102 protein-coding genes and 1 tRNA gene (2 of these 103 only partly in view) are annotated in these 114,043 nt (G+C 69.1%); 55 read left to right on the plus strand and 48 right to left on the minus strand.

Annotated features, from left to right (window positions below):
* The 3 genes from C6I20_RS16205 to C6I20_RS16215 all read left to right on the plus strand — a co-directional run.
* A protein-coding gene (locus C6I20_RS16205; RefSeq protein WP_118398024.1) for a response regulator transcription factor crosses the window boundary here: on the plus strand, window positions 1-526 show its 3' portion. 182 nt of this gene lie to the left of the window's left edge; 526 of the gene's 708 nt are visible here — the last part of the coding sequence; the start codon falls outside the window, past its left edge; it ends in the stop codon at window positions 524-526.
* A gap of 134 nt (window positions 527-660) precedes the next feature.
* Complete coding sequence (locus C6I20_RS16210; RefSeq protein ID WP_118398027.1) at window positions 661-1,320, plus strand: SIMPL domain-containing protein; 660 nt, start codon at window positions 661-663, stop codon at window positions 1,318-1,320.
* An 87-nt stretch (window positions 1,321-1,407) separates the two neighbouring features.
* The gene (locus C6I20_RS16215) at window positions 1,408-2,550 is read left to right on the plus strand and encodes an alpha/beta hydrolase (RefSeq protein WP_162891384.1); all 1,143 of its coding nucleotides are present in this window, start codon (window positions 1,408-1,410) and stop codon (window positions 2,548-2,550) included.
* Window positions 2,551-2,618: 68 nt separating this feature from the next.
* Here the strand turns inward: C6I20_RS16215 and C6I20_RS16220 are convergent, their stop codons facing one another.
* Window positions 2,619-4,184 carry a hypothetical protein gene (locus tag C6I20_RS16220; RefSeq protein ID WP_118398033.1) on the minus strand — a complete coding sequence of 522 codons (1,566 nt, stop codon included), beginning with the start codon at window positions 4,182-4,184 and terminating at the stop codon, window positions 2,619-2,621.
* Window positions 4,185-4,316: 132 nt separating this feature from the next.
* Between C6I20_RS16220 and C6I20_RS16225 the strand changes: the two genes are divergently transcribed.
* The 12 genes from C6I20_RS16225 (at window position 4,317) to C6I20_RS16280 (ending at window position 20,600) form a co-directional block, all read left to right on the plus strand.
* On the plus strand, window positions 4,317-4,949 hold the full coding sequence (locus C6I20_RS16225) for a TetR/AcrR family transcriptional regulator (RefSeq protein WP_254052173.1): 633 nt from the start codon (window positions 4,317-4,319) through the stop codon (window positions 4,947-4,949).
* Window positions 4,946-5,746, plus strand: a complete 801-nt coding sequence (locus C6I20_RS16230) for a TIGR03084 family metal-binding protein (protein WP_118398036.1) — start codon at window positions 4,946-4,948, stop codon at window positions 5,744-5,746. The genes C6I20_RS16225 and C6I20_RS16230 overlap by 4 nt, the downstream gene beginning before the upstream one ends.
* Window positions 5,743-7,521, plus strand: a complete 1,779-nt coding sequence (locus tag C6I20_RS16235) for an acyclic terpene utilization AtuA family protein (RefSeq protein WP_118398039.1) — start codon at window positions 5,743-5,745, stop codon at window positions 7,519-7,521. Before C6I20_RS16230 ends, C6I20_RS16235 begins: the two co-directional genes overlap by 4 nt.
* Window positions 7,518-8,657, plus strand: a complete 1,140-nt coding sequence (locus C6I20_RS16240; RefSeq protein ID WP_118398042.1) for an acyl-CoA dehydrogenase family protein — start codon at window positions 7,518-7,520, stop codon at window positions 8,655-8,657. Before C6I20_RS16235 ends, C6I20_RS16240 begins: the two co-directional genes overlap by 4 nt.
* 1 nt (window position 8,658) lies before the next feature.
* Entirely contained in the window at window positions 8,659-10,245 is a 1,587-nt protein-coding gene (locus tag C6I20_RS16245; protein ID WP_174232959.1) for an acyl-CoA carboxylase subunit beta, read from the plus strand.
* A gap of 46 nt (window positions 10,246-10,291) precedes the next feature.
* Window positions 10,292-12,253 carry a biotin carboxylase N-terminal domain-containing protein gene (locus tag C6I20_RS16250; protein WP_118398045.1) on the plus strand — a complete coding sequence of 654 codons (1,962 nt, stop codon included), beginning with the start codon at window positions 10,292-10,294 and terminating at the stop codon, window positions 12,251-12,253.
* The gene (locus tag C6I20_RS16255) at window positions 12,250-13,410 is read left to right on the plus strand and encodes an acyl-CoA dehydrogenase family protein (protein WP_118398048.1); all 1,161 of its coding nucleotides are present in this window, start codon (window positions 12,250-12,252) and stop codon (window positions 13,408-13,410) included. Before C6I20_RS16250 ends, C6I20_RS16255 begins: the two co-directional genes overlap by 4 nt.
* Window positions 13,411-13,460: 50 nt before the next feature.
* Window positions 13,461-14,207, plus strand: coding sequence for an enoyl-CoA hydratase-related protein (locus tag C6I20_RS16260; protein ID WP_118398051.1), 747 nt, complete (start codon window positions 13,461-13,463; stop codon window positions 14,205-14,207).
* 136 nt (window positions 14,208-14,343) lie between these two features.
* The gene (locus tag C6I20_RS16265; RefSeq protein WP_118398054.1) at window positions 14,344-15,807 is read left to right on the plus strand and encodes an ABC transporter substrate-binding protein/permease; all 1,464 of its coding nucleotides are present in this window, start codon (window positions 14,344-14,346) and stop codon (window positions 15,805-15,807) included.
* The gene (locus C6I20_RS16270; RefSeq protein WP_216822923.1) at window positions 15,804-16,604 is read left to right on the plus strand and encodes an amino acid ABC transporter ATP-binding protein; all 801 of its coding nucleotides are present in this window, start codon (window positions 15,804-15,806) and stop codon (window positions 16,602-16,604) included. Before C6I20_RS16265 ends, C6I20_RS16270 begins: the two co-directional genes overlap by 4 nt.
* Before the next feature lie 337 nt (window positions 16,605-16,941).
* The gene (locus C6I20_RS16275) at window positions 16,942-19,053 is read left to right on the plus strand and encodes an AAA family ATPase (protein WP_118398057.1); all 2,112 of its coding nucleotides are present in this window, start codon (window positions 16,942-16,944) and stop codon (window positions 19,051-19,053) included.
* Window positions 19,050-20,600, plus strand: coding sequence for a metallophosphoesterase (locus C6I20_RS16280; protein ID WP_118398060.1), 1,551 nt, complete (start codon window positions 19,050-19,052; stop codon window positions 20,598-20,600). Before C6I20_RS16275 ends, C6I20_RS16280 begins: the two co-directional genes overlap by 4 nt.
* On the opposite strand, the gene C6I20_RS16285 is transcribed toward C6I20_RS16280, so the two are convergent.
* Window positions 20,597-21,808, minus strand: coding sequence for an ArgE/DapE family deacylase (locus tag C6I20_RS16285; RefSeq protein ID WP_118398064.1), 1,212 nt, complete (start codon window positions 21,806-21,808; stop codon window positions 20,597-20,599). The genes C6I20_RS16280 and C6I20_RS16285 overlap by 4 nt on opposite strands.
* A gap of 252 nt (window positions 21,809-22,060) precedes the next feature.
* On the opposite strand from C6I20_RS16285, the gene C6I20_RS16290 reads away from it, so the two are divergent.
* Window positions 22,061-23,926 carry an anthranilate synthase family protein gene (locus tag C6I20_RS16290; protein WP_118398067.1) on the plus strand — a complete coding sequence of 622 codons (1,866 nt, stop codon included), beginning with the start codon at window positions 22,061-22,063 and terminating at the stop codon, window positions 23,924-23,926.
* 14 nt (window positions 23,927-23,940) lie between these two features.
* On the opposite strand, the gene C6I20_RS16295 is transcribed toward C6I20_RS16290, so the two are convergent.
* The gene (locus C6I20_RS16295; RefSeq protein ID WP_118398070.1) at window positions 23,941-25,923 is read right to left on the minus strand and encodes a helix-turn-helix transcriptional regulator; all 1,983 of its coding nucleotides are present in this window, start codon (window positions 25,921-25,923) and stop codon (window positions 23,941-23,943) included.
* 1 nt (window position 25,924) lies between these two features.
* Window positions 25,925-27,877 (minus strand): Hsp70 family protein, encoded by a 1,953-nt coding sequence (locus C6I20_RS16300; RefSeq protein WP_162891385.1) that lies wholly within the window; start codon window positions 27,875-27,877, stop codon window positions 25,925-25,927.
* Window positions 27,878-28,328: 451 nt separating this feature from the next.
* On the opposite strand from C6I20_RS16300, the gene C6I20_RS16305 reads away from it, so the two are divergent.
* The 3 genes from C6I20_RS16305 to C6I20_RS16315 all read left to right on the plus strand — a co-directional run bounded on the left by C6I20_RS16305 (window position 28,329) and on the right by C6I20_RS16315 (window position 33,451).
* The gene (locus tag C6I20_RS16305; RefSeq protein WP_118398076.1) at window positions 28,329-29,945 is read left to right on the plus strand and encodes an IniB N-terminal domain-containing protein; all 1,617 of its coding nucleotides are present in this window, start codon (window positions 28,329-28,331) and stop codon (window positions 29,943-29,945) included.
* Between the two features lie 141 nt (window positions 29,946-30,086).
* Window positions 30,087-31,937, plus strand: coding sequence for a dynamin family protein (locus tag C6I20_RS16310; RefSeq protein ID WP_118398079.1), 1,851 nt, complete (start codon window positions 30,087-30,089; stop codon window positions 31,935-31,937).
* A complete protein-coding gene (locus C6I20_RS16315) occupies window positions 31,934-33,451 on the plus strand; it encodes a dynamin family protein (RefSeq protein WP_162891386.1) in 1,518 nt (505 codons plus the stop codon). Before C6I20_RS16310 ends, C6I20_RS16315 begins: the two co-directional genes overlap by 4 nt.
* Here the strand turns inward: C6I20_RS16315 and C6I20_RS16320 are convergent.
* The 11 genes from C6I20_RS16320 to C6I20_RS16365 all read right to left on the minus strand — a co-directional run bounded on the left by C6I20_RS16320 (window position 33,448) and on the right by C6I20_RS16365 (window position 42,654).
* Window positions 33,448-34,065, minus strand: coding sequence for a hypothetical protein (locus C6I20_RS16320; RefSeq protein ID WP_118398085.1), 618 nt, complete (start codon window positions 34,063-34,065; stop codon window positions 33,448-33,450). The genes C6I20_RS16315 and C6I20_RS16320 overlap by 4 nt on opposite strands.
* A 59-nt stretch (window positions 34,066-34,124) precedes the next feature.
* The gene (locus C6I20_RS16325) at window positions 34,125-34,904 is read right to left on the minus strand and encodes a thioredoxin domain-containing protein (RefSeq protein WP_118398088.1); all 780 of its coding nucleotides are present in this window, start codon (window positions 34,902-34,904) and stop codon (window positions 34,125-34,127) included.
* A 113-nt stretch (window positions 34,905-35,017) separates the two neighbouring features.
* Complete coding sequence (locus tag C6I20_RS16330) at window positions 35,018-35,929, minus strand: DMT family transporter (protein WP_254052174.1); 912 nt, start codon at window positions 35,927-35,929, stop codon at window positions 35,018-35,020.
* 138 nt (window positions 35,930-36,067) lie between these two features.
* A complete protein-coding gene (locus tag C6I20_RS16335) occupies window positions 36,068-37,666 on the minus strand; it encodes a S1C family serine protease (protein WP_118398091.1) in 1,599 nt (532 codons plus the stop codon).
* A 70-nt stretch (window positions 37,667-37,736) separates the two neighbouring features.
* Window positions 37,737-39,125 (minus strand): HAMP domain-containing sensor histidine kinase, encoded by a 1,389-nt coding sequence (locus tag C6I20_RS16340; RefSeq protein ID WP_118398094.1) that lies wholly within the window; start codon window positions 39,123-39,125, stop codon window positions 37,737-37,739.
* Window positions 39,122-39,814 (minus strand): response regulator transcription factor, encoded by a 693-nt coding sequence (locus tag C6I20_RS16345; protein ID WP_118398097.1) that lies wholly within the window; start codon window positions 39,812-39,814, stop codon window positions 39,122-39,124. Before C6I20_RS16345 ends, C6I20_RS16340 begins: the two co-directional genes overlap by 4 nt.
* A gap of 60 nt (window positions 39,815-39,874) precedes the next feature.
* Window positions 39,875-40,753: a fructosamine kinase family protein gene (locus C6I20_RS16350; protein WP_118399061.1), complete on the minus strand. Its 879-nt coding sequence runs from the start codon at window positions 40,751-40,753 to the stop codon at window positions 39,875-39,877.
* A 33-nt stretch (window positions 40,754-40,786) separates the two neighbouring features.
* Window positions 40,787-41,176, minus strand: a complete 390-nt coding sequence (locus C6I20_RS16355; RefSeq protein WP_371682692.1) for a hypothetical protein — start codon at window positions 41,174-41,176, stop codon at window positions 40,787-40,789.
* The gene (locus tag C6I20_RS17880; protein WP_254052175.1) at window positions 41,095-41,283 is read right to left on the minus strand and encodes a hypothetical protein; all 189 of its coding nucleotides are present in this window, start codon (window positions 41,281-41,283) and stop codon (window positions 41,095-41,097) included. Before C6I20_RS17880 ends, C6I20_RS16355 begins: the two co-directional genes overlap by 82 nt.
* Complete coding sequence (locus tag C6I20_RS16360) at window positions 41,280-41,675, minus strand: phage holin family protein (protein ID WP_118398100.1); 396 nt, start codon at window positions 41,673-41,675, stop codon at window positions 41,280-41,282. Before C6I20_RS16360 ends, C6I20_RS17880 begins: the two co-directional genes overlap by 4 nt.
* A gap of 40 nt (window positions 41,676-41,715) precedes the next feature.
* Window positions 41,716-42,654 carry a DMT family transporter gene (locus tag C6I20_RS16365; protein WP_118398103.1) on the minus strand — a complete coding sequence of 313 codons (939 nt, stop codon included), beginning with the start codon at window positions 42,652-42,654 and terminating at the stop codon, window positions 41,716-41,718.
* A 32-nt stretch (window positions 42,655-42,686) separates the two neighbouring features.
* Here C6I20_RS16365 and C6I20_RS16370 point away from each other — a divergent pair, with 32 nt between their 5' ends.
* The 7 genes from C6I20_RS16370 to C6I20_RS16400 all read left to right on the plus strand — a co-directional run bounded on the left by C6I20_RS16370 (window position 42,687) and on the right by C6I20_RS16400 (window position 50,494).
* Window positions 42,687-43,745, plus strand: a complete 1,059-nt coding sequence (locus tag C6I20_RS16370) for a histidinol-phosphate transaminase (RefSeq protein WP_118398106.1) — start codon at window positions 42,687-42,689, stop codon at window positions 43,743-43,745.
* 166 nt (window positions 43,746-43,911) lie between these two features.
* Window positions 43,912-45,054, plus strand: a complete 1,143-nt coding sequence (pdhA, locus tag C6I20_RS16375; protein ID WP_216822924.1) for a pyruvate dehydrogenase (acetyl-transferring) E1 component subunit alpha — start codon at window positions 43,912-43,914, stop codon at window positions 45,052-45,054.
* Window positions 45,051-46,025, plus strand: coding sequence for an alpha-ketoacid dehydrogenase subunit beta (locus C6I20_RS16380; RefSeq protein ID WP_118398112.1), 975 nt, complete (start codon window positions 45,051-45,053; stop codon window positions 46,023-46,025). Before pdhA ends, C6I20_RS16380 begins: the two co-directional genes overlap by 4 nt.
* Window positions 46,026-46,033: 8 nt before the next feature.
* On the plus strand, window positions 46,034-47,416 hold the full coding sequence (locus C6I20_RS16385; RefSeq protein WP_118398115.1) for a dihydrolipoamide acetyltransferase family protein: 1,383 nt from the start codon (window positions 46,034-46,036) through the stop codon (window positions 47,414-47,416).
* Between the two features lie 52 nt (window positions 47,417-47,468).
* Window positions 47,469-48,770, plus strand: coding sequence for a nitrate/nitrite transporter (locus C6I20_RS16390; protein ID WP_118398118.1), 1,302 nt, complete (start codon window positions 47,469-47,471; stop codon window positions 48,768-48,770).
* Window positions 48,771-48,807: 37 nt separating this feature from the next.
* Complete coding sequence (locus C6I20_RS16395; RefSeq protein WP_118398121.1) at window positions 48,808-49,188, plus strand: VOC family protein; 381 nt, start codon at window positions 48,808-48,810, stop codon at window positions 49,186-49,188.
* Window positions 49,189-49,252: 64 nt separating this feature from the next.
* Complete coding sequence (locus C6I20_RS16400) at window positions 49,253-50,494, plus strand: HNH endonuclease (protein WP_118398124.1); 1,242 nt, start codon at window positions 49,253-49,255, stop codon at window positions 50,492-50,494.
* Between the two features lie 39 nt (window positions 50,495-50,533).
* Here the strand turns inward: C6I20_RS16400 and C6I20_RS16405 are convergent, their stop codons facing one another.
* The 3 genes from C6I20_RS16405 to C6I20_RS16415 are packed head-to-tail and all read right to left on the minus strand — an operon-like array spanning window position 50,534 to window position 52,810.
* Window positions 50,534-51,475, minus strand: coding sequence for an oxidoreductase (locus C6I20_RS16405; RefSeq protein WP_162891387.1), 942 nt, complete (start codon window positions 51,473-51,475; stop codon window positions 50,534-50,536).
* A gap of 25 nt (window positions 51,476-51,500) precedes the next feature.
* Window positions 51,501-52,298: a maleylpyruvate isomerase family mycothiol-dependent enzyme gene (locus C6I20_RS16410; protein ID WP_118398130.1), complete on the minus strand. Its 798-nt coding sequence runs from the start codon at window positions 52,296-52,298 to the stop codon at window positions 51,501-51,503.
* The gene (locus tag C6I20_RS16415; protein ID WP_118398133.1) at window positions 52,295-52,810 is read right to left on the minus strand and encodes a hypothetical protein; all 516 of its coding nucleotides are present in this window, start codon (window positions 52,808-52,810) and stop codon (window positions 52,295-52,297) included. Before C6I20_RS16415 ends, C6I20_RS16410 begins: the two co-directional genes overlap by 4 nt.
* Window positions 52,811-52,959: 149 nt before the next feature.
* Here C6I20_RS16415 and C6I20_RS16420 point away from each other — a divergent pair, with 149 nt between their 5' ends.
* The 3 genes from C6I20_RS16420 to C6I20_RS16430 are packed head-to-tail and all read left to right on the plus strand — an operon-like array spanning window position 52,960 to window position 57,140.
* Window positions 52,960-55,335 (plus strand): phosphoketolase, encoded by a 2,376-nt coding sequence (locus C6I20_RS16420; RefSeq protein WP_216822925.1) that lies wholly within the window; start codon window positions 52,960-52,962, stop codon window positions 55,333-55,335.
* The gene (locus tag C6I20_RS16425; RefSeq protein WP_118398139.1) at window positions 55,332-56,453 is read left to right on the plus strand and encodes an acetate/propionate family kinase; all 1,122 of its coding nucleotides are present in this window, start codon (window positions 55,332-55,334) and stop codon (window positions 56,451-56,453) included. Before C6I20_RS16420 ends, C6I20_RS16425 begins: the two co-directional genes overlap by 4 nt.
* Window positions 56,454-56,498: 45 nt before the next feature.
* Complete coding sequence (locus tag C6I20_RS16430) at window positions 56,499-57,140, plus strand: response regulator transcription factor (RefSeq protein ID WP_118398142.1); 642 nt, start codon at window positions 56,499-56,501, stop codon at window positions 57,138-57,140.
* Between the two features lies 1 nt (window position 57,141).
* On the opposite strand, the gene C6I20_RS16435 is transcribed toward C6I20_RS16430, so the two are convergent.
* Window positions 57,142-58,824: a GAF domain-containing protein gene (locus tag C6I20_RS16435; protein WP_118398145.1), complete on the minus strand. Its 1,683-nt coding sequence runs from the start codon at window positions 58,822-58,824 to the stop codon at window positions 57,142-57,144.
* 158 nt (window positions 58,825-58,982) lie between these two features.
* On the opposite strand from C6I20_RS16435, the gene C6I20_RS16440 reads away from it, so the two are divergent.
* Both C6I20_RS16440 and C6I20_RS16445 read left to right on the plus strand, forming a co-directional pair.
* Complete coding sequence (locus C6I20_RS16440; RefSeq protein WP_162891388.1) at window positions 58,983-59,825, plus strand: universal stress protein; 843 nt, start codon at window positions 58,983-58,985, stop codon at window positions 59,823-59,825.
* Between the two features lie 28 nt (window positions 59,826-59,853).
* Window positions 59,854-60,399: a flavodoxin domain-containing protein gene (locus C6I20_RS16445; RefSeq protein WP_162891389.1), complete on the plus strand. Its 546-nt coding sequence runs from the start codon at window positions 59,854-59,856 to the stop codon at window positions 60,397-60,399.
* Here C6I20_RS16445 and C6I20_RS17455 read toward each other — a convergent pair whose 3' ends face one another.
* The 6 genes from C6I20_RS17455 to C6I20_RS16470 are packed head-to-tail and all read right to left on the minus strand — an operon-like array spanning window position 60,400 to window position 66,943.
* Entirely contained in the window at window positions 60,400-60,813 is a 414-nt protein-coding gene (locus C6I20_RS17455) for a DUF1003 domain-containing protein (RefSeq protein ID WP_216822926.1), read from the minus strand.
* Window positions 60,810-61,241, minus strand: a complete 432-nt coding sequence (locus C6I20_RS17460; protein ID WP_216822927.1) for a pyridoxamine 5'-phosphate oxidase family protein — start codon at window positions 61,239-61,241, stop codon at window positions 60,810-60,812. The genes C6I20_RS17455 and C6I20_RS17460 overlap by 4 nt, the downstream gene beginning before the upstream one ends.
* 51 nt (window positions 61,242-61,292) lie before the next feature.
* Window positions 61,293-62,906, minus strand: a complete 1,614-nt coding sequence (gene cydC, locus C6I20_RS16455; RefSeq protein WP_118398157.1) for a thiol reductant ABC exporter subunit CydC — start codon at window positions 62,904-62,906, stop codon at window positions 61,293-61,295.
* Window positions 62,903-64,522: a thiol reductant ABC exporter subunit CydD gene (cydD, locus tag C6I20_RS16460; protein WP_118398160.1), complete on the minus strand. Its 1,620-nt coding sequence runs from the start codon at window positions 64,520-64,522 to the stop codon at window positions 62,903-62,905. Before cydD ends, cydC begins: the two co-directional genes overlap by 4 nt.
* Window positions 64,519-65,529, minus strand: a complete 1,011-nt coding sequence (cydB, locus tag C6I20_RS16465) for a cytochrome d ubiquinol oxidase subunit II (RefSeq protein ID WP_118398163.1) — start codon at window positions 65,527-65,529, stop codon at window positions 64,519-64,521. Before cydB ends, cydD begins: the two co-directional genes overlap by 4 nt.
* Window positions 65,530-65,542: 13 nt before the next feature.
* Window positions 65,543-66,943: a cytochrome ubiquinol oxidase subunit I gene (locus tag C6I20_RS16470; RefSeq protein ID WP_118398166.1), complete on the minus strand. Its 1,401-nt coding sequence runs from the start codon at window positions 66,941-66,943 to the stop codon at window positions 65,543-65,545.
* A gap of 308 nt (window positions 66,944-67,251) precedes the next feature.
* On the opposite strand from C6I20_RS16470, the gene C6I20_RS16475 reads away from it, so the two are divergent.
* A complete protein-coding gene (locus C6I20_RS16475) occupies window positions 67,252-67,794 on the plus strand; it encodes a DoxX family membrane protein (RefSeq protein ID WP_118399063.1) in 543 nt (180 codons plus the stop codon).
* A 69-nt stretch (window positions 67,795-67,863) separates the two neighbouring features.
* Here C6I20_RS16475 and C6I20_RS16480 read toward each other — a convergent pair whose 3' ends face one another.
* From C6I20_RS16480 to C6I20_RS16495, 4 genes are all read right to left on the minus strand, one after another.
* Entirely contained in the window at window positions 67,864-68,160 is a 297-nt protein-coding gene (locus C6I20_RS16480) for a hypothetical protein (RefSeq protein ID WP_118398169.1), read from the minus strand.
* Window positions 68,157-68,600, minus strand: a complete 444-nt coding sequence (locus C6I20_RS16485) for a MarR family winged helix-turn-helix transcriptional regulator (RefSeq protein WP_118398172.1) — start codon at window positions 68,598-68,600, stop codon at window positions 68,157-68,159. The genes C6I20_RS16480 and C6I20_RS16485 overlap by 4 nt, the downstream gene beginning before the upstream one ends.
* Before the next feature lie 103 nt (window positions 68,601-68,703).
* On the minus strand, window positions 68,704-70,566 hold the full coding sequence (locus C6I20_RS16490; protein ID WP_118398175.1) for an acyl-CoA dehydrogenase: 1,863 nt from the start codon (window positions 70,564-70,566) through the stop codon (window positions 68,704-68,706).
* A gap of 139 nt (window positions 70,567-70,705) precedes the next feature.
* Complete coding sequence (locus C6I20_RS16495; protein WP_254052176.1) at window positions 70,706-71,299, minus strand: HAD family hydrolase; 594 nt, start codon at window positions 71,297-71,299, stop codon at window positions 70,706-70,708.
* Window positions 71,300-71,609: 310 nt separating this feature from the next.
* Here C6I20_RS16495 and C6I20_RS16500 point away from each other — a divergent pair, with 310 nt between their 5' ends.
* The gene (locus C6I20_RS16500) at window positions 71,610-72,527 is read left to right on the plus strand and encodes a LysR family transcriptional regulator (RefSeq protein WP_118398178.1); all 918 of its coding nucleotides are present in this window, start codon (window positions 71,610-71,612) and stop codon (window positions 72,525-72,527) included.
* A gap of 4 nt (window positions 72,528-72,531) precedes the next feature.
* Here C6I20_RS16500 and C6I20_RS16505 read toward each other — a convergent pair whose 3' ends face one another.
* Window positions 72,532-73,287 (minus strand): enoyl-CoA hydratase, encoded by a 756-nt coding sequence (locus C6I20_RS16505; RefSeq protein WP_118398181.1) that lies wholly within the window; start codon window positions 73,285-73,287, stop codon window positions 72,532-72,534.
* Between the two features lie 58 nt (window positions 73,288-73,345).
* Between C6I20_RS16505 and C6I20_RS16510 the strand changes: the two genes are divergently transcribed.
* The gene (locus C6I20_RS16510) at window positions 73,346-74,149 is read left to right on the plus strand and encodes an S-methyl-5'-thioadenosine phosphorylase (RefSeq protein WP_118398185.1); all 804 of its coding nucleotides are present in this window, start codon (window positions 73,346-73,348) and stop codon (window positions 74,147-74,149) included.
* Entirely contained in the window at window positions 74,146-75,183 is a 1,038-nt protein-coding gene (locus tag C6I20_RS16515) for an NAD(P)-dependent oxidoreductase (protein WP_118398188.1), read from the plus strand. Before C6I20_RS16510 ends, C6I20_RS16515 begins: the two co-directional genes overlap by 4 nt.
* 11 nt (window positions 75,184-75,194) lie before the next feature.
* Here C6I20_RS16515 and C6I20_RS16520 read toward each other — a convergent pair whose 3' ends face one another.
* Genes C6I20_RS16520 through C6I20_RS16530 form a run of 3 tightly spaced genes read right to left on the minus strand, consistent with a single transcriptional unit; the run spans window position 75,195 to window position 78,222 of the window.
* Window positions 75,195-76,199 (minus strand): sensor histidine kinase KdpD, encoded by a 1,005-nt coding sequence (locus tag C6I20_RS16520; RefSeq protein WP_118398191.1) that lies wholly within the window; start codon window positions 76,197-76,199, stop codon window positions 75,195-75,197.
* Complete coding sequence (locus tag C6I20_RS16525) at window positions 76,196-76,930, minus strand: response regulator transcription factor (protein ID WP_118399068.1); 735 nt, start codon at window positions 76,928-76,930, stop codon at window positions 76,196-76,198. The genes C6I20_RS16520 and C6I20_RS16525 overlap by 4 nt, the downstream gene beginning before the upstream one ends.
* 2 nt (window positions 76,931-76,932) lie before the next feature.
* Window positions 76,933-78,222, minus strand: coding sequence for a hypothetical protein (locus tag C6I20_RS16530; protein WP_118398194.1), 1,290 nt, complete (start codon window positions 78,220-78,222; stop codon window positions 76,933-76,935).
* A 111-nt stretch (window positions 78,223-78,333) separates the two neighbouring features.
* Between C6I20_RS16530 and C6I20_RS16535 the strand changes: the two genes are divergently transcribed.
* Genes C6I20_RS16535 through C6I20_RS16555 form a run of 5 tightly spaced genes read left to right on the plus strand, consistent with a single transcriptional unit; the run spans window position 78,334 to window position 81,920 of the window.
* Entirely contained in the window at window positions 78,334-78,996 is a 663-nt protein-coding gene (locus tag C6I20_RS16535; protein ID WP_216822928.1) for a glycosyltransferase family 2 protein, read from the plus strand.
* On the plus strand, window positions 78,993-79,694 hold the full coding sequence (locus C6I20_RS16540; protein WP_118398202.1) for a DUF2064 domain-containing protein: 702 nt from the start codon (window positions 78,993-78,995) through the stop codon (window positions 79,692-79,694). The genes C6I20_RS16535 and C6I20_RS16540 overlap by 4 nt, the downstream gene beginning before the upstream one ends.
* On the plus strand, window positions 79,691-80,335 hold the full coding sequence (locus tag C6I20_RS16545; RefSeq protein ID WP_118398205.1) for a class I SAM-dependent methyltransferase: 645 nt from the start codon (window positions 79,691-79,693) through the stop codon (window positions 80,333-80,335). The genes C6I20_RS16540 and C6I20_RS16545 overlap by 4 nt, the downstream gene beginning before the upstream one ends.
* Window positions 80,332-81,504, plus strand: a complete 1,173-nt coding sequence (locus C6I20_RS16550) for a molybdopterin-dependent oxidoreductase (protein WP_118398208.1) — start codon at window positions 80,332-80,334, stop codon at window positions 81,502-81,504. The genes C6I20_RS16545 and C6I20_RS16550 overlap by 4 nt, the downstream gene beginning before the upstream one ends.
* Window positions 81,501-81,920, plus strand: a complete 420-nt coding sequence (locus tag C6I20_RS16555; protein WP_118398211.1) for a hypothetical protein — start codon at window positions 81,501-81,503, stop codon at window positions 81,918-81,920. Before C6I20_RS16550 ends, C6I20_RS16555 begins: the two co-directional genes overlap by 4 nt.
* Here C6I20_RS16555 and C6I20_RS16560 read toward each other — a convergent pair.
* The gene (locus tag C6I20_RS16560; RefSeq protein ID WP_162891390.1) at window positions 81,913-82,431 is read right to left on the minus strand and encodes an RNA polymerase sigma factor; all 519 of its coding nucleotides are present in this window, start codon (window positions 82,429-82,431) and stop codon (window positions 81,913-81,915) included. The genes C6I20_RS16555 and C6I20_RS16560 overlap by 8 nt on opposite strands.
* Before the next feature lie 133 nt (window positions 82,432-82,564).
* Here C6I20_RS16560 and C6I20_RS16565 point away from each other — a divergent pair, with 133 nt between their 5' ends.
* Complete coding sequence (locus C6I20_RS16565) at window positions 82,565-83,464, plus strand: MerR family transcriptional regulator (RefSeq protein ID WP_162891391.1); 900 nt, start codon at window positions 82,565-82,567, stop codon at window positions 83,462-83,464.
* Between the two features lie 6 nt (window positions 83,465-83,470).
* On the opposite strand, the gene C6I20_RS16570 is transcribed toward C6I20_RS16565, so the two are convergent.
* On the minus strand, window positions 83,471-84,643 hold the full coding sequence (locus tag C6I20_RS16570) for a zinc-binding dehydrogenase (RefSeq protein WP_254052177.1): 1,173 nt from the start codon (window positions 84,641-84,643) through the stop codon (window positions 83,471-83,473).
* A gap of 141 nt (window positions 84,644-84,784) precedes the next feature.
* Between C6I20_RS16570 and lhgO the strand changes: the two genes are divergently transcribed.
* Window positions 84,785-85,990 (plus strand): L-2-hydroxyglutarate oxidase, encoded by a 1,206-nt coding sequence (gene lhgO / locus C6I20_RS16575; RefSeq protein WP_118398220.1) that lies wholly within the window; start codon window positions 84,785-84,787, stop codon window positions 85,988-85,990.
* Between the two features lie 29 nt (window positions 85,991-86,019).
* Here lhgO and C6I20_RS16580 read toward each other — a convergent pair.
* Window positions 86,020-86,090, minus strand: a tRNA-Gly gene (locus C6I20_RS16580).
* A gap of 34 nt (window positions 86,091-86,124) precedes the next feature.
* Window positions 86,125-87,120: an enoyl-CoA hydratase/isomerase family protein gene (locus C6I20_RS16585; protein WP_118398223.1), complete on the minus strand. Its 996-nt coding sequence runs from the start codon at window positions 87,118-87,120 to the stop codon at window positions 86,125-86,127.
* A gap of 70 nt (window positions 87,121-87,190) precedes the next feature.
* On the opposite strand from C6I20_RS16585, the gene dcd reads away from it, so the two are divergent.
* From dcd to C6I20_RS16600, 3 genes are read left to right on the plus strand one after another with little or no spacing between them, the layout of a single operon-like run.
* The gene (gene dcd, locus C6I20_RS16590) at window positions 87,191-87,766 is read left to right on the plus strand and encodes a dCTP deaminase (RefSeq protein ID WP_118398226.1); all 576 of its coding nucleotides are present in this window, start codon (window positions 87,191-87,193) and stop codon (window positions 87,764-87,766) included.
* A 34-nt stretch (window positions 87,767-87,800) separates the two neighbouring features.
* Window positions 87,801-88,709, plus strand: coding sequence for a pseudouridine-5'-phosphate glycosidase (locus C6I20_RS16595; RefSeq protein ID WP_118398228.1), 909 nt, complete (start codon window positions 87,801-87,803; stop codon window positions 88,707-88,709).
* The gene (locus tag C6I20_RS16600; RefSeq protein ID WP_118398231.1) at window positions 88,706-89,527 is read left to right on the plus strand and encodes a carbohydrate kinase family protein; all 822 of its coding nucleotides are present in this window, start codon (window positions 88,706-88,708) and stop codon (window positions 89,525-89,527) included. The genes C6I20_RS16595 and C6I20_RS16600 overlap by 4 nt, the downstream gene beginning before the upstream one ends.
* A gap of 4 nt (window positions 89,528-89,531) precedes the next feature.
* Here C6I20_RS16600 and C6I20_RS16605 read toward each other — a convergent pair whose 3' ends face one another.
* Window positions 89,532-90,422 (minus strand): carbohydrate kinase, encoded by an 891-nt coding sequence (locus tag C6I20_RS16605; protein ID WP_118398234.1) that lies wholly within the window; start codon window positions 90,420-90,422, stop codon window positions 89,532-89,534.
* Window positions 90,419-91,630, minus strand: coding sequence for an AGE family epimerase/isomerase (locus C6I20_RS16610; RefSeq protein WP_118398237.1), 1,212 nt, complete (start codon window positions 91,628-91,630; stop codon window positions 90,419-90,421). Before C6I20_RS16610 ends, C6I20_RS16605 begins: the two co-directional genes overlap by 4 nt.
* A gap of 97 nt (window positions 91,631-91,727) precedes the next feature.
* On the opposite strand from C6I20_RS16610, the gene C6I20_RS16615 reads away from it, so the two are divergent.
* Window positions 91,728-92,699, plus strand: coding sequence for an ABC transporter ATP-binding protein (locus C6I20_RS16615; RefSeq protein ID WP_371682644.1), 972 nt, complete (start codon window positions 91,728-91,730; stop codon window positions 92,697-92,699).
* Window positions 92,696-93,511 carry an ABC transporter permease gene (locus C6I20_RS16620; protein WP_118398243.1) on the plus strand — a complete coding sequence of 272 codons (816 nt, stop codon included), beginning with the start codon at window positions 92,696-92,698 and terminating at the stop codon, window positions 93,509-93,511. The genes C6I20_RS16615 and C6I20_RS16620 overlap by 4 nt, the downstream gene beginning before the upstream one ends.
* A 79-nt stretch (window positions 93,512-93,590) precedes the next feature.
* On the opposite strand, the gene C6I20_RS16625 is transcribed toward C6I20_RS16620, so the two are convergent.
* A complete protein-coding gene (locus C6I20_RS16625; protein WP_118398246.1) occupies window positions 93,591-95,405 on the minus strand; it encodes a CocE/NonD family hydrolase in 1,815 nt (604 codons plus the stop codon).
* 70 nt (window positions 95,406-95,475) lie between these two features.
* Window positions 95,476-96,228: an IclR family transcriptional regulator gene (locus tag C6I20_RS16630; protein ID WP_118399072.1), complete on the minus strand. Its 753-nt coding sequence runs from the start codon at window positions 96,226-96,228 to the stop codon at window positions 95,476-95,478.
* A gap of 79 nt (window positions 96,229-96,307) precedes the next feature.
* Here C6I20_RS16630 and hutH point away from each other — a divergent pair, with 79 nt between their 5' ends.
* From hutH to hutI, 5 genes are read left to right on the plus strand one after another with little or no spacing between them, the layout of a single operon-like run.
* A complete protein-coding gene (hutH, locus tag C6I20_RS16635; protein WP_118398250.1) occupies window positions 96,308-97,831 on the plus strand; it encodes a histidine ammonia-lyase in 1,524 nt (507 codons plus the stop codon).
* A complete protein-coding gene (gene hutU / locus C6I20_RS16640; RefSeq protein WP_118398253.1) occupies window positions 97,828-99,477 on the plus strand; it encodes a urocanate hydratase in 1,650 nt (549 codons plus the stop codon). Before hutH ends, hutU begins: the two co-directional genes overlap by 4 nt.
* A complete protein-coding gene (locus C6I20_RS16645) occupies window positions 99,474-100,646 on the plus strand; it encodes an allantoate amidohydrolase (protein ID WP_118398256.1) in 1,173 nt (390 codons plus the stop codon). Before hutU ends, C6I20_RS16645 begins: the two co-directional genes overlap by 4 nt.
* Entirely contained in the window at window positions 100,643-101,752 is a 1,110-nt protein-coding gene (locus C6I20_RS16650; protein ID WP_254052178.1) for a formimidoylglutamate deiminase, read from the plus strand. Before C6I20_RS16645 ends, C6I20_RS16650 begins: the two co-directional genes overlap by 4 nt.
* Window positions 101,749-102,873 (plus strand): imidazolonepropionase, encoded by a 1,125-nt coding sequence (gene hutI / locus C6I20_RS16655; RefSeq protein ID WP_118398262.1) that lies wholly within the window; start codon window positions 101,749-101,751, stop codon window positions 102,871-102,873. Before C6I20_RS16650 ends, hutI begins: the two co-directional genes overlap by 4 nt.
* A 4-nt stretch (window positions 102,874-102,877) precedes the next feature.
* On the opposite strand, the gene C6I20_RS16660 is transcribed toward hutI, so the two are convergent.
* The 5 genes from C6I20_RS16660 to C6I20_RS16680 all read right to left on the minus strand — a co-directional run bounded on the left by C6I20_RS16660 (window position 102,878) and on the right by C6I20_RS16680 (window position 109,203).
* Entirely contained in the window at window positions 102,878-103,264 is a 387-nt protein-coding gene (locus C6I20_RS16660) for a YchJ family protein (protein ID WP_118398265.1), read from the minus strand.
* A 285-nt stretch (window positions 103,265-103,549) separates the two neighbouring features.
* Window positions 103,550-106,543 carry a heterodisulfide reductase-related iron-sulfur binding cluster gene (locus tag C6I20_RS16665; protein WP_118398268.1) on the minus strand — a complete coding sequence of 998 codons (2,994 nt, stop codon included), beginning with the start codon at window positions 106,541-106,543 and terminating at the stop codon, window positions 103,550-103,552.
* Between the two features lie 112 nt (window positions 106,544-106,655).
* Window positions 106,656-107,843: an MFS transporter gene (locus C6I20_RS16670; protein WP_216822929.1), complete on the minus strand. Its 1,188-nt coding sequence runs from the start codon at window positions 107,841-107,843 to the stop codon at window positions 106,656-106,658.
* Between the two features lie 110 nt (window positions 107,844-107,953).
* A complete protein-coding gene (locus C6I20_RS16675; RefSeq protein ID WP_118398271.1) occupies window positions 107,954-108,499 on the minus strand; it encodes an NUDIX hydrolase family protein in 546 nt (181 codons plus the stop codon).
* A 35-nt stretch (window positions 108,500-108,534) separates the two neighbouring features.
* On the minus strand, window positions 108,535-109,203 hold the full coding sequence (locus tag C6I20_RS16680; RefSeq protein ID WP_118398274.1) for a GPP34 family phosphoprotein: 669 nt from the start codon (window positions 109,201-109,203) through the stop codon (window positions 108,535-108,537).
* Window positions 109,204-109,244: 41 nt separating this feature from the next.
* Here C6I20_RS16680 and C6I20_RS16685 point away from each other — a divergent pair, with 41 nt between their 5' ends.
* From C6I20_RS16685 to C6I20_RS16695, 3 genes are all read left to right on the plus strand, one after another.
* A complete protein-coding gene (locus C6I20_RS16685) occupies window positions 109,245-110,618 on the plus strand; it encodes an FAD-binding oxidoreductase (RefSeq protein ID WP_254052179.1) in 1,374 nt (457 codons plus the stop codon).
* 47 nt (window positions 110,619-110,665) lie between these two features.
* Window positions 110,666-111,049: an ankyrin repeat domain-containing protein gene (locus C6I20_RS16690; protein WP_118398277.1), complete on the plus strand. Its 384-nt coding sequence runs from the start codon at window positions 110,666-110,668 to the stop codon at window positions 111,047-111,049.
* Between the two features lie 246 nt (window positions 111,050-111,295).
* Window positions 111,296-112,357: a helix-turn-helix transcriptional regulator gene (locus C6I20_RS16695; RefSeq protein ID WP_118398280.1), complete on the plus strand. Its 1,062-nt coding sequence runs from the start codon at window positions 111,296-111,298 to the stop codon at window positions 112,355-112,357.
* A gap of 25 nt (window positions 112,358-112,382) precedes the next feature.
* On the opposite strand, the gene C6I20_RS16700 is transcribed toward C6I20_RS16695, so the two are convergent.
* Together C6I20_RS16700 and C6I20_RS16705 are read right to left on the minus strand one after the other, a co-directional pair.
* Window positions 112,383-113,726 carry an LPXTG cell wall anchor domain-containing protein gene (locus C6I20_RS16700; protein ID WP_118398283.1) on the minus strand — a complete coding sequence of 448 codons (1,344 nt, stop codon included), beginning with the start codon at window positions 113,724-113,726 and terminating at the stop codon, window positions 112,383-112,385.
* 266 nt (window positions 113,727-113,992) lie between these two features.
* Window positions 113,993-114,043, minus strand: the end of a protein-coding gene (locus tag C6I20_RS16705; RefSeq protein WP_118398286.1) for a DUF4333 domain-containing protein. Its footprint extends 198 nt past the window's final position; 51 of the gene's 249 nt are visible here — the last part of the coding sequence; its start codon lies beyond the right edge, outside the window — the gene reads right to left on this strand; its stop codon occupies window positions 113,993-113,995.

A 114,043-nucleotide genomic window follows, 5' to 3' on the forward strand; every position in this document is an offset into this window, starting at 1 on the left:
AGCCGACATCGTGCTCATGGACATCCGCATGCCGGGCCTTGACGGGCTGGCCGCAACTCGAAAGATCTGCGCCGACGAGGACCTCGCGGGAGTGAAGGTCATCGTCCTCACGACGTTCGAGCTCGATGCCTACGTGATCGAGGCCGTGCAGGCAGGGGCAAGCGGCTTTCTCGGCAAGGGGGTCAGCCCATCGGAGCTCCTCGACGGGATCCGTTCGGTTGCAGCAGGTGACGCCCTCCTCTCGCCCAGGGCGACGCGCGCCTTGCTGGCTCGTTTCTCCGGATCAGACCAGGCGGGCATCGACCCGTCCGTGCTCGAGCCGCTGACCGGACGGGAACGGGAGATGGTGGTCTACGCGGCTCATGGGCTCTCGAACCAGGACATAGCCGAGCGGGCCTTCCTCTCGCCGCTCACGGTCAAGACCCACATCAACCGCGCGATGATGAAGCTCGACCTGCGGGATCGAGCCCAACTCGTCGTCCTCGCCTACCGCACCGGACTCGTCCGTCCCGGCGACACCCTCTAGGGCGGCCCGCCTTCGGAGACCGCGTCGTGGATGTGGTCGGCAGGGTGTTCCGTGCGACCCACCGCATGGCAAATATCTGAAACCGGTCAATCAGTCCGGCTTCGTCGGGACAGGTCCGGTGGCAAGATGGCGGCATGCCACTCGACATCACGGTCCGAGGCTCTGCGGAGCAGCACTATCCGGCCGAACGGGCGATCGTGTCGCTGGCCGCCGCCATCGAGGGCGCAGACAAGCAGCAGGTCTTCAAGGAAGCCGTGGCGATTCAGGAGCCACTGGTGTCACAGCTCAAGGAGCTCGTGGAGCTGCGCGCGGTCGGGGTCTGGTCCAGTGACCAGGTCCGGGTCTACAGCCACCGCCCGTGGGAAGCCGACGGCAAGCGTGGCGCGACGGTGCACGTCGCCCGCATCCAGGTCGGCGCGGAGTTCACCGACTTCGAACGCCTCAGCGGCTTCCTGGACTTCTGGGCCGGCACGGACGGCGTCGAGGTCTCCGGGGTGTCGTGGGATGTCAGCGCCAAGAACAGGCGCTCGTACGAGACCGAGGTGCGCAAGGCCGCGGTCGACGATGCCGTGGCCAAGGCGCAGTCCTATGCCAATGCGGTGCGCCGAGGCAAGGTCGCGGCACTCCAGATCGCCGATCCCGGCATGTTGACCCACCACATCGAGGGCCGCGACTCGATGCCGGCGCTCGCCAAGGTCGCATTCTCCGACTCAGGCCGCGGCCCCGAGCTCGACATGACGCCTGAGGACATCGTGATCCACGTCGACGTCGACGCCCGCTTCCAGGCGGAGTGATCTGACGCACGTAGACATGGCCTCTGACCTGCGCAGATGTCGACTCGTGGCTTGAGTCGCGGTCATACCGAAGGTATGGTCGAGGGCATGTGGTCCTCTCTGCGTGAACGTCTGTCAGCCCTGCTGGGCGGTTCGCGGACGCCCCGGCGGCGGATCCGGGTCGCGCTGCCCGGGCGCGGACCCATGAAGGTCGTCTACGACCAGGCCGTCGTCCACGAGAGCTACAGCTTCAAGTCGCGCGTGCTCCAGCGGACCCTGCGGATCGTGTTCAAGCCCGTGCTGCGCTACACGCCGATCAACGAGCGTTCGTTCGCCGCGATCCAGGCGATCGACGGTCTCTCGGCCCGGCGTCGTCGCTCGCCGCACATCGCCTTCGAGGTGCACGAGCTCGGTGGTGTGCGGGTCGAGTCGATGAACCATCGGCACGGACCCGACAGCGACATGACGCTGCTGTACCTCCACGGCGGCGGTTTCTTCTCCGGCAGCATCCAGACGCATCGACGAATCTGCGAGCGGCTCGCGCTCAAGACCGGCGCGACCGTGATCTCGGTCGACTACGTCCAGCTGCCCGTTGGCGCGATCGCCGACTCGGTCAACGACGTCATCACGGCGTACGCGGCGCTCGTCGAGGAGTCGGACCATCCGGACAAGATCGTCGTGGCCGGCGACTCGGCGGGGGGCTACCTGACGATGAAGGTCGCCGAGCTCGCGACGCGACGAGGTCTGCCTGCCCCGGCGGCGCTGCTCGGCTTCTCGCCACTGCTCAGCGTCGACCCGGAGCGTCAGGACAAGGCCGTCGAACGCGCGATCCGCGCCAGCGACGCCTACCTCCCGGTGCAGCGGCTGGCCAAGATCCGGGAACGCTGGCTCCCCGAGGATGCCCGGATCGAGGGCTACGCCTCCCCGTTGCACGCTTCGGCATACATCTCGTCCCCGACCTTCCTGGTGGCGGTGGAGGACGAGTTCCTGCGACCCGAGGTCGAGGCCATGGCGCTGCTGCTGTCGGCCCGTGGCGTCGAGGTCGAGACCCACCTGTGGCGCAAGCAGGTGCACGCCTTCCCGGTGCTGGCCGACGCCCTGCCGGAGGGCGAGATGGCGCTGCAGCTCGCCGCCGACTTCGCCCGCCGAGCGATCGGCGAGCTGGACCGTGCGCCAGTCCGGGATCCGGAGTCGCACGAAGAGACCATGAGCGGCGCGGTCGCCACCGACCAGGGCGACTCGGCCGCCTGACGGCTCGCGCCGCGCCTCTGCGTCTTGCCGTCGCCCTCGTGGGTGGCGGACGGCAAGACGCAGATCAGCTACTTGGTGAACGCGAGTCGGATGCTGAGCTGCTGGACGTCGTCGCTGGGCCGCCGGAGTGAGAAGCCGAATGCCGAGAGACTCTCGGCCTGGTCGATCTGTCGGGCGATCTCCTCGGGTGGATTCGCCGCGCTCAGCGCATCGAGGATCTGCCCGATGTCCACGAATCCGATGATCGTGGCCTGGTCCGTCTCCGGGATGACGTCCTTGAACGCGGTCGTGTCGCCGAGGTCGCCAGCCGTTCCGAGGTCTGCGGCGGCCTGCTCGTTGGACGCGATGACCGCGCCGCGATCGGTTGGGCTGACCGCCAGCGGAACACCGATCTGCTCGACGAGGGACACGAGCCGTCCGGCCAGGTCCATCGCCTTGGCCGGGTCGGACTCCATGACCAGCCCGATGTCGAGCCCTGCCACGTCGTCGGGACCGCCCAGTGTGGGGATGGTGTCGAGATTGGCCGATCCGAGGGCAAGCGTCAGGGTGTCGCCGAACAGGGTTTCCAGATCCTCGGGCAGTGCGAAGCCGGACTGCTCCTCGAAGGCCGCGATGTCTGCGCCGCCGACCGCGCCCGAGGCCTCGAGACTGGAGACGAGCGAGTTCCACTGCTTGCCGACCGACGCGCCGCCTCCCGAGCCGGAGAATGCGGCGATGGTCGAGTCGGGCAGGGAGGCGATCGGCAGGGGCTTGACCGGCTCCCGCTTGCCCTCGTGGTGCAGGAGGCCGACGACCTCGAGCGAGCGCGATCCGGCTCGCAGCGTCAGCGCACCCGAGCGGGCGTCGGTGAGCCACGTGGAGAGGTCGTCGAGCTGGCCACCGCCCTGCTCGAAGCCTTGAGTGAACTGTTCGGCGAAGCCGCCGCCCAGACCGTCCAGTGCGCCTGGGATGTCGAGCGCGCCTTGAGCGTCGCCCCAGGCCGATGCGAAGCCCTGGTCACCGAGGTCCGCGAAGTCTTCAACGAAGTTCTTGTCCTTGGACAAGGGCGACGTGCGGGCCGCCTTGACGGCGCTCTCAGCGACGACCTGCTTCTCCGCGACGACTGCGTAGCCGTCGAGGAAGGCGACCCCGGGCCGCTCGTCCCCGCCGCACATGAACAGTGCATCCAGACCCTTGCGGGCCTTGTCCTCGTCGGAGATCTGGATCGCGACGAGCGGAGTCTTGCCATCCTTGTCCAGGCCGATCCCCAGCCGGCTGCCGATCCACGGCTCGATGTCCTCGTCGTACGCCAGGTCGCACTCGGTCGAGTCGAGGATCCCATCGAAGATCAGCTTGCGCACGTCCTGGTCCGCGCTCTTGATGCCGATCTCCTTGGCCAGGTCCGGGAACTTGCGGATGAGCCGCAATGCGGCGATCTTCTGGCTGGCCGAGGGGTCGACATCGATGCGGGCGTACCCGATCACGGAGTCGGGGAGCACGTCGTGCGGCTGCGCGCCGCCGCCGTCGAGCATGCGGTAGACCGCGAAGGCGCCACCGGCCAAGGCGATGACGAGGGTCACCGCGAGGCCGACAAAGACGAGGCGGGCGGTGCGGCGGCCGGTGGGCGCGGCCGGATCCGGGAGTTGGTCGGTCATGGGGATCCTTCGTCGGCGCTGGGGGTCACCGGACCCTACCGAAGCCGCAGGCCCCTGCGCAGGCGATCTCGGCGCTTGGCGACACCGTGTCCGTCACAGTCGCAACAAACAATCAGGCTTGACTGTTTGTGAATGAGCCCCCATCCTGATGAGGTGACCACCGAGGCTCCCCAGACGCGAACGCCGCAGGGCGAGCGCACGCGTGCCATGCGCCTGCGGCTCATGGAAGCGACGGTCGACTGCCTGGTCGAGCTCGGCTGGGCCGGGACGACCACGACGGTGGTTAGCAAGCGGGCCGGGGTCAGTCGGGGTGCGCAGCTGCACCACTTCCCGAGCAAGCTCGACCTCGTGGTGGCCGCGGTGGGGCACCTCACCGAGCGCCGCCGCGACGACATGCGGCAGGCCGCCGCAGACCTGCCCGAGCAGGGCCGCACCCGAGCCGTGCTCGAGATCTTGTCGGCGCAGTTCGTCTCGCCGGTCTTCTTCGCCGCGCTTGAGCTGTGGGTCGCGGCGCGGACCGACGCAGAGCTCCGTGAGTCAGTCGCACCGTTGGAACGTCGGGTCGGTCGCGAGACCCATGCGTACGCCCTGGAGCTGCTGGCCGTCGACGAGTCCCGTGGCGACAACCGCCGCATCGTCCAGGCAACCCTCGACCTGCTGCGCGGCCTCGGCCTCGCGGCATCCCTCAGCGACGACACCAGACGCCGGGCCGCCGTGCTCGACAGCTGGGCCGTCGTCCTCGACCACGAGCTGGAGACCACATGAGCAACCCGAGCATCCTCGAAGGCGTCCTGTCCGATCTCGCCGCGGAGAGCCTGCAGCTCGACGCCTGGGTCGCGGGCCTGCCCGCCACCGGTTGGGCGACCGTCACGACCCCCGAGGGCTGGACCGTGGCGCACCAGATCGGGCACCTGCACTGGACCGACCTGGCGTCGCACTCGGCGATCACCGAGCCCGAGGAGTTCGCCCGTGGCATGGAGCTCGCCGCCGCCAACCCGGTCGGATTCGTCGATGAGGCCGCTGAGGAGATGGCGCTCCTGCCGCCCGAGCAGCTGCTGGCGTCATGGCGGGAGGGACGCGTCGCGCTCGATGTGGCCCTGCGCGCCGTGCCCGACGGCGAGAAGATTCCCTGGTACGGCCCGCCGATGAGCCCGGCATCCATGGCGACTGCCCGGGTCATGGAGACCTGGGCTCACAGCCACGACGTCGGCGAGGCGCTCGGGCTGCCGATCCCGCAGACATCGCGGGCCAGGCACGTGTGCCACATCGGCGTACGCACACGCGGTTTCGCCCACCTGGTGCGCGGCGAGGACGCGCCGACGGCCGATGTACGGGTCGAGCTGACCGGTCCTGATGGCGACGTGTGGGCCTGGGGCCCCGAGGACGCACCGGAACGTGTCACGGGCTCGGGCTACGACTTCGCGCTGCTGGCCACCCGACGCCGCCACGTCGAGGATGTCGACGTGCACGCCGAGGGGCCCGGCGCGGCGCACTGGTTGACCATCGTGCAGGCCTTCGCCGGGATGCCCGGCGCCGACCCGGTCAGGCTGGCGGACCGATGAGCGGGGCCGCGACAGGCTCGACCGCCGGGCCGATCCGGATCGGCAACTGCTCGGGCTACTACGGCGACCGGCTGTCGGCGATGCGCGAGATGCTGGAGGGCGGCGAGCTGGACTACCTGACCGGCGACTATCTCGCCGAGCTGACGATGCTGATCCTGGGCCGCGACCGCATGAAGGACGATGCACTCGGCTACGCCAAGACGTTCGTGCGCCAGATGACCGACTCGATGGGGCTCGCCAAGGAGCTCGGCGTCAAGATCGTCGCCAACGCGGGCGGACTCAACCCGGCGGGTCTGGCCGCCAGGCTCCGCGAGCTGGCCGCCGAGCAGGGCCTGGAGATCTCGATCGCTCACGTCGAGGGCGACGATCTGCTGGCCCGGGCCGACGAGCTCTCCTTCGGCAGCGTCATGACCGCGAACGCCTATCTCGGGGCATTCGGTATCGCCGCGGCCCTCCAGGCGGGCGCCGACGTCGTCGTGACCGGTCGGGTCACGGACGCCTCGGTCGTCGTCGGTCCCGCGATCGCGCACTTCGGTTGGGGCCGGGGCGACCTGGACCGACTGGCGGGCGCGGTCGTCGCAGGTCATGTCATCGAGTGCGGGACACAGGCCACCGGCGGCAACTTCTCCGGCTTCAGCCAGATCGACATGTCGAAGCCGTTGGGGTTCCCGGTCGCGGAGATCTCCCACGACGGAGCTGTCGTCATCACCAAGCACGACGGCACGGGGGGAGCGGTCACGGTCGACACCGTGACGGCCCAGCTGGTCTACGAGATCGGTGGACCGGTCTATCTCGGTCCCGATGTCTCCGCGCGCCTGGACTCCGTCTCGCTGACGCAGGTGGGGCCCGACCGGGTGTCGATCACCGGCGTCACGGGTGAGGCCCCTCCGGCGACCGCGAAGGTCTGCCTCAATGCTCTCGGGGGGTTCCGCAACAGTGTCGAGTTCCTGCTCACGGGTCTGGACATCCCGGAGAAGGCCGCCCTGATCCAGGGACAGATGGACGCGGCACTCGCGGCAGGCACCGCCCCGGAGTCGATCGAGTGGCAGCTTGACCGCACCGACACCCCGGACCCGGAGACCGAGGCGGCGGCGACCTCGTTGCTGCGCTGCCACGTCAGGAGCGCCAGGCCAGATCCGGTCGGGCGAGCGTTCAGCGATGCCGCGATCCAGCTGGCCCTCGCCTCGTATCCCGGCTTCAGCGTGACTCGTCCGCCGGCGGCCGGCACGCCGTTCGGCGTCTATCGACCTGCGTACGTCGCGCAGTCGGAGGTCCCGCACGTCGTCGTGCATGCCGACGGCCGGCGTGAGGAGATCGCACCCCCCGAGGTCACCGAGCCTGTCGTCACGGCGACACGCTCGTCGACCGAGACCGGCTCGATTGCCGGGGAGTGGATCGGCGACACCGTGCGGGCGCAGCTCGGCCAGCTGGCGTATGCACGTTCTGGCGACAAGGGTGGTGACGCCAACATCGGCGTCTGGATCCCGGCCGACCACCCGCACCGCGACGATGCCTACGCATGGCTGGCCGGCTTCCTGGACGAGGCAACGGTCCGAGAGCTCCTGCGGGAGACCGCGATGCTCGAGCTCGAGATCCACCCACTGCCCAACCTCGCCGCGGTCAACATCGTCGTCCACGGGCTGCTCGGCGAAGGAGTCGCCTCGTCCACCCGCCTCGACCCGCAGGCCAAGGGCGTCGGCGAGTGGTTGCGCGCGCGGGACTGCGCCATCCCGACCAGTCTTCTCCCCGAACAGATTGCCGAGGCCGCACTGTGAACACCTGGCAGACACCCGAGCGTCGCGCACTGCGCGACATGGTCACCTCCTTCACCGAGAAGGAGATCGCGCCGCACCTCCCGGACTGGGAGGACGGCGGCATGCTGCCGCGCGACCTGCACCGCAAGGCTGCCGAGGTGGGCCTGCTGGGCATCGGCTTCCCCGAGGAGATCGGCGGATCAGGCGGCAGCATCATCGACGCGACCGTCATGACCGAGGCGGTCCTCGCCGGCGGCGGCTCGACCGGGCTGCTGGCCAGCCTGTTCACCCACGGGATCGCCGTCCCGCACATCGTCGACAGCGGCAACGCCGACCTGATCGACCGCTACGTCCGTCCGACCCTCGCGGGTGAGCTGATCGGCTCGCTCGGCGTCACCGAGCCGGGCGGCGGTTCTGACGTCTCGGCGCTCACGACCCGCGCCGTCCTGGACGGCGACCACTATGTCGTCAACGGCGCCAAGACCTTCATCACCTCAGGCGTCCGAGCCGACTTCGTCACGACGGCCGTGCGTACCGGTGGCGCCGGGTTCGGGGGCATCAGTCTCCTGGTCATCGACAAGCAGACGCCCGGCTTCTCGGTCTCCGCCCCGCTCAAGAAGATGGGTTGGCACTGCTCCGACACCGCCGAGCTGACGTTCGAGGACGTCCGGGTTCCGGCCGGCAACATCGTGGGCGACGTCAACGGCGGATTCGGCCTGATCATCAACCAGTTCGTCAACGAGCGGGTCACGATGGCGGTCCAGGGCTATGCGACGGCGCAGCGCGCCCTCGACCTGTCCGTCGCATACGCCCGACAGCGTGAGACGTTCGGCAAGCCGCTGATCACCCGGCAGGTCATCCGGCACAAGCTCGTCGAGATGCACAGCCGCACCGCCGCGGCCCGTGCGCTCACCCGGGAGGTCGTCGAGCTGGCCGCAGCGGGTGAGAGCCCCCTGCTCGAGGCGGCAGTCGCCAAGAACGTGTCGGTCGCGGCCTGCGAGTGGGTCGTGTCCGAGGCCGTGCAGATCTTCGGCGGCATGGGCTACATGCGCGAGTCCGAGGTCGAGCGGCACTATCGCGACGCGCGCATCCTGGGCATCGGCGGCGGGGCCACCGAGGTCATGACCGATCTGGCCGCCAAGCTGTTGGAGTACTGAGATGCGCACTGCAGTGGACACATCCTCCGAAACCTACGCGATGAACCGCGAGCGCATGCTGGAACGACTCGCCGATCTGGCCGAGCAGCATGCCAAGGCGCTGGCCGGCGGCGGCGAGAAGTACGCCGCCCGGCACCACCAGCGCGGCAAGCTGACCGCCCGCGAACGCATCGAGCTCCTGGTCGACCCCGACTCCCCGTTCCTCGAGCTGTCGAGCCTCGCCGCGTGGGGCACCGACTTCGCTGTCGGCGCGGCCATCGTCACGGGCATCGGCGTGGTCGAGGGCGTCGAGTGCATGATCGTGGCCAACGACCCGACGGTCAAGGGTGGGTCGTCCAATCCCAGCACGCTCAAGAAGGCCCACAGGGCCGCGCAGATCGCCGCCGAGTGCGGCCTGCCGACGATCAACCTGGTTGAGTCCGGCGGTGCTGACCTGCCGACCCAGAAGGACATCTTCATCCCCGGCGGAGCATCGTTCCGCAACATCACCCGGGCCAGTGCGGCCCGGTGCCCGACCGTCGCGCTGGTGTTCGGCAACTCGACGGCCGGCGGCGCGTACATCCCCGGCATGAGCGACTACGTCGTGATGGTCAAGGGCGGCGCCAAGGTGTTCCTCGGCGGCCCGCCACTGGTCAAGATGGCCACGGGAGAGGAGTCCGACGACGAGTCGCTGGGTGGAGCGGAGATGCACGCGCGCACCTCGGGCCTGGCCGACTACCTCGCGGTCGATGAGCGTGACGCGATCCGGCTCGGCCGCTCGATCGTCAAGCACCTCAACTGGACCAAGCGCGGCACGGTGCCCGAGCCGACGTACGCCGAGCCGGCCCTGGACCCCGAGGAGCTGCTCGGCATCGTGCCGACCGACCTCAAGATCCCGTTCGACCCGCGGGAGGTCATCGCCCGCCTGGTCGACGGATCGGAGTTCGACGAGTTCAAGCCGCTCTACGGCTCATCGCTCGTGACGGGTTTCGCGCAGCTGCACGGGCATCCGATCGGCATCCTGGCCAACGCGCAGGGCGTGCTGTTCAGCCAGGAGGCGCAGAAGGCGACGCAGTTCATCCAGCTGTCCAACCAGATCGACACGCCACTGTTGTTCCTGCACAACACGACCGGCTACATGGTCGGCGCGGAGTACGAGCAGGGCGGCATCATCAAGCACGGCGCGCAGATGATCAACGCGGTCTCCAACTCGACCGTCCCGCACATCTCGGTCGTGATGGGCGCGTCCTACGGTGCGGGCCACTACGGCATGAGCGGCCGGGCCTACGACCCGCGGTTCATGTTCAGCTGGCCCAACGCCAAGTCCGCCGTGATGGGGCCTGCGCAGCTCGCGGGCGTCATCTCGATCGTCGCCCGCGGAGCCGCGGAGTCCAAGGGGCAGCCGTACGACGAGGACGGCGACAAGCAGATGCGCGCGTACATCGAGGACCAGATCGAGAAGGAGTCCCTCGCGTACTTCACCTCCGGGATGCTCTACGACGACGGCGTCATCGACCCCCGCGACACCAGGACGATCCTCGGGATCTGCCTCAGCGCCATCAACACGGTGCCCGTCAAGGGTGCAGAAGGCTACGGGGTGTTCCGTTGAGACGCGCGCTCGCTCGGCCCGTGGTCACCTTCGAAGGAGTCGTCGCATGATCAGCTCAGTGCTCGTTGCCAACCGGGGCGAGATCGCCCGGCGGGTGTTCCGCACCTGCCGTGATCTCGGCATCTCGACCGTCGCGGTGTTCTCCGACGCCGACGCGGGCGCACCCTTCGCGCTCGAGGCCGATGTAGCGGTACGCCTGCCGGGCAACGCACCGTCGGACACCTATCTGCGTGGGGACCTCGTGATCGCGGCCGCATTGCGGGCCGGGGCCGACGCGATCCACCCGGGCTACGGCTTCCTGTCCGAGAACGCGCAGTTCGCGCGAGACGTGACCGCCGCAGGCCTGACCTGGATCGGCCCCGCGCCCGAGACGATTGACGCGATGGGCTCCAAGATCCGCGCCAAGGAGCTGATGTCCGCGTGTGGGGTGCCGATCCTCAGCGTCGATGCAGCCACCGCGACCCCGGACGACTTCCCGCTGCTGGTCAAGGCGTCCGCCGGCGGAGGTGGCCGAGGCATGCGGGTCGTGGCCGACGCGGCCGACCTCGAGGGCGAGCTCGTGGCAGCCGGCGCCGAGGCGCTGTCCGCCTTCGGTGACGACACGGTCTTCGTCGAGCCCTACCTGCCGACCGCCCGCCACATCGAGGTGCAGGTCTTGGCCGACACCCATGGCACGTGCTGGGTCGTCGGTGATCGCGACTGCTCGATCCAGCGTCGGCACCAGAAGGTCGTCGAGGAGGCGCCCGCGCCTGCGGTCAGCGACCCCGTGCGCACGGTCCTGCACGACGCAGCCCGCGCCGCGGTCAAGGCGGTCGACTACGTCGGCGCCGGGACCGTCGAGTTCCTCGTCGCCGAGGCCCATCTGGACACCGGCAAGGTCTACTTCCTGGAGATGAACACCCGGCTCCAGGTCGAGCATCCCGTGACGGAGTGCGTCACGGGCACCGATCTGGTCGCCCTGCAGATCGCGGTCGCCGAGGGCCGGGCGCTGGACGGTGAGCCGCCGGTGCCCAGCGGGCACGCGATCGAGGTGCGCCTCTACGCCGAGGATCCGGCCGATGACTGGCAGCCGCAGACCGGGACGGTCCGCGCCTTCGGTGTCGAGGGCAGCCGGTTCGTGAGTCCAGCGGCGTACGGCCTGCGCGTCGACTCCGGGGTTGAGACCGGCTCGACGGTCGGGATCCACTACGACGCGATGTTGGCCAAGCTCATCGCGCACGGACCGGACCGGGCAACCGCTATCCGGCGGCTCAGCACCGCGGTGCGCGGCCTTCGCCTGCACGGCGTCACGACCAACACCGACCTGCTGCTCGGCATCCTCGCCGACGAGGAGTTCGCTGCCGCGCGCCTGCACACGGCTCTGCTCGACGAGCGACTCGCCGACTGGACGACCCCGCGGCTCGACGATCGGGCCATCCGCAAGTCAGCTCTTGCGGCTGCTCTCGGGGAGGCGACCGCAGCCACTGCGAGCGCGACGGTGCTCTCGCGCATCCCCACGGCGTACCGCAATGTGCCGAGCCAGCCGCGCACCCGGACCTACGCCCTCTCGACCGGCTCGCTCGACGAGGTTGTCGTGACCTACAGCGCGGGTCTGGTGCAGCACGATCTCGACGACGTGACGGTCGTCGAGGCCACACCGTCGCGGGTCGTGCTCGACGATGCGGGTGTCACCGAGACGTACGTCGTCGCGGTCGGTGACGGCTGGGTCGACGTCGACGGACCGCGCGGCTCGCTCGACCTCGTCCCCGTGCCCGAGTTCGTCGATCCGGCCGACGTCGTCGCGGAGGGATCGCTGTTGGCACCCATGCCTGCAGCGGTCATCAGCGTCGCGGTGCACGACGGTCAGCAGGTCAGCCGGGGCGACGTCATCGTCGTGCTCGAAGCCATGAAGATGCAGCACACCATCACCGCGCCGACCGACGGCGTCGTCACCCAGCTGTCGGTCACCGCCGGCGCGCAGGTCGAGTCCGGAACCGTACTCGCCATCATCGAAGGAGAACCCCCATGACGAGCTTCACCGAGTCCGACGAGCGGATCGCCCTGCGCAAGGCCGTGGCCGATCTCGGCGCGAAATACGGGCGCGACTACTTCGAGCAGGCGGCCAAGGAAGGTCGCAAGACCAGCGAGCTGTGGGCCGAGGCCGGCAAGCTCGGTTATCTCGGTGTCGCCGTGCCGGAGGAGTTTGGCGGTGGTGGTGGCGACATCGGCGATCTGGCCGCGGTCTGCGAGGAGCTCGCCACGGCCGGCAGCCCCCTGCTCCTGATGGTCGTCTCGCCCGCGATCGTCGGCACGATCATCGCGCAGTACGGCACGCAGGAGCAGAAGCAGCGCTGGCTGCCCGGCCTGGCCGACGGCACCTCGACGTTCGCGTTCTCGATCACCGAGCCGGATGCCGGGTCCAACTCGCACAAGATCATCACGACGGCCTACCGCACGGACGACGGCTGGCGGCTCAAGGGCACCAAGACCTACATCTCGGGCGTCGACGAGGCCAGTCACGTCCTGGTCGTGGCGCGCACCGAGGACGCCAAGACCGGCAACCTCAAGCCTGCGCTGTTCCTCGTGCCGACCGACTCCGAGGGCTTCTCCTACCAGGAGATCGACATGGGCATCACATCGCCGGAAAAGCAGTTCACGCTGTTCTTCGACGACGTCGTGGTCCCGGCCGACACACTGGTCGGCAGCGAGGATGCCGGCATCGAGCAGCTGTTCGCGGGGCTCAATCCCGAACGCATCATGGGCGCGGCATTCGCGACCGGCACGGCGCGACTGGCCTTGGCCAAAGCCACGGAGTACGCCAAGCAGCGTCAGGTCTGGAAGGCGCCGATCGGCTCGCACCAGGCGATCGCGCACCCGCTGGCGGAGTCATTCATCGAGATCGAGATGGCCCGTCTCATGACGCAGCGGGCGGCCGCACTCTACGCCGCAGGCGATTTCATGGCGGCGGGCGAGGCGGCCAACATGGCCAAGTACGCCGCTGGCGAAGCCGTCTGTCACGCGGTCGACCGGGCGATCCAGACACACGGCGGCAACGGGTTGGCCAACGAGTATGGTCTGGTGCAGATGCTCGCAGGATCGCGGCTCTCGCGGATCGCACCGGTCAGCAAGGAGATGGTGCTCAACTTCGTCGCCCAGTTCTCCCTGGGCCTGCCCAAGTCGTACTGACCGTTCGCCCGCGAGTCCCGCGCCGGTTCCCCCACCCCAGGAGTCCTTGAATGTCCGAGTTGGTTCACCTCGAGATCGCCGACCAGATCGCGACGATCACGCTCGACAGCGATCACAACCGCAATGCGCTCAGCAAGCAGCTCGTGACCGAGCTCGTCGCGCACCTGACCACGGCGGACGCCGACACGGAGTCCAAGGCGATCCTGATCCGTTCGGCCGGCACGGTGTTCTGCTCGGGGGCCGACATGGCCGAGGCGGCGGCCGGGGGCATGGCCACAGGCGCCACCGCCGTGGTCGCCCTGCAGCGCCAGATCGCGACGGCGGACAAGCCCGTCGTGGTCGAGCTGGGCGGACCGGTGCGAGCCGGCGGGCTGGGCATCGTCGGCGCTGCCGACATGATCATCGCGGCCGAGTCGGTCACGTTCCAGCTCACCGAGGTACGCCTCGGGCTGGCGGCGGCGAGCATCTCGGTCTCCCTCCTCCCGCGGTTCACCGACCGCGCTGCCGCCGATCTGTTCCTGACCGCCCGGAAGTTCGATGCGGTCGAGGCTGTGGCGGTCGGGCTGATCACCCGGGCGGTACCTGATGTGGATCTGACCGACGAGGTCGCGCGTGTCCTGGCCGATCTCGTCAAGGGCTATCCGCAGGGTCTGCGTGAGAGCAAGCGGATCCTCAACCACGACCTGGTCGCCCGCATCGATGCCCTCGGGCCCGACCTCGCGGTCAAGTCCGCCGCACTGTTCGGCAGCGATGAGGCCCGCGAGGCGATGACCGCCTTCCTCAACCGCGGCAAGTAGGTCGGCCACCCGGTCAGGTGGTTGCGCGCCGTCTCACCCCAGTTCGGTGCGCACCGCATGGGCCGGTGCAAGGTCTACCGTGGTCAGGTCAGCTGACCGGGGACTCTCTTCGGTGATCACACCCGGAGGAGTATCCATGCGGCACATACTGCGGATCCTGCCGCTGGTCTTCGTGGCCATGCTCGCGGTCTCGGGCAGCCCGGCTAGCGCGGCCGATCGCCCGGTCGTGCGGGTCGGCACAGAGGGCACCTATCCGCCGTTCTCGTTCCACGACGCGGCCACCGACGATCTCACCGGATACGACATCGAGGTCGTCAAGGCAGTCGCCAAGAAAGCCGGCTGGCGGCTCGAGTTCGTCGAGACCCAGTTCGACGCGATCTTCGCGGCGCTCGACGCGCGGCGCATTGACGTCATCGCCAACCAGGTTTCCCGCAACCCCGAACGCGAGGCCAGATACGGCCTCGGCTCGACCTACACGTATTCGCGTGGCGTCATCGTGGTCAAGACCGGGACGACCGGCATCACGACCCTGGCCGACGTTGAGGGCCGGACGGCTGCTGAGTCGATCACCTCGAACTGGGCCGATGTGGCTCGCGATGCGGGCGCGAAGATCCAGGCCATCGAGGGCTTCTCCCAGGCGGCGGCACTGGTCGTCCAGGGCCGGGCCGACCTGCTGATCAACGACAACATCGCGGTGCTGGACTATCTGAGCACGACCGGCTCGGATGCGATCGAGATCTCCGGCAACGCCGGGGACGAGGTCAGCGAGCAGGCGCTGGCGTTCCGCAAGGACGATCCGCGCCTGGCGGAGTCCAACCAGGCGCTTGCGGCGCTCAAGGCCGATGGAACACTCGCGAAGATCTCGAACAAGTACTTCAAGACCGACGTCTCGGTGCCGGACAGCGGCGTGGTCGACGTGTCCGACGGTCGCGCGACCCGCAGCACCTTCGAGGTCGTGCAGGACGCCGCCTGGCCGATGCTCACCCGGTTGCTCGTGGCGACCATCCCAATCACGATCGTGAGCTTCGCGATCGGTCTGGTGCTCGCCGTGGCGGCGGCGTTGGCGCGGATCTCTGCCAGCCGGGTCCTCAGCGGCATCGCGCGCGGCTACATCTCAATCATTCGCGGCACTCCACTGCTGGTGCAGCTGTTCATCGTGTTCTACGGGCTGCCCGAGCTCGGCATCAAGCTGGGTCCGTGGGTCTCGGCCATCTTGGCGCTCAGCCTCAACGTCGGGGGCTATGCCGCGGAGATCGTGCGGGCGTCGATCCTCTCGGTCCCGAGGGGACAGTTCGAGGCCGCGTCCACGATCGGCATGGGCTATTGGCAGACGCTCCGGCGGATCGTCCTCCCGCAGGCCGCGAGGATCGCGGTGCCCCCGCTGTCGAACACCGCGATCTCGCTGTTGAAGGACACGTCGTTGCTGTCGGTCGTCCTGATCACCGAACTCTTCCGGCAGGCGCAGTTCGCTGCCGCGAACGCCCAGATATTCCTTCCCCTCTACACCGTCGCGGCGGTCTACTACTGGGTCGTGTGCGTCGGCATGTCGGCCGTCCAGAGCAGACTCGAGACCCGACTGAACAGGTTCGTGGCCTCATGACCAACACCCAGCAGACCGCCGAGCCGATGGGATCGCTCCGGATCCGGGCGCGGGGGATCGAGAAGTCGTTCGGTGACAACCATGTGCTGCGCGGGGTCGACTTCGAGGTCGAGTCCGGCACGACCACGGTCCTGCTGGGACCGTCGGGCTCGGGCAAGACCACGATCCTGCGGGCTCTCAACGTCCTCGACCGGCCCGACCGCGGCACGATCCGCATCGACGACGTCGAGGTCGACTTCACGACGCTGCCCGCCAAGGGGCGTGACGCCGGCCGGCAGATCGCCGGGCTCCGCGCACAGAGCGGCATGGTCTTCCAGGCCCACAACCTGTTCCCGCACAAGACTGTGCTGGAGAACGTCATCGAGGGACCGGTCCAGGTCCAGAAGCGGCCGTACGAGGAGGCCGTGGCGGAGGCGCGTGACCTGCTGGAGCAGGTGGGACTCAGCGACAAGGCGGACCAGCATCCGTTCCAGTGCTCCGGCGGGCAGCAGCAGCGGATCGGCATCGCCCGGGCGCTCGCGCTCCGGCCCACGGTCATGTTGTTCGACGAGCCCACGTCGTCGCTGGATCCAGAGCTCGTGGGGGAGGTGCTGGCGGTCATCAAGGACTTGGCGACCCAGGGGTGGACCTCGGTGCTGGTGACTCACGAGATCCGGTTCGCCGAGCAGGTTGCCGACCAGGTGCTGTACCTCGACCAGGGTGTCGTGCTCGAGCGCGGCACGAGCGCCCAGGTCATCGGTGACCCGCAGGAAGAACGCACCCGTCAGTTCCTCCGCCGGATCCTCGACCCAACCTGAGTCGACGCTTTCGGAGCTTCGACCTGGCGGTCCCGGCCAGCAGGCGCCGGGCTGACTCGGCAGCGCGAGAGACCGCCGTTGCCGCGAGGACTGCTGCCATCAACCGTGCCAATGCCCGCCAACCGACCGCCATGGTGATCCTTTGCGCCCCGTGAGTCTGCGCGCCCGGTATGCCGCGGGATCCCGTCTCAGGAGGTAGGACGCACGGGATCGACGCGGGTGCTGGCGTGTCGTGAACGGTAGGACGGCGTCGGACGTCCACAAAGCGGTCGGCGGACTGCGGAATATTTATCCCACGCCATACACTTGTGAGTTCCCTAGGGCGACGAGGAGTCGGGTGAGCGCGAACAACGCGGAACAGCACGAGATCGAGATGGAACAGGCGTACGTCGACGCCGTCTACGAACGTCTCGACGCCTCCGCCAAGGTGGCCCAGTCGCTCGTCGTCGAGGGGATGGCACGAGGTCACATCGGCAACGAGGGTGGCCTGGTCGAACGGGATGCCATGGTCTATCAGGCGTCGCTGCGGCTGTCGGCGCTCAACGCAGCGCACGACGGTCTGGTGTTCGGTCGGCTCAACCTGCTCACCGGCGAGTCGCGCTACATCGGCCGGATCGGCGTCCGCGACGCCGAACGCGAGATCATGCTGGTCGACTGGCGCGCCCCTGCTGCTGCGGTGTTCTACCAGGCCACGGCGCAGGAGCCCACGGGCGTGATCCGGCGCCGCGTCCTGCGATGCGCCAACGACAAGGTCATCGGCATCGAGGATGACCTGCTCGACCACGACAACGCTCCCGACGACCTGGTCGTCGTCGGCGAGGGTGCCCTGCTCGCGAGCCTGACCCGGGCCCGAGACAGCACGATGCACTCGGTCGTCGCCACGATCCAGAAGGAGCAGGACGAGGCGATCCGCGCGCCGAGCCGCGGCGCCACCACGATCGGCGGCGGCCCGGGCACGGGCAAGACCGTCGTCGCGCTGCACCGCGCGGCCTACCTGCTCTACACCGACCGGCGACGCTTCGAGTCCGGCGGCGTCCTGGTCGTCGGACCGTCGACCGTGTTCATGAACTACATCGAGCGGGTGCTGCCGAGCCTCGGCGAGACCAGCGTGACGTTGCGATCGCTCGGCGAGGTCGTCGACGGCCTGCGCGCCGCTCGCCACGACGAGCCGGTCGCTGCGGCCGCCAAGGGATCGCCCCGGATGGCGCCGTTCCTCGCGCGGGCCGCGGCCGCACCGATGCCGGGCGCACCGACGGAGTTCCGCTACTTCTACAAGGACGACGTCCTCCGCCTTGACTCACACCAGCTGGAGCGGATCCGACGCAACCTGCTGTCCGGCGCCAAGCGCAACCGGGCCTACCTCAAGGCGCCGGAGGCGCTGGTCGCGGCCTTGTGGCGGCAGGTCGCGGGCGAGCGGGCGCTCGAGAAGGGCGAGGAGGACTTCGTCGAGACCATCACGACCGACGATCGCTTCGTTGACTTCGTCGAGGACTGGTGGCCGCCGGTCGAGCCGATCGACGTGTGGCGGACCCTTCCGGACGTGCTCGACGCACTCGGTCGCGGGTCGTTCAGTGCGGTCGAGAGCGCTGCGCTGAAGGCGTCGTGGACGATCGGCGAGCCCAGCATCCAGGACGTTCCGCTGATCGACGAGCTGCGCTACGTCATCGGTGAGGTGCCGGTCAGCGACGGCGACAACGACGAGGCCCCCAAGCAGCTCATGAGCTTCGAGCGACGGGAGCGGGAGGAGCGCGTCGACCGGTTCCGCTCGACGCAGAGCATCGAGGACGATGGCTTCGCGCACGTGCTGATCGACGAGGCTCAGGACCTGTCACCGATGCAGTGGCGGATGCTCGGCCGCCGCGGTCGCTACGCCAGCTGGACGATCGTTGGTGACGAGGCCCAGTCGTCCTGGCCCCACCCGCACGAGTCGGCGGCGGCCCGCAAGACTGCCCTCGAGGGCAAGCCCGAGCACGCCTTCCGGTTGTCGACCAACTATCGCAACTCCGCCGAGATCTACGACCTCGCCGCGCAGGTGGCGGCGATCGCGGTGCCGCACCCTGATCTGGCGGACGCGGTCCGCCGCACCGGTGAGCAGCCGGTGCACAGCACGGTCGAGCCCGCCGAGCTGGTGAGCGCCACCCGCCGCAGCGCCGAGCAGATTCTTGATCGGGTCGACGGCACCGTGGCGATCGTCGCGCCGACCACCCAGCTGGACCGGTTGCGGGTGGACCTGGCCGGACTGCTTGAGCAGCACCCCGACCGGCTTCGACTCCTGGACGGACTGGACACCAAGGGCCTGGAGTTCGACGGGGTCGTCGTCGTCGAACCGGACGGCATCACCCAAGAGTCCAGCGCCGGGTGGCGCACCCTGTACGTCGTGCTGACCCGGGCAACCCAGCTGCTGAGCACCGTCGGCACGACCGACACGTGGTTGAGCCGGCTGTCATGAACCGGTTCCTCAAGCTGGTCCTGCTGGCGGTCCTCGCCGTCGGCGTGGCCTTGCCGACTGCCTACACGACCTTGATCCACAGCGAGCGTGGCATCGCGATCGGTGCGCACGACGCCACGCTGCAGCCGACCTTCACCGGACACGCCCGCATCGAGTTCGGCCCACTGATCCCGGACATCCGGGTGCCCGCGGGGGCGCCCCTGGGCCTTGGCGTCAACATCCGCCTGGGTGGGAGTGAGGCCACCGACCTCGAGCAGCTGATCGCCCGTGATGCCGTCATCGCCTCGCAGCCGGAGGGTGAGATCGAGGCCGTGCGGACCACGATGATCTCGATGCTGACCGATGCGGCTCTCCGGGGTCTGGGGTCCGCCTTGCTGGCCGTGCTGATCGCGGTGCTGGCGTGGCAGGCGATCGGGCGCGCTCGGCGCCGCTCGATATGGGCCAGCGCTCGGCACCCCCGTCGGGGTCAGGTGCTCGGCGCGGCCGTCGTCGCAGCCACGACGATCGGGGCGTTGGTGCTCGTCGCCACCCCTGAGCGCCCTCGGGCAAGCGCGACGGAGTGGGACCCGATCGCGTCGGTCTTCCCGGAACTGCCCTCGGACAAGGTGCTCGACAACGTCGAGATCGCCCGTGGTGCGTCGACCAGGGGCAGCCGGGCCATCGTCGAGGGAGCGCTGGCGACCTACCGCACCTCGGTCGCCTTCTACGGCCGGCTAGCCGTGAGCGCGGAGACCGCCGACGTACGCCGTCCGCTCGAGGGTGAGACGACAGCCATTGTCGTGACCGACCGCCACGACAACATCGGCATGGATCCGGTAGCCCGCGCCATCGCCGACCGGGTGGGCGCCCGCATCCTGATCGATCTCGGCGACGACACGTCGAACGGCGGAAGCTGGGAGACCTTCAGCATCAACTCCCTGGCCCGGGAGTTCGAGGGATTCGAGGTCGTCTCGGTGGCAGGCAACCACGACACCGGCGGCACGGTGGCCAAGCAGATGGTCGACAAGGGCTTCAACCTGCTCAAGGGCAAGCCCGTCTCGGTCGGCGGGGTCAGCTTCCTCGGCAGCAGCGATCCGCGCAGCTCGGGCCTGACCTCTGGCTACAGCGGCGATGCGAGCGACAACAGCGACGCGATCGGTGCCCAGGACGAGGCGCTCACGAAGGCAGCCTGCGACGACGGCGGGGTCAGCGTCATCGCGGTGCACAGCCCGTCGTCGGTCAAGAAGGCAGCGGCCTCGGGGTGCGTCGACCTGGTGCTGACGGGGCACCTGCACCGCCAGGTAGGGCCGCTCGTCATCAATGGCGCCAACGGCCGCTCCACCACGACCCTGACGACCGGGTCGACCGGAGGCGCTGTCTACGCGTTCGCGCTCGGCAGCAAGCTGCGGCGACCGGCACAGGTCACGATCGTGACGTTCGTGGACGGTAAGCCGGTCGGGCTGCAGCCCGTGACGTTCAACACCGGCGGCATCATTGAGCCCGGCGCCTACACGCCGTTGACGTCGAGTCCGCGCCTCGCGCTGACCGAGACGCCTGCGTCGCCCTAGCCGCAGCGCGTCACGATGAGCTCGGCGTACGCCCGCGCGCACGCCACGACCTCCTCGATCGACACCTGCTCGTTGATCGCGTGCGCGTCGGCAATCCCCCCGGGGCCGTACTGCACCGTCGGGATTCCGGCCGCGGCGTACTGCCACAGGTCGGACCCGTAGGGCGCCCCGACGAGGTGGGGCCTGGGGCGTCCGGCGGCGACCACGGCGTCCGCGACCTGGCTGCCGAACGGGTCGCCGGCCGGGAGCCGGCCGGCCGCGAAGTGCCCGCCGGGCCAGGTGATCGTCGGCGGGTTGCCGGCGAGCCACTCGTCGGCGGCGCAGGCGCGGGCCAGGGCTTCCTCGAAGACGGCCTTGGCAACGGCGAAGGACTCGCCGGGCATGACCCCGTAGCGTCCTTCGGCGATCAGGAGGTCGGGCACTGTGCTGGCCCAGTCGCCGGCGCGCAGGATGCCGACGCTGATCGGCCACGGAAGATCACCGAATGGCTCCGGAGGGGGGGTGTTGCGGACCGCCTCGAGCTCGTCGAGCGCCTGGTGCAGGCGCTCGAACGCCCGGATGGCGCTGTGGCCGGCGGTGCGCATCGAGCCGTGGGTCGCCCGCCCCGCGACCTCGAGCCTGAATGTGAGGGAGCCCGCGTTGGCAGCGACGAGCTCGTTGTCGGTCGGCTCGGCGATGACACAGGCGTCGCCGGTATGGCCGCGCAACAGAGTCGCGTACGTGCCCAGCCCGCCGTCCTCCTCGCCGATCACAGTGTGGATCGCGAACGGTCGAGCGAGGGTCAGGTCGCTGACCGCCCGGGCCGCGGCGATGATCGCGACGACGCCGCCCTTCATGTCGCACACACCACGGCCGAACCAGGCCCCGTCGACCTCGCGGACGAGCCACGGATCCGCGTTGGGCCAGGACTCCGGATCGCCTGGCGGCACGACGTCGACGTGGCCGTTGAGGATCAGCGCAGGGGTGCCGGGTCCTGAGGCGCCGACGCAGCCCCAGGCCTCCTCGCGCTCGACCTCTTCGCCGGGATAGTTCGCACTGGCGCGTAGCTCGTCGAGGTCGAACCCCCACTGGTCGACGTCCATCCCCAGGCCCGTGAGGGTCGAGGCGCACCAGCGCTGGACTGCGGTCTCGGCGTCCGAGCCACCGATGCTGGGGAAGTTGACGATCTGGGCCAGGTCCCGTCGGATCAGGTCGACGTCGATGTCCATGCGACCAGTCTGGCACCGAGCCCGGACCAGTCGCCCGGGAGTGCCGTGGTGGAAGCCGGAGCTCCGGCCGCAGCCTAGCGCTGGCGACCCTGCGCTAGGCTCCAGACATGACAGCCCAGCGCCCCACGTGGTGGCGCCACCCCTAAAGGTGGCCTGTCGACTTGTGCCCAGACCGCCTCATGGCCGGCTCTGGGCATCAGTGTTTTGTGCACCGTTCGTCCTCGCGGGTCGAGACATACCGAAGGAACTGAGATGACGTCTCTCGACGACCTCCTCGCCCAACCGGCGTTCGCGCTGATCCGTGTCCGCGACTCCGACACCGTCACGCTGATCGGCGGACCCCGGACCGACCTGGACTCACTGTCGGACATCCCGCTCGTGGCCGGCAGTGATCGCTCCTGGAACCACCTGGTGCTGGTCCCGTTCGCGCAGGCGCGCGAGCGGGGTTTCGAGGCGCACCAGGACGGCACACCGCTCTCGGCGATCGAGGCCTCGTACAGCGCCGAGGTGCCGCTCGCCGAGCTCCTCGACCTGCTGCCCGACGCCCCGATCGAGTTCACCGACCGGGGTGGCTTCGAGTCCTCCGACGACGAGTACGCCGGGATGGTCCGCCGGATCATCGACGAGGAGATCGGTCAGGGCGAGGGCGCCAACCTGGTCATCGGCCGGCACTACCGCGCGCAGGTTGCCGACTGGGGACATGACCGGGCCCTGACGGTCTTCCGCCGGCTGCTCGAGCGCGAGCGTGGGGCCTTCTGGACGTTCTGCATCTTCACCGGCGACCGCTACCTGATCGGCGCGAGCCCAGAGCGGCACGTCAGCGTCGAGGACGGCCAGGTACGGATGAATCCGATCAGCGGCACGTTCCGTATGCGTGGGCTCGAGACGCACGCCGACCGCAAGCGTGAGCTGTTGCACTTCCTCAAGGACGAGAAGGAGATCTACGAGCTCTTCATGGTCGTCGACGAGGAGCTCAAGATGATGTGCGACATCTGCCACGAAGGCGGGCTCGTGCTGGGTCCGTACCTCAAGCCGATGACCCACCTCGTCCACACCGAGTACCTTCTGGCCGGCCGTACCAACCGTGACGTCCGCGAGGTGCTGCGCGACTCGATGTTCGCCGCCACGGTGACTGGGAGCCCGGTCGAGAACGCGTGCCGACTGATCAAGAAGTACGAGCCCGAGGGCCGCGGCTACTACGCCTCGGTGGCCGCGCTGATCGGCCGCGATGACGACGGCGTGCCGCGTGCCGACGCCCCGATCCTGATCCGTACCGCCGACGTCGACCTCGACGGTCGACTCAAGGTCACTGCCGGTGCAACCCTGGTGCGCGACTCCGACGCGGTGTACGAGACCAGCGAGACGTGGGCCAAGGCGTCCGGCATCCTCAGCGCGTTCGGGCTGGTCGAGCCGGCTCCCGAGCCGATCGAGGGGTTCGACGCGTTCACCCGCGAGGACGACGTCCTGATCGCGTTGGGCACGCGCAACCAGCGACTGAGCCAGTTCTGGCTCACCGACCAGTCCGGCGCTGCGCCAGTTCCGTCCTTGGCCGGCAAGCGGGTCGTGATCGTCGACGGCGAGGACGACTTCGTCAACATGCTGTCCCACGTGTTCGGTGTGCTCGGCATGACGACAGACATCGTGCGTCACGACGTGTACGCCGACGGCGACCTGGACGGCTACGACCTGGTCGTCGTCGGGCCGGGCCCCGGTGATCCGCGAGATCTGGAAGATCCCAAGATGTCAGTGCTGCACGGGGTCGTGGCTGGCCTGCTGGAGACCCGACGACCGTTCCTTGCCGTGTGCCTCGGGCACCAGACGCTGAGTCACCAGATCGGTCTGGACATCGTGTTCAAGGACATCGTCTTCCAGGGCACGCAGAGCAGGCTCACGGTGCTCGATCGGCCCGAGACGGTCGGCTTCTACAACACGTTCGTCGCCCGCGTGCCCGAGACGGGTCTGCCGGACGGCGTGACGGTCGAGACCGATCCGGCCAGCGGCGACATCCACCTGGTGGCCGGACCGCACTATCGCGGCGTGCAGTTCCATGCGGAGTCGATCCTGACCCAGAATGGCTTCGGCATCATCCGCGAGCTCGTCACCGACCTCCTCGCCTGACCTCCCCGCCAGATTCAGCGGAATGGTGAGGGGTCCGGGGAGGTGGGGACGGTGTCGTCGTCAGCAGACAAGAGGCGCCGGAGGACAGCGAGCATGTCCTGGCGGCTCTCGGCCCCGAGGCGTCGCCTGATGCGCGCGACGTGATGCTCGACGGTCTTGGGTGAGATGAACAGTCTCTCGCCGATCTCTCGATAGGCCAGGCCCTCCAACACCAGGGCGGCGACCTCCCACTCGCGGTCGGTCAGGCGGGCGTTCGAGATCGCGGTGTCCGCGTGGTTGACCTGGTTCTGGTCGATGCGAGACATGCGATCAGTCGCGCGAGCGATCTGCATGAGCTCGAGCATGGACTGGCGGTCCGAAGCTCGTGCTGCCGCGTGTGCCGCCAGGCGGGTGGCATCCCAGTGCAGATCGAGCACCTCGAGCTCGGACACCGCGAACCGGACCGCAGCGACGTCGACGTCGCCGCGCAGGACACGGATCCAGGTCTGGCCAGCTCGAGCAAGGATCCCGGCCACTCGACTCGCCGGTGCAGCGGTGACCAGAGCATCCGCGTGCGGAATCACCGCAGCCGGTTCCTCCGCCAGGATCGCCGCATGGACGCTGTACCAATGAAACATGGCCGCCCACAAGGGCGGTCGGCCGAGGCGCTCGAGCAGGGCATCGGCATCGGCCAGGTGGGAGGTGAGGCGGTACGACTCGCCGACGCGCGCGGCCGACAGGGCCAGCTCGCCGAGGGAGAGCAGCGAGTAGAGATCGACCGAGAACTCGGCGAGGCACGTGCGGGCCTGGTTCCAGTGGACGGTGAGGGAACCCGGATCGTCTCCCCGGCGCGCGATACCCACACGCAAGGCATGGGTCATCACGGTGTCCCGAAGGCCGAGTGGACTGGTCGCGACGACGTGGTCGACCATGGTCGTCGCTCCGGGCAGATCTCCGCGCAGCATCGTCACCCAGGCGAGGAGCAACTGGTGGCGACTGCGTTCGAGCGCACCACCGAGATCACAGTCCAAGGCAGCTGTCAGGACGGCGTCGGCCGTGTCCAGCTCACCCAGACCCATGGCCGCCAACGCGGCAAGCGCGGCCGGTGAGTCGGGAAGCACCAGGAGCTCTCCGACAGGACCTGCCGCCGCGGCGGACTGGACGAGCACGGGCAGGGCTGCGCTCCCGTCGTCCACCAGGGAGAGCCTCAGCCCCTGGGCCAGCAGCGCCACAGCGTGCCGACTCGCGGTGGGTGCCGACGATCTCGCGGGTGGGCCGATCCTGCTCGCTGCCTCTCGATCGCCATCCCCCAGCAATGCCCATACCGCCACGGCCGCGTCACCGGTGACACGTTCGGGTCCGAGGTATCGGAACAAGTCCGCGCTCATGTGCGTCATGCCTCGGTGGGCGTGTGCCACGGCGGCTGCCCGCACCGCGATTGTCACGGCGGGGTGCTCAGGTCGTGCGAGCACCTTCTCGCACGACCTGAGCGCCTGCTCGAAATTTCCACCTGCTGCCGCGCACTCGGCGAGTTGTGCGTCGAGCTCGATCGGGTCGGCGCCAGCGAGCACGCCGAGCTCGAGGACACGTTGACGTTCCGACTCGTGGGCGTCACGTATGGCACCGCGGAAAAGCGTGGCAAGCCGCGGATCCCGGCACTCGGAGCCGATCAGGGCCTCGGCGGTCGTCAGGGTGAGGCCGGGTCCATCCATCAGACGAGGGAGAACACGCTCGTGGAGCGCGTCGATGGCCGAGCGGCCGGCCCGGTCCAGCACCGATTGCCGATCGCCGACAGACAGGTGGGGTGCGGTCGGCAGAACTGTGCCACTCGCGCGCAGCTGATCGAGGCTCGCGTGCACCTCGGACGACGGTGCTTCGAGGACGGCTGACAGAAGGGTCACGTCGATCAGGTCCACGACCGCGATCACGGTCAGCACGCCAGCATCGAGGGCCGGGTCGAGCTGATCGGGCGAGTCAGTGGCTGGGATTTCCCGCAACGGCTGGTCGGACGCGCTCACCTCACTCCTGACCCGGCACCGGATCGGCGTCGGGTGTGCCGGGCTCGTCCGATCCCTCTTCGGAGTCGGCCGCAGGTGGCACGGCTGTCGGCGACGGTGTGGGGGATGTCGAGGGGGTGGGGGCAGGAGCCGTGTCCTTGACCGGCGCCGCTGGGCTCGGCGCGGCTGGTGCGATCACCGGAGTTCTTGCGGGCCCCACGTTGGCGTTCGGTAGGGAAGGAGAGCCGCTCGACTCAGCAAGCGAGGGAGCGGGCCGGCCCCGCGCCTCCTGCTCGAGGCCGGCACGCTTCTCAGATTCCAGGCTGCTCGAGTGGCTGGACGGATCGGATGCCTCTGCCGCCGACGGACGATCGGCCCAGGTCAGCTGCGCGCTGCCGACCAGCAGCACCAGCAGCAGGCCAGTCGTGTGTCTGCTGCGACGGCGCCTGCCCGGCTTCGGTGAATCTTCGGGGATCTCCTCGACGGACTCGGATCCGGTAGGCAGGCCATCATCGGTCGTGGGAGGAGCGCCGGGAAAGATCGCGCCGTCCGACGCGGGGGACTCCGGTTCGTGCAAGGCGCTGTCCGGGACGGACGGTACTTCGGCCGCGCGCCGGGCTCGGCTCCTTCCGCGACGGGCGAAACCCGGACGTTTCGGGGGGCTGACCCACGAGTGCACTTCATCGACGTCGGCCGGCCAGTGCGGAATCTGGGCGGCGGTGTCGCCGGGCTCCGCGGCCGTGGCGGATCTCGTGCCCTGGGTGGACAGGTCTCGTGCCGGGGCCGCGACCGCCTCGACCGCCTCGACCTCGACCAAGGTCTCGACCTCGGAGTCTGGCTCGACCTCGACCTCGGAGTCTGGCTCGACCTCGACCTCGGAGCTTGGCTCGACCACGTCCGTGGAGTCGGCCCAGTCCGCCAGTGACCAGCGCTCGACCGTGCTCTCGATCGGTTCGTTCGCGACCGTGGCGATGTCGTGGGTCTTGACGTTCAGGTTCCGGAAACGTCTTCGTCTCGGACGGCGTGCAGAGGGTGTTTCCGGGGCGCTGACCGGGTGGACCGGCAGGGCATCGGCAACGTTCTCGACGGCCGTCGAGGCCGCGATACGCTGGCGCGCTCCGCGAGGAGTGGACACCCGGTGGTCGATGCCCGCGGCCGCCTGCCTTGCGCCGGTTGCGGTGGTCTCGGTCGGGTGACGACTCGCGATGACGTTGAGCCCCAGCCCGGCCGAGATCGACTGGGCGATCAGGGGGATGTGCGCACCGCCGCCGACGAGCAGCACTGATCGCACCTCTTGGCCGCTAGCCTCGATCGCGTCGCCGAGGATCCGCACGGCCGTACGCGCCCACTCCAGCGCGATTTCCTCGAACTCGCCGCGAACGAGTCGCAGGCGCGACTCCTGACCCGTGATCCTGGTGTCGATCGTGGCGGCAGACCGGGCCGACAATGAATGCTTGGCCTCTCGGCACTGTTCGAGCAGCTCGTCCGCGGCGGCGGTCACCACCGGATCGGAGCTGTCGATCGGGACTCGTCGATCACCGAGACCGTGCAGCAGGTGGTGCAGGACCTTGGCGTCGAGCTCGTCGCCGGCGTCATTGATCTGCACTGCCGGTCGGCCTATCACGGTGGGCTTGATCGAACGGGTGTGATGGACCACCGCGGCGCTCGTCGTCTGGGCGCCGAGATCCAGCACGGCGACCATGTCCGCGAGTCTCGGTTCGTCGATCAAGTGCCCCCGCACGGCGGCTTCGGCATCCTTGACCAGAACGACCTTGCGGCCGGCGGAGGCGCGGATCGCCGCGCTGGTCGCCTCGGTGGCACGGGTCGTCCACCAGCAAGGGGTGGCGACGACGACGCCCCGGCCGTGGGTCTGTCCGGGATGCGCGTCAGCGAGCCGCATGATGCGGACGACTTCGGCTGCGTAGAGATCGTGCGCGTGTGCACGGGTGATCTGGCCCGATTCGTCGCGAAACACCAAGGGCACCGGATCACCCACTCGCGATGTGAGGTCCGCCATCACCCGCCGCATGTCAGGCGAGAATCGCGTCTTGTCGCACGGCCCGAAATCTTGCGCCGTCGTTGGTCCGCTGGAACCGATGTCGACACCAATCGCCACGACTGGCCTTCCCCATCTGGAGAGCTGAAATGAGCTACCAGCCCCCGGTTTAAGTTGATTCCCTCCCAACTCAACCGCGATGAACCATCTCAAGTTAGCAACATTCTGTGCGGTCGGGGCCACGTTCAGGGTTTTCTTGGAAGAGCCCCGGGTCTACGAACCCCTAGTCACTGGACGGTCCCCTAGTCCTCGTTCCCGACGCGGCGGGCCGGGGATTTAGGGACGCGGCCCCGATGCCAGACGTGATCACGGCGCATAGATTTTTGCGTGGCTCGGCTCGGACGGGCCGCCAACTATTCAGGAGCTCCCCATGAACACCATGACCTTGCTTGACTTCATCCTCGGACTTTTGGGCGACGACGCGAGTGCCGCTGCCTTCGACGCAGATCCGGAGGGTGCGCTGGCCGCGGCCGGACTGGACGGCATCTCGTGCGCCGACGTCGACGCGGTTCTGCCCGTCGTGTCCGACTCGCTGCCGGTTGCTGCCGCAGGTTGGGGCCACGGACACCACAACGTCATCCACCAGCTCAAGGCAGTCGTCGCGGCCTACCCGCCGGGTACCGTGACGAACATTGCCCAGAACATCTGGGCCGATGGCGACGTCACCCAGGCATTCGGCTTCGGTGACGGCGTGACCGTCGCCGGCACCGACAACGTGACGGCCGGACGCGACGCCTACAACGCCCAGGACGACGGCGTGATCGCGGGCGGTGACGCAACGGTCGCCCATGACACCGGCATCATCGCGGGCGGCAACGCTGCGCGTGACTACGGCCAGGTCGCCGGCGGCAACGCTGCACGGGACGATGGCCAGGTTGCCGGCGGCAACGCAGCTGAAGATGACGCGATCGCCGCGGGCGGCAACGCTGCCGAGGACGATGCCCAGGTTGCCGGCGGCAACGCTGCCGAGGATCAGGCGCAGAACGGTGACACCGACAACTCGAGCAACGACGACAACTCGAGCACCGATTCGCACGATGACAACGATGGCTATGACATCGAGTCCGGTGGCCAGGTGGGCGACAACGACAACTCGAGCAACGACGACAACTCGAGCAACGATGACAACTCGAGCAACGATGACAACTCCACCGTCGATTCGCACGATGACAACGATGGCTACGACATCGAGGCCGGTGGCCAGGTCGGCGACAACGACAACTCGACCGTCGATTCGCACGATGACAACGATGGCTATGACATCGAGTCCGGTGGCCAGGTGGGCGACAACGACAACTCGAGCAACGATGACAACTCGAGCAACGATGACAACTCGACCGTCGATTCGCACGATGACAACGATGGCTACGACTTCGAGGCCGATGGTCAAGTGGGCGACAACGACAACTCGAGCAACGATGACAACTCGAGCGTCGATTCGCACGATGACAACGATGGCTACGACATCGAGGCCGATGGTCAGGTGGGTGACTCGGACGACTCCGACAACCGCAACCAGAGCGTCAACGACTCCGGAAACGTGGTGCTGACGGACTCGCTCAACGAGGACAACTCGACCACGCTGGGTGCGCTGACCCTCAACTCGAACAACGACAGCTCCTCCACGGCGGGTGACACCAACAACGGTCAGATCGTCGGTGGCGACGTCGCTCAGGACCAGGGCGTCAACTCCGGTGGCGACACCGTGCAGGACGGTGGCGTCAACGCCGGCGGCGACGTGGCCCAGGACCAGGGCGTCAACTCCGGTGGCGACAGCGCGCAGGACGGCGGAACCAACGCCGGTGGCGACGTCACGACCGGTGGCGGCGTCCACTCCGGTGGCGACGTGGCGCAGGACAGCGGTCAGGTCGGGGACTACCAGAACCACGACTTCGACTACACCGACAACAGCTCCAACTCCGCCAGTCTGGGCGGAAGCGTCAGCGACGACGACGTGGTCTCGGATCACGGGGTCATCGAGCCGTGATCGAACGGCACCTCGCGTGACTGGTGCGCTCCTCGGATGAGCGCAGCTGGCACCGGACAGCGGGCCCTTGGAACCATTTCGGTTCCGGGGTCCGCTGCGTCATTCCCATGGCACGATGATTCGCGAAGGAGTTGAGCTGGCATGAGCAATCTTTCGGGAGCACCCTCGCGTACGGCCGAGATGACGTCGCTGTTGGCGCGTACGGCCGAGATCGCCTCCCAGGCGAATCGCAACGACCTGGTCGCCCGCATCGATGCCCTGATGGCGCGGGTGCAGGATCCGACCATGCGGGTCGTCGTGGTCGGGCAGTTCAAGCAGGGCAAGAGCGCTCTGGTCAACGCGTTGATCAATGCTTCGGTCTGCCCCGTGGACGATGTCGTCGGTACAGCCGTGCCGACGATAGTCAGCTACGGTGCGACTGCCTCGGCCACGCTCTTCACCGAGATCGACGGCATCGAGGGCGTCCAGGCCAAGGACATTCCGGTCACGAGGCTGAAGGAGCATGTCACCGAGGCCGCGACCGAGCGAGAAGGAGTTCGGCCGGTACGGGTTGAGGTCGCGGTGCCGAGCCCGGCCCTGGCGGGTGGGCTTGTCCTCGTCGACACCCCGGGCGTCGGAGGCACCAGTCAGGCACACTCCGCCAGCACCCTGACGATGCTGCCGGGCGCGGATGCGGTCCTGATGCTCTCCGACGCGAGCCAGGAGTACACCGACCCGGAGCTGGCGTTCCTCAAGCAGTCGATCTCGTTGTGTCCGACGGTCACCTGCGTGTTGAGCAAGATCGATCCCCATCCGCACTGGCGACAGATCGCCGAGGCGGACCGGCGGCATCTCAGCAAGGCCGGTCTCGACCTGTCCCTGCTACCGGTCTCTGCGGCCATGCACGCGCGAGCGGTGCACATGAATGACGCCGTCATGGACGCCGAGTCGGGGGTGCCTCAGCTTCTCGACCTGCTCAACACCCAGGTGGTCGACCGGGTGATCGACCAGACCAGCATTGCCGTGGGGCAACAGGTCCTCTCAGTCGTCGATCACCTTTCGTTGGCACTGGAGTCAGAGCTCCAGGTCCTGCGCAATCCTTCGGAAGGTGACGGAGTCGTCCGGTCGCTGCGGGGCGCGCAGGCATCCGCGAAGGCGCTCAGTGAGAAGTCGGCCACCTGGCAGCAGACCTTGAACGACGGCATCCAGGACCTGACCGCCGACATCGAGTTCGACCTGCGTGACCGGTTGCGCAACGTCGGACGTGAGGGCGAGCTGCTGATCGACGACTGCGATCCCGGAGATGCGTGGGAGGAGGTCGGAGCCTGGCTGGCGGACTCGATCGCGCAGGCAGTCGGGGACAACTTCGTGTGGGCGCACCAGCGGTCCGAATGGCTATCCGGGGCAGTGGCGGAGCACTTTGCCATCGAGGGAGCCGTTGACCTCCCGCAGTTCCGGTTGTCCGACACCGACGGTGTCCTCAACCCGATCGCGGGCCTGGAACGCATCGAAACGGGAGCGTTGTCCGTTCCGCAGAAGTTCCTCATCGGCATGCGCAACTCCTACGGCGGAGTGCTGATGTTCGGCCTGCTCACCAGCCTGGCTGGCTTGGCGCTGATCAACCCGATCTCGATCGCCGCCGGGATGGTCATCGGTGGATACGCCTATCGCCAAGAAGCCGTCCAGCGTCTTGAGCGTCGGCGCAACGTGGCGAAGGTGGCGGTCCGTCGCTTGATCGACGAAGCGGTCTTCCAGGTCGGCAAGGAGAGCCGGGACCGGCTCAACCACACCCGTCGGCTGCTGCGAGACCACTTCACGGTCGTCGCGGAGAACCTGCGACGCTCGCTCAACGTGGCCATCGCGTCGGCTCAGGCCGGCGCTGACGCAGATCCCGATGGTGGCATCCGACGAATCACCGAGCTCGAGGTGTGGGAGACCGCCCTCCGCGATCTCGTGACCCGAGTGAAGGCACTCGAACCAGTTGCTCCTCTGGCGGAAACGGCAGCCTCGTGAACACCACCATCACGCGCAACAGCGCGCCCATCGACACCGCCCGCGATCTCCTGGACGGGGCGCTGCGGGTCTACCGCAAGGAACCATCGATCAGGGCCGAGCTCGAGGGCCATCGCCGCCGCCTCGACGAGCCGTTGAGGGTCGCACTCGTCGGCTCGGTCAAGGCCGGCAAGTCGACGCTCCTCAACGCGCTGCTGAGTGAGCACCTGGCACCGACCGATGCCCGCGAGTGCACCCGCGTCGTGACCTGGTACCGGCACGGAGCGACACCCAAGGTGGAGGCATTCGAGCTCACCGGCGGTGTGACCGGCCTGCCCGTGGTGCGCCAGCAGGAACGGCTGGAGCTCGACCTGGGTGAGCTGGGGGCAGAGTCGCTGGATCGGCTTGAAGTCGTGTGGCCTGCCGAGCAGCTCAATGATCTGATCCTGATCGACACCCCGGGCACGGCTTCCATCTCGTCGGAGGTCTCCTCCCGTACGCAGCAGTTTCTCGCCCCCCAGGATGGCGTCTCTGGGGTCGATGCCGTGGTCTACATGCTGCGCTCGCTGCACACCTCCGACATCGACTTCCTGCACCACCTGCACGCCCGCACGAGCCATGGTGCGTCGGCTCTCGGGTCGATCGCGGTGCTGTCCCGGGCCGACGAGCTCGGCGGGGGACGGCTCGACGCCATGGTGTCGGTCAATCAAGCGGTCAAGGTGCTGCGGGCCGAGCCGGCGCTGACCGGACTGGTCGAGGCAGTCGTCCCCGTGGCGGGACTGCTCGCGCTGGCCAGCTCCACCTTGCGGCAGTCGGAGTACGCGGCGTTCGTCGCGCTGGAGGAGGTGCCGCGGGAGACCCTGCAGTCGCTTCTGGTGTCTGCGGACCGCTTCATCTCCACCGAGGACGAGACGCTTCCGTCGGTCAGGGTCCGGGCGCGCCTGGTCGAGCGTTTCGGCCTGTACGGGATCCGGCTGGCGGTTGCCACACTCCGCAGTGGCGTCACCGACGCCACGATGTTGTCCGAGGAGCTCGTGCGCCGCAGTGGCCTGGACGAGCTGCGAAGCACGCTCGACATCCACTTCCGGCAGCGCAGCCAGGAACTCAAGGCACATTCAGCGGTGCTCGCGGTGCACCGTGCGCTCTCGCGTCAGCCACGTGCCGAGGGCCGGCTGCTGCTCGAGACCGCCGAGGAGTATCTCAACAACTCGCACGCGTTCCGGGAGATGCGATTGATCAGTCGAGTGCGATCGGTCGACCTCGCGATGGAGGAGTCGGCCCTGGCCGAGCTCACCCAGCTGATCGGCGGGAACGGGACGACTCCCCACCAGCGACTCGGGCTCGACGAAGATGCGTCGCCGGACGAACTCTACGACGCCGCCCACGAGGCGCTGTGGCGCTGGTTGGACTTGGTCGGCAACCCGCTGACCGAGCGGGAGGTCGCCGCAGCCTGTCGGGTTGTGGTGCGCAGCTGTGAGGGGATCATCGATCGGCTGACAGAGCCGACCTGGACGGCCGCGGAGACGCCTGTTTAGCGGCCGGGTTCTGATCTCTCGGGATGATCCGATGCCTGCTGCGGCACCAGCAGAGACTTGACGGCAAGCGGCGGCTTGGCGTCCAGCCAGTGTCTGGTTGCAGGCATGATCGCCGCACCCGCGGCGATGACGAGCAGGAACGCCTGCAGGGCGGTCAGTGCGAGATCGGCTGACTCGCCGCCACGAAAGGCCGAGATGACCACCAACGCGGGCAGGTGGATCAGGGTGAGCACGATCAGGGCGGTGCGGCCGCCCCTTCGACGCTGGCGGAGCACCGACAGCGCGGATAGCTCCAGGAGCGACAGCAGGACGCCGATGGCTGCCACCGAGACCAGTGCCACGACGACGGCGTGGCCGATGTCGGTCGCGGAGTAGTCCGGAGCCTGTTCGGTGAGGGCCTTGCGCAAGGTCTTGCGCAGGTCTGCCTGACGTAGGGCAGCGAACGCGGTGGGCACGATGAACGCGAGGACGCTGAGGCGTACCGCCCACCTGACGACACCGATCGTGCGAGGCGTGGGGATCTCCGCGCGCTGCGGCAGTCCCGAGGCGAACGAGGGGCGTCTCGGCGGACCGACCGGTGGCGGTGCGGCGCCGTCCGCCGCAGGACCTGACATGGCACTCATGCTAGGTCACCGCCTTGCTGCTGTGCGGCCATTTGAGCACGATAGGTCGGTCATGCGCCGAGGCTGGAGATGGCCTGCTCGAGCGCGTCGGGCCCGGGAATCGCGGTGCCGCCGTCCTGACCCGCCACCTGGAGCGCGCTGCCGTTGACGCTGACCGTCGGGGTCTTGGACACGCCGCGACTCTTGCCCTCGGCAAGCGCCTGAGCGACCCACGCCGCGAACGTCTCGTCTCGGATGCACTCGGCGGCATCGGGAGCGCCCGCCTTCTTGGCCCACGCGATCAGCTTGCTGTCCTTCGGGCCGTCGCCGCCCTCCTTGGGCTGGTTGGCATAGAGCCGGTCATGGAAGTCTGCGTAGGCGACGACGCCGGCCGAATCGGCAACGCACGCGGCCGCATTCGACGCGCGCTCGGCGTAGCGGTTGGTGCTGGCGCCGACCAGGAACGTGAACGGGCGGTACTCGATCACGATGCGGCCGTCCTCGACCGCGGATCGCAGGAAGTCGCCGCTTCGCTCCTCGAACACCCGGCAGGAGGGGCAGAGGAAGTCTTCGTACAGAGCGACCGTCACGGCCGGCTCGGTCTTCTTCTTGGCTGTCGCCAGTGCGGGCGTCAGCCGGAAGCCGAAATCCTTGGTCGAGTGCTTGGGCGCAGCGACGTCGGGGGCAGAGCCATCCCTCGCGCTCAGGGCCTTCTGGGCGCCGAAGGTCGATGCGACCACCGCGATCACCACGACCGCGGTCGTGGTCAGGCGGCGCCGTCGGGAGGCGATCTGGTGACCTTGCATCAGCCGTGATGCGCGCTCGGCAGGGCTCGTACCTGTGTGGTCCATGGCGTCCTTGGGAGAGGGGAGGCGTCCAGGGGGACACTACCGGCCAGGCCCGCGACGCGTTCGCCTTTCAACCGAGGCTGGTCGGCCGCAGACCGTGGCTCCCGCCGGCGCCGTCAACCCGTGGCCTGTGCTGCGGCGGCCTTCGGGCGGGTCCTCAATCGGGTGACCGCGACGCCGACGAGACACAGCGCGCCGCCGACGAATGCCAGCACAGCCGGGACCTCGTCGAGGATCACCCACGAGATCCCGGTGGCGACCGCCGGTACGAGGTACGTCGTCGAGGCGGCCTTGCCGGTCGAGATGCGCTTGAGCGCGTACGACCACGTGCTGAAACCGATCGCGGTCGGGAAGACCCCGAGGTAGACCAGCCACCAGATGTCGTGGGCCGAGGCGCCGCTGAGCTCGTCGAGCAGGGCCGGCGCGAACGGCAGGCAGACCACGACACCCACGAGGCAGCCGAGCCACACCGACATGACCGGTGCCATGTGCCGCAGGGCGGGCTTCTGGGCGAGTGCTCCGAATGCGTAGAACGCAGCCGCCGCGACACACAGCAGGACGCCGGTCGTGCTCGCAGTCTCGACCCCCGTCGAGGAGTTGTCGGTGCTCAGGGCGATCAGCGCGACGCCGCCGAAGGCGATACCCATCCCGATCATGAGCGGCGGGGGGAAGCCCTCCTTGTACAGAAATCCCGCGATCACGGCAGCGAAGATGGGTCCGACGTTGACGATCAGCGCGGTCGTTCCCGCGTCGAGGTCGCGCTCGGCGGCGTTCAGCGCGATGTTGTAGGCGCCGAACCAGACGACCCCGTAGAGGACGACCAGCAGGAGTGGCCGGCCGGTCGGTAGCGCCGTGGTGCGCGGACGGGCGAAGAACGTGAGCGCAATCGCGCCGACCACCAATCGGCCGAGGGTCAACGAGCCGGGCGAGAACGTGTCGCCGACGGCCCGGATCCCGACGAAGGCCGAGGCCCACACCACGACCGTCACGAGCATGGCCGGCAGGGAGAGGTCGCGATCGGTCTTCACGTGGTCACGCTAGTCAGACCAGCGCCACGGCACGAGCGAAAATCGGCCATAGTGGCGCGCATTGCCGCCGAACCAACGAAAAACACCCGGCGCGGACCCCGGGGGGATCCGCGCCGAGTGTTTTTCATCAGCCGGTTGTTAGCCGGTCGTGGTGCCGCCGTCGGAGTCCAGCGTCACCTCGACCTGGCTCTGCTTGCCGTCGCGGCGGTACGAGACGGTGATCTTCTCGCCGGGCTGGTAGCCGCGGACCGAGGCCACGAGGGCCTCCGAGCTGGGGATCAGGTTCCCGTTGACGGCCGTGATGATGTCGTCCTTCTTGAGCCCGGCCTTGGCGCCGGCGCCACCGGAGGTGACCTCACCGATCAGTGCGCCGACGCCGGTGATGCCGTCGTCACCAACCGCCGGACGGACCGACACGCCGATCTGTGCGTGCTCGACCGTCTCGCCCTTGACCAGGAACTTCGAGACGTTCTTGGCCAGGTCGATCGGGATGGCGAATCCGAGACCGATCGATCCACCCTCGGTCGATCCGGAGGCCTTGATCGCCGAGTTGATGCCGATCACGTTGCCCTTGATGTCGACCAGCGGGCCGCCGGAGTTGCCCGGGTTGATGGCCGCATCGGTCTGGATCGCGGGGAAGGTGTTGGACTTGGCGGGATCGGAGCTGCCGTCCGAGGACGTCACGGGGCGGTTGAGTGCCGAGACGATGCCCTGCGTGACGGTGCTCTCCAGGCCGAAGGGTGAGCCGATCGCCACGACTTCCTGGCCGACCTGCAGATCGGCCGAGGTGCCGAGCGTGGCGGGGGTCAGCCCGGTCTTGCCCTTGGCCTTGATCACGGCGAGATCGGTCTTGGGATCGGCGCCGACGATCGTCGCGGTCGTGTTCGAGCCATCGTTGAACGCGACCGTGATGATGCCGCCGGTGCCGGCCACTGCCGTGACGTGGTTGTTGGTCAGGATCTCACCGTCGCTGCTGATGATGATGCCGGTTCCCGAGCCGGACTCTGTGGCGCCCTTGACGTTGATCTGCACGACGGAGGGTAGGACCTTGGCGGCGACCTGCTCGACCGCTCCGGTCGGCACGCTGGTGTTGGTGGCAGTGCCGGGGTCCAGCGAGCTCACGGTCGAGGAATCGGTGGCGTCGTCCTGCGTCTGGTCCTGGAGATAGGCGCCGCCGTATCCGGCGGCTCCCGCCAGCAGGATCAGGGCCAGCGACCCGACCAGGACGCGGAAAGCGCGGCGCTTCTTCTTCGGCTTCTTGGCCGGCGGCTCGCCACCTTCCTCGATGCTCCCGACCGGGAACGCGATCGTCTGGTCGTGGACGAACGAGTCGGTCTGGGCCGCGGCCGGACCGGCGGCCGTGCTGCCGTCGGCGGGGTAGCGGTGGGTGTAGGCATCCGCTGCGGGCGGCGGGACGGGGCTGGAGGCGACGACGACGGTCGGCTCGGAGTCACGATCGCTCGGGGTCGTGGAGGCTTGCGCGGGACCGTCCGTCGGCGCACTGTCCGTCGGCGCACTGTTCATGGGCGCACTGCCCGTCGGTGACTCGATCGGCTCGGGTGCCGGCGGTTCGCCGTGCTCGGTCGACGGGTCACGCGTGGGCTGGGGTGCCTCGTGTGTCGCGTCGGCGGCTGGCGCAACGGGCTCGGGGGACGAGGGAGCGGAGTCGCTGGCTCCGTCGCGCTCCGTCGGCGGGACGTACGGACGGTCGGCGAAAGGGTCCTTCGAATCGGTCATGGTCATAGATTCTCGCGCATCACTGAGATCGCTCTGAGAGCGGCGTGTGAGCGATCAAAGAAACCCGAGGTCAGGATTGGCGCGAGTCCGGCAATGTGACGGTGAAGGTCGTGCCTCCACCAGACCCCGAAGCGACGTCGACCGTTCCGCCGTGCCGCTCTGCTGCGCGCTTGACGATCGACAGCCCGAGTCCCGAACCGGGCAGCGTACGAGCCTCACGCGAGCGATAGAAACGATCGAAAATGTGCGGCAGGTCGAGCGGGTCGATGCCGGGGGCCTCGTCCGCCACCGTGAGCAGGCCCTCGGCCAGTCGCACCCGGACGGTGCCGTCTTCGGGGCTCCACTTGGCGGCGTTGTCGAGCAGATTGGTCACGGCTCGTTCGAGGAGCTGGGGTTCGCCGAACACCATCCACGACTGGACCTCGACGTCGAAGGTGACCTGTGGGGCGCGCAGACGCACCCGGTTCACGGCCTGGTTGACGACGTCGGCGAAGTCCAGCGGCTCGGGATCGCGTCGCATGGGCTCGTCGCGAGCCAGCTCGACCAGGTCGCCGACCAGCGTGGTCAGCTCCTCGAGCTGGGACCGGACGTCCCCCATGATCTCGTGCCGCTGGTCGTCGCTCAGCGAACGCTCGGCATTGTCGGCGGCCTGGCCGATCAGCTCGATGTTGGTCCGCAGGCTGGTCAGCGGGGTGCGCAGCTCGTGACCCGCGTCGGCGACGAGCTGTCGCTGGCGCTCCTGCGAGGCGTCCAGGGCCTGCAGCATCGCGTTGAACGACGTCGTGAGCCGGGCGAGCTCGTCGTGCCCGGTCACCTGGATCGGAGTGAGCTCGGAGGTTCGCGCCACGTGCTCGGTGGCGGCGGTGAGGCGGCGGACCGGGCGCAACCCATTGGTCGCGACACCCCACCCGGCGAGGCCCGCGATGGCGACGCCGGAGATGCTCGCCAGGAGCAGGATGAGCTTGAGTCGTTCGAGCGCCTGGTCGATCGACTCCATCGACTGGGCCATCACCAGCGCGGTGCCCCGGCCAGCCTGCACCGCGACGACCCGATAGAGAGTCCCGTCGATGTGGGTCGAGCGCATCGAGTGGGTCTGCTCCCCGATCGCGACCTCGAGCTCGTGATAGTCCACGAAGCCCTCGCCGGCCTTCATGTTGGTGTCGGGCCGCAGCACGCTGCCACGTACGACCGCGAGCTTGACGTCCGCGACCGCGAGCTCGTCCTCGGACTCGCCGCGAATGATGCGGGCGGGATAGTCCCCCTGGACGGCGGTATGCGCGCGGCGCAGCATCGACTCGTCCAGCGAGCTCTTGAACTCGGCGCGGACCACGACGAACACCGTGGCGCTGACGAAGCTCAGCGTCGCGGCTACCGCAAGCGTCGTGAGCACCGCAACCCGCAGGGCCAGCGTCATCCGGTGGGTGAACAGGCGAATCAGCCGGTGCAGGCCAGCGATCACGGCGGCGTCTCGCGCAGGACGTATCCGACGCCCCGCACGGTGTGGAGCAGGCGGGACTCGCCCTCCGCCTCGAGCTTGCGGCGGACGTAGCCGACGTAGACCTCGAGCGAGTTGGCGGTCGTGGGGAAGTCGAAGCCCCAGACCTCCTCGAGGATGAAGGAACGCTCCAGCACCCGCTTGGGGCGCTGGAGGAACAGCTCGAGCAGGGCGAACTCGGTGCGTGTGAGGGAGAGCGAACGCTCGCCGCGCTTGACGTCGCGGGTCACGGGGTCGAGGGACAGGTCCGAGAACACCAACGGCTTCTCGTCGGGCTCGACCGCGGCGGCTCGGCTGGACCGGCGCAGCAGCGAGCGCACACGGGCGAGCAGCTCCTCGAGGGCGAATGGCTTGGTGAGGTAGTCGTCGGCACCCGCATCGAGGCCGTCCACGCGGTCCGACACGGCATCGCGGGCTGTGAGCACGAGGATCGGTACGTCATTGCCGGCGCCACGTAGCGCACGGGTCGCCTCGAGGCCGTCCAGGCGCGGCATCATGACGTCCATGATGATCGCGTCGGGGTTGATCTGGGGCACCCGCGCGAGGGCCTCGGCCCCGTCGGAGGCGAGTTCGACGGTGTAGCCGTTGAACTCCAGGGACCGGCGCAACGAGTCGCGCACAGCACGGTCATCGTCCACGACAAGGATGCGCATGGGTTCAGTCTGCCCGTCGTGCCTGAGGGATTGCTGAATCGGTGCCCGTCACGCGATGACTCAGGCTGGGATCTGACCCTCGACGAGGGAGCGGGCGGCAGCCGCGGCGCGAGCGCCGTACGTGCCACCGAACAAAACCGCGTGCACCAGCAAGGGGTGCAGCTGGTGCAAGGGTTGGCGCTCGAGCCAGCCGTCGGCCAGGGGCGCAGCCTCGGCGTAGGCGTCGAGGATCCGCTGCAGGTGTGGTGCGCCGAACAGCGACAGCATGGCCAGGTCGGTCTCGCGGTGCCCACCGTGCGCCGCGGGATCGATCATCCAGACGTCACCGTCGGAACCCCACACCAGGTTGCCTGACCACAGGTCGCCGTGGATCCGGGCGGGCGGCTCGTCGGGCCCGGCGAGCTCGTGGATGCGCCGCATCGCCGCCTCGATCGTGGTGGCCTCGGCAGCCGTGAGCGCCTGGCGGTCGACCGCGGCGCGGACGTAGGGCATGACACGTCGCGAGGCGAAGAACTCCGGCCAGCTCGGCAGGGATCGGTTCGGCAGGGGTGCGAGTCCGATGAACCCGTCCTGCTCGGCACCGAAGGCCGCTGCTCCGGCCCGGTGTGTGGCCGCAAGATCCCGTCCGAACCGCTCGGCGAGATCCGTCGTCGGCTTGGAGGGTTCGACCCAGTCGACGATCAGGCAGTCCTCGGCGACGGCGAGCACGCGGGGCACCTTGGCGCCGCCCGCGTCGGCGAGCCACGCGAGTCCCTCGGCCTCGCGGGGGAAGAACCCCTCGGGTGCCTGCGGGCGAGTCTTGATGATCGCGCCGCGACCGTCCGTCAACCGCAACCGGGTCGATGTGCAGATGTCACCACCGGCGACCGGAGTGGTCGAAACGACACCGAGGCCAAGGAGTGCCTCCGCCCGGGCGGCGGTTCCTGCCATGCGTGCCATGACCATGACGTTACCGCGTGAGAGCGCGTACGTTCAGCGGTCCATCAGGTCGGGGAGGCGGGCGACGAGCTCATCGGTCGTGCGCTCGATCATCGCGAGCACCTCACGGAAGCCGTCCCCGCTCCCGTAGTAGGGGTCTGGGACCTCGTTGTCACCCTCGGTGGCCTCGGGGTCGAACTCCCTGAACATGCGGACCTGCTGGGTCTGCTCGACGGTCGGCGACTGCTGGGTCATGTCGGCGTGATTGCTGGCGTCCATCGCGAGCAGCAGGTCGTGCTCGGCGTACCAGTCGGTCGAGAACGTCCGCGCACGATGCCGGCTGGGGTCGTAGCCAGCCTCGCTTAGCGTCGCGGCGGCCCGGCGGCCCGGCGGTCCATGGGCTGTCCGACGTGCCAGTCGCCGGTGCCGGCGGAGGCCACCGATACGCGATCGGCCAGCCCGGCCCGCTCCAACCGGTCCTCCAGCACGACATGCGCCATCGGTGAGCGACAGATGTTGCCGAGGCAGACCACGGCGACGCGGTACGTCACCGTCGGGAGGCGCTCTTGCCGGTGAACCCGCTGAGCACGGTGTTGACGATCGAGATGACGATCGAGCCCAGCACGGCCCACCAGAACCCGTCGACCTCGAACACGACGTCGAGCTCGCCGGTCACCCACTCGGTGAGCAGGAGGAGCAGCGCGTTGATCACGAGCAGCGCGAAACCGAGCGAGATGATGATGAACGGCAGCGACAGGGCTTTGATCACTGGCGCGACGAATGCGTTGATGACGGTGAACACGAGTGCGACCGCGGCGACGGCGATGATTCGCTCGCTGGTCGAGTCGCTGGCCACCCCGATGTTCATGTGGTCGCCGAGCAGGGCGGCAGCGGCAGCGAGCGCGAGCCCGCTGAGGATCCATGCAGTCACGAACTTGGGCATGTCGCCGATTGTTGCACTTCTGCCGCCCCCCGCGTGGCCCCTAGGGCTGCGGGAGCGTGGTCTCGATCTTTCGTGACGTCTGAGCCAGGATGATCCCGCCGAGGACGGCGAGCGCTCCGAGCACCTGGACCGGTGTCAGCGACTCGCGGAACCAGGCCCAGCCGATGACGTTGGCGAGGACCGGCTCGAGCATCGCGACGACCGTGACGATCGTCGCGGGCAGGTGTTGCAGGGCCACGAGCTCGAGGAAGAACGGCACGACCGTGCCCAGCACGACGACCGCACCGATGATGAGCCACGGGTTGGCCGAGAGGCCGTCGAGTCGACCCAGCATCGAGGTGTCGCCGTCCAATGCTGGGGTGGTCCAGATCGGCTCGATCAGGTTCATCGCGACGGTTGCGACGACGAACGCCCATAAGATGACACGCAGGGGATCGTCGAAGCCGACGTTGTGCTCGGCGAGCAGGAAGTACGACGCGAAGCTGACAGCGGCGAGCAGCCCCATGACGACTCCCAGCCCGTCGAAGGTCAGCCCGTTCCAGACCCGACCGACGATCGCGAGACCCACGACGGCGAGGCCGACCGCGAGCCACATCCGTCCTCGGACGGGCTCCTTGCGGACGAAGCGCACCCACAGCACGACCAGGACCGGCGCGAGGTACTCCAGCAGCAGGGCTATCCCCAGCGGGAGCCGGTTGATCGCGACGTTGTACGTCAGCTGCAGCGACGTGACCCCGACCAGACCGAGGGCTATGACCAGGAGCAGCGCGGTGCCGCGGGGCCTGCGCAGGGCCGACCGGCGGAAGCACGCGGCGTACGCCACGAACACGATCATGGCGCCGGTGATGCGGAGCGTCGTGAACGACTCCGGGCTGAGCCCGGATCCCATCGCGACCCGGGAGACGCCGCCGTTGAGACCGAACAGGACAGCGGCGACGACGACGAGCACGTAGCCGAGTCTGGGATTGCGGGCGTTCACGGGTCGATCATGGCAGCGGATACGCTCGGCCCATGAGCAGCCCCCGCGCGCGCCGCGCCCTGGACGAGATCCCGGTCTACCGCCCGGGCAAGGCCGCGACGAGCGAGGACCACAAGCTCTCCAGCAACGAGAACCCCTACGCGCCGTTGCCGGGGGTCATGGAGCGGGCGGCGGTCGAGCTGGGTCGCATCAACCGCTATCCCGATGCTGGGATGACAGCGCTCTACGGCGCCCTCTCGGCCCGGTTGGGATTGTCGCCGGACCACTTCGCCGCCGGCACGGGCTCGGTCGCGGTGCTGTTCGCGTTGCTCAACGCCCACCTTGAGGCCGGCGACGAGATCGTCTACGCGTGGCGGTCCTTCGAGGCCTACCCCATCGCGGCGGACCTGACGGGGGCCACCACGGTGCGCGTGCCCTTGCGACCCGATGCGACGCACGACCTCGACGCGATGGCGGCGGCCGTCACGGACCGCACCCGGGTCGTGATCGTGTGCACTCCCAACAACCCGACCGGCCCGGTCGTATCGGCAGCCGATCTCGAGCGGTTCCTCGACGCCGTGCCGGACGACGTGCTGGTTGTGGTCGACGAGGCGTACGTCGAGTTCGTGCGGGATCCGGCCGCAGCCGACGGTCTCGCCGCCCTCGCGTCGCGGGGCAATGTCGTCGTGCTGCGTACGTTCTCCAAGGCCTATGGCCTGGCCGGTCTGCGCGTCGGCTACGCCATCGCACGTCCGGACGTGGCCAGATCGATCCGCAAGGCGACGCCGCCGTTCGCGGTCACCGACCTGTCCCAGGCGGCGGCGGTTGCGTCGCTGGACGCGCAGGATGCGCTGGACGAGCGGGTCGAGGCCATCGTCCAGGAGCGCGTCGCGATGGTCGCGGCGTTGCGCGGGCAGGGCTGGCAGGTGCCGGACACCGAGGCCAACTTCGTGTGGCTGCCGCTCGGCGACGATGTGATGGACTTCGCCGCCGCGGTCGACCCTGTCTCGGTGCGGCCGTTCGCAGGGGAGGGAGTCCGGATCAGCATCGGGGCGCCGGAGGTCAACGCGCTGCTGGTCGAGCGAGCCGCTGCCTGGCGCGCGTTGCACTGAGCGAGGCTCGTTTGGACCCGGCGACCCGGCCGGGATACGGTGGAGGCAGATGTGATGCCAGTCACGTCCATGCGAGTCCCGACGTCCGCCACCCCTGTGACACCGGTGCCTCGCATCTTCGACATCGACGCGGCAATCCCGCTCACCGATTGATTGAGGTAGTTGCATGAGTGTGTCCATGCCCGATACGTACGTAGCCGACGATCCAGCTGGAGCCTTTCCGCTCGTCCAGCTCCTGACGCCCGAGGGCCAGCGAGTCAGTCACGACGAGTTCTCCTACGACGGTGACGACGACAGCATCCGGGACCTGTTCCGCGATCTGGTCCTCAGCCGCCGCATCGACTTCGAGGCCAATGCGTTGCAGCGCCACGGCGAGCTGGGCCTGTGGGCCCCCGCCCAGGGTCAGGAAGCCGCCCAGATCGGCTCGGGCCGAGCGCTGCGCCCGCAGGACTTCGCCTTCCCGACCTACCGCGAGCACGGCGTCGCCCTGTGCCGCGGCGTCGACCCAGCCCTGTTGCTCGGACTGTTCCGCGGTGTCGAGCTGGGCGGCTGGGATCCGGCCGAGCACGGTTTCGCGCTCTACAGCATCGTGATCGGCGCCCAGACGCTGCACGCGACCGGCTACGCGATGGGCCTCAACCTCGACGGCGCGGTCGGCACAGGCGACTCCGAGCGTGACGCGGCGGTCATTGCGTACTTCGGCGACGGCGCCACGAGCCAGGGCAGCGTCAACGAGGCCTTCGACTGGGCCGCGGTCTTCAACGCCCCGGTGGTCTTCTTCTGCCAGAACAACCAGTACGCGATCTCGGCGTCGACCGACCGGCAGACTCGCGGGCCGATCGCCCAGCGCGCCGGTGGCTTCGGCTTCCGTGGCATCCGGGTCGACGGGAATGACGTCCTGGCCTGCCACGCCGTGACAACCGCCGCGATGCAGCGGGCCCGTGACGGTGAGGGACCGATGCTGATCGAGGCCTACACCTACCGGATGGGCGCCCACACGACGTCCGACGACCCGACCCGCTACCGCGATAGCGCAGAGGTCGAGACCTGGAAGCTCAAGGACCCGATCGAACGGGTCAAGCGCTATCTCCTGGTTCAGGGGACGCCGCAGGAGTTCTTCGACGACCTGGATGCCGAGGCCGAGGAGCTGGGCCGGCACCTGCGTGAGACCTGCAAGGCCCTGCCCGAGCCGGACCTGGCCGAACTGTTCGACGAGGTGTTCGTCGAAGGCACGCCCGAGCTGGCCGAGCAGAAGGCCGACTACCTCGCCTTCCGAGACAGCCTCGAGCCCGAAGGGAGCGCGTCATGACCAAGATGCCACTCGGCAAGGGCCTCAACGCCGGTCTGCGCGCCGCGATGGAGGCCGATGACAAGGTCATGATCATGGGTGAGGACGTCGGCAAGCTCGGCGGCGTCTTCCGCATCACGGACGGCCTGCAGAAGGACTTCGGCGAGAGCCGGGTCATCGATGCACCGCTCTCGGAGAGCGGCATCCTCGGCACCGCGATCGGCCTGACGATGCGCGGCTACCGGCCGGTCCTGGAGATCCAGTTCGACGGCTTCGTCTATCCCGCGTACGACCAGATCGTCAGCCAGGTCGCCAAGCTGCACTTCCGCAGTCGTGGCGCGGTCACGATGCCGATCGTGATCCGCATCCCGTTCGGTGGCGGTATCGGCGCGGTCGAGCACCACTCCGAGAGCCCCGAGGCGCAGTTCGCGCTGACCGCGGGCCTCAAGGTCGTCTCGTGCTCCAACGCCAACGATGCCTACTGGATGATCCAGCAGGCCATCGCGAGCGACGACCCGATCGTGTTCATGGAGCCCAAGCGTCGCTACTGGGACCAGGGCGAGGTCGACCTCGAGTCGGCTCCCGCTCCTCTGCACGCCTCACGGGTCCTTCGCGAGGGCACGGATGCGACCCTCATCGCGTACGGTCCGATGGTCAAGACCTGCCTGGAGTCGGCAGACGCCGCGGCCGAGGAGGGGAACAGCATCGAGGTCATCGACCTGCGCACGTTGTCACCGCTGGACCTGGACCCGGTGTTCGAGTCGGTCCGTCGCACCGGCCATGCGATCGTCGTGCACGAGGCGGCGCAGACGCTGGGGCTGGGTGCCGAGATCTCGGCGCGCATCACCGAGAAGTGCTTCTTCTCCCTCGAGGCACCTGTCCTGCGGGTCACGGGCTACGACCTGCCCTATCCGCCGAGCCGCGCCGAGGAAGAGTTCCTGCCCGGCCTCGACCGTGTGCTCGAAGCTGTCGACCGTTCGCTCGCGTACTAGGAGTCATCATGAGTGAGTTCAAGCTGCCCGATGTCGGCGAAGGCCTGACCGAGGCCGAGATCGTGTCCTGGAAGGTCGCGGTCGGCGACGTCATCAGGGTCAACGACATCATCGTCGACATCGAGACCGCGAAGTCCATCGTGGAGCTCCCGAGCCCGTATGAGGGCACGATCGAGGCACTGCTGGTCGGCGAGGGCGAGACCGTCGACGTGGGGACCCCGATCATCCGGATCGCGACGCCCGAGGAGTCGGGCGCGGAGTCGTCGGCCGCGCCCACCTCGCCGGCCGTACGGATGCCGAGCGCCATGACGGCGGCCGACTTCGCCTCAGCCGGCGACCTGGTGCCCGAGCCCGTCGTGGTCGAGACCTCGGCGAAGCCTGAGGAGCGCCAGTCCGTGCTCGTGGGCTACGGACCCCGCACGACCTCGACCAAGCGTCGCGCCCGCAAGGGTGCCGTGGCATCGGTCGACACCGAGCGGGTAGCCCAGCGGTCGGTCCACTCGCTCGCCAAGCCGCCCGTGCGCAAGCTGGCCAAGGATCTCGGGGTCGATCTGGACTCCGTCCCGGCCGCGGGCGAGATCATCACGCGCGCCGATGTCGAGGCGTACGCGGGTCAGCGCTCCGCCAACGGGTCGACGCCAAGCGGAGCAGATGTCGAGCCGGCGGCCCCGGCCCCGCGTCACTCGTCGCAGGACGACGTACGCGTGCCGATCAAGGGAGTCCGCAAGATGACGGCCGAGGCGATGGTCTCCTCGGCGTTCACCGCCCCGCACGTCACCGAGTGGGTCACCCTCGACGTGACCAGAACGATGGATCTGGTCGCGCAGCTCAAGGTCGATCCGCGTTTCTCCGGCCTCCGGGTCTCGCCGTTGCTGATCGTGGCGCGGGCGGTGTGTCTGGCGATGCGCAGCACCCCAGAGCTCAACTCGACGTGGGACGAGACGGCCCAGGAGATCGTGCTGAAGGGCTCGGTCAACCTCGGTATCGCGGCCGCAACGCCACGCGGACTGGTGGTGCCCAACATCGTGGGTGCCGACAGCATGGCGATGCCGGAGCTCGCGGGAGCCTTCGCCGATCTGATCGGCACGGCGCGGGAGGGCAAGACGCAGCCCGCACAGATGACGGGCGGGTCTTTCACGATCACCAACATCGGTGTGTTCGGCATCGACGCCGGCACCCCGATCCTCAACCCGGGTGAGGCCGGCATTCTCGCCGTCGGGGCCATCAACCGTCGGCCGTGGGTCGGTGACGACGACCAGATCGTCGCCCGGTGGGTCACGACCCTCGCACTGAGCTTCGACCACCGCGTCGTCGACGGTGAGCAGGGCTCGCGGTTCCTCGCCGACGTCGCGGCGATCCTCCGCGATCCAGCCCTCGCGCTGACCTACTGATCGGGGCGGCGGGCGGTCGTGCGCCGCCGCCGCGGGACCCTAAACTGGGTCGGTGACCCAGCCTGCCGAGACGCGCCATCCCGGCGCGTATGCCGTCTGGGTCGTCGCCCTCCTGGTCTATCTGCTCGCGGTGTTCCACCGGTCCTCGCTGGCGGTCGCGGGGCTTGCCGCGTCCGAGCGGTTCGACATCTCCGCCGCGCAGCTGGCGACCTTCACGATGCTGCAGCTCCTGGTCTACGCCGGTATGCAGATCCCGGTCGGGCTGCTGGTCGACCGCTTCGGCCCGCGCCGGGTGCTCCTGACCGGCGCGATCACGCTGACCCTCTCGCAGGTCGGCTTTGCCTTCGCTGAGACATACGCCTGGGCGCTCGTCGCTCGGGTCGGCGTCGGAGTCGGAGACGCCATGACGTTCATCTGCGTCCTGAGACTCGTCAACACCTGGTTCGCGCCTCGACGGGTCCCCCTGATCACGCAGCTGACGGGCGTCACGGGGCAGCTCGGCGCGATCATCGCGGCGGTGCCGATGACGGTGGCGCTGCGCGAGCTGGGCTGGACCAGGTCGTACCTGATCGCCGCATCGTTCGGCGTGGTGCTGACGGTCGCGCTGGTGATCTTCGTGCGGGACGCGCCGGCGGCCAGGTCGGTCCGTGGCGCGGCGCTGTCGCTCACGACGATCCGGCGGAGCCTTGGTGCGTCGTGGGCGCAGCCGGGGACCCGGCTCGGGTTCTGGATGCACTTCTCGACGCAGTTCAGTGCCACGACGTTCGGGTTGCTGTGGGGCTATCCGTTCTTCGTGCGCGGCGAGGGCCGGTCCGATCACGTCGCCGGGCTCCTGCTGACGCTGATGGTCGTCGCGGTGATGTCGACCGGTCCCGTGCTGGGGTGGGCGATCACCCGCCACCCGTGGCACCGGTCGACGATCGTGCTGACCATCATCTCGGCCATCGTGACGGTGTGGACCGTCGTGCTGGTGTGGCAGGGGCCGGCACCGCTGTGGCTGCTGGTGGTGCTGGTCATCGTCATGGGCATCGGCGGCCCGGCCTCGATGATCGGCTTCGACCTGGCCCGCACGTCCAACCCGGCCGACCGCCTCGGCAGCGCGACCGCGATCGTCAACCAGGCCGGTTTCGTCGCGAGCCTGATTCTCGTGGTCGCGATCGGCCTGATCCTCGACTGGCGGACACCCGGCTCGTCGACGGCCTATTCGCCGTCGGCGTTCGTGTGGGCGATGTCGTTCCAGTACGTCCTGTGGGCGCTCGGGGTGACCCAGATTTGGCGCTACCGGGTCAGGACACGGGCCAAGATCATGGCCGAGGAACCCGAGGCGTACGGACGCGCCCACAAGCTCGGCTGACGCGCGCACTCGTAGCGGGAGGGGCACAATCGGACGCATGACGACCACGACGTTCACGCTGGTACGGCTTCACCATGTCCAGCTCGCCATCCCGCCGGGTGGTGAGGATGAGTGTCGGGCCTTCTGGAGCGGCGTCCTGGGGCTGGACGAGGTCGAGAAGCCACCGGTCCTGGCGGCGCGTGGCGGGTGCTGGTTCCGGGGTGGGGGCATCGAGGTCCACTTGGGCGTGGAGCAGGACTTCGTGGCCGCCCGCAAGGCGCACCCCGGCATCCTTGTAAGGGACCTGCTCGACCTGGCGGACGTCTTGCGTTCCGCCGGGGTCCAGATCACGGAGGACGGAGAGTTCCCGGGGCACGACCGTTTCTACGCGGCGGACCCGTTCGGCAACCGGCTGGAGTTCTTGGAGTCGCACAACTAAGGGCTATGGATAACCACTGTAACGGCAGGAAGTTCGTGTCGGTGGTCGCGTCTAGGGTTGAAGTATGTTCGAAGCCGTAGCCACCGCAGACCTCCTGACCGAGGTGCGTGCGCACGACTTCACGTCCGACCCGATCCACGAGGCGGGCGGCAACCGGATCGACGCAGTCCGCGAGATCGACCGTGCCGTCCGAGCGCTCCAGGCCGAGCAGGCGACCCAGATCGCTGCCCTGCACGCCGAGCGGTCAGCGGTCATGACCCTGGGCCGCGGAGACCCGACCCTGTCGGTGATCGGCGAGGTCGCGATGGCCCGCAACATCGGGCCGTGCGCGGCTGCGACCCAGGTTGGCCTGTCCCTTGGTCTGGCCCGGCTGCCGCGGGTGCTAGAGCTGTTCCGGGACGGCCGCATCTCCGAGCCGGTCGCCCGGGCCGTGGTCAACGAGTCGTGCTCCCTGCACGCCGACGACTTCGTGGTGCTGGACGGCGAGATCGCGGCCGTCCTTCCCGGGCTCACGCATCTGCAGGCCCGACAGGCGGCCGCGAGGGCCGTGATCCGGATCGACGCCGATGCCGCCCGCATCAGGGCCGAGCGCAATCGCGCGGACCAGCGGGTTTCGATGTTCCCCGAGACCGACGGTGTCGCGATACTGCAGATGCGCGGTCCGGCCGAGCAGATCCTCGCTGCCTTCAACACCCTCGATGCCGAGGCGCACAGACTGCGTGCCGCCGGTGACACTCGCACGATCGGCCAGATCATGTGCCAGACGTCGGTCGAGCGGGTCACGGGACTGGTCCGTGCCGACGGCATCGACGTGGAGGTCGGTCTGGTGCTGGACGCACCGACCTTGGTCGGTGAGGACGGTGAACCCGTCGAGCTGCTCGGATACGGGCCTATCGCCCCGTCGGTCGCCGACGACATTATCGCCGCGGCACCCAACCGGTCCGTCCGGCGGCTGCTGGTCGACCCCGTTGACGGCACCCTGGTAGTCCGCGAACCGCACCGCAGGCACTTCGACTCACCGACCCGCCACTACATACGCACGCGTGACCAGCAGTGCCGGCAGCCCGGATGCGACGGACGCATCCGCGACGCAGACCACATCGTCGACCACGCGCTGGGTGGCCTCAGCACTACTGCCAATGGTCAAGGGCTATGCAAGCGGTCCCACACGCTCAAGCACCAACCCGACTGGAAGGTCGTATCCGACGGCAAAGCCACCATCTGGACGACGCCGACGGGCCACTCCTACCGCTCCAGCCCGCCACCGCTGCTCCCACGCGCTGCGCTGGGCCACCTGCGGCAATAGCGCGCGCAGCAGAGATCCGGCGCTTGCCAGACCTTTTGGTCAGACGTCGAAGACGACACCGGCGGCGGACTCTGAGGCCACCCACAGCTGGTCGGCGAGCTCCTCGTCGCGGGCCACACGCGACATCCCGACGAGCTTGGGTCGGCCACGCATGCCGCGGAATCCGGCCGGACCGACATACTCGCCGCCGGTCAGCGTCGGGTCGGTCGCGGCCATCAGCAGCGGCCAGGCCCCGTGCGACGCCGGCTGCCCGATGATCTTGGTGATCTGATGCATCCCGATCCCCGGGAGCGACAGTCCATTGACGGTCGGTCCGGTCTTGGTCAGGTTGGTTGAGGCGTAGCCAGGGTGGGCCGGGACGCTCACGACCCCCAGGCCGGCGGCCTTGGCGCGCCGGTCGAGCTCAAGGGCGAACATCAGGTTTGCGAGCTTGGACTCGCCGTACGTCTGCCAGCGTTGGTACTTCCGGCTCGAGCCGGCCGGTGTGAGGGCGTCCAGGTCGATGCTGCCGACCGAGGTGTGTGCCATCGAGGAGACCGTGACGACGCGGCTGTTGCTGGCGACCAGCAGCGGCCACAGCCCGGCGGTCCAGGCGAAGTGGCCCAGGTGGTTGGTGCCCATCTGCAGCTCGAAGCCGTCCGCCGTCAGGGTCAGCTTCGGCGGGATCATGATGCCGGCGTTGTTGACCAAGATGTCGATGCGGTCGTATGCGGCCGAGACGTCCTTGGCGGCGCGCTTCGCGTCGGCCAGGTCGGCGAGGTCGAGCGACACGACGTCGACCTCGGCCCCGGGTGCGTCAACGGTGATCCGGTCGACGGCCTTCTGGGCGCGGCCAGCGTCACGGGCCGTCACGACGAGGCTCGCGCCATGACGGGCCAGCCCGATCGCGGTGTGCATCGCGGTGTGCACCCACGCCGGTGATGACGGGTCGATCAGGTCCGGCTCGCTTGCCGGTGCGCCATCATGCTTGCGCCAGGTCATGCGCGCCAGCCTAGGGCGTCGGCGCTCAGGGCGTGACTGCCATGACGGCAAGCGTCGCGCGGCCGAGGTCCTGGTCGCCATCGATATCGACCTCGACGCGGTCCGCCGTACGGCGTCCGGCAGCCAGGACGGTGAAGGTCTCGGTCGACATCGTGAGCGTTGTCGACGGCTGGTCGAAGTGCTCGACTCGAGCGGCACGTCCGTCCTCGCCGATCCGCACCACAAGCTCGAGCGGGGTCGGGCCAGTTACCTGCCAGCGAACCGTCGACTCCGCCGGCGGCTTGACCCGCTTGCCCAGGATCATCGGCATCGCGAACGAGAACGCCATCACGACGACTTGCGCTCCGGTGGAGTCCAGACCACCCGGGCGACCGGTTGCCCGGCGGATGTCCTGCTCGTGCACCCACATGTCGATCGTGCGGTTGCGGAGCAGGGTGTCCCAGCTCCACGCCACGCCTCCCGGGGTGACCGGGGCCGGTGTCGCCGGATCGTCGGGAAGATCGGTCAGCTGACCGATGCGGCGCTCGACCCCGGCGGCCAGCTCGGCGATGAGCTCGGCAGGTGTGTGCGTCTCGCGAGCCTCGACGCCGACCGCGGTGTGCAACGGGTCGATCTCGTGGGCGCCCGAGGGCTCGTAGTCGCCGGGCTCGGTTTTGGTCAGCTCGGTCTCGAGATCGGCCAGGTGCGCCATGACGTCCTTGACGGTCCAGCCGGGACAGTCGGTCGGGAGTGCCCACTCGGCATCGTCGAGCTCAGCGGCCAGGGCGAGGACTGCCTCGACCGACTCGCGCCAACCTCGGACGTACATCTCGAGCAGATTCATGGGGTTCGCTCCTTGCGGGACTGACGGCGGCTGTAGAAGATGTAGCCCGCGAAGACTGCACCAACCGCGACGCCCAGCACGCCGATGCCATTGCCGGTGTTGGCGCGGGACTGGAAGCCGGAGACCACGGCGAAGCCGTAGGTCGCGTTGTCGACGCGCTTATCCTCTGGCGAGCACTGGATCTTCAACCCGTTCGAGCCGTCGCTGAGCAGCCCGACCAGGTGCCACTGGTTGCCGTCGTTGTCGACCGTGATGTCGAGGGCGGCGTCAGGGACCGGGACCTTCTTCTTGCCGGGGGTCGTGGCCCGGCAGCCGACCGAGCGGTCAGGCTGCACGATGTCGGTAAAGACTGCGACGCTCCCGTCCGCGGCGTCCGCCCGGGTCGTCGTGGGTGAAACCGTCACCTCGCGCACGGGGTCCCACGCGCTCGCTGCGACGACTGTGCCGATCATGACGCTGCCCAGCGCGACGACGAAGGCCGCGAGGTACCACAGCGGATTGGTCGGTCTCACGAAGCAACTTTCGCACATGGGACTCCGCCGGGCCGTGCCAGACGCGCGCCCGGGACCAACGGCCCTTGTCGGGTCCTGGACCCGATGACAGGCTCGCAGCAGTGCCGGGTGCCCGTCGGTGGGCGCCGGCGGGAGACGCGGGAGCCACGATGAGCGACACCATGGGCCTGATCGAGCGAGACCTCGACGACGAGCTTGAGCTGATTGACGCCTACTGGCGCGCAGCCAACTATCTGTCCGTCGGGCAGATCTACCTGATGGACAACCCGCTGCTGCGGGAGCCGCTGCGGCCGGAGCACGTCAAGCCCCGCCTGCTGGGGCACTGGGGCACGACTCCGGGTCTCAACCTCCTGTACGCGCACATGAACCGGGTCATCCGCGACCGCGACCTCAACGTCCTCTACGTGACCGGGCCGGGCCACGGTGGACCGGGCCTGGTCGCCAACGCCTATCTGGACGGCACCTACTCCGAGGTCTACCCCTCGGTCGGCCGGGACGTACCCGGCATGCGCGAGCTGTTCCGCCAATTCTCCTTCCCGGGCGGGATCCCGAGCCATGTCGCGCCGGAGACGCCGGGCTCGATCCACGAGGGCGGCGAGCTCGGCTACGCCTTGGTCCACGCGTATGGCGCAGTGTTCGACAATCCCGACCTGGTCGCACTGTGCGTCGTCGGCGACGGTGAGGCCGAGACCGGGCCGCTGGCCGCGAGCTGGCACTCCAACAAGTTCCTCAACCCCGTGACCGACGGCGCCGTGCTTCCCGTGCTGCACCTGAACGGCTACAAGATCGCGAACCCCACGGTGCTCGCCCGCATCCCGGAGGACGAGCTGGTCGAGCTCATGCGCGGATACGGCCACGAGCCGCTGTTCGTGGTCGGCGACGACCCTGCTGACGTCCACCGACAGATGGCTGATGCGATGGACCGGGCCATGGATCGGATCGCTCTGATCCAGCAGTCCGCCCGGAGCGGCCGCCAGACGGAACGGCCCCGGTGGCCAATGATCGTATTGCGGACCCCCAAGGGCTGGACCGGTCCGGCGATCGTGGACGGACTGCCGGTCGAGGGAACCTGGCGGGCCCACCAGGTTCCGTTGGCGCAGACCCGCCCCATCGCCGAGCACCGGGCGCAGCTCGAGTTGTGGATGCGGAGCTATCGGCCCGAGGAGCTGTTCGACGAGGACGGCCGACTCATCCCCGAGCTGCAGGCGCTGACGCCCGCGGGGGCGCGGCGGATGAGCGCCACCCCCCACGCCAACGGCGGATTGCTGCTGCGTGACCTGGTCATGCCGGACTTCCGCGACTTCGCCGTCGAGGTGGACCGGCCCGCGGCCCACCTCAGTGAGGCGACGCGCGTCCTGGGCACGATGCTGGCCGGTGTCATCGAGGCCAATCCGGACAGGTTTCGACTCATGGGTCCGGACGAGACCGCCTCGAACCGGCTCGGTGGGGTGTTCGAGCAGACCGGCCGTGCGTGGAACGCCATCACGGTGCCCGGTGACACGGATCTGGCGGTGGACGGCAGGGTCATGGAGGTCCTGTCCGAGCACCTGTGCCAGGGCTGGCTCGAGGGCTACCTCCTGACCGGTCGCCACGGGTTGTTCAACTGCTACGAGGCGTTCATCCACATCGTCGACTCGATGTTCAACCAGCACGCCAAGTGGCTCAAGTCGACGCGGCGGATCCCTTGGCGCGCCCCGATCGCATCGCTCAACTACCTGTTGACCTCGCACGTGTGGCGCCAGGACAACAATGGCTTCTCGCACCAGGACCCGGGATTCCTGGACCACGTCATCAACAAGAAGTCCGAGATCGTGCGGGTCTACCTCCCGCCGGACACCAACACCCTGTTGTCGGTGGCCGACCACTGCCTTCGCAGCCACGACTACGTCAATGTCATCGTCGCGGGCAAGCAGCCCGCACTGACCTACCTGACGATCGACGAGGCAGTCGCCCACTGCACCCGTGGACTCGGCATCTGGCCGTGGGCCAGCAGCGATGACGGTGATCCGGACGTCGTGATGGCCTGCTGCGGGGACATCCCGACGCTCGAGACCATCGCAGCGGTCGACCTGCTGCGCAAACACCTGCCAGACCTGAAGGTGCGGGTCATCAACGTCGTGGACCTGATGCGCCTCGAGCCGGAGAGCGAGCACCCGCACGGCCTGTCGGACCGGGACTTCGACGCCCTGTTCACGACCGACAAGCCGGTCCTGTTCGCCTTCCACGGCTATCCGTCGTTGATCCACCGCCTGACCTACCGGCGCACCAACCACGACAACATCCACGTGCGCGGCTACAAGGAGGAGGGGACCACCACGACCCCCTTCGACATGGTCATGCTAAACGATCTTGATCGCTTCCACCTCGTGATGGACGTCATCGACCGCGTGCCGGCGCTCGGCTCGAGGTCTGCGGTGCTCCGTCAGGAGATGTCCGATGCGCGGCTCGCGGCTCGCGCCTACACCCGTGAGCACGGCGAGGACGATCCCGTGATCGCGGGCTGGACCTGGCCCGAGCGGGCATGACGGCCAGGGTCCTGGTCGTCAATGCCGGGTCGTCGAGCCTCAAGCTCCGGCTGCTCGGGGTCGGCGACGTGGTCGAACGATCGGCCGACCTGACCGCGGGCCCTGGCGGCATCGACCCGGTGGATCTTGCCGCCGCGCTTCAGGGCTGGGAGATGCCCGACGTCGTGGGCCATCGGGTCGTGCACGGCGGCACCCGTTTCGATGCCCCCGTCCGGATCGATGCGGGAGTGCGCCGCGAGCTGGAGGAGCTCACGGCGCTGGCGCCGCTGCACCAGCCCAAGTCGCTCGCGGCCCTCGACGCGGTCACCGCGGTCCTGCCCGACACGCCCGCGGTGGCCTGCTTCGACACCGCGTTCCACACCACGATCCCCGAGGCCGCAGCGACCTACGCCGTCCCGCTGGAGTGGCGCGAGCAGTATGCGATCCGCCGGTACGGCTTTCACGGCCTCTCGCACTCGTACGCCGCGCGGCGGGCCGGCGAGATGACCGGCCGGCCCTCGGCCGACCTGGGGATCGTCACGTGTCACATCGGCGCGGGCGCCTCCATCTGTGCGGTCAGGGCTGGTCGCAGCGTCGACACGACGATGGGGTTCACGCCGCTTGAGGGGGTCGTGATGGCGACCCGCTCCGGCAGCATCGACCCGGGCCTGGTCCTGTGGCTCGAGGAGCACGAGGGCCTGTCCCCTCACCAGGTCACCGAGGCGCTGGAGCAGCGGTCGGGCCTGGCCGCGCTGGCCGGCACGTCCGACCTGCAGGAGGTCGAGCAAAGGGCCGCGCGCGGCGACGACCGGGCGATCCTCGCCCTCGACGTCTACGTCCACAGCCTGGTCGGCGGGATTGCCTCGATGACCGCTTCGGCCGGCGGTGTCGATGTCCTGGTGTTCACGGGAGGTGTCGGCGAGAACTCCGCGCTCGTGCGGCAGCGGACGACAGACGGCCTGGCGCACCTGGGCGTCGGCGTTGATCCGAGGCTCAACTCCGGGGCCGTGCCGGACGGCGAGGTCACCGCCACCGGCGCCACGGTGCGTACGCTGGTTGTCGCCGCGCGTGAGGACGTGCAGATCGCCGCCGGGGCGCGGTCCATATTTCCCGGGACCTTCGACCCTCGACACGCCTGAGCTGCGGCTTGATACTGAACCGATGCCCACGACGAGGAGCTGTAGATGACGATCCGTGTCTTCCTGCTGGATGACCACGAGGTCGTGCGCACCGGACTCCGTCAGCTGCTGGAGAGCGGCGGCGACATCGAGGTCGTCGGTGAGGCCGGCACCGCCGCGGCCGCGCTCGCGCGGATCCCGGCGCTCAAGCCCGATGTCGCGGTGCTCGACGCTCGACTCCCTGACGGCAGCGGCATCGAGGTGTGTCGGCAGGTGCGTTCGTCGCACCCCCAGACCAAGGCCATCATCCTGACGTCCTACGACGACGACGAGGCCCTGTTCGCCGCGATCATGGCCGGCGCGGCCGGCTACGTCCTCAAGCAGGTCACGGGTCAGGACCTGATCGCCGCGGTACGTCACGTCGCCGCGGGTGGCTCGCTGCTCGACCCCAGCGTCACGGCCAAGGTCATGGAGCGGTTGCGCGATGGTGCCCCCGGTGAGCCGGACGAGCTCAAGGACCTGACCGCGCAGGAGCGACGGATCCTCGAGCTCGTGGCCGAGGGACTGACCAACCGGCAGATCGGCGAGCGGCTGTTTCTCGCCGAGAAGACCGTCAAGAACTACATGTCCAACGTGCTGTCCAAGCTCGGTCTGGAACGCCGGACCCAGGCCGCGGTGTTCGCCAGCCGGCTCCTCGACGACCGCTGACTCAGGTCGGCACGGTCCAGGCGAGCCGGGTGCCACCGCTCGCTGCCGTGTGGATCCCGAACTCGCCGCCACGCTCCTCGGCGCGCCGACGCAGGTTGGCGAGGCCACTGAGCCGCGGCGACTCGCCAGGTCCGACGCCATCGTCGGTGATCTCGATCGAGACGTGTCCCGAGACGGCCGAGACGGTGACCTCGACGGCTGCCGGCCCGGCATGGCGGACCGCGTTCGCCAGGCCCTCGGTGACGACGGCGGAGATGTCGTCGGTCAGGTCGCCCGAGACCATCAGGTCGACGGGACCGAGGAAAACCACCCGCGGTCGGTGAGCCAGCTGATCGGCCACCCGGTCGACGATCTCGAGGATCCGGGCCCGGACACTGACGGTCGTGGACTCCGGATCGCGCTGCATCGCGAAGATGCTCTGCCGAATCTGCGCGATCGCGCCGTCGATCTCCACGATCTGAGCGGTGATCCGCGCCGCGGTGTCGGGGTCGGCGCCGGCGGCGGCGGCCTGCAGGCTCAGCCCCGTGCCGAACAGTCGTTGGATGACGTGGTCGTGCAGGTCTCGCGCGATCCGGCTGCGGTCCTCCAGGAGGGCCACGCGCCGCCGGCTCCGGCGGGACTCGGATCGGTCGATCGCGACGCTGACGTGGCTGGCGAACGACATGCCCATGTCGAGGTCCCGCGCGCTGAACGGCGGCCGTCCGACGGCGCGCGACAGGGTCAGCAGCCCGGTCGTGCGCTCGCCTTGCGAGAACGGGATGATGACCGAGTTGCCGAGCATCGCGTGGCGACAGAAGTCGTGCTTCCGGTCCGCGCTGAACTCGCCGACCAGGATCGGCTCGCCAGTCTGGATCGCCTCCGCGGCGATCGTGTTCTCCAGGGCGAACGACATCGTCGTGAGCTCGGCAGCGCCAATACCGGCTGCCCGGTCGAGGAGGATCTCCGAGCCGGAGACTCGGCCGATGCTGACCAGGTCGGCACCGGCCAGCTCGAGGACCTGCTCGACGATGACTCCGAGGTGTTCCTCCTCCTCGTCGTCCCGCATGAGCCGGCGGGCGGTGTCCGCGAGGGCGGTCGACCACCGTTCGCGGTAGGCGGAGTCATCGAACAGCCGGGCGTTCTCGATCGCGATGCCGGCGGTGGCGGCGAGGGCCTGCGCGAGCTCCTCGTCGTCGGCCGAGAAGGCGCCGTTGATGCTGTCGGTCAGGTAGAGGTTGCCGTAGACCTCGTCGCGCACGCGGATCGGCACGCCGAGGAAGTTCTCCATCGGCGGGTGGTGGGCGGGGAAGCCGCTGGACCGTGCGTCCGACTTGATGCGCTTCAGGCGCACGGGCTGGGGGTCGTCAATCAGCGCGCCGAGCAGTCCCTTCCCCTCGGGCAGGTGGCCGATCTGCTGGACGACCGCGGGCTCCATGCCGCGGTGGATGAACTGCTCGAGCCGACGTTCGTCGCCGATCACGCCCATCGCGCAGTAGCGGGCCTGGATCAGCTCCATGCCGATCTCGACGATGCGGCGTAGCACGCTGGGCAGGTCGAGATCGCTCGTCAGGTCGTTGTTGACCCGGATCAGGTCGCGCATCCGTGACTGCGACGTCATCATCTGCTCGCCGCGCTCCACGAGCTGCGCGAGCACAGCCTCGAACTCCAGCTTCGGGCCGGTCATCGATGGGCGCTGCTTGGTCATCGTGGGCCCGCTTGAGTGGTCACGTGCCCGACATTACGCGGGTGGAGTCTCAGCCCGCCATCGATGGGACCTAGGTCCCCGACAACCGGGGCGACATGCCATGTCGCTCGGGGCTCCGGACCCGGATCGTGGGGTCTACCAACCACGCAGGAGGAATCATGACCACCACGAAGCCCGTCGTCGTCGGCATCAAGGACAAGCAACCGGCCGCGCTGCGATTCGGCCTTCGCGAGGCCCGACGCGCCGGCGTCCCGGTACGGGTCGTGCACTCGGCAGCCCTGCCGGTCCAGGCGGCTGAGTTCTACACCGGGTACGACGCCGAGGACGGTGTGCGCATGGCCGGGCAGCAGATCCTTGACGAGGCCAGGCACTTCGTCGAGCAGGAGGTCGCCCCTCCGCCAGTGAGTTATGAGTTGTCGACCGGCTCGGCATTCGACACGCTCGTGCGTGTCTCGGCTGGCGCCCGTCTCCTCGTCATCGGGTCGGACGACCTTCCGTGGTACGAACGCGCACTCGGTGCCGCGGTGGCGGGGCACATCACCCGGCATGCGGACTGCGTCGTGGTCGTCGTCCCCGAGCACGCCTATCCGAAGCAGCCGGTCGGAGGAGTCGTGGTGACCCTCGACGGCGACACCTCTGCCGCCGGGCCGCTGCGGTTCGCGTTCGAGCAGGCCGACGCGGCTGGCCACACACTCCACGTGCTGCACGCGGCACCGCCGGCCACCCTGACCGCCGATGTCCAGGCCATCCGCGTCAACATCGCCGAGGTTCTCGCGGGGTGGGCGGAGACCTATCCCGACGTGCGGGTCATGCCGGCATTCGTCTTCGACGACACCGACGACGCGATCGTCGAGGCGAGCCAGCACGCCGAGCTCGTGGTCGTCGGTCGTCCACACAGCAGGACCGTCGCGTACGCCCTGTCCCGTCCGCTGGCGACCAAGGTGGTCGGACGGGCGCACTGCCCCGTCGCGATCGTGCCGGCTGACTACGCCGGGGCCTGAAATGGGCTCCCCAGCAGCGTGCCGCACGGTGGCCGTCGCTGCCGCGAGCCGACATGGGGGCACGTGCGAGATCGCCGATCGAATCAGCGTGACGCTCGCCGCGGAGCTCCCGGAGAGTTGGAGCGTCGTCCGCACGGACCTGCGGGACCTCCGGGCTTTCGACGCCGCCGACGCCGTTGTCCTCGGCAGCGCGGTCTACTACAGCCACTGGATGCATGCGGCCGGGCGGGCCCTGCACTATGTCAAGGATGCGCCTCTGCTGGACCTGTGGTTGTTCAGCACCGGTCCGATCTCCGAGGCTGACAGCAAGGCCGCCCAGGTGCCATCGGCCGACGCGATGGTGGCGGACGGGCTGGCCGTGGACCACCAGGTCTTCGGCGGCCGGCTCGACACCTCGCTGCTCGGCTGGGCAGAGCGGGCGGCGGTCAGGGCCGTGCACGCCCTGCCCGGCGATCATCGCGACTGGGACCAGGTCGACGACTGGGCCCGGCGCATCGCCGGGCAGCTCGCGGCGGTTCCAGAGCGCCAGAACGCTCCCCGCGGCTCGGGCCACCGAGGCGCAAGCGGCGAGTAGTCACCCCTCGGAGGCGAGAGCTCGCCGGTGCAGCTCGGTCGTCATGGCGTGGATCGCGCGGGTGAGATCGGTGTTGGTCTCGAGCTCGAGCTCCTGCGTGACGAAGTCGTGATCGGCCTTGGCGAGCTGGAATGACGACTGCCGGTTCTGCCCGATCAGGACGAACGTCGACAGGAAGATCGCCTCGAGCGACACGACCAGCGTCAGGCTCGGCCACGGCGACGTCTCGACGAACAGCATCCACGCCGCGAAGACCGCAGCATGGATGTAGACGAACACCATCGAGCCGGCGAACGTCGTGATGGCATCGGCCACCCGGAGCTGGACCTGCTGGGCACGGACTTCCCGATACGCCGCAACGACGGGGTGTGTGACCCGGCCCTCCCGTCTGCCGGGTCGACCGGGGACGGTCACGCCGTGTTTCCCGACACGCGTCGCCCGGCGATCGAGTCGGCCGTGATCCGGATGACCAGGGGACGTACCCCGCCGGCCCAGGGTCGGAGCCGGGAGTGACCGAGCACCTTGTTGATCGTCGCGCGGTCCTCGACCTCGGCGGCGGGGCCCCGCACGGTGACGTTCCACCCCTGCCGGAAGACATCGTGATGATCCACCCCGAACGCGACGTCGTCGTGCCCGCGGGCCAGGGCGGACAGCACCCGACCGGGCTCGGTACGGAAGTACACGGCACCGTCCAGATAGGCGAAGTTGACCGGGATGAGCTGCTGCCCCTCGTCGTTCACGAAGGCGACTCGTCCCACGGTCGTCGTCGTCAGGAGCTGTCGGCACTGCTCCTCGTCGATCGGGACGAGGGTCGCGCGCGGTTGGTCGTCTGAGGTGGTCATGTTGGGTCCCTCTCATGGTGTCTTGCGGCGGCCGGTGTGGACCGTCATGTCCTAAGCGTGCGCCACGACCCGTTCACGGGTCACGGGATGCGGGTCCGGCGAGGCTCCAGCGAGGTTGATCACCCGGTCACACCGATCGAGCGCCAGCCCGGAGTGCGAGATGACCAGCACCGCGTGGTCGCGGGCCAGCCCGACGATGTCGTCAAGCAGAGCCGCAGCCGTTGACGGGTCGAGATGCTCAGTGGGCTCGTCCAGGATGATGACATCCCGGCGGGCAAGCAGGAGCCTGGCGATCGAGAGTCGTTGCCGTTCGCCGCCGCTCAGCTCGCCGCCGTGCTCACCGACGGGTGTGTCCAGGCCTTCGGGCAGTCCGCGGACGAAGGCCGCCAGACCGGCGCGGTCCAGCGCCGCGAGCAGGGCCGTCTCATCGGCGGCAGGATCCGCGATACGGAGGTTCTCGCGGATCGTGGTGTCGAAGACGGTGTCGTCCTGGCCGGACATTCCGATGCGTGTGCGCACCGATGATCCGGACAGGTCGGCGAGGTCGGTGCCGCCGAGGCGGATCGAACCGCCTCGACTTTCGACCAGCTTCAGCAGGGTCATGGCCAGCGTGCTCTTGCCGGCTCCGCTGGAGCCGGTGATGCCGAGCAGGTCACCGCGACGCAGCTCGAATGAGATCGGAGCGGTGATCGACCGGTCCCACCCGACCACGAGGTCGTTGACCGACAGCACGCTCGACTCCGGCAGCGGATGCGGACCCGTGGGCTCGTCGACCGGGGTCGGCACGGTGCTGAGCTCGTGGAGCCTGCGCTCCGCGGCCTCGACGTCCGGGCGCAGCCGCTCTGCCTCCGCGAGTGACTCCAACGGCTCGATCAGCGCGACCGGAGCCAGCAGGAGGACCCCGACCATGACCGAGGGGGCGCCGGTCGCGACCAGGCCGAGGGCCAGGAGTGACACACCCGTGGATGCCAGCACGAACGCCGTTCCGAGCCCGCTGACCCACGCGGCCGCGCGCTGGGTCTGAGCCAGCGCGTCGATCGTGCGGTGCTGCTCCGGGCAGGTGTCAGGTGTGATGCCGTATGCGACAAGATCGCGGGATGCCATGACGAAGGCCGAGGCATCGGCCGACATCGTGCCGCGAAGACCGGCACTCGCGTCAACGCGACCGCGACCCGCGCCGAGACGCAGGAACGCGAAGCAGGCGAGCACGTGGAGCGCGACGATCAGACCGGCGGCGGGCCGGACGAGCGTCGCCAACAGCACGACCGCCGCGGTCGACACGAAGGCGTACGTCCACGGCAGGCGGAGGCGCAGGAGCCTGTCCTGGCCGGACTCGACATCGCCGACGATACGGCTGATGAGGTCGCCGCGACGCTGCCGATCCAGGCCGAAGGGTGCGACCCGGTCCAGATCGCGGTAGGTGCGGACTCGCTGGTCCGTCGTAGCGGCGAGCGCCACGTCGTGCGTCAGGAGACGCTCTCCGTAGTGAAAGACCGCCCGGCCGACGCCGAAGAACCGGACCGAGACGATCGCGACCATCAGGTAGAGCACGGGAGGGTGCTGGGCCGCGCGGACGATGAGCCACGCCGAGGTCAGCAGCAGCCCGATCGAGGACAGCTGGGCGGCGACGCCCAGGGTCGCGCCGGCGACGAGCCGGCGCCTCATGCCGGCACGATCGTCCTGGCGGTCAGCATGATCTGCCGATCGGCGGCCATGATGGTCTCGGCCCGATGGGCGACCACCACGACGGTGACGTCCAGCGCACGCAGGGTGTCCAGGACCAGCGCCTCCCGGTCGTGGTCCAGTCCGGCTGTGGGCTCGTCGAGGAGCATCAGCGTGGCGGTGCCGCGGCGTACCCGGAGCAGGGCGCGCGCGATCGCGATGCGACGGCGCTCTCCGGCCGAGACGTCAGTGGCGGACTCGCTGAGCCATCTGGCCGGCACGAGGTCGGTCGCGCCGGCGTCGCGGAGCGCATCCGCGACATCCTTCGCGGTCGCCGCGGCGCACCCCATGCGGACGTTGTCGGTGACGGTCCCTTCGATCAGGCTCGGGAGCTGAGGAACCCAGGCGATCGTGCTCCTCCATCGTTCGGGATCGACATCGGTCAGCTCGATCTCGCCCAGCAGGACCCGGCCGGAGGTCGGCACGACGAAACCCATCAGCAGGTCCAGCAGGGTCGACTTGCCGGCGCCGGACGCGCCCGTGATGGCCACGAACTCGCCGGGGAGGATCGACTCGTCGTCGATCGTCAGCGCGGGTGTCGTGCGCCCGGGGTACGAGCAGACGACCTGGTCGAACCGCAGCCCGGTGGGCCCCAGCGGGGGAGAGTCCAGCGCGCCGGTGTGGCGGTCGTGATCGAGCAGGTCGAGTGCCTCGCGAACGGCATCAGCGCCCTCGGCGCTGTCGTGGAACATCGCGCCGAGACGTCGGATCGGGAGGTAGGCCTCGGGAGCCAGGAGCAGCACGATGAGCGCGCGCTCCAGCGACATCCGGTCATCGACGACCCGCAGGCCGACACTCACCGCGACCAGGGCCACCGACAGGGTGCCGACGAGCTCGAGGACCAGCGACGACAGGAAGGCGACCCGCAGCGACCGGAGCGTGGCCCGTCGGTGGCGTTCGCCGACGAGGTGCAGGCCCTCAACCTGCGAGCGGCCGAAAATCTTGAGCATCACGAGCCCGTCGAGGACGTTGGCGAAGTGCTGCCCCAGGCGCTGGAGGGCCGACCAGCGTCGGTCCAGCAGGTCTCGGGTGAGCAGCCCGACCAGGATCATGAAGACGATGCTGAGCGGCAGACTGAGGCCGATGATGAGTGCCGACAGGGGGTCGACCACCAGGACCGCGATGATCACGAGGGCCGGCACGATCGAGGCGAGGATCGTCTGGGGCAGGAACCGGCCAACGTAGCCGTCGAAGGCATCGAGTCCGGGGCCCAGGAGGTTCACGACCCGTGAGCTGCGCGGCGGGGGACCGAGCCGGCGCGGGTCCAACAGGTCGTCGATGATCTCGTGCCGCAGCTCGGCCTTGACCGTCGCCGCGGCGCGCGCGGCCACGACCGAGTGCCACCACTGGAGCCCGGCTCGCAGCCCGAGACAGACTGCGACGGCGGCGGCCGAGCTGGCGGCAGGCGCGGCGACGAACAGCTGGGCCACGGCGTGGGCGATCGCCAGGGCCTGCGCGATGATGACCAGCGCGGTGGCCAGCCCGATCGCGACACCCAGCACCAGGTAGCGGCGCACGCTGCGCGATCGGCGCACCAGCCGCGGGTCGGGGGGCTTCACGACGCGAGGACCTCAGTCGGGATGTGCTGGACGCCGATGCGCTTGCGGAACACCCAGTACGACCACGACTGGTACATCAGCACGATCGGGGTGAACACCACGGCGACCCACGACATGATGACGAGTGTGTAGTGCGTCGACGCGGCATTGGTCGTCGTCAGGTTGAAGGCGCTGTCGATCGAGGACGGCATGACATCGGGGAACAGGCCCACGAACAGCATGATGGTCAGGAGGCCGATCGTGGTGGCTGTGGCCGCGAACGCGTAGCCCTCGCGGCCGGTCGTCGCGATCAGGAGCGCGGCGACGAAGGCCGCTGCGGTCAGTCCGCCGAACAGCCAGACGAGTGCTTCGCCCTGGTCGATGCCGGTCCAGACGATGAACGAGACCGCGAGCACCGCGGCCACGGCGCCGACCCGCAGTCCGAGGGCTGTCGCCCGGAGACGGATCTCACCCTCGGTCTTGAGGGCGACGAACAGGCAGCCGTGGACCAGGAAGACCGTCAGGGTGACCAGACCACCGAGCAGGGCGTAGGGGTTGAGCAGGTCGAAGAACGAACCGACGAACTCCTTGTCCGCGTCGATCGGGACACCGCGCACGATGTTGGCCAGCGCGACACCCCACAGGAGGGCCGGGACGGTCGAGCTGACGATGATCGCGATGTCCCAGCGTCGCCGCCACTGCGTGCCGGTGCGCTTGCCGCGGAACTCGAAGGCCACGGCGCGCACGATGAGGGCCATGAGGATCAGGAACAGCGGGAGGTAGAAGCCGCTGAACAGTGTTGCGTACCACTCGGGGAACGCAGCGAACGTGGCGCCGCCGGCGACGAGGAGCCAGACCTCGTTGCCGTCCCAGAGCGGCCCGATCGTGTTGATCAGGACCCGTCGTTCCTTGTCGTTGCGGGCGAGCAGGCCGACCAGCATCCCGACGCCGAAGTCGAATCCCTCGAGGACGAGATAGCCGATCCACAGGATCGAGATGAGGATGAACCAGAAGGTGGTGAGCTCCATGAGCAGATCCGTTTCAGTAGGCGAACGCGAGAGGTGCGTCAGCGTCGTCGGGGTCGGGGGCCGGGGCGATGGACGGCAGTCCGGCGCGGATGTACGTCAGGAGCAGCTTGACCTCGATGACCGCGAGCACGCCGTAGAGCAGGGTGAAGCCGATCAGGGAGGTCAGCACCTCGGCAGTTGTCGTGCCGGGCGAGACTCCTGCCGCGGTGGGCATCAGGCCGAAGACCGCCCACGGCTGGCGGGCCATCTCGGTGAAGATCCAGCCGAACGAGTTGCCGACCAGAGGCAGCAGAGGCAGCACGATCGCGGTGCGGAGCATCCACTTCCCCTTCGGGAGCCGGTCCCGGCGGGTCGCCCACAGCATCCAGAGGGCAGCCGCCGCGGCGATCCCGCCGACCGTCATCATGAGCCGGAACGTCCAGTAGGCCACCGGGATGTTGGGCGAGTAGTCACCGGGACCGTAGGTCTGCTCGTACTCGGCCTGGAGGGAGTCGATGCCCTTGACCTCGCCGTCGAACGTTCCCGTGCCGAGGAAGGACAGGAGCCGAGGGACCTCGAGCTTGTAGACCTCTTTGGACCCGTCCAGGGTGCCGAGGGTCAGCAGCGAGAACGGCGCGGGCTGGGAGGTCGTGTAGAGCCCCTCGGCCGCGGCCATCTTCATGGGCTGGACCTCGGTCATGACCTTGCCCTGGAAGTCGCCCGAGATGGTGGTTCCTATCCCGGCGACCAGCAGCGTCACGGCACCGAGCCGGAACGCCGTACGGAAGGCGTCGACGTCGCGGTCGGGGTTGCGGATGATGTGCCACATCGCGATGCCGGCCATGAAGGCGCCGCCGACCATGAAGCACGCGAAGATCTGGTGGGGGAACGTGGACAGCAGGACCTTGTTGGTCAGCACCGCGCCGAAGTCGGTCAGCTCGGCGCGCCCCTTGGCGGCGTTGAAGGTGTAGCCGACCGGGTTCTGCATGAACGAGTTGGCCGCAAGGATGAAGTACGCCGACAGGATCGTGCCGATCGCGGCGATCCAGATCGTGGCGAGGTGCAGGCCGGGCTTGAGCCGATCCCAGCCGAAGATCCACAGCCCGAGGAAGGTCGACTCCAGGAAGAACGCCAGGAGACCCTCGATCGCCAGGGGTGCGCCGAAGATGTCGCCGACGAAACGGGAGTAGTCACTCCAGTTCATCCCGAACTGGAACTCCTGGACGATGCCGGTCGCGACGCCCATCGCGAAGTTGATCAGGAAAAGCTTCCCGAAGAACTTGGTGAGCCGGAGGTACTTCTCGTTGCCGGTGCGCCACCACGCGGTCTGCAGGCCGGCGACGAGGAACGAGAGTCCGATCGTGACCGGGACGAAGAAGAAGTGGTAAACCGTGACGATGCCGAACTGCCACCGTGCGATGTCGAGCGCTTCCATGTGTTCTCCGGCCTACCGATCGAGTGACCGCCGCGGCCGATGCCGGGGCGGACTCGCCGGACGGAAGGATCTGGGGAGCGTGTGCGAGGGGATAGCACGCCGCCCGACGAGCTGCTGGTCCCAGCCTCGCGGGCATTGACAGGCCGGCCCACGGCCGTTCAGCACCAGCCAGTGGGACCAAAGTCCCAAAGTTCGCCATGCTGGTGACCGCAGGGACCTAGGGCCCTCACATCGTGGTCGGTGGGCCCTGAATGCCTGTCACGATTGCGGCCATGCTCGGGACACCGACCACATCACGAGGAGTCACCATGAGCGCCACCTTGGCAGCCAGCGAAACCCACCCCACATCCGTCCCGTCGGAGCCGGCGACCTCCCTGTCGCTCGTGCTCGGCGTGACCCGACTCGCGATGGGCTGGACGTTCCTCTGGCCCTTCCTCGACAAGACCTTCGGACTCGGCCACGAGACGGCATCGGCCGATGCGTGGGTCAACGGTGGCAGCCCGACCGCAGGTTTCCTCGGTCACGCCACCAAGGGCCCGTTCTCAGGCATGTACCAGGGCTTCGCAGGTCAGGCCTGGGCCGACTGGCTCTTCATGGTCGGCCTGCTCGGCATTGGCGTCGCGCTGATCCTCGGAGTCGCGACCCGCGCCGCCGCCGCCGCAGGTGCGCTCCTACTGGTCCTGATGTGGACCGCGGTCCTGCCGCCGGAGAACAACATCTTCCTGGACGACCACCTGATCTACGCCCTGATCCTCGCGATCCTGGCGCTGACCGGCGCTGGCCGCATGCTGGGCCTCGGCGCAATGTGGGACAAGCTCCCCGTGGTCAAGGACCACGCAGTCCTGCGCTGATCACGCATCAGCCGCAGGGCTGGCCCGGCGCCCTACGGGGAGCCGGGCCTTTGCGTGTCCGGTGACGGGTCAGGCCAACCAGATCAACGCGCCGACGGTCGGCAGGAGCGAGACCCCCGACCACAGGGCCGAGAAGGGCCGTACGCCCAGGATCGCCCGCGTCGCGGCGCACACGATCAGGGCGATGACGGCGGACATGATCAGCAGCAGGATCGCATCGCCGTGGCGGCCCTGGTCGATCAGGACGTAGGAGACGCCGATCAGCCCGAGGACGCCGTGAATCGCGACGGCGAAGAAACCGATCGCGGTGACCCGGCGGCGCACGCGGTCGAGCGAGGCGTCCTTCGTCATCCCGTCGGCGGTCATGCCTGCAACTCCTGGGCTGCGTCGATGATGCGGTGAAGGCTCGCATTCGTGACGTGCAGATCCTCGGTGCTCATGCCGAACCGTTCCAGCATCGCGGGCGGAACGTCGAGTGCCCGGGCGCGCAGGGCGCGACCGGCGGGCGTCAGGGCGACCTCGAGCACGCGCTCGTCGATGGTCGAGCGGGCGCGCGTCACCAGACCGGCCTGCTCGAGCCGTTTGACCAGTGGCGAGACCGTTGCGGGCTCGAGATGCAGCAGCTCGCCGAGGGCCTTGACGCCGAGCGACCCGTGCTCCCACAGTGCGAGCATCGTGAGGTACTGCGGATGGGTCAGCCCGAGCGGCTCGAGCACGGAGCGATAGCTCGCGATGACGCTGCGCGAGGCGACGGCGAGCGCGAAGCACACCTGCTCCTCGAGGGCCAGGGGATCGACGTCGGTCATGTCCTCAGTGTACGAATCATCTGTGCACGAACCGAATCCGGGGCCGGGGAGCCGCGACGGCCCCCATCCCGGGCAGGATGAGGGCCGTCGTCGTCGGAACGGTTCAGAATGCCGACTCGTCGAGCTCCATGATCGAGTCGTCGATGTTCTCGGCGATCGCGCGCTCGCCAGCGAGCATCGGCAGCACGTTGCGGGCGAAGAACTGCGCCGCTGCGACCTTGCCCTCGTAGAAGCTCTTGTCGGCGGCCGAGACCTCGCCACCGAGCTTCTCCAGCGCGACCTCGGCGCCCCGCAGCAACAGCCACGCCACGACCAGGTCGCCCAGCACGTAGACCAAGCGGGTCGTGTTGAGGCCGACCTTGTAGAGGTTCTTGAGGTCGCCCTTCTCGTCGGCGGGGTTCGAGGACATCAGGTCCTGGAACGTGGCGCCGAGGATCGCCTGCGCGTCCTCGAGGCCCTTGCCGAGCAGGTCACGCTCGACCTTGAGCCGGCCGTTGCCTGCGTCGCCCTCAGCGAATGCCTGCACCTCGCCAGCCACGAAGCCCAGCGCAGCACCCTTGTTCTTCACGATCTTGCGGAAGAACAGGTCCTGACCCTGGATCGCGGTGGTGCCCTCGTAGAGGGTGTCGATCTTGGCGTCGCGGACGTACTGCTCGATCGGGTAGTCCTGCAGGAAGCCCGATCCGCCGAAGGTCTGCAGCGACTCGGTGCCGAGCACGACCCACGAGCGCTCCGAGCCGTAGCCCTTGACGAGTGGCAGCAGCAGGTCGTTGATCGCCTCGGAGAGCGAGGCATCCTCGCCAGCAGCCTCCTTGATCATGATGTCGTCCTGCCACGTCGTGGTGTAGATCGCCAGCGAGCGCAGGCCCTCGGCGTAGGCCTTCTGCGTCAGCAGCGACCGACGGACGTCGGGGTGGTGGGTGATCGTGACGCGGGGCGCGGTCTTGTCCGAGGCCTGGGTCAGATCGGCCCCTTGCACGCGCTCCTTGGCGTAGTCGAGCGCGTTGAGGTAGCCGGTCGACAGCGTCGCGGCAGCCTTGAGGCCCACGAACATGCGGGCGTTCTCGATGACGCGGAACATCTGGTTGATGCCGTCGTGCACCTCGCCGAGCAGCCAGCCCCGGGCCGGGGCGCCGTCGCCGAAGGTGACCTCGCAGGTCGTGGAGACCTTGATGCCCATCTTCTTCTCGACGTTCGTCACATACGCGCCGTTGCGCTCGCCGGTCAGCTCGCCGGTCTCGTGGTCGAAGTGCTGCTTGGGCACGAGGAAAAGGCTGAGTCCCTTGGTGCCGGGTCCGCCGACACCCTCGACGCCTACTGGGCGGGCCAGAACCAGGTGCATGATGTTCTCGGACAGGTCGTGCTCGGCTGAGGTGATGAAGCGCTTGACGCCCTCGATGTTCCACGAGCCGTCCTCGTTGGGGAACGCCTTGGTGCGACCTGCGCCGACGTCGGAGCCCGCGTCGGGCTCGGTCAGCACCATCGTCGCGCCCCAGGCGCGGTCGACCATGAACTGGGCGATCTTCTTGTCCCGCTCGATGCCGTTCTCGAACACGATGCGTGCGAAGGCGGGTCCGCAGGCGTACATCCACAGCGGCGGGTTGGCGCCGAGCACGAACTCCGCGCTGCTCCAGATCAGGGAGGCGGGGGCAACCTGGCCGCCGAGCTCCTCGGGGATCTGCAGGCGCCACCACTCGGCGTCCATCCAGGTCTTGTAGGACTTCGCGAACGTCGGGTTCATCGTCACGGTCTTCGCGGCGGGGTCGTAGACCGGTGGGTTGCGGTCGGCGTCCTCGAAGGACTCGGCCAGATCCTCACGGGCGAGGCGGTCGATCTCGGTCAGGATGCTCTTCGCGGTGTCGGTGTCGACTTCTTCGAAGGGCGCGGTGCCGAGAATGTCCTGACGGTTGAAGAGCTCGAACAGGTTGAACTCGACGTCACGGAGGTTGCTCTTGTAGTGGCTCATGCCAGCATTCCTTTGAGGGGTGTGCGCCGCGGAGGGCGGCTTGCTACTGGTTAGTAACTTAAGTATCCGCCTGCGAGGGGGATCTGCACAAGTCCGGGACCGCAAGTGACGCTGTCGGGGACGTCACACCTTCTGGTGGTCAGCGCTGGTCGAGCCAGGCCGGAAAGGCCTCCAACGACGGCAGCACCGCTGCAGCGCCCGCCTCCCGCAACTCGCCGTCCGAGCATGGTCCGGTCGACACCGCGACGCCGGTCGCCCCTGAGGTCCGGGCCGCCTCCATGTCGTGCACGTGATCGCCGACGTACGTCGTAGCGCCCTGCTCGCGCAGGACCGCGGCCTTGCCCTCTCGCCAGGCGCGACCGAACACCTCGTCAATCGCCAGGCCCAGGTGGTCGACGTGCAGCTGGGCGCTCGGACCGTTCTTGGCGGTGATGAGAATCGTCCGGCCGATGCGGCCGGCTGCCGCGAGGGCCTCGTGCGCGCCGGGCAGCACCGAGACCAGCGGGAGGGCGATGTCGGGATAGATCTCGCGATAGCGGTCGGCCCAGCGAGGGATCTCGGTGGCGGGCAGCCAGTGTTCGAGCTCCCACTCGACCGGCGGCCCCAGGCGGGAGACGACGAGATCGGTGTCGATCTGCGCACCGCTCTCCAGGACGAGCTGTTGGTAGACGGCCTGGATCCCGGGGCGGGAGTCAATCAGCGTCATGTCGAGGTCGAATCCGGTGATCGTCACGGTCCCGAGCCTATCGAGTGCTGCGGTCGGGCCGGGTACGAGAAAGCCCCCGCAAGATCCTCGCGGGGGCTGTGCTCACGTGTGGGACGTCGGCGTCAGAGGACGCGGGTCGGGACGCGTCCGAAACCGTCGTTGGAGACGATTCGGATAGAGCGGCCGACCCCGATCACGGTGATGGCGACAGTGGCAATTCCGAGGGCGATCATGGTGGCCTCCTTCAAGGCTCGAGGTGATTTCGTACTCTCAGTATCTGCTCCGCTAACGTCAAGGACAAGCGAATAGAACTACATCTAACGTGTAGCATTGCTACATGGATGTGTATCGACTCTCTCTTCTGAGGGAATTGGCCGAGCGGGGCACCGTCGGGGCCGTGGCGGACGCGATGAAGGTCACACCGTCGGCGGTCTCCCAACAGCTGAAAGTGCTGGAGCGGGAGGCCGGGTACACCCTCGTGGAGCCGGCCGGGCGGGGCGTCGCGCTGACCGTCGCGGGCCGTGCGCTGGCGCAGGCCGCGACCGAGATCGCCGTCGCGATCGAGCGCGCCGAGGGCCAGTGGCACGAGTTCATGCAGCGACCCGCCGGGCAGGTCACGCTGGCGACGTTCCCGACCGGCGGCGAGATGCTGCTGCCGGGTGTGCTGGCCCGGCTCGCCGACGTGCCCGAGGTCGAGCTGATCTGCAGCGACGAGGACGGGGTCACGACCGACTTCGCGAACCTGACCCCGGATCACGACATCGTCCTGGCGGACTCACCGACCACCGCCGCAGCCTGGCACGAGCGCGGGCTCCAGGTCGTGCCGTTGATGAGCGAGCCGCTCGACGTCGCGCTCCCGGAGGGTCACCCCCTGGCCCGCAGGTCGAGCCTGTCACCCAAGGATGTCGTGGGCGAGACCTGGATCGGGGTGCCGCACGACTATCCGTTCGACCGGGTGCTGAGTCAGGTCGTCGCCGCGACCGGCGAGCCGGTCCATGTCGCGCAGCGGATCTCGGACAACGGGATCGTCGAGGCGCTCGTCGCCGGCGGTCACGGCATCGCGATCCTGCCGCGGTTCACGACTCGCGAGCACAGCAACGGTCTGGTCACACGCCCGCTGGTCGGCATCCGGGCCAAGCGCGAGATCGCCGCGTTGCTGCGGCCTGACCGGTTCGAGCGCCCTTCGGTGCGGCTGGTGGTGCAGGCCCTGCGCGATGAGGCGCGGGTCGTCGCCGACGCGCACGATGGTGTGTGAGGCGTCAGTCCTTGGCGAGAAAGCGCGCCATGTAGGTGCGGAACTGCTCCCGACCGAACGACTCCGCCTGCGCCCTGGACTCGAAGTCCAGCGATGTGTCGAAGTCTGACGTCGACGCGATCTGCACCGAGTGCAGGATGTCGGCGTTGAGCTGCGGATCGCGCGCCGCGTACTTCTGGGCGAGCTCGACTGCCGCAGCGACAGGCTCGTCGGCTAGCACGTTGGCCAGCCCGAGGCGTAACGCCTCCTCGCTGCGGATCACGGCGCCGGAGAGCAGAGCCGCCCGGGCGTTCCCGGCGCCAATGCGCTCGGTCAGCATCCAGGTGCAGCCGCCGCCGGGATGCAGCCCGATCTCGGCGAAGGTCGGGCCGAACCCGGCCTTCGGTCCCGCCACGATGATGTCGCAGGCCAGGGCGATGTTGAGGCCCGCGCCCACGGCCGGCCCCTGCACTGCTGCGATCGTGGGGATCGTCAGGTCTCGCAGGCCGAGGAACGAGGCGTACACCGTCATGAGGTGGTCGCGCATCTGCTCGACCGGCCGGTCGAGGTCGCCGAACAGGTTCTCCAGGTTGGCGCCGGCGCAGAAGGCCGAGCCGTTCCCGGCGACGACGAGCGCACGCGCCTCGGGGTCGTCAGCGACAACCCGCACGGCTGCGGCGAACTCGTCCAGCAGCGGCCAGTCGAGCGCATTGCGGCGCTCGGGCGCATTGAGTCGGATCGTCCGGACGTGACCTTGGGTCTCCAGCAGCACGAGTGACATGGCCCGACCGTATCGGGACCGGGGTGCCCGGGCCTCCCTCAGGTGACATGCTCGGGTCATGACTGACTGCGCGCGCCCCGACGTCGCTGTGATCGGCGGATCCGGCTTCTACACCTTTCTCGAGGATCCGCACACCGTCGAGGTCGAGACGCCGTACGGGGCGCCATCGGCACCGATCGCGATCGGGACGGTCGAGGGTCGGTCCGTGGCATTCCTGCCCCGTCACGGGGCGCGGCACGACTTCCCGGCGCATCGCGTCCCCTACCGGGCGAACATGTGGGCGCTACGCAGCCTCGGTGTGCGACAGGTGCTGGCCCCATGTGCCGTCGGCGGTCTGCAGCTCGAGCACGGACCAGGCACGTTCGTGGTTCCGGACCAGCTCGTCGACCGGACGACGGCGCGCCAACAGACGTACTTCGACTCGGGTGCGTGCCACGTCGCCTTCGCCGACCCCTACTGCTCACGGCTTCGCGGACACCTGCTCGCGGGGCTCGAGGGTCACGACCCCGTCGACGGTGGCGCAATGGTCGTGATCGAGGGCCCGAGGTTCTCGACCCGCGCGGAGTCCAAGTGGTACGCCGACCAGGGCTGGGCGGTCGTCAACATGACCGGCCACCCCGAGGCAGTCCTGGCCCGCGAGCTTGCCCTCTGCTACGCCACCGTCGCGCTCGTGACCGACCACGATGCGGGCGTCGACGAAGCCAGTGCCGTGACGATGGAGTCGGTGTTTGCCGTGTTCAACTCCCACACCGACACGCTCAAGTCGGTGCTGTCCGGCGTCGTCGCGGGCCTGGACAACGACCGGGACTGCGCGTGCTCGACCGCCGTGGATGGCATGAACCTGCCGATCGAGCTGCCGTGAAGATCCTGCTGACGGGTGCGGCCGGATTCATCGGCACGCACATCGCCGGGCAGGCGCGGGAGCGTGGGCACGAGGTCGTCGCGCTCGACGCCTTCCTGCCCCAGGCCCACGGCGACGGCCCGCGACCCGTGGGGTTCGCGATGCTCGACCTGCGCCACGACGTCCTCGACGAGATTCTCGATGGTGTCGACGTCGTCTGCCACCAGGCTGCGATGGTCGGCAACGGCGTCGATGCGCAGGACCTGCCCGACTACGCCGAGCACAACGACGCCGGCACCGCCCGGCTGCTCGCGGCGATGGCCCGCGTCGGGATCAAGGACCTGGTCCTCGCCTCGTCGATGGTCGTCTACGGCGACGGCCGCTACACCTGCCCGGTCGACGGCGACGTCCCACCGGCCGTGCGGCGTGAGGATGACCTCGCGGCCGGTCGCTATGACCCGCGCTGCCCCGTCTGCGATGGGGAGATCGCGTGGCGCGAAATCGCCGAGGACACGGCCTTCCTCCCGCGTACCAGCTATGCCGCTTCCAAGGTCGCGCAGGAGCACTACGCCGGTGCGTGGTGCACGCTCGAGGGCGCCCGGACGATCGCTCTGCGCTATCACAACGTCTACGGGCCGGGCATGCCCGCGGACACGCCGTATGCCGGGGTCGCCGCGATCTTCCGGTCGGCGATCGCCCGCGGCGAGGCGCCACGCGTCTTCGAGGACGGGCAGCAGATGCGCGACTTCGTGCACGTCACGGACATCGCCCGCGCCAACGTCCTGGCGATCGAGCAGATCGCGACCCACCCACCGGGCCTGACCCCTTACAACATCGCCTCGGGTCACACGTTCACGATCGGCCAGATGGCCGCCGTCCTGGCCGAGGCCGCGGGGGGAGAAGCGCCGGTGCAGACCGGCGACTACCGTCGCTTCGACGTGCGACATGTCGTCGCCTCGCCGCAGGCCGCCAAGGACGGACTGGGCTTCGTCGCTGAGGTTGCTCCGCGCGACGGTCTGGCCCGGCTCGCGACCGACCCGCTCCGGACTCGCTGACGCCGAGTCGGTCAGGCTGCGGGCAGGCGGATCTCGAACTCGCAGCCGGGCTCCCGGTTGCGCACCGCGATCGAGCCCGACTGGGCGTCGAGCAGGCCGCGGGCGATTGCGAGCCCCATGCCGGCGCCTTGGCCATCGCTCTCGCGCGCGGCGGTTCCGCGATACCCCATGTCGAACACGCTGGACAGCTCGACGTCGGGGATGCCGCCGCAGCCGTCGCTGACACGGAGCCACACCTCGGAGTGCTCCGAGCCGAGCGAGACCGTCACGGTGCCGGCCTCCGGCGTGTGACGGATCGCGTTGCCGAGCAGGTTGCGAAGGACCCGCATGAGCTCGGCGGCGGCGCCGACGGCCAGGGTGCCCTGGTGCTGACCCTCGACGGCGATCGTCACGCCGCGCTGCTCGGCCAGTGGACGCACTGCGTCGACCGCCGAGCGCATGACGTCGTCGACGGCGACGGGGCCGACGTCGAGCAGCAGCGTGCCGGCATTGATCTGGGACATCTCGAACAGGTCGTCGATCATCGAGGCCAGCCGTCGGGTCTCGTCGCGGATCAGCTGGGCGTACTCCTTGACGTCCTCGGGCGAGGAGACGACGCCGTCCTCGAGCGCCTCGGTCATGGCCTGGACGCCCGCGATCGGGGTCCGCAGGTCGTGGCTGAGCCACGCAAGCAGCTCCCGCCGAGACCTCTCGGCGCTGCGCTCGCGGTCGAGCGCCTCGCGCTCCCACACGCTCTGGCGGGCGATCGAGCGGCCGAGCAGCATCGCGCTCGGGACGCTCACGACCGTGACGGCGAGCCACACCAGCGAGGTCCGCCGCAGCTCGGCGGTGAACATGAACTGGCTCGTGATGACGACCCCGGCGATGATCGCGATGAGCGGCACCAACGTCAGGAGCGCGATCGACAGGGCCAGCGAGCGCCGCCGGAGCGCGTGCAGGGAGAAGGCGCCTGCGGCCACGACCGCGAGCGAGGTCAGCAGCCCGATCATGATCGAGTGGAGTGTGTCGGAGCTCATCGGGGTGCCTCCTCGCGGTCTACCGGCGACGGGTCCCACCGATAGCCGAGGCCGTAGACCGTCACGAGCCGGCAGGGCTCGGTCGGCTCGGGCTCGACCTTGCGGCGTAGGCGCTTGACGTGGACCGTGACGGTCGAGTGGTCGCCGTACTCCCATCCCCATACCTGCTGCAGCAGATCCTCCCGGCTGAAGACCTCTCGCGGGTGGCGCAGGAAGAAGTGCAGCAGGTCGAACTCCCGAGTCGTGAGCCGCAACGGTGCGCCGTCCTGGAGGGCCTCTCGTGAAACCGGGTTGATCGCGAGGTCGCCGTCCAGGACCAGGTGCGCGACGGGCTGCGGCTCGATGATCGCGAGGCTGCGCCGGAGGACCGAGCCGACCCGAAGCGTGAGCTCCTTGGCGCTGAACGGCTTGGTCACGTAGTCGTCGGCTCCTGCCGTGAGTCCCGCGATCCGGTCGTCGGTCTCGCCCAGCGCGGTCAGCATGATGATCGGCACCGACGAGCCGTCCGTCAGCCGCAGCTCCTCGCAGATCTCGAGACCGCTGAGCCGCGGCAGCATGACGTCCAGCACGATGAGGTCGGGATCTCCGGCGCGTGCCGCGGCGAGTCCCGAGGGGCCGTCGGCCGCGACCGTGACGTCGTACGACTCCTGCTCGAGGTATCGCCGCAGAACGTCGCGCATCGCGTGGTCGTCTTCGACCACGAGGACATGGGGCCGGTCTCCGAGTGCCATCGTCACCACCTCGTCAGCAGGAGCAGCTCGGCGCCGAGACCGAGCACGACCTGCGACAGCAGGAGTGGTCGGTGCCAGCGGGACGGCAGCAGGGCGGGCAGCGCCACGACCCAGATCGTGAACGGCAGGAAGATGCGCTCGGTCTCGGCCTTGCTCATGCCGGACAGGCTCGCGACCAGGATCGTCAGGACCGCAGCGGCGGCCAGCTGGGCGAGGACGTTGCGCTCGCGGAAGGCCTTCGCGGCGTACGGGAACGCGGCCCACACCACGAGCCCGACCGTGAACGTCCACGCCGCGACGTCGCCCCACACCCAGTAGGAGTAGTGCCGCTCCGACGCGATGCCGTCGTAGTAGCGCTCCCGCAGCACGGGATAGGCCTTCCACCACGAGAAGCCTGCCGCGGTGAAGATCGCCACGATCACGGCCGACCCGCCCAGCGCCCACGGCAGTGGCCGCCACGTGCGGGCGATCAGGAGCACCGCGACCGCCAGGATGCCCAGGATCACGAGTCCGTACGAGAGGTAGACGCACAGCCCGAGGACCAGGCCGGCGCCGATCGCGGGCACGAACCGGCGGTGCACCGCGGCGATCGCGAGCAGCGCCAGGCCCCAGGCCGAGACCGCGGTGAAGACGGCATCGCCGTTGACGCCCATCCAGACCGCGCTCGGCGCCAGCACGATCCACGGCATCGCGGAGCGGGCCAGGTCGATCGAGCCGAGCGTCCGCAGCGTGACCAGGACGGCCACGATCGCGGTGCTGGCGATCGTGACGCACACGACGCCGATCCAGAACGGGTCCTGGACCCCGAGCCGGTCGAGGCCGACGAAGTACAGCAGCGCGCCCGGCGGGTGACCCGCGACGTGGACGTACCAGTTGTCCGGGGCATCGAACGGGATGCGCTCGACGAACGTGTGCATCATCGTGCTGATCGAGGTGACGTGCTGCGCGTCGTACAGATACTCCTGCCGGCGCTCGAAGACGCTTGCCAGCCCCTCCTTGCCCACCGTCATGGCGAGCGACATGATCCACAGCCACGTCGCCGCGTACGCCGTGAGCAGCACGGTGCGCCACGACGCCCGCTCGGCGATGCGCGGAAGGATGAGCCACAGGAGCAGCCCGATCGCGATGGCCGGCACGGCCTGTGCGCCGAACGTCGGGTCCCACGTGGCGTGCAGCGGCGGGAACTCGAGGTCGAAGTCGTCGTACGCGAAGACCCGTGCGGCGACGACCAGCGCTAGTCCGGCCGCAGCCCACAGCGCGGCCGAGAGTGGAGTCGCGGAGAGGCGGGGCACCCGGTCAGCCTAGAACGCATGGAACCAACGGGCTCACCAGCGCAACGCACGTCACAGGTCGGTCACAGTGTTGCGGTGGTGACCAAGCCCTGCGGGCCATAGTTTCGAACCATGAGCATGAGTACTTGCGACGTGGTTATCCCGTGCCGGGACGAGGCGGCCGCACTTCCGCTCGTGCTGGCCCACATTCCTGACGGCTGGGACGTGATCGTCGTCGACAACGGGTCGACCGACGGCACTGCCGAGGTCGCCCGCTCCCTGGGTGCCCGCGTCGTGACCGAGACCCGGCCGGGCTACGGCGCCGCCGTGCACGCCGGGATGGTTGCTGCCGAGGCCGACTACGTCGCCGTCATGGACGGTGATGCCTCGATGCGACTGGTAGACCTCGTCCCGATGCTCGACATCGTGCGTTCCGGCGGGGCGACGATGGCCGTCGGCCGCCGCCGCCCCGTGGGTCGGGGCGTCTGGCCGTGGCACGCCCGCGCCGGCACCAAGCTGCTGGCCGCGTGGATCCGTCGGCGCAGCGCCTTCCCGATCCACGACCTGGCCCCCATGCGGGTCAGCCGCCGCGACGACCTGCTCGCGCTCGGGGTCGAGGACCGCCGCTTCGGCTACCCGCTCGAGCTCATGCTGCGCGCCGCCCGCACGGGCTGGACGGTCCGCGAGATCGACGTCGCGTACGACCGCCGGGCAGCCGGCACCAAGTCCAAGGTGTCGGGGTCCGTCAAGGGCACCGCACGTGTCGTGCACGACTTCGCGAAGGTGCTTCGATGAACGAGCCAACGGTCCTGATCGTCGCCAAGGCGCCGGTCCCCGGACTCGCCAAGACCCGCATCGCGGCGTCGATCGGTGACGAGGCAGCGGCCGAGGTCGCCGCCGCGGCACTCCTGGACACCCTCATGACCGCAACGTCGGTCGGCTGGCCCGTCGTGGTCGCGATGACCGGTGATCTGCGCAAGGCCACGCGCGGCGACGAGATCGAGGCCGTCCTCGCGGGCACGCGGGTCGTCGAGCAGCGCGGCGAGGGTCTGGGCGAACGCCTGGCGAACGCCCACGCCGATGCCGACGCCGCCCGAGGTCTCATCCAGGTCGGCATGGACACCCCCCAGCTCAAGGTGTCGGACTACCTGGACGCCGGGCGTACGGTCGAGCTCGGCAGTCGGGTCATCGGCCCCGCCGGGGACGGTGGCTGGTGGCTGCTCGGCCTGCCCGACCCGAGCGAGGCGCATGGACTGATCGGTGTCGAGATGTCGCAGGACGACACCGGAGAGAAGACCGAGCTGGCCCTCGGCGGCGACTTCGTCCGCCTGCGGACCGTCCGTGACATGGACACGTGGGACGACGCGATCCAGATCGCCGACGAGCTCCCGATCTCGCAGCTGGCCTGGGCTGTCCGTGACGTCCAGATCCGCCTGGCGGCCGACGAGACACCCACCGACGAGGCACCGATCGAAGCAGAGGTGACGGCATGACCATCGCCTTCGACGCCGTGAGCGCGTACGACGAAGCCTTCTCCGGGAAGCTGACCCACGTCATCGACCACATCGGGCGTTCCCAGCCCTTCGAGGTCGACCAGTGGTCGGCCGCGCCCGACTGGGTTGACTGTGGACTGTTCATCGACCCGTGTGACGCGGCCACGATCGACGTCGGGTGCGGCCCCGGCCGGATCGTCGCCGAGCTCGCCGCCCGCAAGGTGCCGGCGATGGGCATCGACGTGTCGGCCGAGGCCGTGCGCCAGACCCGCATCCGTGGCGCGCTGGCGCTGCACCGCGACGTGTTCGCGGCGATCCCCGGCGAGGGTCGGTGGAAGTACGCCCTGCTGGCCGACGGGAACCTCGGCATCGGCGGCGATCCCGTCCGCCTGCTGACCCGACTGCGGGATCTGCTCACGACCGACGGCCAGGTCATCGCCGAGGTCGCCGAGCACGGTGCGGGCTTCGTGCGCGAGCACCGTCAGCTCCGGGTCGAGGGCCGCCTGTCGGCGAGCTTCGAGTGGGCTGTCGTCGGACTCGACGCGATCGAGGGAATCGCCGCCCTCGCCGGGATGCGTGTCGTTGACACGCAGACGCTCGGCGGCCGTCACACTGCGACCATGGTCCGGATCCACCCATGAGGCTGCCCACCGTCGCGGACATCGAGCAGCGCCTCCCCAAGCCGGAGGACTTCGAGTCGCGTGCACGGGGCACCGAGCTCAGCGCCCGGGTCGGCAGGCTGCTGGGCATCGCATTCGGCATCTGCTTCCTGACCGGGATGTGGAGCCACTTCCAGTACACGACCCCGGGCTGGGTCCCGCTCGGGCCGAACCCCACCCAGCTCTACCGATTCACCCAGGGCACCCACATACTCTCCGGCATCGCGGCGATCCCTTTGCTGCTGGTCAAGCTGTGGTCGGTGTTCCCGCGTCTGTTCAGCCTGCCGCCCAAGAAGCTCGACCGGCACCTCGTGATCGACCTGGTGGAGAAGGCGTCGATCGGCGTCCTGGTCGCGTCCTCGTTCTTCATGCTGTTCAGCGGCCTGCTGAACATCGCCCAGTGGTATCCGTGGAACTTCAGCTTCCGCCGCACGCACGAGGCCGTCGCGTGGATCGCGATCGGCTCGCTGATCGTGCACATCGCAGTCAAGCTGCCCGTTATCCGGGAGGCGCTGGGCGCACCGATCGACCACCGCGACCACGACCTCGACCCGGATGCGCCGACTCGTCGCAGCGTCCTCCAGGGCGCGGTTGCCGCCTCGGGGCTCGCGGTCCTGCTGACTGCCGGCCAGACGGTGCCACTCCTGCGCAAGGTGTCGGTGTTCGCGGTCCGCGATGGTCAAGGCCCGCAGGATCTGCCGGTCAACCGCACCGCCAAGGGTGCGGGAGCCGCCACCGAGGCGGTGGATCCGCAGTTCGTGCTCGAGATCGTGGTCGGCGACCAGACGCTCTCGCTCAACCGCGACCAGCTTCTGGCGATGCCGCAACGGACCCACCGGCTACCGATCGCCTGCGTCGAGGGCTGGAGTCGCAACGCCGAGTGGACCGGGGTCTCTCTGCGCGACGTCATCGCCCTGCTGGACGCGCCGCCCCGTTCGGCGGTCAAGATCCGGTCGATGCAGACCAAGGGTGCATTCGGTACGTCGCTGCTCCCGGCGGCGTACGTCGAGGACCACCGCACCCTGCTGGCGCTCGAGCTCAACGGTGAGACGCTGAGCCTCGATCACGGCTACCCGTGCCGCATCATCGCGCCCAACCGCCCCGGTGTCTTCCAGACCAAATGGGTCAAGCGGCTGGAGGTCCAGGCATGAGGGCGATCCGTGGAGCACTGCTCCTGACCGGTGTGGGCTTCGGGCTGTGGGGCCTGTGGCTGATGCGGGACTTCACCTCCGAGCAGCTGGTCTCGATCGGCATCTGGTTCGGCGGAGCCGTTGTGCTGCACGACGCGATCCTGGCGCCGATCACGGTCGTGCTGGGTGTCATCGTCGCGCGGCACCTGCCCGGCCACTTCCGAGCCGCGACCGGCACGGCGTTCCTGATCTGGGCCACGCTGACGGTCGTCTTCATCCCGGTGCTGGGCGGCCAGGGTGGCAGCCCCGACAACGCCACGATCCTCGGTCGGCCCTATCTGCTGAGCTGGATCGTCATGACTATCGTGATCGCGGCGGTGGCGGGCGCGCTGTCATATCGCCGCAGACAGCTCGCGGCGGCCCGCGCGGTCAGCTGACAGCGGGCGCGCGCCCGGCCTGCAGGCTCCGCATGGCGCGGCCGAGCAGGTCGGCGACGTCTGCGGCGGGAAGCCCCAACAGCTCGGCGGCCTCGCGGTAGGTGTGCCCGCCGAACCGGCACAGGGCCAGCACGGTGCGCTGCTCGTCGGGCAGAGTGTGGAGCTCGTCGTAGATCTGGCTCGTGATCGAGCCGGGCCCGCTGGGTTCGTCCCGGTTGCGGCCCAGCCACGCCACCATGACCCCGGCGGCGAGGGTCCTCAGCTCGCCGTGGTCGGGGCGACCGTGGTCGTACGCCGTGAGGGTGTCGACGACGAGCTGCTCGGCGAGCTGCTCATCGCGCGTCAGGGTGCGGGCGACGCCCATCAGGTCGTTTCCGTGGCGGGCCAGGAGCCTGCTGACGCGGGCGTGAGGTCGGAACGACCACCGCGGAGCGCGGCGTACGGGCCGCGTCCGCGCATGGCGTCCGACGATCGAGGCCGGTGGGGGGAGCGTGCCGAGGGGAGTAGGCACGGTGGGAGCCGTCCTGGCGATCATCATGGTTCAACTCTCGCGCGAGAATTCGTCGTGCGTAACCCGCATACTTATGCATTCGAACCCGCTCGACCTGTCATGGTGTGGGCAGCACAAACTTGACAGGACTGGCGTGACAGAACGAGTGCAGGGCGAGCAGCAGGCCACTGAGGGTCTGCGCATGCGTGAGGTCAGTGACCGTCTGGGCATTCCGGCACCCACGCTGCGGTCGTGGGAGCGGCGCTACGGCCTGCCCACGACAGTCCGCAGCGTCGGGGGTCACCGCAGATACACCGAGGACGCCCTCAACGAGCTCCGGCTGATGCGCGACGAGATCGCGCGGGGCAAGGGAGCCGCCAACGCTGCGCGCTCGGTCGGCCTGATGCTCGACCTCAACAATCCGGCCGGCTGGCGGGTCGACGCCCTGCTCGACGCGTTCCGGTCACGTGACGTCGGCGCCGTCGCGGCGGCGCTCGAGCTCAGCCGGGTCGGACTCGGCCTTGACCTGGCGGTCGACCACGTGCTGATGCCCGCGATGCGGCAGGTCGGCACCTGGTGGGAGACCGGCAAGTGCGACATCGTCCAGGAGCAGTTCGCGACGAGCTCGTCGCGAGCCTGGCTCGCCCGACTGATGACGCTCGACGCGGTGACCTCCGACGAGCCGCCGGTGCTCCTGGCGTGTGGGCCGCGTGACCTGCACACCGTGGGTCTCGAGGCCATGGCCGCTTTGCTGGTGGCCCGGGGGCGTGAGTGCCGCGTGCTCGGGACGCCGACGCTGGAGCCGCAGCTGGTGGCGCACGTGCGCGAGTCCGAAGCCGCGGCCGTCGTCATCGTGTCGCACCTGCCGTCCCAGCGGCGGGAGGCGGTCAGCGCCATCAGGGCCGTCGCGGACACCGGCTGCCCGACGTTCTACGCCGGCAACGCCTTCGCGTACCGCAGCGGCCGCGAGGGTGTGCCCGGCACGTACCTCGGCGAGAGCCTCGCCCTGGCAGCAGCCCTGATCATGGAGGAGCTCGACGCCGAGCGGTCCTGACCCGGCTCAGACGGCTTCGACCGTGTTGCCGGCCTGCCGCGGGTCGATCACGATCTTGGCGTGCGCCTCGGCATCCCCCAGCGCCGTGAACGCACCCTGCACGCCATCTAGCCCGACCCGGCCGGTCAGCATCGCCGAGGGATCGATCGTGCCGTCGGCAAGAGCGTGCAGCGTGTCGCGAAACTCCAGCGGGGTGTATCCCAGCACGAAGCGCAGGTCGATCTCCTTGTTGATGCCCATCGACGGGCGGATCTGGTCCGAGCCCATGCAGACCCCGACCACGACGACCCGGGAGAACAGTGGAGCCCCGGCCATGACGCTGTCGATCATGCCGGGCGTACCGACGCACTCGAAGACGACCGGCGCCTTGGGCGTGGTGGCCCCGACCTTGTCGGCCAGCCGCCACGCGTGCCACCAGCCGACCGGCAGCCGGGACATGCCGTCGATCGCGTCCATCGCAGCGCCCAATGCGGCCGGGGCGGTGGAGAGGTGGCGGTCGGCGGTGGAGTCGAACGGTGACTCCACGGTCGGGTCGACGGCGGCGTGCGCGCCGCAGCGCCGCGCCAGCGCACGCCGGCCGGGCGACGGATCGCTCGCGATGATCGTACGTACGCCGCGGGCCTTGAGGATCGCGATGATCGCGAGGCCCACCGGTCCGCAGCCGACGATGACCGCGACGTCCTTCTTGCCGACCTCACCGCGGGCGATCGCGTGCCAGCCGACCGCCATCGGCTCGGTCAGCACCGCGATGTCGGGGTCCAGTCCGTTGGGCACCTCAAGGGTCAGGTTCTCCTGGGTCACGAGGTGCTCGGCGTACGCGCCGGGCGCCTTGGCGGACAACCCCAACGCGTGGACCCCGGAGGCGCGGCGCAACAAGGGGATTGAGACGACGGGGGTGCCGACGGCCAGCTTCTTGCGGGTTTTGGGACCGTGCTCGGCAATCACACCGTAGAGCTCGTGGCCCAGCACGATCCGCTGCTCTGACCGCATGAAGTCGTCGTAGCCGGTCTCGGCCATGACGTCGGCAAGCTCATCGCCGTGCGTGCGGGCGTGGAGGTCCGATCCGCAGATGCCGCACCGGTGCACCTCGACGAGGAGCTGGCCCTTGCCGGGTGTGGGGGTGTCGACGTCGTCGACGGTCAGGTTGCTCTCGTGGCAGGTCACGGCGCGCATGGTCATCGGGCCATTCAAGCGGACCCGGGCCCGGCTGTGCGCGCTTCGGGGTGGTTGGCCGTGGGTGGTCGGCACCCCCGTAGACACGGGACGGGCTGCTCGGCATGATGAGGCCGACCCATCCAGTCGAGCATCTCGAGAGCCCACATGACCTCATCTGACTTCGTCGTCGTCGGCGCCGGGATCATCGGGCTGGCGGTCGCCCGGGAGCTCAGGTCGCGCCATCGGGAGGCGACGATCCTGGTGATCGACCAGGCCGACACGGTTGCCGCACATCAGACCGGGCACAATTCCGGCGTCATCCATGGCGGCATCTACTACGAGCCCGGATCGCTCAAGGCGCGCATGTGTGTCGAGGGAGCGCGGCTGATGTACGAGTACTGCCAGGAGCACAGGATCCCGCACGAGCGCTGCGGCAAGCTCATCGTCGCCCTGCGGGACGACGAGCTCGCGGGCCTGGATGCGCTGGAGCGGCGTGGCATCGCCAACGGCGTACCGGGGCTGCGTCGGGTCGCGCAGGCGGAGATTCGGGAGATCGAGCCCGCCGCGACCGGCGTGGCGGCACTGCACGCTCCCCACACCGGCATCGTCGACTACGGCGAGGTCTCCCGTGCGCTGCACCGTGAGCTGGTCGGGCTCGGCGTGGAATTCGCCTTCGGCTCGCGCGTCACGGCGATCGACCAGACGCCGGGCCGACCGACCGTGACGACCGCGGACGACCGCATCGACGCGCGCCGGGTCATCGTGTGTGCCGGACTCTGGGCCGACCGGCTCGCCCGGACCGCCGGTGACGATCCCGACCCGCGCATCGTGCCGTTCGGGGGGGCGTACCTGCGGCTGCGAGATCGGGAGCGCCCGCTGGTCAACGGGATGATCTATCCCGTTCCCGACCCGGCCCTGCCGTTTCTCGGTGTCCACGTCACCAAGCACGTCGACGGCTCGGTCATGCTGGGCCCGACCGCGATGATGGTGCCGTCCCGGGATGGCTACAGGGTGCGCACGATCCGTCCCCGGGACGCCTACGAGAGCCTGGCCTGGCCCGGCACGTGGAAGGTCGCCCGCCGGTTCTGGCGGGTCGGTGTCCACGAGATGCGCATGGCGGCGAGCAGGCGCGCCTTCGTTGCGGAGGCGGCCGGCTACGTGCCGGGCCTGCAGGTCAGCGATCTCGACGGCACGGCCCACGCCGGCGTGCGGGCCCAGGCGATCGGTCGCGACGGAGCGCTGGTCGATGACTTCGTCCTGACCGGCAACGCTGACGTCACCCACGTCCGCAACGCCCCGTCCCCGGCGGCCACGTCGTCGTTCGCGCTGGCAAGGGAGATCGTGGACCGCGCCGAGCAGGGGACGACCTGAGCCTCACCGGCTGCCCTAGCAAGAGGGAGAGCCGATGACGAGAATCGAACTCGCATATCTTGCTTGGGAAGCAAGCGCTCTACCACTGAGCTACATCGGCCGGACACCATCGGTGTTCCGGGACCAACATATCGTCAAGCCGTCAACGCTGTGCCGGCCCACTGTGGCTCGCGGTCCTTGTCGACGAGTCGCGCGCCGACACCTTCGACGAAGTCAGCGGATGCTGCCACGGTCCTCGCCGCCACCAGCTCGGCGGCGAGGCATGCGGCGAGCGTCCTCTGGCGTCCGGCCACGAGCAGCTCGAGGGTGAGGTCGAGGCTCGCCGGAGAGCATCGGGCGAGTGCCGCGAGGGTCGCGCCGGCCCAGTCGGTCCCCTCCGCCTGCAGGCGCTCGGTGATCTGGGACATCTGTGACGGCGCGAAGCAGTGGTCGATCGCCGCGCGGTGGGACGCCAGGCCGCCAGTCTCGCGCGGCCCCTCGAGGTCGCGCAGCACGCGGTCGATCGGCTCGGGACTCGCGGCGATCAGGTCGGGGACGTCGGTGCTCAGGTCGGACGGCACGAGATGAGTGGCGAGGCCGGTGTGCAACGCGTCGGCGGCATCGAGCCGCGCGCCGGTCAGGCCGAGGTACGTCCCGACGTATCCGGGCAACCGGGGCAGGAAGTGACTCGCGCCCACATCGGGGAAGAAGCCGATCGAGGTCTCCGGCATCGCGAGCAGGGCGCGCTCGGTGACGACGCGGAAGGGGCCGTGCACCGAGAGCCCGAGGCCGCCACCCATGCAGATGCCGTCGATCAGCGCGACGACCGGATGCGCGTACGCGCCGAGCATCTGGTTGACGCGGTACTCGGTCGCGAAGAAGTCCTCGATCGCGTCGGATTCGCCCGCGAGGCTGAGACGCCGAACCTCGATGATGTCGCCACCAGCGCAGAAGGCCCGGCCGCCCGTTCCGGCGATCGTCACGGCCTTCAGCGGTTCGCTTCGCCAGGCGATCAGGACCTGCTCGAGTCGATCGACCATCTCGGTCGTGAGCGCGTGGTGGGCGGCCGGTCGGTCGAGGACGATCCGACCCACGTGGCCATCGATCTCGGCTCGTACGGCGGACTCGGTGGAGGAAGGAGCAGCGGTCACTGCACCATGATCCCTGCCGCGGTCACCGGCGGATCGCCCAGGCCCGGCGGCGATGCGTTAGTTTCATCTCGTGCTCCTCTCCGACCGCGACATCCTCGCCGAGATCGACGCCGGGCGGGTGGGCCTCGACCCGTTCGACCCGAGCATGATCCAGCCGTCCAGCATCGACGTGCGGCTCGACAAGTTCTTCCGGGTGTTCGACAACCACAAGTACCCCCACATCGACCCCGCGTCGGACCAGTCGGACCTGACCCGCGAGGTCGAGGTCGAGGGCGAGGACGCGTTCATCCTCCATCCCGGCGAGTTCGTGCTCGGCTCGACGTACGAGCGGGTGAGCCTGCCCGACGACATCGCCGCGCGGCTCGAGGGCAAATCCTCGCTCGGCCGCCTCGGTCTCATGACGCACTCCACGGCTGGCTTCATCGACCCCGGCTTCTCGGGCCACGTGACGCTCGAGCTCGCCAACGTCGCGACGCTGCCGATCAAGCTCTACCCGGGCATGAAGATCGGCCAAGTCTGCTACTTCCGCCTGAGCTCGCCGGCCGACAACCCGTACGGCTCGGCGAAGTACGGATCGCGCTACCAGGGCCAGCGAGGCCCGACTGCCTCGCGCTCGCACGCCAACTTCCACCGCACCGAGATCTGACCCCGGGCGCTGCGGTGCTGGCTAGGCTGGCGCGGTGACGCTTCCTCTCAGCATCTCCCCGTCCGTCGCGGCCGCGCTCGCCGCAGGTCAGCCCGTCGTCGCTCTCGAGTCGACGATCATCTCGCACGGTCTGCCGCGCCCCGACAACCTCGAGGCCGCTCGAGGCTTCGAGCGGATCCTCACCGACATCGGCGTCGTGCCGGCCACGATCGCGGTGCTCGACGGTGAGCTCAAGGCGGGACTGACCGACGACGAGCTGGTGCGGATCGCGGGCGAGGACATCCCCAAGCTCAGCGTCCGCGACCTCCCCGTCGTGCTGGCCCGCGGTGGCAGCGGCGCCACGACCGTCGCCGCCACGTCGTACATCGCGAACCTCGCCGGCATCCGCGTCTTCGCGACCGGCGGGCTCGGCGGCGTGCACCGTGGTGCGGCGGAGACGTTCGACGAGTCGGCCGATCTCAAAGTGCTGTCAGAGGTGCCGATCACGGTCGTCTCCGCCGGGGTCAAGTCGATCCTCGACATCCCCGCGACGCTCGAACGGCTGGAGTCGCTCGGCGTCATCGTGCTCGGGTTCGGCACCGACAGGTTCCCGAGCTTCTGGCTGACCGACTCGGGCTTCACGCTCGACTGGTCGGTGCCCGACGCGGCCGCGGTCGCCGACGTCATGGCGTCCCGCGACGAGCTCGGGCAGCCGGCCGCGATCCTGGTCGCCAACCCGCTGCCGGTCGAGGAGCAGCTCGACCCCGCGGTGCACGACCGGGCGCTCGCCGATGCGTTGAGGATGGCCGATGAGCAAGGCCTGTCGGGCAAGGAGGTCACGCCGTTCCTGCTGCTGACGATCGTCGGACTCACCGGCGGCAAGAGCCTCGCGGTCAACCTCAAGATCGCCGAGAACAACATTCGCGTCGCGGGCCGGATCGCCCTGTCCTGGTCGGCCCGATGATCCTCGTCGTCGGCGACCTGGTCGACGACATCGGCGTACGTCCGCTCGGCCGGGTCAACCCCGCCAGCGACACCATCTCGGAGATCCGGATGACGGCGGGCGGCTCGGCCGCCAATGTCGCCGCCTGGCTCGGCCACCTCGGCGCGGACGTACGCTTCGTCGGCCGCTGCGGCGCCGACGCGGTCGCCCGCCACACCGCGGCGCTCGAGTCGTACGGCGTCGACGCCCGCGTCGCGGGTGACCCCGACCTGCCGACCGCGACGATCGTGCTGACCCTCGACGAGGCAGCCGACCGGACGATGTACGTCGACCGGGCCGCCAACACAACTCTCACTGCGGCAGACCTGCCGGCCGATGTCTGGGACGACGTGACCTGGCTGCACCTGACCGGCTACTCGTTCTTCGACGACGGCGTCCGCCCCGTCGTGCTGGGGTTGGTCGCCGAGGCAGCACGCCGCGGCGCGGGAGTCAGCATCGACCCGAGCTCGCTGGGCTTCCTGGCGGCAGCGGGCCGCGACGCGGTCCTGAGCTGGCTGGCCGACGCCGACCTGGTGTTCCCCAATGACGACGAGCAGCGCTTCCTCGGGCTGGCGGGGGACAGGCTCGTGCTGACCCGGGGCGGCGCCGGGGCGGACTTCCGGGGCCACACGGTTGCCGCGATCGACGCCGACGTCGTGGACACGACGGGTGCCGGCGATGCGTTCTGCGCCGGCTTCCTCCGCGTGTGGACCCGGGCGCAGGACGCCGAGGCCGCGCTGAGCGCCGGAGTCGAGTCAGCAGCGCGGTGCGTTGCGACGCGAGGTGCCCGCCCGACCTAGTCCGTCACGGCGTCAGGTCGATCGTGCGCGGCGGGTCAGACCCGGGCCGCGAGCAGGTGATCGCCGCGGCACTCGACGCGTACATCGCGAGGTCCGTGAGCTCCATCGGATCGAGCTCGTCGGCGGCCGGCCAGCCATACGTCGCGCACCACGCCAGCATCGCGGACATGAACGAGTCACCGGCGCCGATCGTGTCAACGATGCGCACATCCGCCGGCGGGACCGAGACCGAGACGCCACCCGCGGCGATGTGTGCGCCGTCGCCGCCGCACGTGATCGCCACGATCCCGCGATCGGCTGACAGCCGCCGCGCGAGGTGGATCGGCTCTTCGTCGGGGAACAGCACGACGGCGTCCTCGTCGCTCATCTTGATGATTCGGGCATATGGTGCGATCGCCGCGAAGACCCGGCGCCACACGTCGTGATCGGGCTCGACCGAGAGCCGGACGTTGGGGTCGAACGACACGGGCACACCGAGCACATCGGCCATCACGACCAGATCGGCCACCAGGTCGGCGCCAGGCTGCAGCGAGGTGCCGAGCGATCCGACGTGCACGACCTCGAACTCACCCGGGTCGGGCAGCGACGTGGGATCCCACGTCAGGTCGAAGACGTACGACGCGCTGCCGTCCTCGGCGAGTGTGGCCTGGGCGCTCGACGTACGAGCGGGTTGTGGGTCAAGGGCGAGCAGCGTGACTGCGGACTCGTCGAGCCGGTCCCGCAACAACTCGCCGTACGCGTCGGTGGCCACCTGCGCCGCCAGCTCGGTGTCGACGTCGAGCCGGGACAGACCGATCGCGACGTTGAACGGCGACCCTCCGGCATGCGGCTCGGGCTCGGCTCCGGGACGAGAGACGACGTCGACCAGGGCCTCGCCGATGATCAGCGCGGTCATGAGCGTTGGCCCAGCGTGAGGGCTGCCGACGGTGCGAGCGGCAGGTCAGGAAGTATCAGGGCGTTGAACGCGTGGTACGCGTCGGGCTTGCCGCGCCACGTGCGTGTCGACGGGCTCATGCCGGGTGACAGCTCGTGGCGCCATGCGCCGGTCTCGTGGTCGACGAAGTACGTGTCGATCTCGGACCACCAGCGATCGACCAGGTCGGAGTAGAGGACCTTTCCGGTCCATGCGTGCAGGGCCGTGGCCGCGAGCACCGCCTCGGCGATGACCCAGTGGAACCTCTCGCCGACGATCGTCTCGCCGTGCCAGTCGGTCGTGTAGGCCAGTCCGGGGGTGTCGTCGCTGACGGTGTCCAAGACAGCCTGTGCGAACAGGGCCTCGGCGGCGTCGGTCATCCACGTCGGCGGCGACTTCAGTGCGGCGGCGAGCTGGAGCAGCAGTCGCGCCCACTCGAAAGCGTGACCTGGGGTGGCGCCGTACGGCCGGAACGGATCGGCGGGCTGCTCCAGGTTGTAGGTCGGGATCGGCGTCCAGTCATGGTCGTAGTGTTCGGGGATCCGCCAGTTATGGCCGCGGGCATGAGTGCCGATGATGAGCTCACAGATCGCCATCGCCCGATCCCGCCAGAGCGTGTCGCCCGTGACGTCGGCAGTGACCAGGTAGGCCTCGACGGAGTGCATGTTGCTGTTGGCGCCTCGGTAGTCGTCGACGTGCGACCAGTCGGCGCTGATCTCCTCGAAGCATCGTTCCGCGGTGCTGTCCCAGAAGCGTTGGCTGTGGATCAACGTCGCCTCGGCCAGCAGGTCGTCTGCCCCCTGGACCCCGGCCGCCGAAGCGTTGGCGGCGGCCAGCAGCACGAAGGCATGCCCGTAGCAGCCCTTCGTGGTGTCGCCGGGCACCCCGTCGAAGTCGACGGCGTCGTACCAGCCGCCATGGGTGCCGTCGTGGAACAGTGTCGACAACGCCCGTACGCCGTGGACCGCGTACGACAGCGCGTCGGGCTCCCCGGCGAGGTGGGCCAGGGAGAACACGTAGGTCATCCGGGCGTTGATCCACAGCTCGAGCACCTTGTCCGGATCAGGCTCGCCCGCGTCGTCGAGCCACACGAAGCCACCCGCTTCCCGTCGGGACCTGCGGGCGAAGGCCAGCAGTGCGGTGCGGGTGCCGTCCCGCCAGACGACGCTTCCGGGTTCGATCGGACTCATGGGCCCAACCTACCGAGGTTCAGGGTCCGTTCAGGGATCGTCGGGGGTCGTTCCCCGATGTGGGCGCGGTGCGACGGCAGCAGGCTTTCGGCATGACTTGTCCACTCCACAGCACGACACCCACCGGGCGGCGATCGGCATGATCCGCGTCCAGGGACTCACCAAGACGTACGGCGACAAGACCGCCGTCAATGGCATCGACTTCGCGGTCGAGCCCGGCCGCGTCACCGGCTTCCTCGCCCCCAACGGCGCCGGCAAGTCGACCACGATGCGCATGATCCTGGGGCTCGATGCCCCATCCAGCGGCGCGGCGCTTGTCAACGGACATCGCTACACCGCGTCACCGGCTCCGTTGCGTGAGATCGGTGCGCTCCTCGAGGCGCATGCGGTCCACCCGGGCCGGTCCGCCCGCGACCACCTGCGCTGGCTGGCCGCCAGCAACGGCATCCCGACGACCAGGGTCGGTGAGGTGCTTGAACTGGTCGGTCTCGACACCGTTGCTGGTCAGCGCGCCGGCCGGTTCTCACTCGGGATGGGTCAGCGCCTCGGCATCGCCGCCGCACTGATCGGTGATCCGCCGGTCGTGATGCTCGACGAGCCCGTCAACGGCCTCGACCCCGAGGGCATCCGTTGGGTGCGCCGGCTCGCCAGGCAGCTCGCCGAGGAGGGCCGCACGGTTTTCATCTCGAGCCACCTGATGTCCGAGATGGCGCTGATGGCCGATCACCTGATCGTGATCGGCCGGGGCACGATCCTGGCGGACTGCTCGATGCAGGAGTTCATGACCGATCACGCGGCATCGTTCGTCCGCGTCAAGGCTCCCCAGTCCACCGACGTCGAGGCGCTTCTCGTCGGTCGGGGGCTCGAGGTGACCCGGACTGATGGCGAGCTGCGGGTCCAGGGACTCGACGCCGCTGGGATCGGTGAGCTGGTGGGCGGCCACGGGATGCTTCTGCACGAGCTGACCCTCGTACGCTCCTCGCTCGAGGACGCGTTCATGACATTGACGGCCGACAGCGTGGAGTATCACGCCAAGGCCGCCGATGAGATCAAGGCTGGTTCGCGATGACTGCAAAAACCTTCCAGGACGTCGTGGTCGAGTCGCCGGCGATCTCGCACGTGGGTCTCTGGTCGACTGTCAGGTCCGAGTGGATCAAGCTGATCTCCGTACGTTCCACGTGGTGGACGCTGGGAGCGGCCACCGTGCTGGGCATCGGCCTGACGGCGCTGATCTGCGGTCTCAACGCCGACTGGCTGGCCTCGGGCGAGGCCGACGAGGCGCCCGGATCGTTCGTGATGTGGGGCATGATGTTCGCCCAGATCTGCGCCATCGTGATCGGCGTCCTGGCCGTCACGACCGAGTACGGAACGGGCCTGATCAGGAGCACGTTGGCGGCCACGCCACACCGTGGCCGGGTGCTCGTCGCCAAGATGATCGTGGTCGCGTCGACCCTGTTCGTCTTTGGCATCGCCACGTCGTACCTGGGCTACCTGAGCGGCAACTACTTCCTTGACCGCGAGGGCATCGGCGTCGCGTTCGACGGCGACGTGATGCGGGCGGTGCTCGGCAACGGCCTGTTCATGGCTGGCATGGGACTGTTCGGGGGAGCCGCGGGGTTTGTCATCCGGCACACCGCTGCGGCGATCTCGATCGTCCTCGCCGGCATCCTGATCATCCCGAACATGCTGCTCCTGATCCCGGGTGACGTGGGCGAGTGGATCGCCAAGATGTCCCCTGGCGCAGCAGGGTCGGTCATCGCGACCCCGGTGTCGTTCGATCCCACTGCTCTGGGGCCCTGGACCGGATTCGGCGTGTTCACCGCGGAGACGGCAGCACTCATGGCGGTCGCGTGGTTGCTGCTTCGCCGGCGCGACGCCTGAGTCACCGCAATCCCGTGAGCCTGTCGAGAGGCCATCCTCTCGGCAGGCTCACGGTTCTCGGGCTGCCAGGACCGTGGTCCTACCGGACGACGGGGAGGGTCAGCGCCTGGCCCGAGCCGCCCGTGGCGATCGTGACGGGATTCGTCGTCAGCCCGCCGCGATAGTTGGTCGAACCGCCCGCGATCACGAGCCTCAGGCTGTGCCCCGGAGCGAATCGGTGGACGATCCCGGGCAGGGTCACGGTGAACGGCTTGTTGACGTCCGGCACCCGAACCGGGGCGACCAGGTTCTTGACGACCGTTGCCTTGCCGGCCGCGTCGACGTCCAGCACCTTGGCGAACAGCACGAGCTGGCCCGTGGAGCCGAGGCCCTGCGTCAGCGCAGCGGTCGGCGAGCTGACCTGGATCCTCAGGCTCGGGGAGCCGACGACGTCCAGGTTGCTGGACAGCGGGGTGGTCGTCCACGAGGCAGAGGTGCCGGGCAGGTCGGACTCCGGCAGCGGTGAGTCTTTACCGACGACGTCGATCGTGTCGAATGACGTCGGCAGGCCCGCGATCGGCGTCAGGAACGACTGGCTCCCGGCCGCGATGGAGGTCTTCGAGGTCGTCAGACCCTTGCCGGACAGGTAGTACGTCCTGCCTGCGCCGACCGGGAACGTCGACGACGTGCCGTAGGCCGGCGTCGCGATCCCGGTGTACGAGATCCAATCACGGAAGTAGGTGAACTCCGGTCCGGTGCCGACCTTCGAGTCCTTGAGGAAGTGGTCGAACCAGTCGGAGATCCGCTTGGTCTCGTACTGCGTGGTGACATCGGGCTTCTTCAGGTCGATCTCGCCGGGGGCGGGCTTGTTGTCGGAGTGGCCCCACTTCTGCCAGATCATCTTGACCTCGGTGCCCTGAGCCTGCAGCGCTCGATATGTCGCGACGGCCTCGTTGAGGTTGAACAACGTGTCGTGCTGGCCCTGCACGATGAGCGTCGGGATCGTGATCTTCTTGGTGTACGTCGCGACCGACGCGTGCCGCAGGTTGGTCGTCGCGGTGGCGTCGAGGGTGCCGGTGACCGCCGCGGTGACGAGCGCCGGGCAGACGAAGTCGGCGAAGTTGGGGCAGGGGAGCAGGCGCGAGGGGTCGGCCTGCGCGTTCTGCAGGCCGTTGAGCATGCCCAGGCCGGAGAAGCCCAGCGCCCACACCAGCTTGGCGGCGCCGGGCGTAGTGGTCTGGACCCCCGTCGTCTGCGAGGTGTTGTTGGGCGACAAGGAGTACGACAGGTCGCTCCACGTGATGATCGGGACGATCGTGTCGATGCGCGGGTCGACCGACGCCGCGGCGTACTGGATCTGGCCGCCGTAGGAGCTGCCAAACATGCCGACCCGGGGATCGTTGGTCGAGCGTTTGCCGTGGTGGTCCTTGGAGTCGCGTCGCACGACGTCGAGCACGGGCGCTGGCGTCGTGTGCGCCGCATCGGTGAAGGCGATGCCGGACTTGCCGCCCAGATAGCTCACGAGCTGGCTCGCCGCGAGCCCGTCGAAGTCGGGATCGTCGAGGGTGATCTTGCAGCTCGAGCCGCCGAAGCCCAGGCCCGAGTACGACAGCACGGCGTAGCCGCGGGCGGCGAAGGTCGTGCCGATCCCGGTCTGGTCGTCCTTGGACCCGCCGAAGCCGTTGGTCGTCAGGATCGCCGGGACGCGCTTGGTTGCGGAGGCCGTGGCCGGGAGGTAGAGGTCGCCGATGATGTCGCAGGACTTCGCATTGGTCGTGCCGGTCTTGACCGCGAAGTGCAGCGGCGTGACGGTGTACGCGGGGGCTGCCTGGGCGGTCTGCGTCGTGGCCGCGAGGGTGCCTGCGGCGAGGGCCGCGGTCGCGGCGAAGGTGATGATGGGGCGGATCCTGCGCATGGGTCTCCTCGGCTGGCAAGTGGGACGTTCGTCCTACTTCGCAGTAACAACGATGCCGATGTGGCTCAGGTCACGCTGGCTTTCCGTGCCGGAGGCGACGGGTGATCTCGGCCGCGGTGCCCCGCACAGCGTCGACCAGGTCGCCGATCTGCTCACGCGTCTCCCAGGTGACAGCGACCGAGGCGTGGATCGTGCCAGCCGCGATCGGCGCCGCGATCGAGGCAAACCCTTCGGTGACCTCGCCATTTTCGGTCGCGTAGCCACGCTGTCGGGTAGCCGAGAGCAGCCGCCGCAGCTCGGTCGGCGACTGCGGACCCGCGCCGGTGCGTGAGGTGAACGCCTCGCGGCCCGGAAAGAGCGCCGTGACCTGGGCGGCCGGCAGCGAGGCGAGGATTGCCCGCCCCGAAGCGGTCAGGTGGGCCGGCAGGCGTACGCCGACATCCGTCACGAGCGGCGGGCGTCCCGGGGCGCGCTCCTCGATGACGTAGAGCACGTCTGCTCCGTGCAGCACGACGAGGTGGGCGGACTGGCCGAGCCGGTCGACCAGTCGGGCGAGCGGAATGCGGGCGAGCCGGGCCAGCGGCTCCTGACTGGCGAACCCGTGCCCGACCTCCCAGGCCGCAATCCCCATGCCCCACGTGCGGTCGTCGGGGTAGTGCACGACGAAGTCCTCGCCGGCCATCGCCGTGAGCAGGTGGTAGGCCGAGGAACGCGGCAGGTCGAGCGCGTCGGCGATCCGGCTGGCCGGGACCGGGACCGGCTGACCGGACAGGAAGCGGAGCACGCGGAGCGCGGCAGTGGCGGCGGGGACGGGACGAGGCATGACCCACTGTCTCGCATACGAGACGCGATTGCCCAGTGGGCCGTAGCGGTGGGGGCAGGTCCGGGCGTGCAATGGATGCATGGGAATCGTGAGTGTGGGGGTCGGAGCCATCGCGCCGGAGGATGTCGTGCGGGTGGCCCGCGAGGGCGCTGCGGTCGAGCTGAGCCCGGACGCGCGGGACGCGATCAAGCGGGCCAGGGCGTATATCGACGATCTCGCCGCGTCCGACGTGCCGGTGTACGGCATCTCGACGGGATTCGGTGCGCTTGCGACCCGGCACATCGAGCCGAGCCTGCGGGCCCAGCTGCAGAAGAGCCTGATCCGTTCGCACGCTGCTGGCGCCGGGCCGCGGGTCGAGGACGAGGTCGTGCGCGCACTGATGCTGCTGCGCCTGTCGACCCTGGCAAGTGGCCACACCGGCGTCCGGCTGGAGACTGCCGAGGCCTACGCCTCGATGCTGAACGCCGGGCTCACGCCGGTCGTGCGCGAATACGGAAGCCTGGGCTGCTCGGGCGACCTGGCACCGCTGGCGCACTGCGCGCTGGCCGTCATGGGTGAGGGGCAGGTCGACGACCACGGTGTCGTGCGCCCGGCCGCCGAGGCGCTCGCGGCACATGGCCTCGCGCCGGTCGAGCTGGCCGAGAAGGAGGGCCTCGCACTGATCAACGGCACCGACGGGATGCTCGGGATGCTGGTGCTGGCACTGCACGACCTGCGCCGGCTGCTCGACACCGCAGACCTTGCCGCGGCCATGAGCATCGAGGGGCTCCTCGCGACCGACCGGGTGCTCGCCGCAGACCTGCAGGCGTTGCGCCCGCACCCCGGGCAGGCCGCGTCCGCCGCGCACATGGCTGCGCTGCTCGCGGGTTCGCAGATCGTCGCGAGCCACCGGCACGGCGATGGGCGCGTGCAGGACGCGTACTCGCTGCGCTGCGCCCCGCAGGTCCACGGTGCCGCGCGAGACACCCTCGAGCACGCGGCGCTGGTCGCGGGCCGCGAGCTGGCCTCGGCGATCGACAACCCCTCGGTGCTGGACGACGGGCGGGTCGAGTCGCACGGCAACTTCCACGGTGCACCGCTGGCGTACGTCCTGGACTTCCTGGCGATCCCGGTCGCCGACGTCGCGAGCATGAGCGAGCGGCGCACGGACCGGTTCCTGGACGTGACCCGGAGCCAGGGCCTGCCGCCGTTCCTCGCCCACGATCCCGGCGTCGACTCCGGGCACATGATCGCCCAGTACACCCAGGCCGCGATGGTTGCCGAGCTCAAGCGGCTCGCGTCCCCGGCCAGTGTCGACTCGATCCCGTCCAGCGCGATGCAGGAGGACCACGTGTCTCTCGGCTGGTCGGCGGCGCGCAAGCTGCGGACCTCGGTCGACCTGCTGACCCGGGTGCTCGCGATCGAGATCCTCACGGCAGCACGCGGCATCGACCTGCGGGCCCCGCTGCGGCCCGCGCCTGCGACGGGTGCCGCGATCGCGGTGCTCCGAACCCGGGTTGCCGGGCCCGGACCGGACCGAGAGCTGTCGCCCGACCTCGAGGCCGCGACCGACCTCGTCCGCGACGGGGCCGTCCTCGCCGCCGCCCAGAAGGAGATCTCATGACACGTCCAACCGTTCGCGCCGCTCGCGGGACCACGCTCACCGCCGGGTCGTGGCAGACCGAGGCGCCGATGCGCATGCTGATGAACAACCTCGATCCCGAGGTCGCCGAGCGGCCCGACGACCTGGTCGTCTACGGCGGCACCGGCAAGGCGGCGCGGAGCTGGGAGGCCTACGATGCGATCGTCCGCACGCTGCAGACCCTCGCCGACGACGAGACGCTGCTGGTGCAGTCGGGCAAGCCTGTCGGTGTGTTCCGTACGCACGAGTGGGCACCTCGGGTGCTGATCGCGAACTCCAACCTGGTCGGCGACTGGGCGACCTGGCCGGAGTTCCGCAAGCTCGAGGCCGAGGGCCTGACGATGTACGGCCAGATGACCGCCGGCTCGTGGATCTACATCGGCACGCAGGGCATTTTGCAGGGCACCTACGAGACCTTCGGTGCCGTGGCCCGCAAGAGATTCGGCGGCACCCTCGCCGGGACGCTGACCCTGACCGGCGGAGCCGGCGGAATGGGCGGCGCGCAGCCGCTCGCGGTCACGATGAACGGGGGCGTCGCGCTGGTCGTCGACGTCGACGAGACCAGGCTCGAGCGCAGGGTCAGGCACGGCTACCTCGACGAGTACTGGACCGACCTCGACCACGCCGTCGAGCGCGCGGTCGCCGCCCGGGCCGAGCGTCGCCCGCTCTCGGTCGGCATCGTCGGCAACGCCGCGACGGTGTTCACCGACCTGCTTGAGCGCGGCACCCCGATCGACATCGTCACGGACCAGACCAGCGCGCACGATCCGCTGAGCTATCTGCCCGAGGGAATCTCGGTCGCCGACTGGCACGGTGAGGCGGCGCGCGACCCGGAGGGCTTCACCGAGCGCTCACGGGCCTCGATGACCAAGCAGGTGACCGCGATGGTCGGTTTCATGGACGCCGGCGCGGAGGTCTTCGACTACGGCAACTCGATCCGTCAGGAAGCGCGGCTGGGTGGGTTCGATCGCGCGTTCGCATTCCCCGGGTTCGTCCCGGCGTACATCCGGCCGCTGTTCTGCGAGGGCAAGGGGCCGTTCCGCTGGGTGGCCCTGTCCGGTGACCCGGCCGACATCGCCGCGACCGACCGGGCGATCCTCGAGCTGTTTCCCGAGGACGAGCATCTGGCCCGCTGGATCACCCAGGCGCAGGAGAAGGTGCAGTTCGAGGGGCTGCCGGCTCGTATCTGCTGGCTCGGCTACCAGGAGCGGCACCTCGCCGGGCTGAAGTTCAACCAGATGGTCGCCTCGGGTGAGCTCAGCGCGCCAATCGTGATTGGCCGGGACCACCTCGACTCCGGCTCGGTGGCCTCGCCGTACCGCGAGACCGAGTCGATGGCCGACGGATCGGACGCCATCGCCGACTGGCCGCTGCTCAACGCCATGCTCAACACGGCCTCGGGCGCGACCTGGGTCTCGATCCACCACGGCGGCGGCGTCGGGATGGGCCGTTCGATCCACGCCGGACAGGTCATCGTCGCCGACGGCACCGACCTGGCCGCACAGAAGATCGAACGGGTGCTCGTCAACGACCCCGGTACCGGCGTCATGCGGCACGTCGACGCCGGTTACGACCGGGCGTCCGAGGTCGCACGGGAGCGGGGCCTGCGGGTCCCGATGACCGAATGATGCTCGACGCCATCGCCGACATCGGCCGGGACACGCGTACCGGCGGCTATCGCCGGTACGCGTGGAACGACGCCGACATGCAGCTGCGTGAGTGGTTCGCCGGCGAAGCCGGCGCGCGTGGGATGGACCTGGTCGAGGACGGCAACGGCAACCAGTTCGCCTGGTGGGGAGCCGGCGCCGATGCCCTGATGATCGGATCGCACCTGGACTCGGTGCCCGACGGTGGGGCGTACGACGGTCCGCTCGGCGTCATCTCCTCGTTCGCCGCGGTGGACCGGTTGCGGGCGGACGGCTTCGTCCCTCGTCGGCCCGTCGTCGTGGCCAACTTTGCCGATGAGGAGGGCGCGCGGTTCGGGATCGCCTGCGCGGGCTCGCAGCTCGTGACGGGGGCGCTGGAGGCCGACAAGGCTCTGGGCCTCAAGGGCCGGGACGGGCTGACGCTGGCCGAGGTCCTGACACAACGCGGCCGGGACCCGCACGCCGTCGGCCGCACGGACCTGCTCGACGACGTCGGCACGTTCGTCGAGCTGCACGTCGAGCAGGGCCGGTCGCTGGTCCACTCCGGCTCGCCGGTCGGGGTGGCCAGCTCGATCTGGCCGCACGGCCGGTGGCGGCTGGACTTCTGCGGCGAGGCGAACCACGCCGGCGCGACCGTCATGGCCGACCGGCGCGACCCCATGCAGGCATATGCCGCGACGGTCCTGGCCTCCCGCCAGCTCGCGACCGAGGCGGACGCGCGGGCGACGTTCGGCCGGCTCGAGGTCGAGCCCGGCGGGACCAATGCGATCCCGTCGCGGGTGCGGGCCTGGCTCGATGCCCGTGCGGCTGACGAGGGAGCGCTGGATCGCCTGGTCGATGATCTCGTGATCCAGGCGCAGGCCGCTGCCGCGGGGGGCGGGACCACCGTGACCCTGACCGAGGAGTCGCTGAGCCCCGCTGTCGACTTCGACGGGCCGCTCCGCGACCGGCTCGCCGGGCTGCTCGATGCGCCGGTCCTGCCGACCGGCGCGGGCCACGACGCGGGCGTCCTGAGCGCCCACCTCCCGACCGCGATGCTGTTCGTCCGCAACCCGACCGGCGTCTCTCACTCACCTGCCGAGGTCGCCGACGATGCGGACTGCGAGGCCGGGGTCGTCGCGCTGACTGCCGTGGTCCGGGAGCTCGGGTGAGGTCCGTGCCGGCGTTCGCCAACTGCCACAGCCACGTCTTCCACCGGGCGCTGCGGGGCCGGCGGTCCGACGCCGACACGTTCTGGACCTGGCGGGAGCAGATGTATGCCCTCGCCGCGACGCTCGACCCGGATCTCCTGTTCGATCTGGCTCGCGCGACGTACGCCGAGATGTACCTCGCCGGCATCCGCAGCGTCGGCGAGTTCCACTACGTCCACCACCAGCCGGGCGGCATCCCGTACGACGATCCGAATGCGATGGGCGAGGCGCTGATCTCTGCTGCACGCGAGGCGGGAGTGCGGATCGCGCTGCTCGACACGTGCTATCTCGCGGCTGGCTTCTCCCGACCGTCTGAAGGTGTGCAACGACAGTTCGACGATGGCGACGCGGATGCGTGGGCGGTCCGGGTCGAGGCGCTCGCCCGACGGCACGCCGGGGAGGACGACGTCATGATCGGTGCGGCGATCCACTCGGTGCGGGCAGTGCCACGCGACCAGCTCGCGATCGTCGCGCAGGCGTTCCCAGCCGCGCCTCTGCACGTGCACGTGTCGGAGCAGCCGGCCGAGAACGCGGACTGCGTGGCGGCGACCGGCATGACTCCCGTCGCACTGCTCGGCGAGGCGGGGGCGTGGACGGCGCAAACGACTGCGGTGCACGCGACCCACCTGTCGGCGGACGACATCGCCACACTGGGGGAGGCCCACGCATTCGTGTGCTTCTGCCCCACGACCGAGGCCGAGCTGGGCGACGGGATCGGTCCGAGCGTCGCGCTGCGCGATGCGGGGGCCCGGCTGACCCTCGGCTCGGACAGCAATACCGTGATCGACATGTTCGCCGAGGCACGCGCGGTCGAGATGCATCAGCGGCTGGCGATCGGTGTCCGCGGGGCCTGGAGTGCGGAGCAGCTGTGGCAAGCAGCCGGCGTGACCGGCCATGAGTCGTTGGGCTTCGCGGCTGGAGAGTCGATCGAGATCGCCGACTCGGTGCGGACGGCGGGCGCCGAGGAGCTGCTGTGGGCGGCCGGCGCGGCGGACGTCGTGGGAGACCGCAGCGATGTCGCCGAGCGGCTCGAGGCCGCGATCGACACCTGCTGGAGCCGCACATGACGCTCCTGGTCACCAACATCGGCGAGCTCGTCACGTGGGACTCCGAGCACCCGATCAGGCACGAGGCGGCCTTCGTCGTCGAGGAGGGCCGCATCGCCTGGGTCGGCCGACGGACCGACGCACCCGCTGCCGACGCCGTCCGCGACGTCGGGGGAGCTGCGGTCATCCCCGGCTTCGTCGACTCGCACACCCATCTGGTGTTTGCGGGCGACCGGTCTGCTGAGTTCGAGGCGCGCATGACGGGACAGCCGTACGCCGCGGGAGGGATCCGCACGACGGTTGCCGCGACGCGGGGCGCCCCGGACGAGCAGCTCGCCGCCAACCTCGCGCGTCACGTCGCCGAGATGCGGTCCCAGGGCACCACGACGGTCGAGGTCAAGAGCGGCTACGGGCTCACAGTGCTCGACGAGGCGCGCTCGCTCGCCATCGCCCAGCAGGTCACTGACGAGACGACGTTCCTCGGCGCGCACGTCGTGCCCGAGGGCACCGACATCGCGGCCTACATCGACCTGGTCACCGGGGCGATGCTCCAGCGGTGCGCACCGCACGCCCGGTGGATCGACGTGTTCTGCGAGGACGGAGCCTTCGGCGCGGACGAGTCGCGCACCGTGCTCAAGGCCGGCATTGCCGCGGGGCTGCTCCCGCGCATTCACGCCAACCAGCTGGGCCCCGGTCCCGGAGTGCAGCTCGCGGTCGAGCTGGATGCTGCTGCCGCCGACCACTGCACCTATCTCAGCGAGGCCGATGTCGATGCGCTGGCCGGCTCGCGCACCGTCGCCGGGCTGCTTCCGGGGGTCGAGTTCTCGACCCGCCAGCCCTACCCCGACGCGCGCCGGTTGATCGATGCGGGCGTGACGGTCTCGCTCGCGACCGACTGCAACCCCGGCAGCTCGTACACGTCGTCGATGCCGTTCTGCATCGCCGTTGCGGTCCGCGACATGGGTCTGAGCCCCCGTGAGGCGCTGTGGTCCGCGACGATGGGTGGCGCGCGGTCACTGCGGCGTGAGGACGTCGGGCACCTGACGGTCGGCGCGCGGGCGGACTACGCGGTGCTCAACGCGCCATCGTTCGTGCACCTGGCCTACCGGCCCGGCGTACCCCTGGTCGCCGCGACCAGCTGACGGGTCAGCCGACGCCGTCGACGTACAGCCAGCGACCGTCCTCGCGGACGAAGCGGCTGACCTCGTGCTGGCCGCCCCGTCCGCCCGTCGAGCGGTGGAACGCGCGGAACTCCACGACACCGGTCGTGTCGAACGGGCCGCCCAGCTCGGTGCGCAGGACGTCGAGCCGGTACCACCGCCGGTCCTCGTCGAGCTCGAGCGAGCCCGGCCGGGTGCTCGGGTGCCATGTCGCCAGCAGGTAGTCCGTGTCGCCGACCGCGAAGGCGCTGTAGCGCGACCGCATGAGCTGTTCGGCGGTCTGCGCCGTGGCCGCGCCGGCGTGCAGGCGTCCGCAGCAGGAGTCGTACGGCAGACCGCTCAGGCATGGGCAGCGAGTGCTCGGATCAGCCATGGGACGAGTATCCCGGCCGGTGGAAGCAGGCTCCGCCCGGGTCTCCGGAAAATAGTTTCGGACAGGGCGTATCTTCGGGGGATTTCGCACGTTGTACTGGGTGGAACAGGCACACTCCCTCCCGCCGTTCCGCGACCCTGCTTCTCGAAGCAGGACTAAGTCCGATCCGTGGCTCCCTCCCGGTCGGGCTTTTCGCGTTTCTGGGCCTGGTCCGACGGGATTCGTCTCCGGGAATGCGAGACGGGGCGGACCCGCAGGCCCACCCCGTCTCGTCGTGCGCGCCGGCTACGACGGCTTTTGGTCGTCCGCGTCCGCGTCCACGTCGCTGGATGCTGCCTTGCTCAAATCTGCGCCACTCGGGTTGGCGTCGCTGAGCGGGGCGATGTCCTCGGACACCGGATCGGCCGTCGACTCGCCGTCCTCGACGGCCACGATGCCTTCCGGTGCCTCGACGATGCTCGTCGGCTCGGCAGCGTCGGCTTCTTCCTCGCGGGCGTCCTGCTCGACCGGCTCGGTCTCGTCGGGCACGTCCGTGACCTCTTCGGCAGGAGACGGCTCGGCTTCGGGCTCCGGGTCCGGCTTGGCGGCCGATGTGGCAGCGGGCGCGTCGTCGTTCGGCGTCAGATCCGTGTTGACGGCACCGACGTTGGCCCAGGCGGCGGCTTCCTTGTCGCCGGCGTCGCGATCATCGGCGGCCTCGGCCTTCTCCACCGGCTCCGGGTCCGACTCGGCGGGCGTCGTGTCGGGCTCGGTCGCCGCATCGTCCGCGGATTCTGTCGCCTCGGCCGCAGGTCCGACGTCCTCGGTCGTGCTGATCGAGTCGGGATCGGCCTGGTCCGTGACATCGGGCTCGGCCTCTTCGGCCGGGTCCTCGGACGTCTCGGAGGTTGGCGTCTCGACCGGCGCGGGCTCGGGCGTCGGCTCGGGCTCGGCCTCGACGGCACGCTCCTCCGGCGACGGGTTGCCGGCGCCGGCGCCCTGGTCGTCGACCGCGATGTTGTGTGCCGCAGCGGCGGCCTTGTCGGCATCGCCAACGCCAGCACCACTGGCCTCGGCCGTGGCGGCCTCCGCCTCGGCGACGACCGAGCCGGCAACGACCGACTCGGCAGCAGCGGCCGCGGGTGCGCGCTTGACGCCGGCGAGCAGCATCTGTGCGACGTCGAGCACCTCGACCTCTTCGCGCGCCGCACCCTCGGACTGCTTGAGGGTCAGGCCGTCCGACAGCATGACCCGGCAGAACGGGCAGCCCACCGCGATCTGGTCGGCGCCGGTCGCGATGGCTTCTTCCGTGCGGTTGACGTTGATGCGCGAGCCGAGGCTCTCCTCCATCCACATGCGGGCGCCACCGGCGCCGCAGCAGAAGGACTTCTCGGAGTTGCGCGGCATCTCGGTGAACTCGGCGCCGGGGATGACGCTGAGCAGCTCGCGTGGCGGCTCGTACACCTCGTTGTGCCGACCCAGGAAGCACGGGTCGTGGTAGGTGATCTTCTTGGTCTCGGTCTCGGCGGTCGGCGCGGCCGGGGTCAGCTTGCCTTCCCGGACGAGCCGGTTGAGGAGCTGCGTGTGGTGCACGACCTCGAGCTCGACGCCGAACTCGGCGTACTCATTCTTGAGCGTGTTGAAGCAGTGCGCGCAGGTCGAGACGACCTTTTTGACCTTGGTCTCCTTGAACACCTCGGCGTTCTGCATCGCGAGCTGCTGGAAGACGATCTCGTTGCCGGCACGACGGGCGGGGTCGCCCGTGCAGGTCTCGCCGTCACCGAGGACCGCGAAGGTCACACCCGCCATGTCGAGCAGCTCAGCGACGGCCTGCGTCGTCTTCTTGGCGCGATCCTCGAATGCGCCGGCGCAGCCGACCCAGAACAGCCACTCGACCTCGTCGAGATCCTCGACGTCGACGCCGACCTGCTTGACCGGGAAGTCAAGCTTCTTGGCCCAGTCCATCCGGCCCTTGGGATCCATGCCCCACGGATTGCCCTTGCGCTCCAGGCCCTTGAAGATGTTGTTGAGCTCGGCCGGGAAGTTGGACTCCACCAGCACCTGGAAGCGGCGCATGTCGTCGATGTGGTCGACGTGCTCGATGTCGACGGGGCACTGCTGCACGCAGGCGCCACAGTTGGTGCACGACCACAGGACATCGGGGTCGATGACGCCGTACGCCTCGGCATTGCCGATCAACGGGCGCTCGAGCTCGGCCTTCTGCTCGTCGGTCCGATCCGCTTCGGGGATGTCCAGGAGCGGCAGCTTGGTGTACGCGTGATCGCGCAGACCCATCATCAGCAGCTTGGGCGACAGCGGCTTCTCGGTGTTCCACGCCGGGCACTGGCTTTGGCAGCGACCGCACTCGGTGCAGGTCGTGAAGTCCAGGATGCCCTTCCAGGTGAAGTCCTCGACCTTGCCGACGCCGAGTTTGGCGAAGTCCTCCTCCTCGAGGTCGTCCATGTCCTCGAGGTCCAGTGGCTTGCCCTTGACGTAGATGGGCTGCAGGCCGCCGAGGGCCGTGCTGCCGTCGCTGTTGCGTTTGAACCAGATGTTGGGCCACGCCGTGAAGCGGTGCCATGCGATGCCCATCGTGAGGTTGCGAGCGATGACGCCGAGCCAGACCATCGCGAGCACGATCTTGAACATCGCGACGAAGAAGATGATGTTCTTGAGCGAGTTCTCGCCGTCGGGGTAGAGCGCATCGCCGAGGAACGACGAGATCGGGAAGTGTCCCCGCCCACCGTTCTCGCCGCCGTGGTGCAGCTCGATGAGCTTGTACTCCGCGCCGCGGATGAACAGGATCGCCGCGCCCTCACCGAGGGCCATGACCTCGACGAAGTACGCCTGCCAGAACGTCGAGCCGAAGAAGCGACTCTTGCGCTCGAGGCGGCGCGGGTGGTTCCACTGGCGCACGGCGATCAGGTAGATGATGCCGATCGTGCTCAGCAGGCCGAGGGCCTCCGACACCCACTCGTACGGGTAGAAGTGGCCGATGGGGGGCCAGGCGAAGTCGGCGTTGAAGATCTGGACGTACGACTGCAGGACCGCGGTGCTGAGCAGGATGAACGCCGCGTAGACGAACCAGTGCATGATCGCGACCCAGCGACGCTGCAGCATCCGGGTGTGGCCGAACGTCTCGATGAACATGTTCACCGTGCGACGCAACGGCTTGTCCCGCCGCCCGATGACGGGCTGGCCGGCCCGCATGACCTTCACCATGTCGGCCACGGCCTTGCTGATCAGCGGCAGCGCTGCTGCGGTGATGACAAGTGAGACGACAATCGCGACGACCTGCATGAAGGCCCCATTTCCTCTGTGCAAACGACCCTGACAGTACCGCTGACATTAACCGGTCAGAGGTCGTGCCGTTGGGTCAGGCCCACCAACCCCCCGACGAGTGGGGCATGAGTCACACCGGGTCGTGGGCCTTCTCACCGCGCACCGGCACGAGCGGTATCGCGATCAGCGGGAAGATCGCGACGAGTCCGAACGCCCAGCCGTACCCGCGACCGGCGATGAGCGCGCCCACCAACGGGGGCACCAGGGCGGAGGAGACGTACTGACCCGTGTTCTGCAGCCCCATCGCTCGACCGGACCAGAACGGTCCGCCGATCTCGGCGACGGAGGTGAAGGCGAGCCCGTTGTCCGCGACCGTCACGGCGGTCGCAACGACGATCAGCACGATCGCCAATGGCGTGCCCGAGAGCAGCCCGAGCGAGAGCATCGTGACGGCGGCGCCGGCCGCCACGGTCCGCATCGGCCCGAGCCTGCTGCCCACCCGGTCGGACCACCAGCCTGCGCCGATGCGCCCCGTCGCTCCCAGGAGCTGTGTCGCGGCGACGAGCACGCTGGCGGAAAGGGTCGACCAGCCCTTGTCGTCGATCAGCCAGACCAACATGTAGGTCCAGACCGTGAACTGGGGCACGACCAGGAGCGCCGACGCAAGGTGGATGCGTGCCAGTCGGTGGTCACGCCGATACGGGTTGGCCAGCTGGCCGGAGTCCGCTGCCTCGGCGCGGGTCGGCGGGGGCGGGTCCACGATCAGCGCGGCCGACAGGAGGGCCGCGGCGGCACAGATCCCGGCGATCAGCAGGAGGGTGGGCCGCAGGCCGTGAGCCGCAACGGTGTTCGGCACCAGCAGTGCGGCGATGCCGACGCCCAGAGGCAGGGCGGTCTGGCGGATGCCCATCGCGGTGCCGCGGCGATGCGCCGGGAACCAGCCGACGACGACCCGTCCGCTTGCCGAGTTGGTGCTGCCGGCGCCGACGCCGCCGACGACCAACCAGAACGCGAGTCCCAACAGCGATGGGCTGAGCGCGGCTCCCAGCGCGCCGACCGTGACGATTGCCAGGCCGATGGTCATTGAGGCCCGTTCGCCGATCCGGTCCACCACGAGGCCCCAGAGGACCAGGGTCGCCATGACACCGACGAATGGTGCGGCGGCGATCCCGCCGGCCTGGGTCAGGGTCAGCCCCCGCTCGGTGTGCAGGTGGTGGATCAGGAACGGTGCGCCGTTGACGAGGATCGTGCTGGCGATCTGTCCCGTCATCGAGACGCCGAGCATGACCCAACGGTTGGGGCTCGACGTCTGACTCATGTCCACATCCTGATACGAATTGTCTCAGGATTCAGGATACGCCGGATCGGACTCCCTGCCTGCAGGGAGCTCGGGGATACCGAGGCGTGGGACGGTCGACGGTCGCCGACCTACTGCGGCAGTGCGCCGACTGATGCGAGTGCCGCCTTGAGCAGCCAGCCACGACCACCCTCCAGGTCGTCGAGCACCTCGGGGGTCGAGGCCTCGGACGGGGTGAGCCAGGTCAGCTCCAGGGCGTCCTGGCGCGGGTTGCACTCGCCACTGACCGGCACGACATAGGCCAGCGCGACGGCGTGCTGGCGCGGGTCATACAGCGGAGAGACGCCCGGTAGGGGGAAGTACTCCGCGACCGAGAACGGCACGGTCGTCGCGGGCAGCTGCGGGAACGCGGTCGGACCGAGGTCCTTCTCCAGGTTGCGCAGCAGGGCCTCCCGCACGGACTCGCCGTGGAGCACGCGGCCGGAGACCAGGGTGCGGGTCATCGCGCCGGTCGTCGCGTTGCCTCGGAGCAGGACGCCGATCGACTCGACCTGGCCCAGCGCGTCGATACGGACCGGGACGGCCTCGACGTACAGGATCGGGACGCGGGCCCGGGTCTCGTCGAGGGCGAAGTCCGGGAGCCAGCCCGGGTTGGGATCAGGTGTGCGCACGGACATGGGCTCATTGTGTCGCACGACGCCGAACCATGGGGTCAGCTCGACCCGGAAACCGCCGTCGCGCTCGCCGTGATCATGGCGATGTTCAGCACGGTCTGCGCCGCCTGGATGGCTTGGCGTACGCCCTCGCTGGCCCAGTCACCCTCGGCGATGACCTTGGCCCGGGCCTTGGCGAGCCTGCGGTCGGACTTGTCGACCAACAGCCGGGTCAGGTCCGCCGCAGCCAGCAGGCCGATCACCGGGCCGGTCTCGCTGTCGGCGGGCTGGTCGTGCAGCAGGCTCGCGCGGATGCGGTTGAGCAGGTCGTCGCGTCGGGCCGTGTCAATCACGTCATAGCGGGTCAACGGGAAGATCCCGAGCGCCTTGGCCGGGCGCCGGGCCAACCGGCCGTCGGCGATGAGCGCGGCGTACACGGTCTTGCGGCCCTGCTTGCCGAGCCGGCTGACGACGTTCTGCGGGGCTTGGCGGCGGCGGTTCTGCACCCGGGCGAAGGCCGCCGCCAGGATCGGATCGGCGACGGGCGCCGCCCTGGTCACGACAACCCGGGCCTTGCGGCCCTTGCCCTCGAGTCCGAGGTGCCCGCTCGTGACCAGGTCCATCAGATGGGCGCCACCCAGCACGGCTTCCACCTTCATCGAGTCGAGCCCGGGCTTGCCGCTGCTCGGGTCGGTGACGATCAGCAGGACGTCCTCGGCAGTGCTCATGATTCACGGTAGCGCGGGCCCCTCGGTGGCAGCATGGGGTCGTGATCAATGGCGGGGTCTCGTTCTGGTGGCAGCAGGTCGGCGTCCCTGCGCCCCGGCCCGCGCTCGACGGCGACATGGACTGCGACGTCTGCATCGTCGGCGGTGGGTTGACCGGGCTGTGGACCGCCTACTACCTCTCGGCGCTCGACCCGACGCTCGACATCGTGGTGCTGGAGGCGGAGTTCGCCGGCTTCGGGGCGTCCGGCCGCAACGGGGGCTGGCTGTCGGCCGAGCTGTCCGGGAGCAAGCAGCGGTACGCCAAGAGCCACGGTCGCGTTGGCGTGCAGGCGCTGGTGTCGTCGATGGAGGCCGCGGTCGACGAGGTCGTCGGGATCTGCCGGGCCGAGGGCGTCGAGGCCGACATCGTCAAGCCCGGTGTCCTGTACGTCGCCCGGTCGGCCGCCCAGCTGACCCGCATGCGGGAGGGGCTTTTGGACGATGCTTCGTGGGGCATCGGCGCCGAGCACCAGCATGAGCTTTCGGTGGCCGAGCTCGGCGAGCGGCTGCAGGTCGCCGGCGCGCTCGGTGCGAAGTACAGCCCGCACTGCGCCCGCGTGCAGCCGGCGAAGCTCGTGGCCGGGATCGCCGCGGCCGTCGAGCGACGCGGTGTACGCATCCTGGAGCGGACCAGGGCGAGCGCGATCGGCTCCGGGACCGTGACAACCGATCGTGGGACCGTGCGGGCGGTGCACGTCCTACGCTGCCTCGAGGGCTACACGGCCGGCATCCGGGGTCAGCGTCGAACGTGGCTGCCGATGAACTCCGCGATGATCGCCACCGAGCCGTTGGCTGAATCGGTGTGGGATGCGATCGGGTGGCGGGGCGCCGAGTTGCTCGGCGACAACGCGAATGCGTATTGCTACGCCCAGCGCACTGTCGACGGGCGTATCGCCCTGGGCGGTCGGGGCATCCCCTACCGGTTCGGCTCGCGCACCGACGACCGTGGGCAGACCCAGGACTGGACCGTCGAGTCGCTCACCGGCATCCTGCACGAGCTGTTCCCGGCGACCCGACAGTCCCGCATCGACCACGCCTGGTGCGGGGTGCTCGGCGTCCCACGTGACTGGTGCGCCAGCGTGACGTACGATCCGGCCACGGGCCTGGGCTGGGCCGGTGGATACGTCGGCAGCGGGCTCACCACGACGAATCTCGCGGGCCGCACCCTCGCCGACTTGGTGCTGGGGAGGGACACCGACCTCGTGGGCCTGCCCTGGGTTAACCGCGGCGTACGGCGGTGGGAGCCCGAGCCGCTGCGGTGGCTGGGCGTGCGCGCGATGTACGGCCTGTATCGCGAGGCCGACCGCCGCGAGGGCAAGGGTCTGGACCGGCCGAGCCGGCTGGCCCGCTTGGGCGACCGGCTCACGGGTCGGTAGGCGGCGGTCCCCGAGCCTGTCGAATCGTCGTCGACCATGATGGACACATGACCGAAGAACTCGATCCCCGGCTCATCGAGCTCGCCCACCGCATGTTCGACCTGGCGCGCGATGGCGGTGCCGAGCAGCTCGCGGCCTATGTCGACAAGGGCGTGCCGGTCGACATGGCTGACGCCTCGGGCAACACCCTGCTGATGCTGGCGGCCTATCACGGTCACGCAGACACCGTGGCCGCTCTGATCGAGCGTCGCGCCGACGTCGACCGGCTCAACGACCGCGGCCAGAGCCCACTCGCCGGCGCGATCTTCAAGGGCGAGGACGACGTCGTGCGGTTCCTGCTGGGTGCCGGAGCGGATCTGGACGCCGGGTCGCCCTCGGGCCGGGCCACCGCGCAGATGTTCGAGCGCGGGGACCTGCTGGACGAGGGCTGATCTCGCGGCGGGCCTGACGTGCCAAGGCAGGGGAGCGCCACGCAGAGCGGCTGAGAGTGCGGATCCGCCGCAGTCCCGTGAACCGGCACCGGCAAGCTCCCTTTCTCTTTTCGCCGACTTGCGTGCCTTGGCCATCGATCACAGGCTCGACCTCCTGCCGTGGCACGACAGGCGATCAATGCTGGCGTTCGTGGTCGTCCCGGTGGCCCGTCTCGGTACGATTGCCTCAGAGTTTGAGAGGACCTTGTGCCACATCTGGATGTCGATGACCAGCGAGCAGTGCTCCAGGCGATCGGTCAGATCGGAAAGGCCTCAACGCTCGATGAGTTCGCCCAGCTTGCCTGTCGAGAGTTGTACCGACTCGTCCCGGGCGTCTGGGCGTCCTACAACGAGACGAACCTGCTGACCGCCAGGACCGCAGCGTTCGTGTGGCCCGAGCGGGCGGCTGACTGGTTCGACAAGAACGTCCGGGTATTTGCTCGCTACGCCCATCAGAATCCCCTCGTGCGCCACATCTCTGAGGACGGGGAGTCCGACGTGAGGACTCTGCTCGACCTCGACCCTGAACAGACGTTTCAGCAAACCGAGCTCTTCCGTGACTATTACGCACCCATCGGTGTCCGAAGTCAGGCGGCATTCGGGCTTCCCGCTCCGTCAGGGGTGGTGATAGCGCTCGTCGTCAACCGGGACGGCGCGGATTTCTCGGCGCGTGACCGTCGAGTCATGAACGAGTTGAGGCTCCATCTGTCCAACATCTATCGGATGGTTGCGGCGTCTGAGCAGGCGCGCGGCGTCTCAACTGCAGTCGAGCTCGATGGGTGGGAGACAATTCTCATTGCCGACGATGGCACGGTCATCGAGTCGACTCCCGCAGCTGAGGAGATCGGCCGGCAGATTGGCGCGGAACTCCGGGTGGGTGACTCGGTGCTTGGCACCTCACTGTGGGAGCAGCCGTCGCCCGCGGCCCCTGGCGACGAGTGGTGGTCGGTCAAGCGCGTGTCTTCGACGAGTGTGGCCCTCGAGGAAAATGCTTTCGACGCGACACTCACAGTCAATCCGGTAGGCCCGCACGTCCTGTTGCTTCGACCGGCTCACTCGGTGACGGTCGAGTCGGCCATGCGGCTCGGCCTGACCAGACGACAGGCCGAGGTGGCGCTGCTGATCGTCGGCGGTGCGACCAACATCCAGATCGCGCGCACCCTGCACATCGCGCCTGGAACGGCGCGCAAGCACGTCGAAACGCTGATGGCTGTCTTGAGCGTTTCATCGCGTGCCGCGGCCGCAGTCGCGGTGATGCGCGGTCGGTGACTGCGCAGGTCCCGCGATCTGTGGGTCAGGCGGTGACGCGGCGTCGCCGTGAGGCGATCACCAAGGCACTGCCGCCGAGCACCATCGCACTCCCGAGCGCGAGCAGGCTGTTCAGGTTGTCGGGTGCACCGGTGTCCGGAAGGGTGCGCGCACCGTTACTCGTCACAGTCGACGAGGGAGCGGAAACCGGCGTCAGCGGGGTAGTCCCAGATGTGGGTGTGCGCGGATCCGATGTGTCGTCGGGGACTGCGGCCGCGAGGGTCACCGTGAGCACAGCCGACCACTCCATGTCGTCCTTGGTCTGTCGGAACACCCGGTATTCGATGTCGCCAGTGGTGAACGCAGGATCGGTGATCTCGAAGGTCACCAGACCGGTTACGGGGTCGATCGATGCCGTGACACCGCTGGGCACCGTCTGGAGTCCGTAGCGCAGGGGCTCGGATTCGTCGGCCTCGTCGTCGAGCTGCTCATCGTTGGCAGTGACGTCGAACACCGTGGGGGTGTCGATCTCGGCTTCGATCTCGCCGTCGTCGACCGGGCAGGCGAGGTCGACTCCGGCGCCGCCAGTGAGCGTGCTCATACCCTCGCTGCCACACAGGTAGTCGTTGCCCGGGCCGCCCGAGAGGTCGTTGTTGCCCTCCCTGTCGATCAGGATGTCGTCGCCGTCGCCGCCCTCGAGACGGTCGTCGCCTTCGTTGCCATAGAGGCGGTCGTCACCGTCACCGCCGTAAAGGTTGTCGTCGCCATCACCGCCTGTCAGAACGTCGTTGCCCTCCTGGCCATACACGTCGTCGTCACCATCACCGCCCTCGACGGTGTCGCCATCCTCGCCGCCGAAGAGTAGATCTGATCCGGCGCCGCCGACCAGGACGTCGTTGCCGTCGTCGCCGTAGAGCTCGTCGTCGCCGGCGTCTCCGTACAGGCGGTCGTTGCCGTCGTTGCCGTAGAGCTCGTCGTTGCCGTCTTCGCCATACAGGTTGTCGTTGTCTTCGTTGCCGTAGAGCTCGTCGTTTCCGTCACCGCCGTAGAGGTCGTCGTCGCCCTCGTACCCGTAGAGCTCGTCGTGACCTTCGTCACCGTCCAGTTCGTCGTCGCCGGGGCCGCCGCGCAGGTCGTCATCACCCGCGCCGCCGCGAACGAGGTCGTCGCCGTCGCCTCCATTGAGAGTGTCGTTACCGCCCTCGCCGGTTATGACGTCGTCGCCGTCGTGCCCGTTGATGGTGTCGTCATCGGCTGATCCGACGAGGGTGTCGTTGCCCGACGTTCCGTCAATGTCGGTACCGTGCGCCGCGACCGGGATCAAGGTGAGTGAGGCGGTCGCGGCGAGCAGGGCGATTGATCGGGAAACAGCGGGGCGCAGCGGCTTCATGGAACCTCATCAGTCAGGGAGCGCAGGTACGCCAAGTCTGTCGATCCGCCAGCCGCGGGGAAATACGCAATTATGCGTAGATCAAGCAGAACGGCCCTTCCGATTCATGCCCTCCCGGCGATCCCCAGGATTCGGCCGACAGGGCAGCCAGGATCGCTTCGATTGGGTCGTTGCGCCGAAGGACCCAGTCGTCCATCTCGGCTGGGCGGGGAAGTCGACCCGCAGGTGGGTGGCGTTCTCGCAATGGTCCGGCGACGTCAGTTCGGTCACGAGTCGCCGAGGCGCCAGCTGAAGTCGACGCGTGTGCCTTCGGCGCC

It is taken from the genome of Aeromicrobium sp. A1-2, assembly GCF_003443875.1.
In the GTDB taxonomy this organism is placed as follows: domain Bacteria; phylum Actinomycetota; class Actinomycetes; order Propionibacteriales; family Nocardioidaceae; genus Aeromicrobium.

What these genes read in the sequence shown, in the direction of transcription:
- C6I20_RS16210 (WP_118398027.1), top strand. Translation starts at nt 661, where the DNA reads ATGCCACTCGACATCACGGTCCGAGGCTCTGCGGAGCAGCACTATCCG.
- C6I20_RS16215 (WP_162891384.1), top strand. Translation starts at nt 1,408, where the DNA reads ATGTGGTCCTCTCTGCGTGAACGTCTGTCAGCCCTGCTGGGCGGTTCG.
- C6I20_RS16220 (WP_118398033.1), bottom strand. Translation starts at nt 4,184, where the DNA reads ATGACCGACCAACTCCCGGATCCGGCCGCGCCCACCGGCCGCCGCACC.
- C6I20_RS16225 (WP_254052173.1), top strand. Translation starts at nt 4,317, where the DNA reads ATGAGCCCCCATCCTGATGAGGTGACCACCGAGGCTCCCCAGACGCGA.
- C6I20_RS16230 (WP_118398036.1), top strand. Translation starts at nt 4,946, where the DNA reads ATGAGCAACCCGAGCATCCTCGAAGGCGTCCTGTCCGATCTCGCCGCG.
- C6I20_RS16235 (WP_118398039.1), top strand. Translation starts at nt 5,743, where the DNA reads ATGAGCGGGGCCGCGACAGGCTCGACCGCCGGGCCGATCCGGATCGGC.
- C6I20_RS16245 (WP_174232959.1), top strand. Translation starts at nt 8,659, where the DNA reads ATGCGCACTGCAGTGGACACATCCTCCGAAACCTACGCGATGAACCGC.
- C6I20_RS16250 (WP_118398045.1), top strand. Translation starts at nt 10,292, where the DNA reads ATGATCAGCTCAGTGCTCGTTGCCAACCGGGGCGAGATCGCCCGGCGG.
- C6I20_RS16255 (WP_118398048.1), top strand. Translation starts at nt 12,250, where the DNA reads ATGACGAGCTTCACCGAGTCCGACGAGCGGATCGCCCTGCGCAAGGCC.
- C6I20_RS16260 (WP_118398051.1), top strand. Translation starts at nt 13,461, where the DNA reads ATGTCCGAGTTGGTTCACCTCGAGATCGCCGACCAGATCGCGACGATC.
- C6I20_RS16265 (WP_118398054.1), top strand. Translation starts at nt 14,344, where the DNA reads ATGCGGCACATACTGCGGATCCTGCCGCTGGTCTTCGTGGCCATGCTC.
- C6I20_RS16270 (WP_216822923.1), top strand. Translation starts at nt 15,804, where the DNA reads ATGACCAACACCCAGCAGACCGCCGAGCCGATGGGATCGCTCCGGATC.
- C6I20_RS16280 (WP_118398060.1), top strand. Translation starts at nt 19,050, where the DNA reads ATGAACCGGTTCCTCAAGCTGGTCCTGCTGGCGGTCCTCGCCGTCGGC.
- C6I20_RS16285 (WP_118398064.1), bottom strand. Translation starts at nt 21,808, where the DNA reads ATGGACATCGACGTCGACCTGATCCGACGGGACCTGGCCCAGATCGTC.
- C6I20_RS16290 (WP_118398067.1), top strand. Translation starts at nt 22,061, where the DNA reads ATGACGTCTCTCGACGACCTCCTCGCCCAACCGGCGTTCGCGCTGATC.
- C6I20_RS16305 (WP_118398076.1), top strand. Translation starts at nt 28,329, where the DNA reads ATGAACACCATGACCTTGCTTGACTTCATCCTCGGACTTTTGGGCGAC.
- C6I20_RS16310 (WP_118398079.1), top strand. Translation starts at nt 30,087, where the DNA reads ATGAGCAATCTTTCGGGAGCACCCTCGCGTACGGCCGAGATGACGTCG.
- C6I20_RS16320 (WP_118398085.1), bottom strand. Translation starts at nt 34,065, where the DNA reads ATGTCAGGTCCTGCGGCGGACGGCGCCGCACCGCCACCGGTCGGTCCG.
- C6I20_RS16325 (WP_118398088.1), bottom strand. Translation starts at nt 34,904, where the DNA reads ATGGACCACACAGGTACGAGCCCTGCCGAGCGCGCATCACGGCTGATG.
- C6I20_RS16335 (WP_118398091.1), bottom strand. Translation starts at nt 37,666, where the DNA reads ATGACCGATTCGAAGGACCCTTTCGCCGACCGTCCGTACGTCCCGCCG.
- C6I20_RS16345 (WP_118398097.1), bottom strand. Translation starts at nt 39,814, where the DNA reads ATGCGCATCCTTGTCGTGGACGATGACCGTGCTGTGCGCGACTCGTTG.
- C6I20_RS16350 (WP_118399061.1), bottom strand. Translation starts at nt 40,753, where the DNA reads ATGGCACGCATGGCAGGAACCGCCGCCCGGGCGGAGGCACTCCTTGGC.
- C6I20_RS16360 (WP_118398100.1), bottom strand. Translation starts at nt 41,675, where the DNA reads ATGCCCAAGTTCGTGACTGCATGGATCCTCAGCGGGCTCGCGCTCGCT.
- C6I20_RS16370 (WP_118398106.1), top strand. Translation starts at nt 42,687, where the DNA reads ATGAGCAGCCCCCGCGCGCGCCGCGCCCTGGACGAGATCCCGGTCTAC.
- pdhA (WP_216822924.1), top strand. Translation starts at nt 43,912, where the DNA reads ATGAGTGTGTCCATGCCCGATACGTACGTAGCCGACGATCCAGCTGGA.
- C6I20_RS16380 (WP_118398112.1), top strand. Translation starts at nt 45,051, where the DNA reads ATGACCAAGATGCCACTCGGCAAGGGCCTCAACGCCGGTCTGCGCGCC.
- C6I20_RS16385 (WP_118398115.1), top strand. Translation starts at nt 46,034, where the DNA reads ATGAGTGAGTTCAAGCTGCCCGATGTCGGCGAAGGCCTGACCGAGGCC.
- C6I20_RS16395 (WP_118398121.1), top strand. Translation starts at nt 48,808, where the DNA reads ATGACGACCACGACGTTCACGCTGGTACGGCTTCACCATGTCCAGCTC.
- C6I20_RS16400 (WP_118398124.1), top strand. Translation starts at nt 49,253, where the DNA reads ATGTTCGAAGCCGTAGCCACCGCAGACCTCCTGACCGAGGTGCGTGCG.
- C6I20_RS16405 (WP_162891387.1), bottom strand. Translation starts at nt 51,475, where the DNA reads ATGACCTGGCGCAAGCATGATGGCGCACCGGCAAGCGAGCCGGACCTG.
- C6I20_RS16410 (WP_118398130.1), bottom strand. Translation starts at nt 52,298, where the DNA reads ATGAATCTGCTCGAGATGTACGTCCGAGGTTGGCGCGAGTCGGTCGAG.
- C6I20_RS16420 (WP_216822925.1), top strand. Translation starts at nt 52,960, where the DNA reads ATGAGCGACACCATGGGCCTGATCGAGCGAGACCTCGACGACGAGCTT.
- C6I20_RS16425 (WP_118398139.1), top strand. Translation starts at nt 55,332, where the DNA reads ATGACGGCCAGGGTCCTGGTCGTCAATGCCGGGTCGTCGAGCCTCAAG.
- C6I20_RS16430 (WP_118398142.1), top strand. Translation starts at nt 56,499, where the DNA reads ATGACGATCCGTGTCTTCCTGCTGGATGACCACGAGGTCGTGCGCACC.
- C6I20_RS16435 (WP_118398145.1), bottom strand. Translation starts at nt 58,824, where the DNA reads ATGACCAAGCAGCGCCCATCGATGACCGGCCCGAAGCTGGAGTTCGAG.
- C6I20_RS16440 (WP_162891388.1), top strand. Translation starts at nt 58,983, where the DNA reads ATGACCACCACGAAGCCCGTCGTCGTCGGCATCAAGGACAAGCAACCG.
- C6I20_RS17460 (WP_216822927.1), bottom strand. Translation starts at nt 61,241, where the DNA reads ATGACCACCTCAGACGACCAACCGCGCGCGACCCTCGTCCCGATCGAC.
- cydC (WP_118398157.1), bottom strand. Translation starts at nt 62,906, where the DNA reads ATGAGGCGCCGGCTCGTCGCCGGCGCGACCCTGGGCGTCGCCGCCCAG.
- cydB (WP_118398163.1), bottom strand. Translation starts at nt 65,529, where the DNA reads ATGGAGCTCACCACCTTCTGGTTCATCCTCATCTCGATCCTGTGGATC.
- C6I20_RS16470 (WP_118398166.1), bottom strand. Translation starts at nt 66,943, where the DNA reads ATGGAAGCGCTCGACATCGCACGGTGGCAGTTCGGCATCGTCACGGTT.
- C6I20_RS16475 (WP_118399063.1), top strand. Translation starts at nt 67,252, where the DNA reads ATGAGCGCCACCTTGGCAGCCAGCGAAACCCACCCCACATCCGTCCCG.
- C6I20_RS16480 (WP_118398169.1), bottom strand. Translation starts at nt 68,160, where the DNA reads ATGACCGCCGACGGGATGACGAAGGACGCCTCGCTCGACCGCGTGCGC.
- C6I20_RS16485 (WP_118398172.1), bottom strand. Translation starts at nt 68,600, where the DNA reads ATGACCGACGTCGATCCCCTGGCCCTCGAGGAGCAGGTGTGCTTCGCG.
- C6I20_RS16490 (WP_118398175.1), bottom strand. Translation starts at nt 70,566, where the DNA reads ATGAGCCACTACAAGAGCAACCTCCGTGACGTCGAGTTCAACCTGTTC.
- C6I20_RS16500 (WP_118398178.1), top strand. Translation starts at nt 71,610, where the DNA reads ATGGATGTGTATCGACTCTCTCTTCTGAGGGAATTGGCCGAGCGGGGC.
- C6I20_RS16505 (WP_118398181.1), bottom strand. Translation starts at nt 73,287, where the DNA reads ATGTCACTCGTGCTGCTGGAGACCCAAGGTCACGTCCGGACGATCCGA.
- C6I20_RS16510 (WP_118398185.1), top strand. Translation starts at nt 73,346, where the DNA reads ATGACTGACTGCGCGCGCCCCGACGTCGCTGTGATCGGCGGATCCGGC.
- C6I20_RS16520 (WP_118398191.1), bottom strand. Translation starts at nt 76,199, where the DNA reads ATGAGCTCCGACACACTCCACTCGATCATGATCGGGCTGCTGACCTCG.
- C6I20_RS16525 (WP_118399068.1), bottom strand. Translation starts at nt 76,930, where the DNA reads ATGGCACTCGGAGACCGGCCCCATGTCCTCGTGGTCGAAGACGACCAC.
- C6I20_RS16535 (WP_216822928.1), top strand. Translation starts at nt 78,334, where the DNA reads ATGAGCATGAGTACTTGCGACGTGGTTATCCCGTGCCGGGACGAGGCG.
- C6I20_RS16540 (WP_118398202.1), top strand. Translation starts at nt 78,993, where the DNA reads ATGAACGAGCCAACGGTCCTGATCGTCGCCAAGGCGCCGGTCCCCGGA.
- C6I20_RS16545 (WP_118398205.1), top strand. Translation starts at nt 79,691, where the DNA reads ATGACCATCGCCTTCGACGCCGTGAGCGCGTACGACGAAGCCTTCTCC.
- C6I20_RS16550 (WP_118398208.1), top strand. Translation starts at nt 80,332, where the DNA reads ATGAGGCTGCCCACCGTCGCGGACATCGAGCAGCGCCTCCCCAAGCCG.
- C6I20_RS16555 (WP_118398211.1), top strand. Translation starts at nt 81,501, where the DNA reads ATGAGGGCGATCCGTGGAGCACTGCTCCTGACCGGTGTGGGCTTCGGG.
- C6I20_RS16570 (WP_254052177.1), bottom strand. Translation starts at nt 84,643, where the DNA reads ATGACCATGCGCGCCGTGACCTGCCACGAGAGCAACCTGACCGTCGAC.
- lhgO (WP_118398220.1), top strand. Translation starts at nt 84,785, where the DNA reads ATGACCTCATCTGACTTCGTCGTCGTCGGCGCCGGGATCATCGGGCTG.
- C6I20_RS16600 (WP_118398231.1), top strand. Translation starts at nt 88,706, where the DNA reads ATGATCCTCGTCGTCGGCGACCTGGTCGACGACATCGGCGTACGTCCG.
- C6I20_RS16605 (WP_118398234.1), bottom strand. Translation starts at nt 90,422, where the DNA reads ATGACCGCGCTGATCATCGGCGAGGCCCTGGTCGACGTCGTCTCTCGT.
- C6I20_RS16610 (WP_118398237.1), bottom strand. Translation starts at nt 91,630, where the DNA reads ATGAGTCCGATCGAACCCGGAAGCGTCGTCTGGCGGGACGGCACCCGC.
- C6I20_RS16620 (WP_118398243.1), top strand. Translation starts at nt 92,696, where the DNA reads ATGACTGCAAAAACCTTCCAGGACGTCGTGGTCGAGTCGCCGGCGATC.
- C6I20_RS16625 (WP_118398246.1), bottom strand. Translation starts at nt 95,405, where the DNA reads ATGCGCAGGATCCGCCCCATCATCACCTTCGCCGCGACCGCGGCCCTC.
- C6I20_RS16630 (WP_118399072.1), bottom strand. Translation starts at nt 96,228, where the DNA reads ATGCCTCGTCCCGTCCCCGCCGCCACTGCCGCGCTCCGCGTGCTCCGC.
- hutH (WP_118398250.1), top strand. Translation starts at nt 96,308, where the DNA reads ATGGGAATCGTGAGTGTGGGGGTCGGAGCCATCGCGCCGGAGGATGTC.
- hutU (WP_118398253.1), top strand. Translation starts at nt 97,828, where the DNA reads ATGACACGTCCAACCGTTCGCGCCGCTCGCGGGACCACGCTCACCGCC.
- C6I20_RS16645 (WP_118398256.1), top strand. Translation starts at nt 99,474, where the DNA reads ATGATGCTCGACGCCATCGCCGACATCGGCCGGGACACGCGTACCGGC.
- hutI (WP_118398262.1), top strand. Translation starts at nt 101,749, where the DNA reads ATGACGCTCCTGGTCACCAACATCGGCGAGCTCGTCACGTGGGACTCC.
- C6I20_RS16660 (WP_118398265.1), bottom strand. Translation starts at nt 103,264, where the DNA reads ATGGCTGATCCGAGCACTCGCTGCCCATGCCTGAGCGGTCTGCCGTAC.
- C6I20_RS16665 (WP_118398268.1), bottom strand. Translation starts at nt 106,543, where the DNA reads ATGCAGGTCGTCGCGATTGTCGTCTCACTTGTCATCACCGCAGCAGCG.
- C6I20_RS16670 (WP_216822929.1), bottom strand. Translation starts at nt 107,843, where the DNA reads ATGAGTCAGACGTCGAGCCCCAACCGTTGGGTCATGCTCGGCGTCTCG.
- C6I20_RS16675 (WP_118398271.1), bottom strand. Translation starts at nt 108,499, where the DNA reads ATGTCCGTGCGCACACCTGATCCCAACCCGGGCTGGCTCCCGGACTTC.
- C6I20_RS16680 (WP_118398274.1), bottom strand. Translation starts at nt 109,203, where the DNA reads ATGAGCACTGCCGAGGACGTCCTGCTGATCGTCACCGACCCGAGCAGC.
- C6I20_RS16690 (WP_118398277.1), top strand. Translation starts at nt 110,666, where the DNA reads ATGACCGAAGAACTCGATCCCCGGCTCATCGAGCTCGCCCACCGCATG.
- C6I20_RS16700 (WP_118398283.1), bottom strand. Translation starts at nt 113,726, where the DNA reads ATGAAGCCGCTGCGCCCCGCTGTTTCCCGATCAATCGCCCTGCTCGCC.